Source organism: Photobacterium sp. 270122K, from assembly GCF_059941365.1.
Map to the genome: position 1 here is coordinate 57,672 of NZ_JBPOEN010000001.1, position 115,343 is coordinate 173,014.

Below are 115,343 nucleotides of genomic sequence, written 5' to 3' on the forward strand. Positions count from 1 at the left end.
TGTTTTTGACAACTTAGATCGCTTCAAACGCCTTCACCCTGCTTTTGCCTCACTGGATGAAAAAGCCATGATTGCGGATGGCCTCACCGCGCCACTGCACGACGGCGCGATGCGTTATTACAAGGAGCGAGGCTGGCTGTAATACCGAGCGAGATCATATCGAACGGTATACAGCGACGGCAACACCTCGCGTTACAAGCAAGTGCTGTGTCTGCACAGTACTTGCCTTAGATTGAGATAAAAACAATGAATAACACCCAAACACTGTCACCAGACACCCTGTCGAGTGAAGAATTGATCGCGCAAGATGTCGGGGCACGACTGCCTGTTGGCATCATGGCGACGGTCATCACCGCACTCGCACTCTGCTGGTCCCTATTTCAGCTCTGGATCGCCTCTCCTCTTCCTTTCATTATCGGCTTCGGGGTCATGAACGACACCGAAACCCGTGCGATCCACCTCGCTTTTGCTTTGCTATTGGCCTTCTTTGTTTTCCCTGCACGTAAACGCTCACCGCGTGACCGCGTGCCTCACCTTGACCTCTTATTGGGCTTGGTTTCTGCGGCGGCGGCACTGTATTTATTTGTGTTCTACAACGAACTCGCACAACGTCCGGGTAACCTCACTACGGCAGATTTCATCACCGCCTGCATCGGTATTCCGCTATTGCTTGAAGCGGCCCGACGCGTATTAGGGCCAGCGTTACCTATTATCGCCACCCTTTTCTTGATCTACAGCCTCGCTGGGCCTTGGATGCCGGGGTTACTGTCACACCGTGGCGTGCCATTCCCAGCCCTTGCAAACCACCAATGGATCACCACTGAAGGGGTCTTTGGTATCGCACTGGGGGTATCCACCAGCTTCGTGTTCTTGTTTGTCCTTTTCGGTGCCTTGCTAGAGCGTGCCGGTGCTGGCCACTATTTCATTCAATTGGCTTTCAGCATGTTGGGCCACCTACGCGGCGGTCCGGCAAAAGCGGCCGTGGTTGCTTCTGGCTTGACTGGTCTCATTTCAGGTTCCTCCATTGCGAACGTGGTAACTACCGGTACTTTTACCATTCCAATGATGCGTAAAGTGGGCTTCAGTGCAGAGAAAGCCGGCGCCGTAGAAGTGGCCTCCTCTGTGAATGGGCAAATTATGCCGCCGGTGATGGGAGCCGCTGCCTTTTTGATGGTTGAATACATCGGTATCCCGTACGTCGATATCATTAAGCACGCGTTTTTACCCGCTGCAATTTCCTATATTTCCTTACTGTACATCGTGCACCTTGAAGCACTTAAACTGGGTATGCAGCCCTTGGCGGTTGCGGGATCACGCCCTTGGTTGGCACGCTTGACCGGTTTTGCTTTCGGCACCGCGCTGATCAGCGGTCTTTCTCTGGCGGTGTACTACGGACTTGGATGGCTCAAGCCTCTGCTGGGTGATCACACCTTACCGGGCGTCGCCGTAATGCTGGCCATTACGTACTTGGGTTTACTCAAAATTGCGGCGATGAATGATCCGCTACCGAGTGAAGAAGACACTGACCTCGACACACTGCCGTCAACGCGTGCAGTCTTGCTATCTGGCCTGCATTACTTGTTGCCCGTGATTGTGCTGGTGTGGTGCTTGATGGTGGAACGCCTATCGCCAGGTTTGTCCGCCTTCTGGGGCAGTATGATTCTGGTGGTTATCGTGCTGACACAGCGCCCGTTATTGAACTGGCTACGCACGGATGGCAAACACCACTATGGATCCGTGCAAGAGGGTGCCATTGATCTGCGTGAAGGCTTAATTGCTGGTGCGCGCAATATGATCGGAATTGGCATCGCGACAGCCACCGCAGGGGTCATTGTCGGTGCCGTCTCGCAAACAGGTGTCGGCCTCGTCTTGGCAGATCTCGTTGAAATGCTGTCGATGGGCAATCTTATGCTCATGCTATTGCTAACAGCCCTGTTGAGTTTGATTTTGGGGATGGGCTTACCAACAACCGCGAACTACATCGTGGTGTCCAGTTTGCTTGCCCCAGTGATTGTGGTTCTGGGTCAGCAGCAAGGTTTAATCGTACCTTTAATCGCGGTGCACTTGTTCGTGTTCTATTTCGGCATCATGGCGGATGTGACGCCCCCCGTGGGACTCGCTTCATTTGCGGCAGCGGCTGTGTCAAAAGGCGATCCGATAAAAACCGGGATCACCGCGTTCTACTACAGTTTGCGTACCGCTGCCCTCCCGTTCTTGTTCATCTTCAACACCGATCTGCTGTTGATCGATGTGGATTGGGCACACGGTGTGCTGATTTTCGTGGTCGCGACCATTGCCATGCTGATCTTCGCCGCCGCGACACAGGGTTACTTCCTGACGCGTAACCGTTGGTATGAAACCCTTCTACTATTATTGGTGGCATTTACCTTGTTCCGTCCGGGATTCTGGCAAGACCAAGTGAGCGATCCTTATCGCTATGTGTCTCCGACATCGCTCAGTGAAGAGCTGAACAGTTTGAATGAAGGCGATATATTACGCATGCGTATGAACGGTGAAGATGCCGTTGGTGTGATGCGTGAGTTTTCAGTGTTGTTTGAAGTACCAGCGGGCAGCAATGGCGATGACAAGCAACGCGCACTGGGGATTGAAACCTATCAGCAAGGCGATAAAACCTTGATTGATATCGTGCATTTTTCCAGCCCAGCAGAAAAAGCCGGCTTAATGTTTGATCAGGAAATCATGGAATTGCGCATCCCTGCACAGCGCAGTGCGAAAGAATGGTTCTGGATCCCCGCACTCTTACTGTTTGGTGCCGTCGTCACCTTGCAGCGTCGTCGGATACAACGTACAGCGGAACCCGAGGTGGCATGCTCATAAGCCTATTGCATAAGCACGTACCGATAAACACATGCCGCTAGACACATAAATAGCTGCACTATCTACAGAAAGGAGCCTTCGCGCTCCTTTCTTTTTTTCGTATTCAATTCACAACCCTGACGTGATTTTCACACTCCCCGATACAGGCTTGCGCATTTCTAGTGCATAATAAAGACAAGCAATAGCAACACCTATCACACCCAAGGAGAATACATGGGTCCTTTGATGCTTGATGTATCCGGTTATGAACTGGATGCAGAAGATCGTGAGATTATTCAACACCCTACCGTTGGCGGTATTATCTTTTTTGCGCGCAATTACCATGACCGCAAACAACTGCGCGCATTAACAAAAGCCATTCGTGACACGGCGAAGCGCCCTTTATTAATCGCTGTCGATCAAGAAGGCGGACGTGTACAACGTTTTCGCGATGAATTCACCTTACTTCCTCCTGCCAAAGCGTTCGCAGGCAGTCAAAATGGGCTAGAGCTCGCCCATGATGGCGGTTGGCTGATGGCAGCGGAATTGCTGGCGATGGACATTGATCTGAGCTTGGCACCGGTATTGGATTTAGGCTTTGACTGTAAAGCCATTGGTGACCGTGCGTTTTCTGATGATCCGCAGCAAGTGATCCGTTACGCCAGCCAATTCATCAAAGGGATGAAGCAGGCCGGTATGGCAGCGACAGGAAAGCACTTCCCGGGGCATGGCGGTGTCATTGCTGATTCTCATTTGGAAACGCCGGTTGATCCGCGAGACAACATCAAACAGCATGACATGACGGTATTTAAAGCCTTGGTCGAACAAGGTCTGCTTGATGCCATGATGCCCGCCCATGTCGTGTTTGAGCATTACGACGATACGCCTGCGAGCGGCTCAGAATACTGGCTAAAGCAAGTGTTACGTAAAGATATGCAGTTCAATGGCGTTATTTTTTCTGACGACTTGAACATGAAAGGGGCTGACGTGCTCGGCAGTTACAGCGAGCGCGCACTGGCAGCACAACAAGCCGGTTGTGACATGGTCATGCTATGCAATAACCGTGAAGGTGCGGTGCAAGCCCTTGACGGTTTACCACAAACGCAAGTGCCACAGTTAACCGCCCTGTGCAAACAAGCTACTGGCGAATATCGCGACCTGATCAACACCCGTCTTTGGCAGGAAACTGAACAACGCATTACCCGCCTGACACAAGAATGGCGCGAAAAAAACGCATAACATCGCCTTGATACCGCACTGACGTTTTTTGCTCACAAACTACAAAGCCCTGCATTATGCAGGGCTTTGTTTTTATTTATCGTTGATTAACGTGAAACCATCGACTTACAGTAATAGGCAAACGCTCTAAAGGCCATCGGTTTACCGAAGTAATACCCTTGCTGTAACGTCACACCCCGCGCCGCCAAGTAGTTGGATTGCTCCAACGTTTCAACCCCTTCTGCAATCATCTCCATCCCTGCTTCTTTACCAAATGCAATGATCGAGTCCAACAAGGATAATTTGATGTCTGATGTACCAATGGTTTCAACGAACATTTTATCAATTTTCAAACTGCGTATATTAAGTTGCTGAATGTAACTGAATCCCCCGTAGCCTGTACCGGCATCATCCAGTTTGACATCTATACCACACGCTCGAAGCTGCTCGATGACATCTGACGCCATCGTGAGGTTAGTAAACCGTTTACGTTCAGTGACTTCAAACGCAATCTGGCTCGGTAAAATCTTTGTCGTATGCAGTAACGCCAGTGATTTTTGCATGATGTCCAACGACTCCAACTGATCCGGCACGACGTTAATGCTCATGACCTGCTGGGTCGAATGCCAATTGAGTTTACCTATATCACGTACCGCTTGACTGATCAGTTGATCGGTAATCGGAAAAATCTGGCCACTCTTCTCGACATAAGGAATAAACTCCATGGGCGAAATAATATCGTGACCCGCACGTAACCAACGAGCCAACATTTCACACCCATAAAGTGAATTGTTCGATACATCAACAATGGGTTGGTAATACGGCACAAACTCATGCCGTTCAATCCCTTGCTCCACCAATGAGTGCAGAGACATGCGGCGGCCGATCATCAAACGGTACGTTACTAAGCACAAGCCACCTAAAAAGGTGCCGAATAAGAATAAGGGAAGCCAAAAATCGTGTTTATATTGCTCAAGCAACTTGGGATTAACGTACGCATCCAAGCGTAATCCATGAATGATTTCAGTGCTAAACAAGGGTGTTTCGGCCAACAAGGATGCATCACCACGCCAAAAAGTAACCGCATCGTCTGCTTCAGAAGAGAGCGCCGTGAGTACACAGTCTTCACAATATTTGTTTCGCAATTCATCAGTGACTAAGGGTTCCATATACACCCGTAATGTTCCCTTGGAAGACACCTGCTCTAAGACGATGATTTGCTGGGCATAACGCGCTTCTGTGGCAACCCACAGCGTAATACCGGCGGTAAGTTGTGGAATCAGCGGTGCCTTATTTATCGCGCTTTGTGCCCCCTCAAAACTGGTGCAATGCGTGCCGTCATTCAGCATCAACGTCATACGTCGAATCTGGTAATCGTTGTAGGTAATCTGTTGGAGTTTATCACTATCGTAATCACTACAGTCATAGCGAAACTGTTGACGGAGGGTCTCTAACATCGTCGGGTAATCTTCAAGCTTACTCGAATAATGGTTTAATAATCGACGAGAGTCATCTTCAATCAATGATGACAAGTAACGCTCAGAAACAATCTCATTGGTGAACGATAATGAAAATGAAAAGAGGAGAACCAATAAAAAAGAAGGAAGGTGAAAGTTACGGGTACATTTGCGAAAAAATGCACGGTTATATTCTTCAAACACGTTTTGTTTCAACTGCATTGCGATTAATCTTGCCTATCCATAGAGTTTGTTTTCCGTTTATGCCTGATGGTACGCAAGAAAGATGACATTTTTGCAGTATTCAGTATAAATCAGCACACTAACAATAGGCATAAAGCTGTGTAATAACAAGATTTTATAGAATGTAAGGCGGGATGTAGATCACGGCGTAGAACAAAAAATACAACTGCAGTTTAAAGCGTCAAAAAAATGAACAAAACAGTTACTAATCCCTCATTACCTCGCTGATTTTAATGACGTTTTGGGATAAAAAAAGGCGCCTCTCGGCGCCTTCTTTTACAGGGAATCACGAGAGTAATCGATATCTTTGGTGCATTTTTTCTCTTTGCAAATCACGTAAACTGCGCCAATGATAAATGCAATAACAAGAATTGTTTCCATCAAAATTTTAACCCTTCTTTCAGTCTGTCAATGTCGGCCCAACGACATGTTGCCGCTCAACGCTCGTGGGTCTAAAAAATGCCACTCTATGCCACGGTATAGCGGCGACTTGAACTAGAAGCAATTTTTAGACGCTGTCAAAGATACCGCACTATCTTATCAATTGCACAAACGAGTTATCAAACTGTGACAAACCGCGAAACTTACTTATCGTCGATTACTCACTCTTACATCGGAAAAACCGAAATAAAAAAGGGCGAAATCGCCCTTTTTTCAATACCACAACGTCAGGGGGTTACAACCACCGTGCCTGACCGGTAAAACTGACTGATAACCATGTATCGCCGAGTTCTTCCGAAAGCGATTCCCATAACACTTGGCGAATATGATCCTGACGTTTGGTTGTCCAGAAATCATCATCTTTCACCAAAATATTGACCTCGAGATCGTACTGACGACCTGTTTTGGCAAAATGGTGCGTGTAATCTTCAAAATGGTATTGCTTAGACAGTTTGGCGATCACGCGATCAACGTTGTCCTGCGCATCATCCTGAGGGGCGACCAGCAACACTTCTTTTAGGTTACGGCGTAACACCGTGATCGGTAACACCAACGCCGCGAGCGACAGTGTGGAGACGAGAATAGGATCCACATAGCGGTTCCATTGTGAGTAGCCCATGTCATCAAGAATCATGACCGCGACAAACCCCACTAAAATGGCCGCACTTAAAATACCGTCAATTAACCATTCTTGTGAATCAACCCGGACTAATTCTGACTGTTCACTTTTTGCAATATGGGTTTCAGTAAAATAAATCGTGAAACAGCAGAAGGTCGATAACACCGCGTAAACCAGAGCGTGCTCTAACACAATCTCATGGCCACCACTAGCAATGGTTTGCACACCATTGATAAAAGCGAAAATACAAGTCATCAAGATGAGCAAGCCATTGACCACGTTGATGAGTGGCTCAATGTGCGCATATCCGAATTGAAAGTACTGATCATCGGGTTTTGAGACTAAGTAAGCGGTATACAGGCTAAGCCCTGTCATTCCCATACTCAGTAGAGAGAACATGCCGTCGAGAAGAATAGCGTTGGATCCGACATACAATCCATAGCCGATACCGAGGCTAGACAGCAACACAGTGCCTGCTAGCGACATTTTGAGCGCCAAACGCTCCTTACTAATTTTACGGCTGATAGCCATAAATACCTCCATCGTTATGAAATAAAAAGAAATACAGACTGGATCCCATCCTGTTTATCACTTGTCATCTTGTACACACAAGCACATTTTATCGGTGCTTGTTCTAATACAAGATAACTATACTATTAACACATCTAAAGAATTGTGATCAAGCTGTGACGTTTTTTTATCACGCATTAACAGGCAATTCGGGATGCCTTGCCTGAGCAAAACACCCGCCACATTAAGCGTAAGACAAAAAACGCAATAAGGGGAATTAGACGTGATACAGATCACATCCTAGCTGTATTCGGCGCGCATACTACCAAAGAAACGGTCAGAAAACACGCTTTGTGTGTGGATTTTAAATGGCCGGGTACTTACCGTGAACGATGAAGTTCTATCCTTTCTATATCATTGAAAAAGTTAATTATTTTCGCACGGCTCACACTATACTCGAAATCTGCACCATCACAAAAATCCACATTTGATTGCAGTTCAGGGCTTTTTAACCAAATAAACTGGCACGTGGCATTCACTTCGCATGCTAAATCACGTTCGGTATGCAGTTGATCCCAATACGTCGCAAAGTGCTGCAGGGCATCATCTAGCTGAGCATAATTTTCCTGACTTAACTCATCACGCAGCGTTTTCAGCTCCTTTTGTCGCTCCGTCATAAAGGAATTAAACGAATCCGATAAGGGAGACTCGGTCACTGTGTTGCACTCTTCATCCACAAATTGCGCTTTTTGATGCGCAATATCGTCCATATTGGGCTGTGAGGTACACGCAGAAGCAAAGGCCATCATGATAATGTAACCGTACCTTTTCATTTTTTCTCCCGCCATACATACGCATTTGATGAATGCACTAAGTATGCGTGAATCCCCACCACACTCGGCGTTATTCATCGCCATTCTTAACAGTGATGCATCTGTCGCACTCTGCGTTTCCCCGTCGTATGCCAACAATGCGCAACCGTGATAATTGATACAACTATCAAAGTGTACCGAATTCTTTACTGTTCGCGTTTATTCGAGCCTCAGCGAATGTTAACAAACTGATTACACTTAATACTATTGATCTGTGCCACTGCCTTCTACTCTTATTCTCTTCACGTTTCGTTGGCATACCGTTGGCATAGTCATCACTTTGCTGTCCGCCTCATTTGAGGCAGCAACAGAAGGAGCTAATGATGAATGTACAAGCCATGCCGATGCATCGCTTTATCGATCATCTCGGACACATCGTACGCCCACTCCCCGACTGGGCCAGCCTCTCCATGTTGACCGCCTGCTATCAAGACATGGTGTTAACACGCACCTACGACAATAAAGCCGTTGCGCTTCAGCGTACCGGGAAACTCGGTACCTACCCGTCCCACTTAGGGTCGGAAGCCATGGGCATCGCGATGGGTCGAGCTTTACAACCCACCGATGTGTTCATTCCTTATTACCGCGATTTACCGGCCATGTGGGCACGCGGGATCCCATTAGAGAAAAACTTACAGTATTGGGGCGGTGATGAACGCGGCAGTGATTTTACCGCACATGACTCACCGTCCCGTGATCTCCCATTTTGTGTGCCTATCGCGACCCAATGCACCCATGCCGTCGGCGTCGCTGCCGCATTGAAAATTCAAGGGCAACACCAAGCCGCCCTTGTCACCTGCGGGGATGGGGCGACATCCAAAGGGGACTTTCTTGAATCTCTGAACTGCGCAGGCGCGTGGAATATTCCGTTAGTGTTTGTCATCAATAACAATCAATGGGCGATCTCGGTGCCGCGCCGTATTCAATCCGGGGCTGAATGGCTGGCAGACAAAGCGAAAGGCGCAGGCATCGTGGGGATCACCGTTGATGGTAACGACGTCGTCGCGGTGTACGATGCCGTGCTTCGCGCGTTGGATCACGCCCGAAAAGGCAAAGGCGCCACGCTCATCGAAGCCATTAGCTATCGACTGAGCGATCACACAACGGCCGATGATGCTTCACGCTATCGGACAGAAGAAGAATTACAAGAAGCTTGGCAATATGACCCGATCAGCCGACTAAAAAGCTATCTTATCGCCCAAGAAGCGTGGTCAGAAGCCGATGAGGCCCGCTTGCTGACCCGCTGTAAAGAAGAGGTGGTGCAGGCCGTTGAGCGTTATCAAGCGCAGATTCCGCAACCGCCTGAGTCTGGTTTTGATTACCTCTATGCCACGCCTGATGCCGATTTATGTCGTCAGCGCGATACCATCATCAACAAAGCACTGCGCATGCGAAACATAACATCAGACACGACGTCAGACCCAACGCCAGATACGATACAGGGAGGTCAGCATGAGTGAACTGACATTATTAGAAGCCGTCAACCTTGCTCTGCACCATGAAATGGCGAACGATGAGCATGTGATCGTCATGGGCGAAGATGTGGGCGACAACGGCGGAGTCTTCCGTGCCACGGTGGGGTTAAAAGATAAGTTTGGTTGTAAACGAGTGATTGATTCCCCCCTTGCCGAAGCCTTAATTGCCGGCGTTGCCGTAGGGATGGCCAGCCAAGGCTTGCGCCCGGTTGCCGAGTTCCAGTTTCAAGGCTTTGTGTTTCCCGCCATGGAACACATTATGTGTCATGCCGCGCGAATGCGAAACCGAACCCGAGGGCGTCTCACCTGCCCTGCGGTTTTTCGCGCTCCCTTTGGCGGTGGCATCCACGCCCCGGAACATCATTCAGAAAGCATCGAAGCCTTGTTTGCCCATATTCCGGGGTTAAAAGTGGTTATCCCTTCCTCCCCGCAACGGGCATACGGCTTATTGTTGGCGGCCATTCGCAGTAATGATCCTGTAATGTTTTTTGAACCCAAGCGGATTTATCGCACGGTGAAATCGACCGTTGTCGATAACGGTCAGGCACTCCCGCTTGATACTTGCTTTACCTTACGCAAAGGGCGCGATGTGACACTAGTGACATGGGGCGCCTGTGTGGTGGAATCACTACACGCTGCATCAACGTTATCAGAACACGGCATTGAAGCCGAAGTGATCGATCTTGCCACCATCAAGCCCCTCGATATGGCAACCATTCTGGCTTCACTGGAAAAAACCGGTCGGTTGCTGGTGGTGCATGAAGCGTCCCAAACCTGCGGTGTGGGGGCCGAAATTCTTGCTCGCGTCGCCGAACAGGCCCTGTGTTTACTCAAAGCTCCCCCTAAACGAGTCACGGGCATGGACACCGTTATGCCTTATTACCGCAATGAAGATGTTTACATGATTCAGGCAGACGATATCACACATGCAGCACGCGATTTGGTGGAGGGCTGGCAATGAAAACATTTCACTTACCCGATCTTGGCGAAGGGCTGGCAGAATCGGAAATCGTACAATGGCACGTGAATGTGGGTGATACCGTCGACATTGATCAAGTGATCCTGACAGTAGAAACCGCCAAAGCCACGGTTGAGATCCCTGCCCCATACAGCGGTACCATTGTCGGCCGACATGGCAATGAAGGCGATGTGATCGGCATAGGCTGCGCACTGATCGACATTGAACCGAGTACGGCCTCGGCGCCATCCTCACAAACCGCATCATCAACCGACACAACTAAATCAAACAATACAACTACATCAACCAATACAACTAAATCAACCAGCACAACTAAATCAACGGATGCAGCGACCGTTGTGGGGAACGTGTCTCATGAGCCGCAGCAGGTGAATGTCGATGAGTTTTGGATCGGCAACTACGATCAACCGAATGATAAACAAAGCCCGCTGTTATCTGCCTTACCGGCAGCACGACGTCTCGCGCAAAAACTCGGCGTCAATTTGTCGTTAGTCTCAGGCTCGGGGCCGGATGGCATCATTCTTGAGAAAGATGTCTATCGCGCGTGCGATCAGCAACTGCCAGGCACGGAAGTCTTAAAAGGTGCACGTCGTACCATGGTCGACACCATGCACACCGCGCATCAACACGTTGCCGCCGTCACATTGACCGAAGAAGCGAGCTTACATGCGTGGTCAGACAACGAAGACATTACCTGCCGCTTGGTCAAAGCCCTTGTTTTTGCCTGCCAAGCGGAGCCCGCGCTGAATGCATGGTTTGATGCCGATACCATGACGCGCTGTGTACACACAGACGTCAATATTGGTATCGCCGTCGACAGTGCCCACGGGTTATACGTGCCGGTATTGCGCCATGCGGATTCATATAATAACCAGGGGATCCGTAAATGGGTGGACCGTACTGTCGAAGAAGTCAGAAACAAACAACTTGGCAGAGAGCAATTTCAACATGCCACCATCACCCTGTCTAACTTTGGGGCGATTGCCGGTTTATACGCCACGCCGATGGTGAGCCCGCCGCAAGTGGCTATTCTGGGGGTTGGACGCATCATGGAGAAGTTCATACTGAAAGAGAAAACACCCACAATGATCAATACCTTGCCCTTGTCGATAACCTTTGATCACCGCGCATGTACCGGCGGAGAAGCAGCACGCTTCATGAAAGCCTTGGTAACGCACCTTGAGCGTGGCAGTGATAACCCGCAATAAGCAATGCTTGAAGCAGAAGCAGAAGCAGAAGCAGAAGCAGAAGCAGAAAATCCCAGATACAAAAATGCCAGTCAAACGACTGGCATTTTTTATGCTGCGATCTGTTATCAGAATGCGATCAGGGTTTGCACCGTGTCGCTGACTGATTAATCTTCTGCAGAAGGATCAACCGGCTGCTTTTTCTTTGGCATGAAGACATTATCACCCACAGCCATGTTGTCGTAGAAACGCTTATCCATACGCTTCTTCGGCTGCTGTGTAGTAGTCGCTTTCTTCTCTGCCACTTTCTTCGTCGTCGGCTTCTTCTTCACGAATTTCTTCTTCGGTGCAGGTTTCAGGCCTTTAAACTTGCCTTCTAGCCCTTCCATCGTCGTGAAGCTGATTTCTTGCTGTAAGAACGCTTCTACGTTCTTAAAGCTCTTCCAGTCTTTTGGACCAACCAAAGAAATCGCATCACCTTTGTTACCTGCACGGCCCGTACGGCCCACACGGTGTACGTATTCTTCCGCGTGCTTAGGCATATCAAAGTTGATCACGTGTGATACTTTTTCAATGTCCAGACCACGCGATGCAACATCCGTCGTGACCAAGATCTTGTGACAATCACGCTCAAACTGGCTCATGATGTTGTTACGCTGAACCTGATTAAGATCGCCACTTAGTGCAACCGCTTTCAGTTTACGCTCGTTCAACTCTTTGGTTAGACGTTCGGTATCTGAACGGGTCGCCGTAAAGATGATCAACTGATTGTAGTTTTCTGTTTCCAGAATTTTATCCAGCAACGCTTGCTTGTGATCAAGGTGGTCACACAAGTAGAAACGCTGGGTAATGTCTGTGTGCTGCTCGGCAGAGTGACCAATCGAGATACGCTTTGGCACATTCAGCATGTCTGATGCAATGCTGACTACGTCAGTGTGATCCAACGTTGCAGAGAACATCAAGGTTTGACGACGACGGTGATTAGCCGCTTCGTGAATACGACGAAGTTGAGCTTCAAAACCCAGATCAAGCATACGGTCAGCTTCATCCAAAATCAGCATTTCAAGGCCATCAAGACGCGTACTGCGGTGCTCAAGGTGATCCGCCAAACGACCCGGCGTGGCAATCACAAACATTGGGTCATTGCGCAATGCTTTTACCTGATCGTTGAAGTTTTCACCACCGACAACCAATGTTGCATCGTAAGGTGTACCTGCGTTTAGCGTACGCAAGTGTGCAAACACCTGCTTCGCTAATTCACGGGTCGGCGTTAGGATCAACACGCGTGGGTCACGGCGTGTGAAAGGTTTACTGCGGTACATGCGTTGCATGGCCGGCAGTAGGAATGCCAGAGTTTTACCAGAGCCCGTTTTCGACGATGCCAACACATCTTTCCCCATAATCGCAACAGGGACAGCGGTTTGTTGAATTTCCGTTGGTTTATTGAACGCCAAGTGATTCAGTTTCTGAAGCAAGCGCTGGTCTAATCCAAGATCTTTAAAATGCAAAATGGTGCTCCGGTCATAATGCTCTGTGATGAGCATGAATAATTCTGTAATAACCCTGCGTGACGTTCGTCACACAGTTCTAAATTTGGTTAGCAGAAAATTATACCACATTTCTTTTGACGCACACCCCATACCTGCTGTTTTCCCAAAATTTCATATCGATAGCACTTAGCAAGCGCTTAGCAAACACTGAGTATCGCGCTTGCACAGCACTGCCTGAGTTCGCATAGATTCAGTCAGCCATTATCTATAATTAACGCGGTTGCATAATCGGTAAACCGCAATGGAACACGTAGACACATTGCAATCTCGGCTCGCCGCCTTAACAGCACGTAAATAATGAAAGGTTTACGATGCAATAAAACAGTGTATTATTGTATTTAAACCATCAAGTACACGTCATTACAGATAGGACCGTCACATGGAAACTTACAAACCATTAGCCCCTCTCCCCCTCTTTCTTGCCGCCTTGGTCGGCAGTGTGATTATCTGGTCTGGCATTCATCCGGCCTTTTACGAAGTGTGGGTGGCTGAGATTATTCCCATCGTGTTGGTTTTCTTTGGCTTGATCGCGACCCACCGTGCGTTTACGTTTTCCAATACTGCGTATGTCATGATGTCGATGTGGTTACTCATGCACAGTATCGGCGCCCATTACACCTTTGCGAATGTCCCGTTTGACTGGTTCAATGATCTTGTTGGTTCTGATCGCAACCATTTCGACCGGATTGCACATTATGCGATTGGCTTCTATGCCTTCCCTATCGCTGAATATTTAGTGCGTAAGAACCATTGCAAGCCCGTTGTCGCGTCACTGTTTGGGCTCTTTTCCATCATGGCCGTTGCAGCAGCCTATGAAATCATCGAATGGTGGTATGCGGTATTGGCAGGCGGCGATGCCGGTATTGAGTTTTTAGGCAGCCAAGGGGATATTTGGGATGCGCAGAAAGACATGCTGGCAGATACCCTTGGTGCGATCACGAGTTTGGTAATTTTCGGCCTGATAAAGCCGTACAACACACCCTCACGGCAATAATAACGACGCGATAAAAAAGCCCAAGCACGTATGCTTGGGCTTTTTCTTTAACTTATCGAGAGCCGCTCACAACAAGCAACTCACACGCACAAAAGTGGCTTACAGATCAGGGTAACCGGTTGGGTTCGCTGACTGCCAACGCCATGTATCCGCTGTCATGTCATCGATAGTGCGCGTTGCAGACCAATGCAGTTCTGCTTTCGCTTTTGCTGGATCAGCCCAACACTCTGCAATATCACCCGGACGGCGTGGTGCGATTTGATATGCTACCTCTACGCCCGCAGCCTGTGAAAACGCGTCGACCATTTGCAGTACGCTAAAGCCGTTACCCGTACCCAAGTTATAAATGTGCAAGCCCGCTTCATTGCCTTTGTGCGTCAATGCCGCCAAGTGACCATCAGCCAGATCGAGCACGTGAATGTAATCACGTACACCGGTACCGTCAACGGTTGGGTAATCATCACCAAACACAGACAAGAACTCACGGCGCCCCACGGCCACTTGCGAGATAAATGGCATCAGGTTATTCGGGATACCTTGCGGATCTTCACCCATTTCACCCGACTGGTGTGAACCCACTGGGTTGAAGTAACGCAGCAATGTAATGCTCATTTCTGGGTGCGCATGCTGAATGTCAGTCAGGCATTCTTCCACCATCAACTTACTGCGGCCATACGGGTTGGTCGCGCTGGTTGGGAAATCTTCCGTAATTGGCACAGAAGCAGGATCACCATATACCGTGGCTGATGAGCTGAAAATCAGGCTGTTCACGCCAGCTGCACGCATCGCTTCCACCAATACCAAGGTACCGTGTACGTTGTTATCGTAATATTCCAGCGGCTTCGCAACAGACTCACCGACCGCTTTCAAGCCAGCGAAATGGATCACGGCGTCAACGTTCGCTTCTGCCAACACCTTGTCTAAGAATGCACGGTCACGAATGTCGCCTTCAAAAAAGGCTGGGCTCACACCCGTTAACTTTTCAATGCGAGCCAGTACTGATTTCTTACTGTTGTATAGGTTATCAACAATAATCGGCGTCATACCTGCTTCAATCATTTGTACGCAAGTGTGGCTACCGATGTAACCCATACCACCCGTCACTAAAACACGCATGTGTGTCTCCCTGTTATATCAATATGTGAACTACTCACATCATTGTATATGACGGAGTATGAAACGCATAAAACTACCATCAACTTCCTGCTAAATCATGCCTTGTTCTATAACAACATAGCCATCATGCCGACTTTTTCGCCTGCACTGTTCGTTTCACAAACACTGCGAGCCGTTTCAAAACATCCATTCCGCGCCTTCACCCTTCAATAAAACACTGTATAATATAAGTTCATTCACAGGGAGCTGCACCATGTCCGTATTCCACCCTCTTCGGTTCTTTCGTTATTACCTGCTTATTCTTTCGCTGGTGGCATTATCTGGCTGTGAATTAGTAACATGGAAAGCGGGTCACGATCGCACGCAACTGATCAATGCCGGCTACGAAGAGCATTATTTGCCGTTAAGCGATGGCGGTACCATGAAGTATTGGGTGGGTGGCACCGGCAAGCCCTTGTTACTGCTGCACGGTTTTGGCGGCTCCGCGATCTCCACGTGGAAGAATGAAATGCTCACGCTCAACGGCGACTACCGCGTGATCGTGCCGGATTTAGCCTGGTTTGGTGATTCCTACAGTCACGGTAAGCCGAACCTCAGCACCCAGACAGACGCGGTGTGGCAGGTTATGGATACCTTAGGTATCGACAAATTCAATGTCGCGGGTATTTCTTACGGCGGTTTTGTCACTTACAACATGATGACGCAGCCTGAGCGTATCGAGAAAAGCGTCATTATTGCTAGCCCCGGCCCCCTGTTTACAGATAATGACTTAACCGCCCTCTGTCAGCGCGCAGGTGTCGATCAACCCGAGCAATTATTTGTGCCGCAAAACAGTGATGAAGTCAGACGCTTGTTTAGCCATGTGTTTGTGGAACCCAAACGGATGCCAGACTTTGTCGCCGATCAGATCTACCATAATTATTTTGCGTCATTCAGAGATGAGAAATCCGCCTTAATACAATCGCTGGTGGAAGACCGAACCCGTATTTCCGCGTTTCCGGTAGAGCAACTGCCGCCGACGCTGCTGATTTGGGGCGACAGTGATGCGATTTTTCCACTGGAAAATGGCATTAGCCTCAGCCAGCACCTTAATGCTCCCCTCATTGTTTTGCCCGAAACGGGCCATGGCGTGACCAATGAGCAACCCGACTTAGTAACAAAACTATTGAAAACCTACTTGCAGTAACACTCACTAATGAGATGTAACGCTCACTATCGTTAATTACATATTTTTCATCGAAAAATTAGACATAATTATCAACCTGAATTAAGCTTGCCCAGCCAATGCACCGTGTTTCGCATTGGTTGGATTTGCTTTACTTAGGGATGACCCACCACCATGAATATGGTATTCAAGAGCCACCAGCTACAATCAGACAATAGCGCGTACATTGAACTTAGCCGCACCACTCTTCAGCGCCAACTGACCGTCCTTTTTCCGTTAACAGGCATGATCAGCGTGATCATTGCGTTCTCTCATTTTGTGTCAGGGTCAAATTGGGTTTTCACGTCATTAGCCATCAGTGGCGGCGTATTGTCTTACTTGCTTGCGCTCTGCAATAAACATCAATTGAATCCTTATGTGCTGATCTGGTGCTTTATCCTGTTCACGTCCGGCAACTGTATGTTTGGTTTTTACAGTGACGCCACCAGTTTTGTCAGCAACACCTTGGCATTGACCATCCCACTGCTGTGCTTCTTCGCGTTAAAACATCAATATGCATGGTGGTACAGCCTGATATTCGGCTTAGTCTATATTGTGATGAGCGCCGATGAGATCAGTCAGCGACAACTGCAAATAAATGACGCCCTACAAAATTTCAGTGCCTACACCATGGTATTGGTGATGGCCTATTTACTGGCGCAACATCGGAATGAAGCTATTCGTCGAGTACAAAAAATTGCTTCCTCCGATTTTTTAACCGATTTACATAACCGCAAAGGCCTTGAAGCGGCTTATTATCAAGAAGCCTACCGTGCCAATCGGTATCTCAAAGATCTCACCTTGGTACTGATTGATATTGACGGCCTGAAAGACATCAATGATCGCTACGGATTGGCCGTCGGTGACCAAATGTTGATGATGCTTTCTGCGTGCCTGAAAGAGAAAACCCGCCATGGCGATCATATTGCGCGTATTGGTGGTGAAGAGTTTTGCCTTTTGCTGCCAGAAACCTCATTGAAACAAGCCGAAACCTTAGCGATAACGCTGAAACAGCAGATCGCCCAATGCCAACTTGAGTTGGAATCTGGCGCGCACATTAGCATGACCGTGAGCATGGGATTAACGGCGGTGGAATTTCAGGATTTCAGTCTCGATTACATCAAAGCAGACAGCGCCCTTGATCGCGCGAAAAACTGGGGACGAGATCAGATTGCTATTGGCTAATCAACGCGATACGGTAAACCGACTCACCAAAAATGGATGAAGATGGATGACAACCCGAACCCTTTGCCAATGGAAGTGTTTTTCCGTTGAAGAATCAGAGCATACGCTCCCCGATGGCCGTCAGGTGACCTTTACCACGGTGAAGCACCCTGGCGCGGTCATTATTGTGCCAATCACTGCCGCCGGTGAATTTGTGATGGTGCATCAGTACCGCCCCGCGATTGACGATTGGATCTTAGAATTTCCCGCGGGTACGCTAGAAGGTAAAGAAAACATTCGCGCCTGTGCACAACGTGAACTGGCAGAAGAAGTGCAAATGCAGGCCACACAGTGGCAACACCTAGGGGAATTGTTTCCGGTTCCCGGGTTCTGCGATGAAGTCCAACATGTTTATCTCGCACACGACTTGTCACCGTGCACCGGCGAATTGGATGAGGATGAAATCATTGATGTGGTCACGTTACCCATCAGTGATTTTCTCGCAAAAGTTGCCAACAATGAGATCAAAGATGCGAAGACCTTAGCGACCTTTTTGAAGGTACAGGCAATGGGGTTACTGCCTTAATCGTCGATTCGAAAACATGTTAACATTCGTTTCCGAACCGTGATTTATCATCGCTATTTTGACTCAACTGTGGCATCTTTCGCGCCATCGTCAGGTATCACATTCAACCGAGGTCACCATGGATAAGCTTTTTCCTTACTTGAACAAATTCGCGTCTATCATGGCCATGCTGATGTTCATCATCGGCGGCGGCTTAGCCCTTTTTGTGTTGTTCTTCGGCTAATCATCACGGGGATCACATTCGCATCCCCCCATCAACCTCAAGCACCCTGCCGGTAAAGTAATCATTTTCGATAATGTATTTTACCGCATGGGCGATCTCACTGGCGTCACCGATCCGTCCGAGTGGGATCATGCTTTTCAAACGCGCAATGGCTTCCGGTTTGAGTTGATTGGCCATTTCAGTGTGTACAACACCTGGGGCAATAGCCGCTGCACGGATCCCATAGCGCGCGAGTTCTTTTGCCCAACCTACCGCCATGGTCGCAACCGCCGCTTTCGACGCAGCATAGTTGGTTTGACCGATATTCCCCGCACGTGCCACGCTCGAAATATTAATGATCACGCCTTGGCAACCTAATGTCATCATGGCAGCCGCCGCTTCTCGTCCGCACAAGAACGTTCCCGTAACATTCACCGCCATCACGGTATTGAATTGTTCCAGCGACATTTTCTGCAAGCGGTTCGGATCATGCTTGTCCTTTGTGGCGGCTTTCACCAATAATCCATCACGCAACACTCCTGCATTATTGATTAATCCATTCAACTGACCGAAATCGGCCTGAATGGCAGCAAACGCATGCTCCACCTCTTGCTCGTTGGTCACATCGACACAATACGTTAATGTTTTTGCACTGAGCATCTGACACTGTTTTTGGGTATCGAGTAAACCTTGTTCATTAACATCTATCAACGCGAGATCAGCACCGGCTTGCGCTAATGTGATGGCCATCATCTGGCCGAGTCCTTGTCCTGCGCCAGTTATCGCGATGGTACACTGTTTAATCTTCATACTTCGCTCCTTGCTAAAACGTCGAGTTACTGTGTAGATTAAGCATTGCTGCGCATTACGGGTCTGTACGTTTGCGGTAAAACGCAAACAAACTCGAAAAGTCTTTCTCGGCATAGCCATTTGCGTGATGAAAAGCATACAAATTACGGGCGAGAGCTCCCATCGGAATGGACGATTGGCTGTCTGTTGCTGCTTCAAGGCCCAACCCGAGATCTTTCAGCATGAGCTTCGCCATAAACCCCGGTTGATACTGATTGGAGGCTGGCACATTCGCCATCACACCAGGGCACGGGTTATACAGCTCTAGCGCCCAGTTTCTGCCTGAGCTTTGCAGCATAATGTCAGATAGCACCTTCGGGTCTAAGCCATTATCGATCCCCAAACTCAACGCCTCACACGTCCCCGACATGATGATCCCCAATAGCAAGTTATTGCAGATTTTCGCCATTTGCCCGTCACCGGCTTGCCCAGCATGGAAAATGTTTTTCCCCATGGCCTGCAACACTCTTTGGGCTTGTTGAAAGGCTTCATCGCTGCCGCCTACAATGAAGGTCAATGTCCCAGCTTGTGCACCGGCGACACCGCCAGAAACCGGCGCATCGACAAAGGCAAAACCCTGTTTTTCCGCTTCATTTGCGACCAAACGGGCAGACGCCGGATCAATGGTGGAGGAATCAATAAAACGCGTTTGTGCGTCGACCATTTTCAGCAATCCTACGCCGCCGTCGTTATCCCCTAAATACACGGTACGCACATGCTCTCCCGCCGGTAACATGGTGATCACCCATTCAACGCCTTGTACGGAAGATACCATGCTTGACGCCACCGTGGCGCCCGCTGAAGCCAAGGCACTTGCTGCCGCCGTATCACGATCAAACACCGTCACCTGATGACCCGCAGCCAGCAGATTTTTTGCCATCGGGTTACCCATGTTACCGAGTCCAATAAACGCTATTTTCATCGTTATTCTCCTGTTTTCGCCTGTCACGCCCTCTCACTACAGCGCTTGCAACGGGTGTTCATTGTCCGCCCACAGCGGGGTAAACAGTTGATCAATCACCGTATCATCGACCTGACTGACTGTGGCATAACGCCATTGCGGTTGCCCTGTTTTTTCAATCAACCGCGCCTTTACGCCTTCATAAAATTCCCCCAGCTCACCGCATCGCACTGACAGGGTTAACTCCATACGAAAGCAATCAGCGAGGGATTCATGAGCGTATTGGGTGACTTGGCGATAACAAATATGCGCGGTAATCGGGCTGCCTTCTCGCAAGGTGTGCTGTGCCTTCGCTAACCATGCTTGTGACGCTGCCGGCACATCACCAGAGAGGAGCTCGATCTTCTGGCAGATTGTCGCGAGATCGCCATACTGACAAGCGGCTTGAATGGCTGGTAAATACGGCAATAATTGCGGATCGGGGTGGTGAGAGAGTGCTTGTTGACCCAGTGAATCCAATATCCGGTTGACCACAATGCTCGGTGGCGCATCGTGCCATGCCGCCTGTTGAAGGGCTTGCAGAACGGCATCACGTTGCGAAGATAACAACACATGATCGGTTAAAGATAATGCCAGTGCATCGGTCGCATTGACCGGCGCACCGGTTAAGCCAAGGAACAAACCGACCCCCGCCGGTAATTGATTCAAAAACCAGGTGCCGCCCACATCGGGATACAAACCAATACTGATCTCTGGCATGGCTAAGCGACTGTCTGATGTGATCACGCGATGACTGGCACCAATGTATAGGCCGATCCCTCCGCCCATCACAATGCCACCGCCCCACACGATCACAGGCTTGGGATAGGTGTGGATCAAATAATCGGTTTTATACTCCACCGTAAAATAGTCCGTTAAAAACTGCATCGCTTTTAGCGCGGCTTCATGGTGGGATGTGGCTTCATTGACAACGGGCGCCTTATTGGTCACCGTGCCCGTTGTTGAGGCATCACTCGCGACATTCAATCGCGCCTGATGCATTTCGTGATACATGGCGCGCACATCCCCGCCAGCACAAAACGCCTTGTCTCCCGCCCCATGAATGAAGACACACGCGATGTCGTCATCATGCTGCCAATGCAACAAGGCCTCGTGGAGTTGAGCCAACATGTCTCCGGTCAGCGCATTGAGTGACGCTGGGTTATCCAATTCTGCGACAGCCACCTTGCCCCCCTCTGCGCCCGGTAATACATGTACGTTAACCTTTCCTGCCATGTCATTCCCCCTTACCCTTCACGCTCGTGCCTTACATACTCATGTTCTGAGTGTTTGTATTGGGCGATCACTATTCACGTGCTCGATGCTTATTGATTTTTCCAATTCGGCGGCCGCTTTTCGAGAAAGGCATTCACCCCTTCGGTTTGATCGTCAGTATCAAACAACTTCACAAAATATTCCCGCTCACGCCGTAAACCGAAGTCAATCGGCGCAGCACGACCATGTTGAATCAACTGCTTACAAGCCGCGACTGATGACGGAGATTGCTGCGCAACCGCGCTGGCCATGGCCATGGCCGCGGCACGGCTTTCGGTTGATGCGACTACTTCTTCCACCAACTTAATCGACAATGCTTGTGACGCTGTCACTTGCTCGCCGCATAGAATCATCCGTTTGGCCCAGCCCTCACCCACCAGCCAGGTCAAGTTTTGGGTACCACCCGCGCAAGGTAATAACCCCACTTTCGGCTCCGGCAGCGCCAGCACCGCATGGGCTTCAGCTATTCGGATATCACAGGCTAACGCCACTTCTAGCCCGCCGCCCATAGCATAACCATTGATGGCGGCAATCGAGACACCACGAAAGTGTGTTAACGCTTCAAACGCCTCACCAAAGGCATTGGCCATGTCCACTGCCATCGCCTTGTCACCACTGGCAAACAGTTTTAGGTCTGCCCCCGCAGAGAAAAATTTATCACCGCCTCCGGTTAGGATTAGGGCATACACCTGCTTGTTTTGATTCAAGGATTCAACGGTATCGCGCAATTGACGTAAACTCGCTAACGTCCACGTATTGGCTGGCGGGTTATTCATGGTCAGTATGGCAATGTGCCCTTCAATGCGTAGCTGCACTGGCGTGTTATCTTCCATATGCATTCCTCATTCGCTTGTCTGATCGTGTGGATGGTGTCGATTGGTTTGCAGCCTAAAGTAAAGCACAGCCTTCCGCTAACACGCGCCGCGCAATAATCAGTCGCATGATCTCATTGGTCCCTTCCAGAATTTGGTGTACCCGTACGTCTCTGAAATACCGCTCTAACGGGTATTCTTTGATGTAGCCATAACCGCCATGCAGTTGCAGGGCGTTATCACACACCTTAAAACCCACATCTGTGGCAAAGCGCTTGGCCATCGCACAATGCGCGGTGGCATCGGGATGTCCTTGATCAAGTTGGTACGCGGCGTACCGAACCAGCTGACGGGCCGCAACCAACTCGGTCGTCATGTCTGCCAAGGCAAATTGCACCGACTGAAACTGTGCGAGGGGCTGACCAAATTGCTGACGCTCGGTCACATACTGCGTCGCTTGGTTCAACGCCTGCTGCGCCGTCCCGATCGAACACGTGGCAATATTGATCCGGCCGCCATCTAACCCTTTCATGGCGAAATGAAACCCTTCGCCTTCATTACCTAAGCGGTGATCAGCGGGTATCACCACATCATCAAACGTAATCGTTCGGGTCGGCTGACTGTTCCAACCCATCTTCGGCTCTTTGCGGCCATAACTGACCCCTTCCGCATCAGCAGGTACAATGAAAGCGGTGATCCCCTGCTCACAACGGGCCATCACCACCAGCACATCGGTTGCCCCCGCCCCCGAAATAAACGCTTTCGCACCGTTGATACGATAACTCTCACCATCGCGCTGCGCAGACGTGGTTAACGCCGCCGCATCGGATCCGGCATTGGGTTCCGTTAAACAATAGGAAGCCAGCCATTCTCCGGTGAGTAAACGGGGACAATAAGCCGCTTTGGCACTGTTAGTCGCAAAGCTGGCGATCATCCAACTCACCATGTTGTGAATGGTCATGAATGCCGTGGTAGAGGTGCAGCCCATCGCCAATTGTTCAAACACCAATGACGCATCTAACCGTGACAGCCCCAATCCCCCCACCGATTGCGGCACGTACAAGCTCAAAAAACCCATCTCCCCCGCATCGCGTAATACCGCTTTAGGAAAGGTTTGTGTGGCATCCCATTCGGCGGCTTGCGGGGCCAGTTTATCTTGCGAAAATTGTTGGGCGACTTGGATAAACGCACGCTGATCGTCCGTTAAGCTAAACTCCATCGTGGATCCTCCTCATTGCGGTGAATAAAGTAGGCGCTATCGCAAATGGATCGTGGTGTTGGGGCCCTCAGGAATCGACTCATCAAACCAACGGGCAGTGACCGTTTTCGTTTCGGTATAAAAACGTACCGCTTGTTTGCCGTAGGCGTGCAAGTCACCATAAAAACTGCCCCGCCAACCAGTAAACGAGAAAAACGGCAACGGAACAGGGATCGGCACATTGATACCAACTTGGCCCACTTGTACCTGATGTTGGTATTTTCGGGCGGCAGCACCGCTGGCCGTGAATATGGACGTGCCGTTACCAAAGGGATTGGCGTTAACCAAAGCGATGGCTTCTTCTAAATTGGCAACCGCAACACACACCAGCACGGGGCCGAATATTTCTTGTTGGTAAATCGCCATATCCGTCGTGACCTGACTGAACAAGGTCGGCCCAAACCAATGCCCATCGGGCGCGCCGCTGACTTGGCACTGGCGTCCATCCAATTCGCATATCGCCTCGGCTTGAATGCCGCTTTCCACCAAGGCCGTTACTCGCTGTTTCGCTTGCGCGCTGATCAACGGGCCGAATGCCGCCGCGTCATCGTCCCAAACACCGGGTTTCAGTTTGGCCATGGCCCTTTTCAAATCAGGTAAAAGGGTTACCGCATCCCCCACCAGCACCGCGACCGAAATGGCCATGCATCGCTGCCCTGCGGCCCCCACGGCCGATCCTGCCAAGTGATTCACCACCTGCGCATAATCCGCATCAGGCATCACCACCATGTGGTTTTTGGCCCCCGCAAAAGCTTGCACGCGTTTACCATGTTGCGTCCCCGTTTGATAAATCGCTTTTGCTACGGAAGCTGAACCCACAAACGACACGGTGCGAATATCTGGGTGCGCCAATAACTGCTCCGCTTGCGCTTGCCCACCATGTACCACCTGCAACACTCCGTTCGGTGCGCCCGCTTGGGTAAACAAATCGGCAAGCAGCATTGCCGTTAAAGGCACTTGCTCTGACGGCTTCAAAACAAAGGTATTGCCCGCTGCAACCGCCATGGGAAACATCCATAACGGGATCATCGCTGGGAAATTAAAGGGCGTGATCCCACAACACACTCCAAGCGGCTGGATCAGAGAATAGGTGTCGATATCATTGGCAACGTTTTCCACCGTTTCGCCCATCATTAAGCTGGCAATATTGGCGGCTTGTTCAACCACTTCAATCCCGCGCCACACATCGCCTTTGGCATCGGCAAAGGTTTTACCGGTTTCACTGGACAGTAATGTCGCTATGTCATCATGGTGGGTTTTGAGCAGCTGCTGATACGCCAGCATCAATCGGGCACGTTCGGGAACAGGCACATCCCGCCATGCCTCAAAGGCGGCTTTGGCCTCGGCAATCGCGTGATTGATTTCCGCCTCCGTTGCCAATGGCACGTGAGCGATGGGGGTGTTTGTTGCAGGATTTGTCACGGCCAGTGTCTGCAAACTGACAGAGGCGCAGCATTCGCCATTGATATAAAGCGGAACAGTCGGAATAGAAAGCGCACCGGACTGTGTAGAATCGGATACCGTGGACTTGGACATCGAGGCCCCCTTAGTGGCGTTCAACATGACGGCAAGTGTGTAAGTGCTCGGCGATTAGTGATTAAATATTTGATGATTGATAGCAAGTCATTGCTAAGTGTGATTCGCAATGCGTGATTGTCGCGTAATGATGAAACCGACTAACCAGCGGGTACTTCAACCGCGATCGCTGTTGCCTCTCCGCCACCAATGCAGCAGGCGGCAATCCCTTTCATCGATGATGGTGTGCAGCCGTTTTCAGCCTGTAGCCGACGTAACTGATGGATCAGCGTCACGATGATCCGCGCGCCACTTGCACCGATAGGATGGCCCAACGCACACGCCCCACCACTAACATTGACTTTCTCTGGATCAAGGCACAGCGCGTCCATGGCGATTTGTGTCACGACAGCAAACGCTTCATTGATTTCCCACGCATCTACCTCGTCTTTCTGCCAGTCCAGCTGTGCCAGAAGCGCATCAATGGCAAAGACAGGCGCCACGGTAAATTCAACCGGGGCTCTGGCATGAGACGCATGACCACGAATAATCGCGAGCGGTGTTAGCCCTTGGGCTTTGGCGGCTTCCGCCTCCATCAACAGTAACGCGGCAGCACCATCAGAAATGGCACTTGAATTGGCGGCCGTTACTGAACCGTCAGCGGCAAATGCGGGCTTCAGACGGGGAATTTTATTAATATCGATTTCTTGTGGATGCTCATCGCCCGTCAAGATACACGTGTCATGACGATGGGTCACACTGAGTGGGACAATTTCATCATTACACCACCCCATCGCTTGCGCGTGTTGTGCCCGTTTTACTGACGTTGTCGCCCATGCATCCATGCTTTCTCGATCGTAACCTTTTTCATCCGCGATTTGCTGAGCATACACGCCCATTAAGTTGCCTTCGTAGGCGTCCAATAGGCCATCAATGAACATGTGATCGTGCAATACCGCATTGCCCAAACGCTGTCCTGAGCGTGCTTGCGTTTGTAGATACGGGGCATTTGTCATGCTTTCCATTCCCCCCGCAATCACGGCAGAACCTTGCCCAGCCTGTATACTGTCAACACCCAACATGACCGCTTTCATGCCAGAGCCACACACTTTATTTATCGTGGTGCACGGCACCGATTGCGGTAGGTTGGCACCTAAAGCAGCTTGGCGAGCAGGCGCTTGTCCACACCCTGCGGATAACACGTTTCCCATGAAGACTTCATCCACTTTTTGAGCGATATTTTCAGTGGATACATCAACATGCCCCAAACACCCCGCAATGGCCGCACTGCCGAGTTGTGGGGCTGTCAGTGTCGCGAGTTCCCCCATGAAACTGCCAATGGGTGTACGGTTTGCGGCAATCACCCAGACCTCTTTACCTATCATGTCTTCCCCCCATTCTTCACTTGTCTCATGCCTTCATTGGCAGCGTAACCGATGTAACGGGTTCACCGAGACGTGTCTTCATGCGGCTTCATCCTGTTCAAGCCACCAGCTTGACGTTTACGTAAGCATAGCACTAACATTTACGTAAACGTTAAGAAACAAAATCCATGAAATTACGAGAAACACCATAGCAAGGCCATACGACGCCGTGACGTTTTGCCGCACGCCATCATCGAGTACAGGGGGATTGCCCGGTGGATAGTTACAAAATCAGTGAACTCGCTAAAGAATTTGATATCACCACCCGCAGCATTCGGTTTTACGAAGATGTCGGTTTACTGCAACCAGATCGCAATGGCAGTACCCGAGTATATTACCGGCGCGATAAAGTTCGATTGAAACTCATCTTACGCGGGAAACGCTTAGGTTTTTCACTTGCCGAAATCCGGGAACTGTTTGAGCTTTATGACACCCAACAAAGTAATACCCAACTCAATCAAATGTTGGCCATCATTGATGACAAGCAGGCGGTATTACAGCGTCAACTCGAAGACATTACTGTCGTCATGAACGAATTACAGCTTGCCCGTCAACGCTGTCGGCAAGCGTTAGGCCAGTGCTCTTAGCTTAGGGGCTTAGAGCGAGCTATTAGGCATGACGCGCTTAGATAACGCCCACAAATAACGTCCATCACCTCATTTTGATTCCAGCAGGGAGAATGCGCATGACCGATCCCTTCACGCCACTCAACTTTGGTTTAGGTGAAACCATTAACCTACTGCGCGAGCATGTCAGTGGCTTTGCTACTGATGCCATCGCACCATTGGCCGCCGACATGGATGCTAACAACCAGTTTCCAGCCCACCTTTGGCCGATGCTAGGTGAAATGGGTTTGCTCGGTGTCACTGTTTCAGAAGCATACGGCGGCGCAGGGATGGGCTATTTGGCTCACGTGGTTGCTATGGAAGAAATCAGTCGCGCCTCCGCCTCGGTTGGACTCAGTTATGGGGCGCACTCGAATTTGTGTGTGAACCAAATATTTCGCCACGGTACCGACGCCCAAAAACAAGCGTATTTACCGGCCCTGATCCGCGGCGAACACATTGGCGCCCTCGCCATGAGTGAACCACAAGCCGGTTCTGACGTGGTGAACATGCAGCTGCGCGCCACCCGAGAAGGCGACATCTTCCGCCTTAATGGCACAAAAATGTGGATCACCAACGGACCGGAAGCCAATACCTTGGTGGTGTACGCCAAAACCGCGCCCGATGACGGCGCGCACGGCATCTCTGCTTTTATTATTGAACGCGGATTTCCGGGGTTCAGTACCGCGCAAAAACTCGACAAACTGGGCATGCGCGGTTCCAGTACCTGTGAATTGGTTTTTGACCAATGTGAAGTACCCGCCGCCAATTTACTCGGCCCGCTAAATCACGGCGTCGAAGTGCTCATGAGCGGGCTGGATTACGAACGCGTGGTTTTGGCTGCGGGCCCATTGGGGATCATGCGGGCCTGTTTGGATCTTGTCGTGCCCTATATCCATGACAGAAAACAATTTGGGCGTGCCATCGGGGAATTTCAATTGGTGCAAGCCAAAGTGGCCGACATGTACACCCGCACCAACGCTGCCCGCGCCTATGTGTACACCGTCGCCGCCGCCTGTGATCGCGGCGAGGCCACCCGCAAAGATGCGGCTGGCGTGATCCTCTTTGCCGCTGAACTCGCCACCCAACTGGCATTAGATGCCATCCAACTTCTTGGGGGCAATGGGTATATCAATGAATTTGCCGCTGGCCGGCTTTTACGGGATGCGAAGTTATATGAAATTGGCGCGGGGACGTCAGAGATCCGCAGAATGTTGATTGGACGCGAATTGTTTAAAGAATCCCAATAATTCACCGCAACAGATAAGGGACACGATATGGCCGTAATACACACCACGATCGACCCAAGCGATACGTTTTATCAAACCAATCATCACAATATGTCCGCGCTGGTCGATCAACTCCAAACCCATCTCTCCACCTTGCAGGCGGGAGGTGGTGCTGCCGCCGTAGAAAAGCAACGGCTAAAAGGAAAATATCCCGTTCGGCAGCGCATTACGCTGCTATTAGATCCGAACTCACCGTTTCTGGAAATCGGCCAGTTTGCCGCGTGGCAGGTGTATGATGAGCCCGTACCGTGTGCTGGCGTCATAGCAGGCATTGGGCTGATTAAGGGCATGCATTGCATGGTAATCGCTAACGATCCATCGGTGAAAGGCGGGACGTATTTCCCGCTGACGGTCAAAAAACACTTACGGGCACAAGAAATCGCCTCGCGTTGTCACCTGCCCTGCGTATACCTGGTTGATTCTGGGGGGGCGAATCTCCCTCACCAGGCCGAGGTTTTTCCCGATAGGGATCATTTTGGGCGCATTTTTTACAATCAGGCCCGTATGTCAGCCAAAGGGATCCCGCAAATTGCGGTAGTCATGGGATCATGCACCGCAGGGGGCGCGTATGTACCCGCAATGGCTGATGTCTCGATCATCATCAAAGAGCAAGGCACAATTTTCCTCGCAGGTCCTCCGTTAGTGAAAGCGGCCACAGGTGAAATCGTTACCGCCGAAGCCCTAGGGGGTGCGTATGTGCATTGTAAAACCTCGGGGGTGGCGGACTACTTTGCCCAGAATGAAGATCACGCGTTGGAACTTGCCCGTCAGGCGGTGGCCAGTTGCGGAACTGTACATCTTTCTGGCGCACATCATTTACAAACCTCATACACACACATGAACGCCCATCACGCGGCATCCAATGAAGAGCCGCCCGCCGAACCGCGCTATCCGGCAGATGAACTGCTCGGTATTGTTGGTACTGATTTACGCATGCCGGTCAATGTGCGCGAAGTCATCGCCCGTATTGTTGACAACTCCGCGCTGGATGAATTTAAAGCCATGTATGGCAACACTCTGGTTTGCGGGTTTGCCACTATCGGCGGTCACCCTATCGGTATTGTCGGTAACAATGGCATTCTTTTTTCAGAGTCTGCCCAAAAAGGGGCGCACTTTATTGAGTTGTGTTGCAAGCGCAAAATCCCCCTTCTATTTTTACAGAACATCACCGGCTTTATGGTCGGCAGTAAATACGAAGCCGAAGGCATTGCCAAGCACGGGGCAAAAATGGTGATGGCCGTGGCTTGCGCAGAAGTGCCAAAATTCACGGTGATCATTGGTGGGTCTTACGGCGCAGGTAACTATGGTATGTGTGGGCGAGCATACAGCCCCACCCTGATGTGGATGTGGCCCAATGCACGTATTTCCGTCATGGGAGGCGAGCAAGCGGCAGGCGTGCTCGCCCAAGTGACTCGAGAAAACAAAATCAAAAATGGCGAGACATGGAGCGACGCCGACGAGGAAGCCTTTAAACAGCCAATCCGTGATACGTATGACACGCAGGGCTCGCCCTATTATGCCAGCGCACGGCTGTGGGATGACGGCATCATTGATCCTCGCGATACGCGACGTGTACTGATTCAAGCACTCGATGCAACGCGATACGCCCCGATTGCAGACAGTACTTTTGGCATATTCCGTATGTAGGAGCGACAGAATGGTTAAATGTGATGTCGACCCGCAAGGTGTCGCCACGGTCACCCTGAATAGACCGGAGAAGCACAATGCCTTCAATCAGCACACCCTTACGCAATTGATGACCATGCTGCACCAGTTAAAAGAGAACCCGCACGTGCGCGTATTGATTCTACGGGCGCAAGGCGCTCACTTCAGTGCCGGGGCCGATCTCGCGTGGATGCAAACCATGATCACCGCCAGCGAAACGGAGAACATTCAGGATGCACAACAATTAGCCGATGTATTGCATGCGTTAGATACGTTCCCGCAGCCCACCATTGCTTTGGTACAAGGCAATGCCTATGGCGGTGCCATCGGCTTAATCTGTTGCTGTGACATTGCGATCGCCACCGCTTCTGCCCAGTGCTGTTTGAGTGAAGTGAAAATAGGCCTCGTCCCTGCCACCATTTCACCGTACGTGTGTCGCGCCATGGGGCAACGCCACGCTCGCCGCTACATGCTCACGGCTGAAATCATCAGCAGTGAACAAGCCCTATTACTCAATCTCTTTCACCGTGTCGTTCCTGAATTAGCCGATCTGGATACGGCGTTACACCACACGGTGATCCAGTTGCTCAATAACAGTCCTGACGCTTTACGGATCACAAAATCACTCTGCCATTTGTGCGATGGCACACCGCTTTCCGCCGCGTTACGGCAAGAGACGGCTCACATCATTGCCGCCGTACGGGCCTCCCCGCAGGGTCAGGACGGCTTGAACGCTTTTTTAAACAAGCGCGCCCCACCGTGGCAGCACGCAGAACAAGGGTACCCGAGCACCACCACTCACCATCACGTGACCAATAAGGAATCGCAGGATGACTAATCGTTTACACGGATGTGCATCACTACACCGGCACAATACGATTGACACCCAATCGTCCATCGCGGCATTGCGTAAAAGCTTACCCGCGTCGGTCACCTTGTTTGAAGTCGGCGCCAGAGATGGTCTGCAAAATGAATCCGCTATCAGCACTCAAGAAAAAGTCGCCTTCATTAATGCGTTATCTCAAACCGGCTTAACACACATTGAAGCGGGGTCGTTTGTTTCACCCCGCCGCGTCCCGCAAATGGCCGACTCATTAGCCGTTATGCAGACGATCACCCGCCATCCGTCTGTGACCTACTCTGCCCTCACGCCGAATGTGCGCGGTTTTGAATTAGCACTTGCGATCCATGCCGATGAAATTGCGGTATTTGCGTCCGCCTCTGAAGGCTTTAGCCAGCACAATATTCATTGCTCTATCGAAGAAAGCATGCAGCGTTTTGCACCCGTATTCGCATTGGCACAAGTACATCAAATCCCCGTACGCGGGTATTTATCTTGTGTGATTGATTGCCCGTATGATGGCCCGACACCAGCGCAACGGGTGGCCGAGATTGCCCATCAATTATGGCAAATGGGGTGTTATCAGATTTCGCTAGGGGACACCATTGGCACGGGCACGCCGATCAACGTTGCGATGCTGTTGGATGCCGTGTTACGTCACGTACCTAAAGACGCACTCGCAGTGCATTTTCACAATACCTGGGGCCAAGCATTGCCGAACATCTATCAAGCATTAATGATGGGCATCACTACGATAGACAGCAGTGTGGCAGGGTTAGGCGGTTGCCCCTACGCGCCTGGCGCCAGCGGCAATGTAGCGACAGAAGATGTGGTGTACCTGTGCCACCAGCTGGGTATCCGCACCGGGGTGGATCTAGACCGCCTCACTCGCGCGGGCTGGCAAATTTGCCAAACGCTGAATATCGCGCCGCGATCCAATGTGTCATTGGCGATGCAAGCGCGAAGACAAGGTATCTAATGGGTTAGGCAATCAATAAGCCGCCATCAGTCATCTTTATTAGCACTCTTTATCAATAATCTCCGTCAGTGCGGAGAAAACGTTGCTCGGCTTCAAGTTCATTGACAGCCCGCCACAGTTTTCGCTCTCTTTCCTGCAACCGATCGCGACCTTGGCTCCCCAAGTCCATCCCCAAGCGATCATCCGGGCCAATATAGTGATCCGCATGGTGGTGAAACAAGGTACGAAATTCCTCAATCGTAGGTAAGCGATTATTATCGTCTTCAAAGTTCTCAAAAATCATTTTTACTTTGTCTGATACATCACGCTTGATGCCGTCAAAATCAACATTGTCCATGATTACACTCCAGTTAACTTAGCGAGGCTGTCTGACTTTCAGTACATCTAGAGTGTAGCTGAGCGTATCAATACTTTCCTGCTCATGGGAAAAGGACGTGTTTCATTGCGAACCCTCGCCTATCCTTCTATTTTGAAAGAACTTTTAATTACACCTATCCGACTTCTCATTTTCGTTACATTTATTGAGACTTATTTTTTGGAATGAGATCTCATTTTTCTCAAAGTAATACGAAAGACAATCCACATGTCGACAGCCCCTATACTGAATAGTACTACCCTTGGCTGTAATCCATTCGCAATGAAGGAGTTTTGATGCCCATGCTTTCTCATCCTTCCCTTCCATTACTCTTGGGCGTTTTCCTCTTTGCTTTTCTTTTTCCTGCCCACGCTGACACGCAAGCGGCAACCTTTCAACACACACCTGCAGTGCATCCAGCAGAACACGATGACAACGACAACATCGCTAATGACGACAAGACGCCCGAGGAAGAGGGCGACTTTCAAGACTGGATAGATGAAACCCAAGATTCCATTTCAGACACCATTCATTACTACGGCACCTCTTTTGATCACTACATCGCCAAAAAAGAGGATGAAAAGCCAATGAAGAATCGCAGTTATTTGAAAATCAAATTCAAACCCCATTACAGCCATCGAGAATATTTCAGTGCTGACGCCAGTGTGAAGCTCAAGTTGGATTTACCTCACACCAAAAAGAACTGGAAATTAATTTTAGAAACCGACCCGGATGATTTTGACCGATTGGAAGATAAACAGCGTGGGATCAGTGATAACAGCGACAGCAGTTTATCCGGCGCTGTCGGGGGCTTTCGCGTGCAAGGCCGGCAATGGGGACGTTGGAAAACCAACTTTGATGTCGGATTGAAAATCAAGCTGCCTCTTGACCCCTTTACCCGTGCAGATCTACGTCGTGTAGACAGACTGAGCGAGTCATGGACCAGTCGGATCAAACAAGAAGTGTTTTATTACCACTCCAAAGGGCCAGGGGCAATCACCTCATTCAACTTCTATTTTGCGAACCCCAGTGACCCGCTCACCATTTTGAAACTCAGTTCAAGTGGACAATATTTAGATACCGACAACAATTGGGAATTCGTACAGCAAGCCGAAATTTTTGACCGCCTTGATGCTAACAATTTAATGCAGTATTCCATTGGGGTCAGTGCCGATTCTCGCCCCAATTATTCCATCACCAATGCATGGATTTCCGCGTCATGGAAACACCGACTATATAAAGATTGGCTGTATATGACCGTAACACCGGAGTTGGATTTTCAGGATGAATTTGACTACAAAATCAACCCCGGCATTATGTTTGAATTTGAGCTGTTCTTCACCACGGAAGGCGGTATAGATCGCTTGGCGCGGAAAATACCAACGCCTAATTGACCACTTTCCTACTCTACCTTCAATAACGCTGCAATCGCTGCTGGTAGCGCATCGGGTTGTTGCACTATACGTGCAGGCTGTTCTTGGCTTAACTCCGCCTCATCACCATATCCCCACAGTACACCAATAGAACGCAAGCCATTGTGGTGTGCCGCAATCAGGTCCACGTTACGATCACCGATCATAATGGCATCTTGGCCTATGGCTCCCTCGTGAAGCAGTTGCGCGAGTTGCTGGGTTTTGTTGATTCCGATATCACCGCCATTAACGAATTGAAAATACGGCAACAAGCCAAAGTGGGCTAAAACCCTCTCAGCAAAATCTTTGCGCTTTGCCGTGCACACAGCTAGCTGATAACGTTCAGATAGGGGTTGAATGATGTCTGCCATACCGTCATATAAGATGTTTTCCGCGTACCCTTTTGTGGCATAACGCTCACGGTATGTCGCCACTAATGAGGCGATCAACATCGGGTCATCATTTTCAACAAGCGCGGCAAACGTTAAATCCAACGGCGGACCAATATACGTGCTAATCTCTGCGTCACCGCGCGGCGGATAACCATGTTCGTTGAGTGCGACATTAATGCAGCGAACAATGCCAAATTTCGGATCACTGATGGTGCCATCGAGATCAAAAATCACGATAGGCGTTGGTGTGTTACTTTCTGACATACTCGCTCCTGATGCCTTGTCATGCATACCTTGATGTAAAAATCGTCATCGTTCGCGCACAAAAAAGCCGAGCGAACTCGGCTTATTTCGTTGCAATCACATTGCCTATCTTCGATTAAGCCACTTTGCTATCGCGTTGGTTGTCGGCATCAAAAAATTTATCGTGCAGAGCACAGATGGCCCCTTTGTACTCATTGTCACTGACAACAAACTGCACGTTAACATTACGCATTGACGAGTGAAGCGCTAATGGCGTGATATCCGCCTTCATCAATGACAACACCCCTTGCGCCAAGGCTTTGTTGGTATCGATTTGTGAACCAATCACTGAGATCAAGGCCACCATCCGGCCTTTAATTTCCGCTTTCGGGTATTTTTTCTCCGCCTTGTACTGCACTTTTTTCACACTTTCTGGGTTGCCGCCCAAATAATAGGTGATGGAGTTAGCGTTCATTTCTTTACCTATCAAGCTAACACGCTCATCGGCAATAATTTCCATCAGTTCATAACTCACGTTATCGACTTTACCCACAATACCCTGATCAAACAGGTGCAGTGCAAAGACTTTTTCTTTACCGGCGATGATCTCGACTTTGTTAGCACTTGGCTGGTAAGTGCTCGAAATCACGGTGCCTTTGTGCTCAGGCTCAAACGTGTTTTTGATTTGTAACTCTATGCCACTTTCACGCAGACCTGCGGCAGCATTTGGGTGAATGGCTTCCATCCCGAGGCTGGCGAGCTGATCCGCCACATCGTAGTTGGTCTGACCAATCGGCAATACCTTATCGACCCCAACCATGCGAGGATCGGCAGAACTCAGGTGATATTCTTTATGAATGATCGCCACATCCGCCTGAGTAATAGAAGCAATACGGCTGAATGTGATCTCACTGTAACCACGATCGTAGGTCGACATCAGTCCTTTTTTACATGATGCGTAACCCGTCACAATCGGCAACTCTTTACTGACATCAATATCGGCAAAGGCATCGCGAATGTTGTCATCCAACAGTTGGGTTTTCTCATCGTTCCAGCCCGACAAATCAACAAAACGGGCGTTCAGCCCTACGTTTTTCAATTTTAACGCGGTGTTGTACGCACTGTGCGCTTCACCGATCGATGACAAAAACTCGCGGACTTGTGGCAAATAATGGCGCAGTGAAAACTGGCCATATTGGCACGTTTCAAGAATGTTTGAGATACAATTTTTTGCTTCTGCAATGCGTGACTGAATAAACTTATCCGCACGCAAACGATTCATTGAATCGGCAAAAATAGTTTCGTTAACGAGTAGCATGCGCTGTTGTACAAAATCGAGGGCATCCGGCCACGTTTCATCACGTTTGGCAATCAGTTGATAGACACCCGGCTTACCGGTTTTTTTGCATTCAAGCAGTGCATCGGTCATCCCGCCGTACGCCGATACCACAAATACGCGGTTGTATCGTTCTTCAGGTGCTGGGCGTAACATAATATTGTCTAACACTGCATCAAATGCAGTCATCGAGGTACCGCCGATTTTCTCTACGGTATAAGTCATAAATAGGCCTTCGCTGTGTAAGATAAAGTGTAATAAAGAAAATGCATAAAGAGGACATGAGCAAGAGGCTCTCCCGCTCATGTCTATCACGCGATGGGCTTAATCCACGAGCGGATACACGCCGTTTTCATCATGCACTTCTGCGCCAGTAATCGGCGGATTAAAGACACATGCCATCACCATTTCTTTATTTTTGTACGCGCGAAGGTAATGCTCATCGTGCTTATCAAGGATATACAGGGTGCCAGGCTTAATCGGGTAGGTTTCCCCGCCGACCACTTCAATCTCCCCTTCACCGCTCATGCAATACACTGACTCAAGATGGTTCTTATAGTGAATATGCGTCTCTGTATTTTCATAGATGGTGGTGATATGGAATGAGAAACCCATCTTGTCATCTTTCAACAACATTCTGACGCTTTCCCATGTATCACTCACTACACGTCGCTCACCTTGGCGGCACTCATCCAATGTTCTTACAATCATTATAATTTCCTTATTAAGACGCTTTCTTGAAGTGTTTATCGACAATGGCTTCCACTGCCCCTTCAAAAATATTCAATCCTTGTTCCAGTTCTGCATCCGTAATCGTCAATGGGCAGAAAAACTTCACGACTTCATCATTTGGACCCGCTGTCTCAATGATCATGCCGTTAGCAAAACAGGCTTTCGCAATGGCTGATGCGATCTCATCGCTCTGACACTCGATACCGATCATCATGCCGCGCCCTTTTTCTTTCACAAACAGGTCAGGGAAACGACTCAATGAGCGTTGCAGCGTCGTGCTGATCTTTTTTGAACAACGCTGAATATGCGCTTCGAAGTTGGCATCGGCCCAATAGGTTTCCAATGCCTTCGCCGCAGTGACAAACGCGTGGTTATTCCCCCGGAATGTGCCGTTGTGCTCACCCGGCTTCCAAATATCGAGCTCGGGTTTTAGTAGTACGACGGCCATCGGCAGGCCATAGCCCCCAATCGACTTCGACAATGTCACCATATCCGGCGTGATGCCTGAAGGCTCAAAGCTGAAGAAGGTACCTGTTCGGCCACAACCCGCCTGAATATCATCAACAATCAGTAGGATATCGTGAGCCTGACAAATCGCACTCAGACGTTGTAACCAGGTATTCGAGGCGACGTTCAATCCGCCTTCACCTTGCACCGTTTCCAGTAGCACAGCAGCAGGCTTATCCATACCGGCCGAATTGTCCGTCAGCATGGTTTCAAACAACGCTAGACCATCAACCCCCGCATACCCTTCAAACGGGATGCGTGTGACGTTGGTTAACGTTGTGCCCGCGCCTTGACGGTGATGCTGATTACCCGTTGCCGCCAGCGCGCCACTGGTACAACCGTGGAAACCATTCGTGAAGGCAACAATCGTGCTTCTGTTCTTTACTTTTCTTGCCAGCTTTAAAGCCGCTTCAACAGCATTGGTGCCGGTAGGCCCGGTGAACTGTACTTTGTAGTCTAATTCTCTTGGTGCGAGAATGTGGTCATTCAATGCATGAAGAAAATCAGCTTTCGCATTGGAATGCATATCCAAACCATGCGTAATACCATCGGCAGCAATGTAGTCGAGCAGTGCTTGTTTCAAAACGGGATTGTTGTGACCGTAATTTAACGAACCGGCGCCAGCCAGAAAATCCAAATATTTGTCGCCGCTTTCTGTTTCCAGCCAGCAGCCTTTCGCTTTTTGAAACACAACGGGGAAGTTATTTGAATATGAACGTACTTTAGATTCTTTCTTGTTAAATATATCCATGTCGGGACCGTTATAATTCCTATTTATTGAGAGTTTTTTAGCGTAATACGATACAAATATTCCGTATCATGCTTACCCTTAAAGTGCGTATTTTCATCTAAGAATGTGCTGATAACACCCTGCTGAAGATGTTGTGCATCTAATTTTTTAAACAGAGCCCACGATGCATCATTATCTTCCGTGATCGTTGTTTCAATGGCATCAACCGTATTTTTCATTCTATCGAGTAATGTCGTCAGCATGGTAAATGCCAACCCTTCACCACGAGCTTGTGGTGAAACTGCCACTTGCCAGATGAATAATACATTTGGCTCATTGGGCTTTTGGTAGGCAGAAATAAATCCGGCGATCGCACTATCACGTTCAGCAATCAAGCATGTTTTACTGAAATGAGAAGACTGTAGAAAATTACAATATGAGGAGTTGGTATCGAGAGGCGGGCAATTGGCAATCAAGGTAAAAATAGCATCACCGTCAGTAATTGAGGGTTCTCGAAAATTCCACATTGAAGTCTCTTTCTCTTCAATGTTTGATGTCATCTGCTTAGCGATAGAAGTGCTCATATATGACACATATCCTTTGAGTTATAATGAAATCGCACCTTTATTATCCCCACAACCACCACCCACAAATCAAATATTTGACGCTAAAACCCTTGAATATGTGACACCCGTCACACTTTTAAGGCATTTCGACCTAGCAAAAAACCTTTGAGTACTAATTTATTTCCCTTCCATTTGCGTGATGTTGATCAACATCCTTTGCCAATGTGTGGAAATACCGATGTAGAAAACAACGTTATAAATATTAAAATACCTCACCAATGTCACGTCATACGCCATAAAAAATTTACGACATGGTTTAACTGACTACAAACAGCTTTTTCCCCGCATAGTCACGCTGTAGCTTGGTTATTTTAACAAGCTATTCCAAGGGGGCATCAAATAGCCATGTGATGGTGCAAGCGGTATTACCAGACACACGAAATTCGTACCATACAGTACGCGGTAAATCGCCATCATTCGGTTTATAGTTTTGCTATATTCTCTTTTTCATTATTGTGCATAACGCAACATATTCTCCTGAACTACGGTTTAAAACGGGTTTAATGCAGGTTTTAACGAGGATGCGCAAAATGGAATACAAACACTTCACGACATTTCGTGTCGAGGTAAAAGACGGTATCGCTTGGGTGACGATTGATTTTCCGCCCGTTAATGTTCAGGGGCAAGAAATGTTGGCCGATCTTAATAGCTTGGCATTAAGGCTGGAGCGAGACAGAGAAACCAAAGTGGTCGTTTTCCAATCTGCGCATCCCGACATCTGGGTTTGTCACTACGACACCAATTTACTGAGAGACATGTCGATGGAGGCTGTCTCTCGTCAAGACGCAACATTACTCGATCTACAAGCGGTGCTAGAACGGATCAGTAAACTGCCACAAGCCACCATCGCTAAACTCGAAGGCTACGCCCGTGGGGGTGGCCACGAATTTGCCCTTGCCTGTGACATGCGATTCGCCGCTCGAGGAAAATATACGTTCATGCAAATGGAAGTCGGTATGGGGATTCTACCCTGCGGGGGCGGTGCATCGCGTATGGCACGTCAGGCCGGTTTAGGCCGTGCACTGGAAATCATTCTGAGTGCGAGAGATTTTACTGCCGATGAAGCCGAAGCCTATGGCACCATCAATAAAGCACTCGCCCCCGATGAGATTGGCCCCTATGTAGAGACATTAGCCAAGCGCATTGCACAATTTCCCGCTGAATCCATTCGCGCCTGTAAACAAGCCGTTTATGAGTCCATCGACAAACCCATTGATGAAGCACTCAAAGCTGAAGCTTACTGGCTCTATCAGGCCACTAGTCGAACAGCGGCAATCAAGCGCTTCACTTGGGCGGATGAGCAAGGCGCGCAGTTTGATATGAATAATCAACACAATTGGGAAAACATGGTCATGCAAATACAGCAGATCAATCAAGACGACTAACGCTTCTCCTTTTCTTTCACATGCTTCCACTCGCGTCCTGCGGGTGGAAGCATTGTCCACCATGCCATATCCCGCCCGTTTATCTCACTCAGTATTTCACGGACTTACTCGCTATGTTTTTCTTCAACAAACACTCTTATTTATTCAGTTCGTGATAGAATTCACGTTAACACTATCTTGTGGCGGGAAAATTACCCGTAGCAAGACGATTTCATTCAATTGAGACTACCCATGCCATTTTCTACTCTTGGATTGAGCGATCCAATCCTAAAAGCCATCGCGGAATTAGGTTACAACGCTCCTACTCCTATTCAAGAAAAAGCCATTCCTGTTGCGCTAACTGGAAAAAACCTGATTGCCGCCGCGCAAACGGGTACCGGTAAGACTGCAAGCTTTACGCTACCAATCCTTGAAATGTTGAGTAAAGGTGAAACTCAGCGTAAAAAACGCGTCCGTGCGTTGATCCTTGTCCCTACCCGTGAATTGGCGGTTCAGGTAGAAGCGAACATTGAAAGCTACAGCAAGTACATTGGCTTAACGTCACTGGCTGTATACGGTGGCGTGGATGAAAAACCACAGAAACAACGCTTAATCGACGGTGTGGATATTCTGGTGGCGACGCCTGGTCGTTTGCTGGATTTACACAGCCAAAAAGCCGTGTACTTTGAAGAAATCGAAGTGCTGGTACTTGATGAAGCTGACCGCATGCTGGACATGGGCTTTATTGAAAAAATCAATGACATCGTTGATCGCCTTCCGCACGATCGCCAGAACATGTTGTTCTCAGCGACACTGTCTCGACAAGTCCGTGAGCTAGCGAAAACCGCGATCGACCACCCTGTCGAGATTGCGGTAAAAGCCGATGACAGCACGGCACCTAAGATCGATCAGTGGTTGGTCAGTGTCGATAAGGATCAGAAATCAGCCTTATTAAGCCACCTGATTAACGAAAATCAGTGGGATCAGGCGCTGATCTTCATTGAAACGAAACACGGTGCGGCTAAGCTGGTTTCTCAACTTGAAAAACGTAACATCAAAGCGGAAGCCATTCACAGTGGCCGTAGCCAAGATGCACGTGCAAAAGTGCTGAACGACTTTAAAACCGGTGAGCTAAAGTACTTAGTGGCGACCGGTGTTGCTGCGCGTGGTATTGATATCGACGAACTCAGCCGCGTTGTTAACTACGATCTACCGTTCCCTGCCGATGAATACGTACACCGTATTGGCCGTACGGGTCGTGCGGGTGCATCGGGTGAAGCAATCTCACTGGTTTCACGTGACGATTTCAAAAACCTTTGCATGATTGAATCACGTCTTGGTCACCTGATTGTGCGTAAAGAGATTGACGGTTTCGTGCCGAAAAAGCCTATTCCTATCTCTATTCTGAATTACGTGCCGCTACACCGTCGTGATCCTGACGGTAAACCACGTCGTAGCAAGCCGCCGCACGCGAAGAAAAAGTAATCAATCATTACCCTCAGAGCGCGACAACGTTCGCGCTCTTTTTCTTAGAACGCAATTTGCACGCCAAAAGGCGACACAGCTCAAATTTTTAACTGAAACACGTTCCAATCATTTTTTGTTATACCGCAGTACTTATTTATCCCAACTAATGACTTAGTCGTCAGTTACTTACCTTGTTTATCCCTAAAAGAAATACCCCCATTACTTTCAACGCTTACCGTACATCAATTACACGTATTACCGTGCAACGCTTACCTCCTGCATTCTCATGATAAATTTGCCAATGACCGCAAAATCAATATCTTATCCAGAGAATCATTACTTCATTGTTACCTCACCACCCACAAAGTGATATTTTGACCTTATAGAGTCAGTTATTTGACGCCGCCAAACTATTCACTGACATTGATGGTTTAAATGCGACATTCATGCATATTTAGATACACTTATCATGATATGTTTTAGAGATTTTGTGATGTGCATCATACCCGATATGATGAATTTCAATTATGCTCACACGGCATAGGATGAGCAGCCGTGTTCATATTGATATAAACATGCGCAATTAAGACAGGAAGAGAGACGATGGATCAGGCAGAAAGTCTACGCGAAATTTTTGAAAAAAAAGCCTCTATAAAGCGACTGGAACATTGCCAAGCACAAGTCCGTGAAGCCATAAAAACCGGCGAAAACGGTGAACTTGCTCACTTGATGCAGCAACTTGAACAAGCGCAATTGGCGTTCGAAGAAATCGTTAATTCGTATTCATGAGTACGGCAACAACATGCCCGATAAACCAATAGTACCGCTGATACATGCTTCTCATGCCAAAGCGTTTATTACGTTAATCAAACATTTTGAACATGATGTTTATCCGCTATTAAAAACGGCGGGATTGCCTGATGCATTACTTAGGCAGCCCTATCAATTTGTTTCGAGTACACCTATCGAGCACCTTTTAGCCTTAATGGCTGAGCGCGCTGAACCACAGCACTACGGCCATGTATTACGTAACGAAATAAAATCATTTTTCATCCCCAAAGTGCTCCAACGCTTGCGCCAGGTTAGAACGGTAGAAGAAGCATTACAGCAACTCACCGTTACCATTCAGCACGAATCCCCTTCCAGCCAACTGAGCATTCATCGCTTTAATGACATGCCTTGGTTTTGTCGTTGTAAACCCAACACCGACAGCGCCCATTTTCTGTGGGCTGAAGTGTTTTCTGTTTTGTTTATCATTGAGCTTATTCGTACGTTGACACGCACCGATTGGCTACCTAGCCAGATCGCCTTACAATCAACCGGCGCAAAAGAACTCGCTATTATTCTTGATGATAAAAACATCACGTTTTACACCGGACGTAGCCTTGCTGCCGTGGCTTTGAACGATACCATCATGGCCATGCCATTTCATACACCGGCACAGTTTGAACAAACTAGCCTCTGTCATGATGTACCCGCAGACATGAGCTACATTGACTCGGTGCAGCATGCACTGGGCCCTTATTTGGCTAAACAGTCGTTAACCATTGAAGAAGCCGCTCAGCGACTGGGTACGACACCCCGGACATTGCAACGCCGTCTCGCCAGTGCCAATACGAGTTTTCGCCAAATTAAAGAACATTATCTACTGGAAACAGCCTGCCGCTTGATGGAACAACATCATTATTCGCTCACTGCCATTGCACAAGAGATTGGCTATGCCAATCTTGCTCATTTTTCCCGCGCGTTTAAGAAAATGACCGGGTTCTCACCGAAGTGTTACCGCAAACGCTACCTCTGCTAACGCCGCTTGAATGTATTTAACCATTCGCCATTCTGTTTAATATCAATAACCTAAATCAGCCTGCCCAGATATCGACTCAGCTCAAACTTTTTCTATAAAAGATGTATTTTGCATGTCATTAACTTGAATTTCTGAACTAACATCACATATTATCCCTAATGACATAACTGTAAGTAATATATAGCTAAATAGTCTTTAGCTATCTTTCATTGGTATAACAAGGAAGATGCAGACTCAATGACTACATATCCTCGCATAGAACGCGATCATGTGACGGACTTCAAGTGTGACTTTGGCACATTGATTCATGACCATTATCGAGCTGTGTATGCAGATGATAATATCTGCCAAATATTAGGCGTCGACTCCGCCGATGACCTGCTCACACTTCCCAGCCTGCTGCCTTTATTTCTCGATCTTGACCCTTCGATGGCTCAACAACGTTATGACGCCATTCTTACCGGCCAACTCACACCGACCATTCACACCTACCGCATGACCAAGCCTTCTGGTGACACAGCTTACATCCTTGCTGCTGAATCCTTATTGCACTGCCCAGAAAAGCCCTTGGTTCAACTCTCGGTCATCGATATTACCGATAAATATAACGAATATAATCAATTAGAAAAAAGTGCTTATATTGATACCTTGTCTGGTCTCACGAACCGCAATGGTTTTGACATTATTCTCCACCAGCAAAGCGCCAAAGCAAACCACGAACAAACACCCCTTTCCTGTTTATTTATTGATCTTGATGATTTTAAGTTGATTAATGACACCTACGGCCACCATCTCGGAGACAACGTGATCCGGCTGTTTGCCGATTGTTGTAAACACAGTATTCGGAAAACAGACTTTATGGGCCGCTGGGGTGGCGAAGAATTTTTGATTTTATTACCTGATACATCAGAACACTTTGCCCGTATTTTGGCGGAACGACTACGCTGGCGGATCAGTAAACTGCGGTTAACGGCCCCTAACGCATCCATTTCCTTTACGGTCAGTATTGGCATTTGTACGCAAACGCAATATCAAGATGAGACATCCCCCAGCCAATTAGTCGAAAAAGCCGACTTAGCGCTGAGTTATGCTAAACGTACCGGAAAAAATCTGGTCATGACGCATTCAGATATTGTGCCTATTCAAGAGGATGCCTTTTCTCTCTCTTTTATGAGCTAATTCCTGTGGCGCGAATAGGTAAAAACAAAAATGTCAGGATCATATGATCTCTCTCGTCAACAGCAACCTGTTATTCACTGAGAGGTCATATGAAGTCGTTTTGGTCTAAAGTTAAAGCTTTCCTTACTACCCCATGGGGTAAAGCGTATTTGGTTTTTATTACGCTGACTAAACTCTATATTGTCTACCAATGGGCATTAACGCATGTGAAAGCGTTTGGCGGTCAAGCTTTAGCATGGATAGGTGTCTCCCAACATTATGGCGAAGCCACCTGCGCCATCTTGTTTACTGTGGTATGTGGCTACTACACGGCCAAAGCTGTGGTGAATATTTTCAAATCCAAGCAGATAGTCTCAACGTAAGCAGTACAAACAAAAAAGCACGGCTGACAATCATACTACACGTATACATGTCAGCCGCGCCACTTGTGTCGATTCATCGTTAATGCGATGAATTACGGTTCATGCCGACTCATTGCATCTTTGGTCGAACTGACCACATCCTGCCAAAACTCACCAACTTGCTCACGGTTAAGCCAATCGGGTTTGAATTGAAATTCGCTCCAATTACTGAGCTGCTGCCAGGTGCTTTCCCAAGGTGGACTGTGAAAATACAGCACCACGATCAGCGCACACTGCAACGCACTGATAAACGGATTACGCGGCGAAAAGACTTTCATTGCCGTGCCAAACGACAATTTTAGCCGTCGGTTGGCCAAATCCACGCTGTAGAGTTCATCCAACAGCAAATGCACAATGCCACCGTACAAAACAAATAACCCTGACAACCAAGCGGTTTCATCGCTGTAACCCAGCAAAAATAATAACCACACGGTAAACAGGCCAAACAACACCACAAAGGCCAACGAATGGCAGCACCCTCGGTGTACCGTGAATTTTTCTAACGTCGATTTAAAGTTATACCGAATCGTTAAATAACAAAATGTGCCATACACCATTAATTCCAGCATCGATACCATACGATAAATATGGCCAACAAAACTGAATGTAATCAACCCACCAAATATTCTAAACAGGGTCTGCATCGATGTTGAATTATCGGAATCGATATCTGGCAACAACCCGCCAATCGTTCCCAGCAGCATGAGCCACAGCGCCGTAATAGGCACAATGTGGCCGGCAGAAAGTAATGCGGTTGCCGCTAAACTGCTGGTCAATGCGGCTGTTCCAAGATGCGTATTGAAATTAGCCACTGAAATCACACAATGCGCGCACGCAATTCCTCGATACTCACTTATTCACATGGCCAAATTGACCGTTATCTTATGCAGTGTAGTATCGCGTTTGCCTGCTTGCGCCTCTTAACTGGATAAATAAACAGTATTATGTATTAATCGGTTTCAACTTCAATAAAAATTGCAGATTTAATGCCTATTTCAAATTAAATGCGTGTTTTTTATCCTCATTTGACGAAATCATGACAAACACCCGTTAAACACACTCGGAATGGCGCATTTATGGGTTAAGTTGTAATTGATAAAACGCCAAATCTAACCAGCGATCAAACTTAAAACCAGCTTGTTTAATAATACCCGCTTCTTCAAAACCAAATTTTTGATGCAAGCGTAAACTGGCGATATTCTCTAAATCAATAGCACCGACCATGGTTTGATACCCTTGGTGCTGCGCCAAGATAATCAGGGTTTTCATCAGCTCTGTTGCGACCCCTTTCCCTCGGTATTGCGCATCAAGATAAATGCTGTTTTCAACCGTAAATTGAAATGCAGGCTGTTCACGAAAACGGCCATAGCTCGCAAAGCCCATCAACTTACCCTGCTGATCAAACGCGCCGACAACGGGGAAATCCCCCTTGGTTTTGCCATTAAACCAATTTTCCATCACAGCGAGCGTGCGCGGCTCATATTCATACAGCGCCGTAGAATGGGCGATGGCCTCATTGAAAATGGCCAGCATCGCTTCCGCGTGATCGGCATAGGTACAATATTGAATATGCATGGTGGACGTCCCTTTAAGATAATCACCTACATTACCCTATTTTCCATTCACCACAAACGAACAGTTCCCGGTCACTATTCAGACAGCCGTCATTCACGTCGATTACATATACTTGTTGGTATGCCAGAACAACACGGATACCCCGATGGAAGCCGAACAACTCGAAATTCTCAGTTTTATCAGCCAGCATCCGCCTTTTACCGTGCTCCCTGAAGCGACGTTGCAGCACATCGCGCTCAATATCGAAGTCGCCTATTACCGCGCTGACCACATGATCCTCACCACCGGTGCCAGCATTCATGACCTGTATATGATCCGCAGTGGCGCGGTGGAGGTTTATCGCCGTAAAGGGGAGTTGTATAACCGCATGGATGAAGGCGCACTCTTTGGGCAGATGGGGTTGCTAATGAGCAACAAAGTCCGCATGTCGGTGTGCGCCATTGAAGACACGCTGGTCTACTGCATTCCTGAGGCTATTTTTGTCCAGCTCTGTGATGAATTTGATACCTTCGCTGATTTTGTCGAAGTGGAAGACAGCGCCCGTTTGCGTAACGTGGTCTCCACTCATGCGGCAGAAAACGATCTGACGACCTCAAAAGTGCGCACACTGCTCTCTCGCGATCCCATCACCATTGCTTGCGATGCGTCGATACAAAGCGCCGCTCAACTGATGGCCGAAGAGAACGTGTCTGCCCTGCTGATCGTTAACCCTGACCATGATGGCGACAACGATGACAGCGACCCACTGGTCGGTATCATCACCGATCGCGATTTGTGCTCGCGGGTATTGGCGCAAGGGTTAGACACGGCGCACCCGGTCTCTGAGGTCATGAGCACAGAGCTGATTTCCCTCGATCACAACGCGTATGTGTTCGAAGCCATGCTCACCATGTTGCGCTACAACGTACATCACTTACCTGTGCTGCGAAACAAACAGCCGCTTGGCATTATTGGGTTAACCGACATTGTTCGTTATGAATCTCAAAACAGCCTGCTCATCGTCAGCACCATCTTTCAGCAACACAACGTGGAAGAATTGCAACTGGTCAGCGAACAAGTAAAACATTGCTTTGTGCGGATGGTGAATGAAGATGCCAACGCTCATATGGTCGGCAGCGCCATGTCCGTGATTGGGCGTAGCTTTAAACAGCGACTGGCAGAACTGGCAGAAGAACAATTCGGCCCCCCACCTATCCCCTATTGTTTGCTGGCGATGGGCTCTATGGCACGGGATGAACAACTCATCGTGACCGACCAAGACAATGCATTGATCCTGGATGACAGTTACGACGAAGCCATTCACGGTGACTATTTCTTCAAGCTGGCCACGTTCATATGTGATGGACTAGCCGCATGTGGTTACAGCTTTTGTTCCGGCGATGTCATGGCGACAAATCCAGAATGGCGCAAAACCCGCAGCCAATGGGAAGATTGCTTTGCCGACTGGATTGACGATCCGAAACCGCAAGCCTTACTCAATAGTTCTATTTTCTTCGACCTCGACGGCGTCTATGGCAGGGATAAATGGGCCGAACAACTGAACAGCTTTATTATCCGCCGCGCACGGAAGAACAATCGCTTCTTGGCCTGTTTAGCGCGCAACGCAATCAGCCGTACCCCTCCGCTGGGCTTTTTTAAAGATTTCGTGATGGAACAAGACGGTCGCCATAAAAATTCGATCAATTTAAAACGCCGAGGTACCGCACCTTTGGCCGATTTGATCCGCGTACATGCGCTCGCCGTCGGTTCACGGTCACAGAATTCCTTCGAACGCTTAGATGATGTAATTGAAGCCGGCATTTTGCCCAAAGGCCGAGGGCAAGATTTGCGTGATGCGATGGAGCTGATTTACATGGTGCGTATTCGTCATCAAGCATTGGATATTGAAGCCGACATCGAGGCGGATAACAGTATTGAGCCGGAAAACATGTCTGATTTTGAACGGCGTAACCTCAAAGCTGCTTTTCAGATTCTCAGCAATGCGCAAAATTTCATTAAGTTTCGCTACCAAGGAGGCCGCTTGTAAATGTCTATTTTTCATCCACCGGCTTCAACCTCACACAGTAAGAAACCCAGCCTACACTTAAACACCCGTGCCACACCGAATTGGCCGACATTCTTTCACACGTTATTAGAAACAACGAAAGACGAGCGATTACGGCATTACTACAAAAACCCGATGGCAGCAGCCGATACCCCATTGGATCAGGTGGAGTTTGTGGCGCTCGATTTTGAAACCACGGGATTGAATCCCCAAAAAGACGAGATCATCAGTATCGGCTTGGTGCCCTTTACGCTGTCACGCATTCGCTGTCGGGAATCCGCCCATTGGATCATCAATCCTAATCGTCCGCTGAATGAAGCGTCTGTCGTCATCCACGGCATTACGGATTCCGAAGTAGAGAACGCCCCCGACTTGTTGATCATCTTAGAGCAAGTACTTGATGCGCTGGCCGGAAAAATCGTCGTCGTGCACTATCAGCACATCGAACGCAGCTTCATGAATCAAGCTTTGTTGAGCCGTTTAGGTGAAGGGATCCGTTTTCCTGTGATTGATACATTGGCCATTGAATCTGCCGTGCAGCAACGTGATTGCGGCGGATGGATTAATCGACTTCGCGGGATCCGCCCAGGATCCGTGCGACTGGCCAAAGCCCGCCGTCGCTACGGGCTACCGGCATACCAACCGCATCACGCCCTGACTGATGCCTTAGCCACCGCCGAGTTACTACAAGCACAGATCGCGTACCACTTTACTCCCGATACCCCATTATCACATGTTTGGTTGTGATACGCCGTTAGCCGACCTGTTTTTGAACTGCATGACCGGTTTACTCATCTACGGATCGACATAGCAAAAAGCCCTTTCCTGTTGGAAAGGGCTTTCAATATTTTTCTACCTGAATTATCCGCGGTATGTGTTAATGATTCAGAGTTAACAGTTAAGCATGTCGCTCTCGGATACGCTCTGTCCGCAGCCCCATGATCAAACTGACACACATCAACAAGAGGATAAATACAAACGGTAAGGCGGTTGAAATAACCCCTGCTTGCAAGGCTTCGATCGCTTGCGTCCCGCCCACGTAGAGCAACACAGCGGCAACCGCCCCTTCCATGCTCGCCCAGAAAACACGCTGAAGGATCGGCGATTCAATTTTACCGCCAGCCGTAATGTTATCGATAACCAACGAGCCAGAATCTGATGAGGTAATGAAGAAGATCATGACCAGCAAAATCGCCACAACAGACAAGTAGGAGCTTAATGGCAGAGATTCAAACATCTCAAACATCGCAAGTGGTACTGACGTTAAGCCATTTTTACCTAACTCACCGACACCATTGATCACCTGATCAATCGCTTGCCCGCCAAACACGGACATCCATAGTGTTGTGACCACGGTCGGCACAATCAATACTGCAATCAAAAACTCTCGGATAGTACGGCCTTTCGAGACGCGTGCAATAAACATCCCGACAAATGGTGACCAAGAAATCCACCACGCCCAGTAGAACACCGTCCAACCGTGCAACCATGCCTGATCTTCTCGGCCGTAAGGGTTACTTAGCGCAAAGAAGTTTTTCGCATACCCGGCAATCGTCGTTGGAATGGTCCCCATTGACACGGCAAACCCCACAACGGTGACGAAGATAAGCAACGCCAGCGCCACCAGCATATTGAGGTTACTTAACAGCTTCACCCCACCATCAATACCACGGGCAACGGAAATCACGGCAAGCAGTGTCACCACAATGATCACGATAACTTGCAGTCCGATTCCGCCGGATAAACCAAACACATGATTAATCCCGCTTGCGGCCTGCTGGGCGCCTAAGCCTAATGAGGTCGCTAAACCAAACATAGTCGCCAATACCGCGAAGATATCGATAACATGCCCCGGCCAACCCCAAACACGATCGCCCAGTAGCGGATAGAAAATCGAACGAATAGACAGTGGCAATCCCTTGTTATAAGCAAAGAACGCCAATGACAGTGCTACAACGCCATAAATCGCCCATGGGTGTAAGCCCCAGTGATACATGGTTGCGCCCATCGCCAGTTCACGCGCTTCCGGCGTAAAAGGCGTGACATTGAGTGGGGTTTCATACCAGCCCGTGTAATACGCAACCGGCTCGGCCACACTCCAGAACATTAACCCGATACCCATACCCGCAGCGAACAACATCGCGAGCCAAGACAGGCGAGAATAGTCCGGTTGAGCATCAGCACCACCGATGCGGATTTTGCCGTAAGGCGATGCGATCAGCACTAAGCAGAACAGTACAAAAATGTTACCTGCCCACAAGAACAGCGTGTCAAAATTATTAATAATGCTATTTTTGATGCCGTCTAACGCCGTTTTCGCGGTGGTTGGATCGCTGACTAAGGCAAGCACCAAAAATAGCACAATCAAACCTGCACTTGTGCCAAAAACGGGATTATGGACATCAAACCCCCATTTCTGGACATTATCTTGCCCCACCGTATAGTCGGTATTATCAATACTGTATTTATCTATTTTACTCATTATGTCATCCCACTTGATCACGAGTTAATGAGGCTACACCACCTGAAAACCACCGAAATTCGATGTCGCATCTGTTGTACATTCCTTGCAAGACAGATGATGCGTTTACTCTTCACTCGAACAAGTATATTTAGCCCTGTAATCAATTAAAGAACGCGCAGATCAAACCACCTCACGCCCCACGATGTCAAGTTTCGCCACAAATCAACATCAAACGCGCAATAATTGGACGAATTTCTCATTAATCTGCTTAAATTACGACCAAGCACATCCGCTAAAATACTTCGTGATCAAAGTATTTTTACCTTGAGTTTCTACCGCGTTCTATCGGAACAGTGTTAATTGTAGCCTATCCATCCGCCCGCCTTTTCTCATCTCTTTGCCACAATATGCCCCCGCTGAATGTAGGGTGTTACTCGCAACGGAAAGTGAGGGATTGTCATTACCGGATCACAACCGCGACACATGGTTGCCACACTCCACCAATAGAATAAAGCGACATCAAAGAAGCCATTTCGCCGTAAACAGCAGAAGGGTGAAAATCGGTATAGGCAGGCTGTCAGCGTGAACAAGCAGTGTGAACGAGCAATGTCAGCCACAAAGAGAAAGGACGAACGGAAGAGAATGAGGAATTGAGGAATTGAGGAAAGAATAAACAGGCAAAACAACAACGATGACACACTTACCTTCCTGTTGACGGGCTGATGCCCGTCTTTTTTAGGAAGATGGTTAACATGTAGGAATGGGGTTAAAACGTGATACCCAATTGGGCAAAGCGATAATCCGCGTTCTGATAGTGCGGACTGGTCAACTGATAATACGCCGCCGGCATTTGGTCTACCCACCCTTTTTGCTTGAGCATCTGCCATTGCGTACGCGACACAATCACATAGCGCAACTGTTCATCCAGCAACGTTTGAATCGCTTCAATACTGAGTACATCGTCACGCACCATGACTTTCAGTTTTCCCTCTAACACACTCACCGGTAACCACATTTCGCGTACTAACTGTTTACGATCCGCACAGGTTAACGCCTGTAGAGAATGCGGGGCAACGGTAAAAATCTGTTCCCAATCGGGCTTGCCTTGACGGGTCACTAAGCCTTCTCGGTAACAATAGTACGCTTCAAAATACTGCCGTAACGAATGATACCGTTCTGCATAGACCTCTAAATAGATGTGTTGTAATTCTAGGTTGGCATTAAAGTCATTCATTGTCGCTTTTCACTTTTGCATCATTCACTGTTGGGCAGCGCAGACACTACCATAACTTTTCGTCAATTCAGAGATTAACGACAGCCCAGAGAACACATACAACAAACTTGGCACGTGCGATGACTCTCAAAACAGCGCCTTAGCTGAAATTATTTCTGTGATGTGCAGGTCTACATCAGCAACGGTTCATTAACGCACGATCTAATACAGAGAAGGGATGACAATGCCAATACTTCGATCTAATCGCTGGTCACTCAAAGAGCATGAGGCAACGCCAGAATCCGTGTATCGGGCGCGTCGAGACATATTAAAGAAACTCGGTATTACCTTAGTCGGCATGCCACTCGCCTCTCCCGCCAGCGCAGGGCTGTTTGATGTGTTTACGGGTGACGATAAGCCCGTCGTGGATAACCGCCGCGTGTTAACGAGTCGCACATCGACTTACTCTAATGCCGCGTTGTCGTTAACACCTGAAGACAAGATCTTAAAATATAATAACTTTTATGAGTTCGGCACCGATAAATCAGACCCTGCTGAACGGGCACAAAATTTCAAAACCGATCCGTGGACCGTCAAGGTAGGCGGCCTTGTCAGACAACCGCTGACGCTCGATTATGATCAGCTTTTCAAGCGCTTTCCGCTTGAAGAACGCATCTACCGGTTACGCTGTGTCGAAGCGTGGTCTATGAATGTGCCGTGGATTGGCTTCCCTCTCGCCGCACTGTTAAAGCAAGCCTCTCCCACCAGCGATGCCAAGTATGTGGCTTTTGAAACCCTGTACGATCCGAAACAAATGCCCGGTCAGGCGAACCGTCGTCTTGGCGGGGGGATTGATTATCCCTATGTAGAAGGCCTGCGCCTAGACGAAGCCATGCACCCGCTAACATTGATTGCCGTTGGCCTGTACGGGAAAAACCTTGCGCCACAAAACGGGGCGCCTCTTCGTCTTGTTGTGCCGTGGAAATACGGGTTTAAGAGCATCAAATCCATCGTCAATATCACTTTGACCCGCACGCAACCGCCAACCACATGGAATATTCTCGCCCCGAACGAATACGGCTTTTTCGCTAACGTGAACCCCACGGTTGACCACCCCCGTTGGAGTCAGGGCAGTGAACGTTTCATCGGTGAAGGCAGTTTATTCAGTAGCCGCCGCCAACCGACAAAAATGTTCAACGGGTACGCGCGGGATGTGGCGTCGTTATACAAAGGCATGGATCTCACCAAAAACTACTAGGAGTATCAGATGGCGCAATCGAATCCCTCTGAACCGCGTGTGTTATCGCGTCGTAGCCTGCCCCGCTTACAAGCTAGACATATATTTTGGCTAAAAGTGATGATCCATGTCCTCTCGCTGGGCTTTTTCGCACAATTGGTGTGGCTGGCTTTTTCTGGCGAACTGGGGGCAGATCCTGTGCAAGGGTTACACCACTTTACGGGCAAAGCCGCCCTGAACACGTTGTTGCTAACATTGGTGATTTCCCCCTTGGCGAAAGTGCTTAAACAAGGCCAACTCATGAAAGTCCGCCGATTGGTGGGGTTATACAGCTTCTTCTGGGCGGTATTGCATGTGGTCAGTTATATCGTGCTTGACCTCAATCTTGACTGGGGATTATTGGCCTCTGAAATTATTTCGCGCCCTTATCTGTCATTAGGTGCTATCAGTTGGTTGATCCTCATGCTATTGGCGTTGACCTCGTTCTCTGCCATTCAACAAAAAATGGGGAAACACTGGCAGAAACTGCATAATTGGGTCTATCTGGCCGTGCTTTTGGCCCCGATCCATTACTATTGGTCGGTAAAATCAGGCTTGCTGGAGCCCGCACTGTATATCGCCTGCAGCCTCTGCTTGCTTGCATTGCGTTATCGCACATTTCTGCGAGGGTTGTCGGTATTGACACCAAGACGATGCACAACGCAGCGCCAAGATCACTAATTGATGGAAATAGGATAGAAGAAAACCGTTTTTCTGATACGATAGCCACGCAAATTTGCTGCTGATGTTATTGAATTATCACCTCTGAAAAATCGCAGCAAAATACTGATATCCTTGACATAAAGGCATACTGTTTTTAGCAGGCTGAAAGGTGCTTACCGTTCAGCCCTTTCGTGGTTTGGCGGGGCAACTTTGGTTTCTGACTATCTATCAACCAGCATTGAGCAATTTCAGATTGATTGTATGCAGTTGTGTGAACAACATTACCCTACAGTGCATAATCGCGGCATGCGTGAAAACCACTTAGGCAAAGCCCTCTGCCGACGGATCACCCGCACATTAGAACAAGCCGGCATCGTGGCTATCGTCACCCAATGCCAAAGCGAAGACCAACTCGCGCAACCGGTCTTTCATATTCACACCGCTGCGTTTTCTGTTTGGGTCATTGCGCACCGTCTATTAAGTGCCAACCTGGCACGCCGCCAAGCCTTGATCAATACCATTAAAGAGACGCAAACCCGCTTAACAGCACCACATCCTCACCATATTGTGTTGGTGGCGGATCATTGGTTTGATCGCAGTAAAGCCAGTAAAGAGATCCCCGCCTGGTGGCTGGGGCATTTGCCGCATAACGCGGTTGACTACCTGAGTGACGGGATCCGCCTGCAAGCCACAGAGACCCATTTACCCCAACAGTTGGCCGCACTATCTCTGTCTGAAGGTTATCATGCGATCCATCATCCGCTGCGACGCGATCACGGTGATAAGATCGTATATAAATACATTCTATTGACGTCCCACTACGCCCTATAGCCATTCCATGGCGCGTTAATATTCACTTACTTTCAGTAAACTGACATTCCTCACAATTTATTGCCGTTTCCTCTCTTTATTCTTAGATAACAGCCTAAAGCAAACGTTTACATGTTGAATTATTGCGCTGTTTCTTTGATAAAAAAAAGCAATAGAGTGACGCTAATCACAGTTCGTTCATCTGAATTGCAATACTAATTTTCAATGCATCGCCTTTAGGTATTATCTGCGCCATTCTATCGATGTCGAGTAGTTACTCATGTTCAAGAAAACCCTTCTTGCTGTTTCTTTAGCGGCAGCCACACTGTCTAGTGCATCCGCTTTTGCCATTGAAAATGTTGATCTGTTGATCAAAAACGCCACGGTACTGACCATGAACGCCGATAAAACGGTGTACGAGAATGGTTTGGTTGCAGTGAAAGAAAACAAAATCTTTGCTGTTACCGATGGGACGGATATCAAAGAGTACCAAGCAGATACTGTCATCGATGCAGATGGTGATATTGTTATGCCGGGTCTGATCAATACACACACACACGTATCGATGACCGTATTCCGCTCAATGGCGGACGATGTGCCAGATCGTCTTCACCGCTACATCTTCCCACTGGAAAGCAAATTAGTATCCCGTGACATGGTACGCATTGGCGCGCAACTGGGTAACGTGGAAATGGTAAAAGGTGGCGTGACCACATATGCCGACATGTACTACTTTGAAGATGAAGTGGCGAAAACCGTCGATAAGATTGGTATGCGTGCCGTACTGGGCGAAACCGTGATCAAATTCCCGGTTGCTGATGCCGCGAATGCCGATGAAGGCATTCAGTATGCCGTGAACTTTATTGAAGAATATAAAGATCACCCGCGTATTACGCCTGCGTTTGCCCCACACGCACCTTATACGAACACCACAGAAACACTGCAAAAAATCACTAAACTGTCACTGAAATACGATGTACCAGTGATGATCCACTTGGCAGAATCTGAGCGCGAAAACCAAGTGATTGCCGAGCGTAGTGGCGGTAAATCACCGGTTGAGTACATGGCAGAGATTGGTGCTCTGACACCGAACCTGGTTGGTGCGCACGTAATCAACGTCGATGATGAAGACATCGCGCTACTGAAAAAACACGATGTTGGCGTAGCACACAACATGAGTGCAAACATCAAATCAGCGAAAGGCGTATCGCCTGCTCTGAAGATGTTTGATGATGGCCTGCGTATCGGTCTAGGTACCGATGGTCCAATGTCGGGTAACACCATCAGTACGTTCGATGAATTCAACCAAGTGGCAAAAGTCCACAAACTGGTTAACAAAGACCGCGCAGCAATGCCTCCGGTAAAAGTGATCGAAATGGCAACCATTGGTGCGGCACGTGCCCTGCACATGGAAGACACGATCGGTTCTTTGGAAGCTGGCAAACTGGCTGACATTATCGTGGTCGATACCAAAGCACCTAACATGGTACCGGTCTACAACCCGTACTCTGCACTGGTTTACTCGGCTTACGCGACCAACGTGAAGCACACCATCGTTGACGGTAAAGTACTGATGCAAGACCGCAACATGCTAACCGTTGATGAAACTGCGATCCGCGATGAAGCCTTGGCATTTGCAGACAAAGTGCGTAAAACCGTCGTAGAAAGCGGTGAAGTGGTGCAATAAGCCACGCACTTAAACGCTATGCGTTGAACAAGAAGCACAAAAAAGCCGCCTGTATGGCGGCTTTTTGCTGCATTTTTTATCCCCGAGCTTTCACATCTGAACATTTTCCAACAAGAGTTGATGCTCGATAAAAGCCCTATGCAATGTCGACTATGCCGCCATTGAATAGGACTCTCGTCCTGCATATTTATCTTTACGCTGAAAACTGCCCTTCCCTTTCTTCGCTTTAACGACGCGGGTACGAAACACCGCACTGGTCACGACCGCTTTCAATGCATTATCGCGGATCACACCACGGCCATGCTCGGTATCATTCATTGTTGTCACACCTTTGTTTACGCTCTGCTGCACTTCTTGTTGCTGTGAGTGCGCCGTTTGCCGTTTTTTACTCATAAGTTCTCTCTTACTGGGTTTTGATTGGTTGTATTCGATTATAAAGCTTAGATTACTTAGTTCCACTTTCAAGCACAGTCCCTTTGACTGTAATGTGATGTTAACAGATACAAGGGAAGTTTTTAAGTAAACATAAAAATCACGATCAAAAATGTGTCACTACCAATGCGTTTATGGAATAAGGATCAAAGATTTAGTTACTCGCATCAACTTAATGACACTCCTATCAAAAAAGCATCTTTACTGCACATACTGAATGATAATATCCGCTAATACTATTTATATTAATAGCCAAATCATCATGCTGTTAATCGATAACTTACTCCGACTTACCTGTAGCATTCTTTTATGACAGAGTTCCAAACTGCATCACGTTTAACCATTGGCCGTTCACTTGTTCAGTTCCACATTGTAGACTTCAATCAACCCCTTGTGATCACCTTCGCCCCTGCAGGCAAGAAGCTCTCTTCGGCACAAGTGCATGCGGGTGAGTCGGCTTGGAGCATTGAGTTTTTCAAAAAACACAATATCAATATTCTATCCATCAACACCATTGATGAAAATCACTCCTACCTGTGTGACGAGCTAACGCACTACTTATTATCAATGAAGCCATTGATCGAACGCTTCCCAGAGCGACTAGGCTATGGCTCCAGTATGGGTGGTTTTGGTGTGACCTATTTCAGTCAATTGCTACAGATTGATCGCGCCCTACTGTTCGCTCCCCTATTGCATGACAGCGCCCCAACCGTGCCGCCTAATCATCCATGTCAATTCACCGTGATTTATGACCCATTTTGCCTGCAAGACACAGAACATGCCAAGCGCTATCCAGCCCACACACAGTGGCTGAAATTATACGGTGTCGGTCATCAGGTTATTGAGAGCATCAGCAACTTCCGTGCGCTTAAGCCACTGGTCATGGCGTTCATCAACAATACGATTAATGAACCAACGTTTTATCAGGCTATGCGTCAACGCCGTACCATTGAGCGTTACTACAGCTACTTAGCCCGCAACCCCACAAAAAAACAAACACTGAAACGCCGCTTGCTGGTGAAATACCACTTACTGAAATGGATTATCGCAGAGCCGTCTTCACTGGTGAATAAACTGACCAGCAAATGGATGAAGAGCATCAATAAGCGACAGCAAAAACGTCAAGCGCGTAAACAACCTGTCGTGGCGTTCTCTCACGAAAGTAAGACGCTATCCCACGAAAGTAAATTGACACGCAGGTAGTCATATAACTTCGACGACAATCAATCGTCGCAAGTGCACTAGTGTGTGCCCCTCAATTTTGTTGCGTCCATCATTGTGCTGACGGCATTGGCTTAAAACCACTGGCATACAAATCCAAGAAGCGCAGTACGATCTCGCGGGCTATCACGGTTTCGCTGTTAGTTAAAAACACCATGCCCGTTTGAGTGTGACGGTTAAACAGCATTTCAGTGCGGATCCCTCTCACCCAACCGCCGTGATGCACAAACCCGCTTGTCTCTTTGTAATCAAACGTGCGCCAGCCTAAACCGTAATACACATTGCTAAGTTTGGCACGGTAGCGGTATTGATTCGCCCGAATATGAGGCTTATGCATGATGGCGAGTAAATCTGGGTTCAACACCGTGGGATAATGCCCAAACTGTGCCAGCATCCATTTAGCGAGATCTTGTGCGCTGGCATTCACTCCCGCCGCTGCGGGCACGCGATAATAATACGGTGCTGGTTTTACCGCAGCCCAGCCCGCTTTCACCCTAACATGGGGCGTCACTTTATTCTGTGTTTCTTTCAACCCGTCTAAACCATAGGACGCATGCTGCATGCCGAGAGGGATAAACATTTGCTCACGGACAAACGTGGCATAATCCATCCCCGCGGCGAGTGTCAGCATATCGGCCGCCAAGTTATACACGATGTTTTGGTAGCCATAGCACTTACCGGGATCACAGACAAACTTCACGCGAGGCATCATTTGTAAAATACGGCCATATCGCACATTGTCTTCTAACAGATCAGAATACGCTTGGGGCACTAGTCCACTGGTGTGAGACAACACATGCCTTAGCGTGACGGCTTTGCCGAGGGTTTTGTCGCTGAACGTTACGTCGTCAAGGTAAGGGACAACATGCGTATCCCACTCTATCACCCCTTGATCGACCAATATCGACACGGCGGCGGAGGCAAAAGTTTTAGAAATTGACGCCAGCGGGTACACCGTCGCGGAGTTCACTTTCTCATCACTGCCCACTTTAGTGACACCGTAACCTCTGAGTAAGCGAATATCACCATTAATGATGACGGCCAACGATGCGCCGGGTAAGCCTTTTTCTACCGCTTGTTTCACGTAGCGATCAAGATTGATGGCGATGTCATCATGTTCTGCCGCTTCCACGGACAACATTGCGAGTCCCAGCTTCAACGCCACCCATCGCATTCGACACACTTTCATCGCATTAACCTTGCCAACCACACCCCCACTAAGCGTAGTTGTTGGCGTACTTGCGCCCTCTCTCTCATATGAGAATGCATGCTGCTATTTATATTCTCAATATAAAAGTTCGGCGCATCGTCTATTATTAATAGACGCTATTTCTTTATGAATAGTGTATTATTTTGTTTATACTTTATTGATAATATCGAAAACCGTAATTTAAGCTTACATTTGTTCGCTAAATTTTTGAGCCCTGATGTACTGTCATAAGTGAATCCTTAATGACTCTTTAAATCAGTACAAGTGTAAGCTTAAATAGCAATTTTGCGGCTTTATAATACAGCACTCTGGTGTTAATATTGATTTTTAGACTTTTTACACCAATCAAACACAACCGTGTAAGCCTCTGTATTTAAACACAATAACCATCATTACCGCTGTGTGAGTTGTGTGTTGAGGCACATTTTTTCTTTTCATCTTCGTATTTGCCGTTACAATACATCGCCTTGTTCCAACGTCAGGCAGTCTTTAATAAGGGGTTTAGTCATGAAAGTTGTCGAATTTCTTAAACAAAAACGTACAGGTCTTTCCTTACATGCGTTTGAGTTTAAAGACATACTCTCACCCTCTCTGCGCCAACACTGGATGGGATTTGTCGATAAAGCAAATCACTCTCAGCTTCGCGCACTTATTTCTCATAAGCAGACTGCCTCGAATGATGATGTCGTACAACCATTAGAAAAAGTAGAAATCAAAGTGTCTGCACCTATCACGATGAAACCTGAAGCTGAAAAGCTTTATAACGAACTGACTGCAACGCTGGGTGAAGTGATTCATACCGGTGAATGGTTAGTGGTTGATCAACCGCGTATCAATAAGTTCGCGGACGTTACCGAAGATCATCAATGGATCCACACCGATCCAGAACGTGCGACGGAAGAATCCCCTTTTAAAACCACTATTGCGCACGGTTTCCTAACATTATCTTTGCTTTCAGTATTGACTGACAGCGTGGATCCGGAGAAGCAGAAGTTCCCTACCGCTAAAATGACGGTAAACATGGGCTTTAACCAAATTCGCTTCCCCTACCCAGTGAAATCGGACAACCGCATTCGTGCAACCACAACCATCAAGTCTGTCACCCCCGTAAAACGTGGCCTTGAGATTGTGCAAGAACTGACTGTACAGATCGAAGGCATTCGTCGCCCAGGCTGTGTGGCAGAGTCAGTGATCCAACTGCATTTCTGATCCCAGAAGCAAGAAACCAGAAACGGTATGACGTTTCTGGTTTACTCCCCACGCATGTTTCACCCTCACCCCAAATAACGCCTACAACGTCATATACAACATCACGCGTCGCTCATCAGCATACATCACCTGCATGTTTCACCAGCAAAAGTGCGTCAAACTTCGCTCAGAATGTAACGATGTAATAAATCGCTGAAAAAATAATATATATGTCGCATTTTCTGCCAGTTAGTTTATGATGCGCCACCCTCATTTTTCAGCTAAAACGACTAAGCAAATATGTCCGGTAACGCCCTATATACTGACCTTTCTGGTTATTACGATCTCATGTGTGCTGATATCGATTACCAAGCCCAAAGCCACTGTGTTCGTCGACTTCACCAGATTTTCGGTAACGACGGAAAGACACATCTTGATTTAGCCTGCGGCACTGGCCCACACGTGCGTCATTTCATTGATTTCGGTTATCAGAGTAACGGGCTTGATCTCAATCAGCCGATGCTTGATAAAGCAGCCCTTCGCTGCCCTGAAGCGGAATTCACACTGCAAAACATGAGTGAATTTGATGTCTCTGAGCCATTGGATCTCATTACGTGCTTCTTGTATTCCATCCACTACAACGATGGCATCGAGAACCTGAAAAAGTGCATTGAAAGCGTACACCGCTCACTCAAAGACGATGGCATTTTCTGCTTTAACGTCGTGGATAAAGACAAAATCAGCAACGAGCTATTCGTAAAGCACAACGCACAGTTCGATGAGAACACCTTCTCGTTCCGTTCTGGCTGGGACTATTGCGGTTTCGGTGAGAAACAAACGCTCAAGCTGAGTATTGAAAAAACAACGGATGGCGAAACGCAAGTGTGGCATGATGAGCACCCTATGGTTGCTTTCAATTTTGAAACATTACTTGCGCTGTTAAAACCGTATTTCGATGTGCATGTGTTCGAGCATGATTATGAAAAAATCATCCCTTGGAACAACGCATCAGGCAATGCCATTTTCACTTGTGTGAAAATTTAAGCATAGTTGCCAACACGCAATCCCCTGACATAAAAACGCCCTATGACATCACAGGGCGTTTTTTTATCGATACCTTTTTTCATGCAGCATCACGCATGCACACCAAGCTTAATCCATGGTAGGCATCACAAAACTACTGGTATGTTGCTCTAGGCGAATGCTCGCAGGCCAGCGACTCGTCACGGTTTTCATGCGTGTGTAAAAACGCACGCCGTCGTTCCCATGCACATTCAACGGCCCAAACACAGAACGCTTCCAACCCCCGAAACTGTGGAAAGCCATCGGTACCGGGATCGGCACATTGATCCCGACCATGCCGGCCTGTACATCTTCACTGAACTGTCGCGCCGTTTCACCATCGCGGGTAAAGATAGCCGTTCCGTTACCGTACTCATGGCGATTGATCAGCGCCAACCCCGTTTGGTAATCCGGCACACGGACAATCGACAACACAGGGCCAAAAATCTCTTCCTGATAAATCGTCATCTCCGGCGACACATTGTCAAACAACGTCGGCCCCACGAAGTAACCCTTTTCATGGCCCGGAATACAAATATCCCGCCCGTCGATCAATAACGTCGCCCCCTGATCTTGCCCTTGCTGGATATAGTCACAGATTTTCGCTTTATGCGGCGCAGAAATAACCGGCCCCATGTCATTTTCACGCCCATCAACGATACCTGGGCCAATATTCATCACGCCGATCTGTTCAGACAGTTTGGCGATCATTGCGTCTGCGGTTTCATCCCCAACAGCCACAACCACAGACAGGGCCATACAACGCTCACCCGCCGCGCCGTAAGCCGCGCCCATAATGGCATTTGCAGCCATGTCTAAATCCGCATCAGGCATTAAGATACAGTGGTTCTTGGCACCACCCAGCGCCTGACACCGTTTACCGTGCGCAGATGCCGTGGCATAAATGTATTCCGCTATCGGGGTTGAACCCACAAAGCTGACCGCCTGTACGCGACTGTCTGTCAGCAGTACATCCACCGCTTCTTTATCGCCATTCACCACATTGAATACGCCATCAGGCAATCCCGCTTCTTTCAGTAAGGCCGCTAACACTAACCCCAGCGACGGATCTTTTTCTGATGGTTTAAGAATAAAGGTATTACCCGTAGCCAAGGCGATAGGGAACATCCACATCGGCACCATGGCCGGAAAGTTGAACGGCGTGATCCCGGCGCACACCCCCAAAGGTTGCATCAACGAATGGCTATCAACACCGCCACCCACATTGGCCGAGTGCTCCCCTTTTTGCAGATGCGGGATCCCGCAAGCGAACTCCACCACTTCCAACCCTCGCGTGACTTCGCTCACCGCATCGGAATACACTTTGCCGTGCTCGTGAGAAATAATACGCGCCAGTTTATCCATATTAGCTTCGAGTAACGCTTTAAATGCAAACATGACGCGCGCACGTTTCAATGGCGAGGTTTTTGCCCACGCCGGAAACGCCTTCTCTGCCGCCGTGATCGCCTCTGCCGTTTCAGCCGCCGAACTCAACACAACTTGTCGGGTTTGTTCGCCCGTAGCAGGATTAAACACAGGGGCAAAACGCTGGCTATGACTCTCGCAGATCTGACCATTGATAAAATTTTGGATCGTTTCCATGGTACATCCCTCAATATGATGGGCTTGCAGTGCGGTCTTGATACGTCACGCATGTATGAACACGCACTGCAAACGTAAAACGGTTATATCGTCAAATGTGTACGGTGCGTTTATACCTGCGCATCGAGCTCTGGCTGTCGAACGGCTTCTTCACGCTTGCCACGGGCACGCCACAGTCCAATCAAGTTGTGATAATTCGCTTTGATTTGGGCGATTAACTCAGCGTCATCAATGACGTTCGCTAACCACTGGCGTGACGGCTGACCAAAAATGGTACGCCCCACCGCAAACCCTTTCACAATGCGCTGACCGGCGGCGGCGTTAAAGCCCGCTTTCAATTCAGCTTCTGGCGCATCTAACCCCAGCAACACCACGCCACGACAATGGCGATCTTGCGCGTCAATCAATTCCGCCACCGCTTCCCAACCCGATGCCGCCATTGGAGGCAACTTCCACCAGTCCGGTTTCACCCCTAAATGATAGAAACGTTGCATCACCTGCAAATACAATGCATCGGTACGTGCCATGTCAGCCGGTAAAATCAGTTCAAGTAGCAACTCATGCCCGGTTTTACAGCAGGCGGCATACACCTCAAGCAGTGTTTTTTCCTGCTCAACACGCAGTGCTTGTGCATCGTCTGGATGATAGAAAACAAGGCACTTCACTACGTGTTCTAATGGCCAATCAATCAGTTGCGAGCCGATATTGCCATGCTCCAGTGCTAACGGACGGGAACCCGGTAATTCTACAGGGCGGCCAATCCACCAGCCTGTACCTGTGGCGGTGTTCAATACGTCCTGACCAAAACGGCTGTCGCATAACAACCCCGCACGCCCCTGAAGGTTCGCTTCTTCTGCCACTTCACGGCTGGCCTGAAAAATCAGTTGCTTCAGGTGTGGAATGCGATCATGCTCTGCGCCTGTATCTCGGGCCATATCCACAAACTGATTACGGTGGTCGAACGCCAGTACGCATAACTCATCCCACGTTGTGTCTCGCGTCGTGACACGATGAAGGTGATTCAAACGCGCATCCTGATCCGGACGGGGAACATCATTCGCCCGTTGCAAGTAATCATCCAACTCCGCTTTACTCGGCATCGCAGGGGCGCAGCCGTGGCGAGACACCACCAACGCACCACACGCATTGGCATACGTACAGGCCAGCTCCCAGCCTTCGTCACTCAGGTAACCACGTAACAGACCAGACATAAACGCATCGCCAGCACCCAAAACATTCAGCACATCGACACGCACCCCACTGACGGTGATACCCTCATCCAAATCATCAGGGATTGCACCGGTAAACACGGAACACCCTAGTGGCCCACGTTTACACACTAACTCTGCCTGACTCACTGCCCGCACTCCTTTTAATGCGTCAAGCGTGTTGGTTGAGCCACCCGCAATGTGGAACTCTTCTTCGGTGCCGACAATTAAATCAAATAACCCCAATACCTCTTGCAACTGCTCCGTTACAGACTGAGATTCAATGAAACGCGTTTCGCCGTCACCCAATGTGGTTAATCCCCACAGCACAGGGCGGTAATCAATATCGATGGCCGTTTTCACCCCGTGCTTACGCGCATAACGCAACGCAGTCAGTACCGCTTCACGAGTATGAGGGTGTGAAAGGTGTGTACCCGTAATGGCAAGACAACGGGCAGAAGCAATGTAATCCTCGTCAATGTCATCCGCCGTAATTGCCATGTCGGCACAGTTGTCACGGTAAAAAATCAGCGGAAAGGTTTCCTGATCTTTGATCCCTAAAATCACCAGTGCCGTTAACCGTTCTTCATCTGTGATTAAGTGGCTGGTATCCACCCCTACACGTTGCAGTTCTTCACGAATAAACCGCCCCATGTGTTCATCACCCACGCGTGCCAACATCGACGATTTGAGCCCTTGTCTGGCGGTACCGTAAGCCACATTGCCCGATGATCCTCCAAGGTATTTCGCAAACGTCCCCATGTCTTCCAAGCGTGAACCAATTTGTTGACCATAAAGATCAACCGCGACACGCCCCATACAAATAAGATCGAACTGCTTACTGCTCGTACACATCGCTCTCACTCCTTGCCGTCGGTTCTGTACGACCACACGGCGCCAGTAAAATAGTCCCTGTTATGAGCTAACGGATTCTAACTGCCAGCCCTTCGTTATTGCTTGAATAACACAATACGAAACATATATTTCATTTTCAACTAATAACGAAACAAGTGGTTTGATTTGTGATCTGCCTACACTTTTTGCTTACACGTTAAAAATCGCCATTACCACCCCATTTGTGATAAATTTTTTTCACATCAACAGAAAGGCTTTTCAATTTGGAATATTGGTTTCATATTTACTTATAATTCAAACACTTAATATCAACCAAAAAACGAATATCAATTAATTGCTTTATTTTCAACACCTTGGGAGATTGATCGAGATGAAATATTGATTCCAACGAGATCAAGATAACACTTCCAATAATTCCACCACGCAATATATGGTTATTATTCATACATGCACTTATAGTTCTATCCATTCCAATGATAAATATATTTCAACCACCGTGAAACTGACGCCGCTACCTGTGATGGTTATTCCATTTAGTGGCAAATTGCATACTAACGCCAGACATAATGAAACATACATTTTAAAATGCGTTCGGCGAAACGTATGCGTTTATAAATGAAGGAGGCTACCATGCCATCAGCAATTCATGGATTTACTGCACGACTTCCTCGCACGTTACACCACGCACTCTCTTCCTTTGCCCGTCATGCCCAGCGTCGCCTAAAAAAGATCATGCTGGTATCCGGGTTGCTCGTACTCACCGCCTGTGGGGGTGAAAAAGCGGACAGTGATGTCACGCGTATTGGCGTGGCCATCCCTAACTTTGATGACACCTTTATGGTGTATATGAAAGATGCGATGGATAGATATGCACAGCAATTTGATGGCAAAGTGGAACTCACGTTTGTTGACGCAAAAGAAGATACCGCCAAGCAACTCGGCCAAATTCAAAACTTCATTGTTCAACAAATGGACGCCATCATTCTGGTGCCTGTGAATACCGACGCCACGCTGCCAATGACCGACCAAATATCCAAAGCGGGTATAGAATTGGTATTCCTCAATCGCCGCCCATCCTATATGCCGGATGGCGTGTTCTACGTAGGCTCTGACGAATTGAAATTTGGCGAAACCCAAGCGAAATTCGCGGCAGACTCCATTGCCAGTGGCAATATCGGCATCCTGATGGGGATGTTGACGCAAGAAGCCGCCATTATGCGTACCAAAGGGGTGGAAGATTTTTTTGCTAACAGCGAAGACTTCAAAGTTGTCCGTAAACAAACCGGCTTATGGCAACGCGCCCAGGGCATGATGGTGATGGAAAACTGGCTGAATTCCGGCGATAAAATTGATGTCATTATTGCGAATAACGATGATATGGCACTCGGGGCCATTCAAGCACTGCAAGCGGCAGGGAAACTCAAAGACACCATTGTGGTGGGTGTCGATGCAACCCCTGATGGCCTGATGGCGATTGAAAAAGGCAGCCTGAGTGCGACCGTATTCCAAGATGGCGGCGGCCAAGCACGTGGTGCCATTGATGCGGCATTAAGTGCCGTACAAGACAAACCCTTCGACAAAATCACCTGGATCCCCGCTGAACTGGTGACCAAAGCGAACCTCGCAGCCTTCAATGCCAAACAAGGTTAATGCGTTCTACCGCAATACTCACGTTCCTTGATTCTTAACAGTAGCAACTTGTCCTAAACCGGCTCTGTTCACTGTCTCGACCACCGCTAGCTTACACCTGTAAACAAGAACAGATAGCGAAAAACAGGTCATCAATAACAGATAACTGAAAACAGGTTACTGGAAACAGAGAGCAGAGCCCATTTTTGGAGCAACAGGAATGAACGACGTCTTACTTGAAATGCGCGGTATTACCAAAACCTTTCCCGGTGTAAAAGCCCTCGACAATGTTCAGCTCACCCTGCGAAAAGGCCGTGTAATGGCACTGATGGGGGAAAATGGCGCCGGCAAATCCACCTTAATGAAAGTGCTGTTTGGCATTTATCAGCGAGACTGTGGCACCATTGTGTACCAAGGTGAACACGTCAGTTTCACCGGTGCGAAAGAAGGCCTTGAAGCCGGTATTTCGATGATCCATCAAGAGCTCTCCCCTATTCTCCATCGCAATATCGCGGAGAATATTTGGTTAGGCCGTGAACCGGTTTCAGGCCCCTTTCAGCTGATTGATCACGCGAAAATGTATCGCGATACTGACGAATTACTTCAGCGGCTTAATTTAAAACTTGATCCTCGCACTCAGATGCATGAATTAACCGTTGCCACCATGCAGATGGTTGAAATAGCCAAGGCGATTTCATATCACTCAAAAATCATCATTATGGACGAGCCGACGTCAGCCCTCACCGATAAAGAAGTCACACACTTATTTGAAATTATCGAGATGCTCAAATCCAAAGGCGTTGCGATTGTTTATATCAGCCACAAAATGGGCGAAATATTCCAGATTTGTGATGATATTACGGTATTTCGTGATGGCTGTTATATCGGAGAGCGCGAAGCACAAAGCACCAATAACGATGAACTGGTACAAATGATGGTGGGGCGTGATCTCGGTGATGTCTTCCCACCTCCGACCGCAAAACCCGGAAAAATCAGGTTGGAAGTGAAAAACCTGACCGTAGAGGGGGCATTCAGTGACATTAATTTCAAACTCCATGAAGGGGAAATTCTCGGTATTGCGGGATTAGTCGGCGCGGGACGTACCGAACTCATTGAAACCTTGTTTGGTGTGCGCCATAAAGACCACGGCGAAATTTGGATCAACGGCCACGAGGTTGAGATCCGTACACCACAAGACGCTATTCGTCATAAAATGGCCTTTTTAACCGAAGATCGCCGCCAATCTGGCCTCTATCTCATGCTGGATATTTTCGCGAACACGTCTATCGCACACTTAGATGCTTACCGGAACAAAGTGGTGAACGTGCTGGATGTCCGAAAAATGCGTAAAGACAGCGAACAACACTGCCAAAAATTGCGGGTAAAAACGCCGGATATGCATGAAGCCATTGATAACTTGAGCGGTGGGAATCAACAAAAAGTCTTGCTAGCACGCTGGATGCTCACCAAACCTGACATTTTATTTCTCGATGAGCCGACCCGCGGTATTGATGTCGGCGCAAAGTCTGAAATCTATAAACTGATGCGGCTACTGACCGGTATGGGAAAAAGCCTGGTGATGATCTCTTCTGAATTACCTGAAGTGATCGGCATGAGCGATCGCATTTTAATTATGCATGAAGGCAAACTGAAAGGAATGATAGGCGGCAAAGCCGCCAGCCAAGAGAAAATCATGTCGATGGCATTAAATTAATCGCCAACGGCTGTGAATACCGATAATAAGGACAACGTAAAATCCAATAATAAATGTAACACCCCGTATTGACGATTTTCCTGATATTCAGGGATTAATTGAATAATTCTTTCAAGGATAGTTGTTATGATTGCAAAAATAATAGATGCCACTTCTGATTCAAAATCGCCCAGAAATTATTCACGCTTTATATCCAAATACGCCATTTACTTCGTCTTTGTTGCCATGTGTATTGTCATGTCCATTCTGTCTCCGGTTTTTCTTACCGTGGCAAACTTATTGAACGTTGTGACACAAATGGCCAGTATTGGTTTGTTGGCATTGGGTGTCACCATCATCATTATTACGCGAGGCATTGACCTGTCATCGGGCTCAGTACTGGCAGTGGCCGCCGTTGTTTCCGCCAGTATGGCGCAAAGCCTGGATTGGGGCATGCGCATGTACCCCAATTTAGGCGAGCTCCCTGTCATCATTCCGATTCTTGCTGCTCTTGCTGTTGGGGCTCTTTGTGGCTTCATTAACGGGGCGCTCATCGCGTATACCGGGATCCCGCCTTTTATCGCCACACTCGGTATGATGATCATCGCACGGGGTGCCGCCTTGCTTTACTCTGATGGCCGCCCTGTCAGCAGCTTGATCGATTCGTACCAATGGATTGGTCAAGGCACCGTTGTGGGCATTCCTGTGCCTGTTATCATCTTCATTGTTATGGCCATTATCTCTTACATTCTGTTGAACTATACCCGCTTTGGTAAATACGCTTACGCCATTGGGGGCAACGAAACCGCTGCTTATGTTTCAGGGATAAACGTTAATAAATACAAAGTGTTGATCTACAGCTACGGTGGATTGCTTGCCGGTATTGCCGCCCTGATCCTTGCGGCGCGTATCAACTCAGGCCAGCCGGGCTTAGGGGTATCGTATGAGCTAGATGCCATTGCCGCCGCAACCGTGGGCGGTGTCTCTCACGCAGGGGGGATAGGTACCATCCAAGGCACCATCATTGGTACCATGATCATGGGTGTGCTGCAAAACGGGTTGGATCTGCTTAACGTTTCGGCGTATTGGCAACAGGTGGTGAAAGGCTTGGTGATTGTCGTTGCCGTTATTTTCGATATGAAGCGGCAGAAAAAGAGCCAATGATCTAAACACACAGGCGCATTAGCGCTTCATAACAAAAGCCACAGATTCTACCCAATACTGTGGCTTTTTAATCTTCGTCTCTCTTCTTCGTCTTTCGTCACGCGTTTAAAATGAAACATACACACCAAAAATGCGCATAAACACACTAATGGGTGAAAAATCCATTTCATCCCTATGCATTACTCTCTACAATAAACGCAAGCCGCACTCAGTGACACATTAGGGAGTTTCATATGACCGTCGCCACCAGCCTCACCGAATTACACGAGCAAATCCGTACGCGTTATGGCGACTTGAGCAAGCGTCTGCAACAAGTGGCTCACTATGTGTTGGATAACACCCACAGCGTGGCCTTTGATACCGTGGCCGTCATTGCCAGTCAGGCAGATGTTCCCCCTTCGACACTGATCCGTTTTGCCAGCGCATTTGGGTTCAGCGGCTTTAATGACATGAAACAACTGTTTCGCCAAAACCTCGTGGAAGAAACGAGCAGCTATACAGATCGGGCACGTTTATTCAAATCACTTGATTGTGAATCACCGCCCCCTGAAAATCCTGCGCAAATCTTGCAGGCCTTTGCCCATGCCAATGCACAGGCCATGGCGCACCTTGCGGCACAAACCCCCGAATGCAAACTCGAAGCGGCAGTTGACCTGCTAAGTCAAGCGGACAATATCTACCTGATCGGCTTGCGCCGATCATTCAGTGTCGCGTCTTACCTCACTTATGCCCTACGCCATTTGGAACGCCGAGCTTTTCTGATTGATGGCCTTGGTGGCATGTTCAAAGAACAACTCAGCATGATTGGCCCAAATGATGTGGTAGTGTCTATCAGCTTCAGCCCGTATGCCGAAGAAACCGTGGTGCTCAGCGATATCGCCGCGCAGGCTAGCGCCAAACAAATCGTGATTACTGACAGCGCCATCAGCCCATTAGCGACGTTCAGCGATGTGTGCTTTGTGGTAAAAGAAGCCCAGGTCGATGCATTTCGATCACAGTCCGCGTCACTGTGTTTAGTGCAAACTTTAGCCGTATCACTGGCGTATAAAAATGGCGCCAAGTAAGCCGCAGTAAGCTATGTTCTTGATACGTCTAGCTACGTTGATATGTCTAGCCGCGTAGATACGTCGCCCATAAAAAACGCCTCGTCATAGTAATGACGAGGCGTTGTTGTTTATTACTTGTTGTTTGCTGTGCGAGCAGTTACAGCGTCACAGTCTTGCCGGTTTTCATGGATTCAATCGCGGCATCGGCCAGCATCAAGGCGTATTCACCGTCTGCCCCCGTACATTCTGGCTGTTGACCATTGAGGACATCAACAAAGGCTTGCCATTCTGCCACGTAAGCCGCTTGGTAACGCTCAAGGAAGAAATGCTGCGGTTTTGCCGCCACGCAACCTGTTTCGCCCCAATGTTCAACTAAGTTTTCTCTCATGTTTCCGGCTTGCAATACCCCTTGCGACCCATGCAATTCCATGCGCTGATCGTAACCGTAACCCGAACGGCGGCTATTATGTACTGTCGCCATTGCGCCCGATGGGAATGCCATCACCAACACGGCGGTATCAATATCCCCTGCTTCACCAATCGCCGGATCGACCATGCAACTGCCGTGGGCAGTAATCGACACCGGATCTTCCCCGATAATAAAACGGGCCATGTCCAAATCATGGATCGTCATGTCGCGGAACATACCACCAGACACTTTGCTGTATTCTGCTGGCGGCGGTGACGGATCACGTGAAGTGATCACCAAGGATTCTGGCGTCCCGACCACGCCGGCATTCAGTTGATTTTTCAATGTACGGAATTGCGGATCGTAACGGCGGTTAAACCCAACCATCATCGGCACTTGATGCTGTTTTACCGCTGCCAGGCAATCCCTGACTCGGCTGAGTTCCAAATCAATCGGTTTCTCACAGAAAATCACTTTACCGTGCTGTGCAGCCAGCTCAATCAAATTGGCATGCGTATCCGTTGCGGAGCAGATGCAGACTGCGTGCACGTTTGGATCAGCCATTGCCTGTTCAACACTCTGCAAAATAGCATCATATTTTGTAGCCAGCTTTTGCGCCCCTTCCTGATACGGGTCAATAATAGAATACACATTCGTTTCAGGGTGACTTGCAATATTAACAGCATGCACTTGCCCAATTCGACCCGCGCCAAATAACGCAATATTAAACATGATTGACTCCTTAACAAAAAAAGAAGACACACAGAATAGTGTGATAGATGCCAATTATTCACAAAAGACTGAACGTAAGCAGTAATAATAATGCTGCATGACTGTCTTTATGATGATGACTGATTTCAACACAGCAATAATATAAGAATAAATTTATCACTTCAAACCAATAATGAATCAAACATTTTATTCTGTGTGATAGCTAACAAGTTAACCATTGCCGTTGCTCACGGAAATAAATTGGCATGAATTATCACTTTATAAAATATAAACGTTATCAATATTAAACAAACACACAAACTAACAATGACGAGAGGTCATTGACTGTTAATCCAGCGAATGAGATTGAGTCATTTTCCATTAATGATAACTGTGAAATGTGAAATGTGAAATGTGAAATGTGAAATGTGAAATGTGAAAAAGTTAACCGTATTTATCGCGGAATAAAAACGATAAATACGGTTAACTTTAATACGCGAGAAAATACGCGTGTATTACCGCACAGCCGATCGGCGGTATAGACGCTTCAGCAACAACGGGCCAGCCCGGTAAATAAACAGCGCCGACAAGATCATCATACAGCCCATCACTTTATGCGCGGGCATTTGCTCGGCATACCACAGTACGCTCAACACCACCGTCCAGACTGGTTCGAGTATCATGATCACCGCTGCATTGGCTGGCGTACTGTGCTTCTGACCGGCAGTCTGCATCACATAGCGGATGCTGGTTGCCACCAACATGCTCAACGCGAACCAACCCCAAATTTCCATGCTGATGGTTTCAGGCCATGTTTCAAATAGCAATGATGCCAGCAAGCCGACACACCCTGTCACAAAAAGCTGCAATGCCGTCAGCAATAACGTTGGCATGCGGCGGGCAAACTGGCTGTTCACATTAAAGTGTATGGCAAGCATGGCAGCGGCGGCCAAAAACCACCCCTGACTCGGTGAAAACTGCCACTGTACCGCCCCACCGAGGGACAACATCGCCAACCCGGAAAAAGCAATCGGCAAGGCCAGCCAAAAAATACGGGGCGGCTTGATTTTATATAAAGGCCACGCCACTAACGGCACAAACAGCATGGACAAACTCATAATGAATGCCCCTTCGCCGAGGGTGCTTGTGGTTGACATGGCGTAGATCCACATCAGCAATGCGGTGCCTAACAACAAGCCAACACTCATGGCTTTGCCGATGTCCACCTTTGCGACGTCACGAAAGTTGCCAATACAAAACGGTAAGAGGAAAAGGGATGCCATGACAAATCGTAAGCCGATGAAACCAAAAGGCGGTAAGCCCTGAATGGCCTCTTTGGAGAAAACCCAACCTGCTGCGGCTAACAGCGTTGTCCCGATAAGAATTAAGTCAGCACGGCGTTCTAGTTGCATGGTAAAACGCTCCTTGTGCAAGCAGGAGGCACAAGGCCTCCAAATGATGTATCCACTTCATGTATCCAATAACTATACCCAGAACCTAGAGATCTAGTGCCCTAAAATATCCTGGGTATAAGGCTGATTCGTCCTTACTTAATCAATGCCCTCATTCCTTGAAGCATTTGTTCAGCCAGCGCATAATGATCCTGTTCCCACAGCTGATCATTCAAAAACTCACCCGAACAAAAACCATCATATCCTGTTTCCACAATTGCGCTAGCCCACTCATGCAACGGAATATCCCCTTCGCCTAATAAATAACCACGTAAGGCACGTTCGTTTGGCCAGGCTTCCCCAACGGCTGGGCGTTTACCGTCAGAAAAGTGTACATTGTAAATGCGTTCTTTCTCAATCTTCGCCACTTGCTCAGGCGTTGCTCCGCGGCACGCCCACAGGTGCCAGGTATCCAGCACAAAACCGAAGTTATCGCGACCAACGGCATCATGCAGGCGCAAATAGTCGTCAAGGCTCGCAATCGGCGTCCACGCCGCCCCTTCATATTGAAAGCGAATGCCATACTCACGGCCAATGTCAGCAATGTTACGAATATTGGCGGCTGTAAGACGAATATTGTCTTCAACGGAAAAACCATTCAGTGCTTCAAACGCATTAAGCTGAATTGTCGGTGCACCAATTTCTTTAGCAACACGGCATAAGGTTTCTGTTTGAGCGAAAACACGTTGTTGATCATCTTTTGTCGCCGCCTCTACACCACCAATAATATCTATTGCTGATGGTTTAACGCCGGCTTCTTGTAAACGGTCTTTCAACATTTTCGCGGTTAAACCCGCGTCTAAATAACGCCACAATTTATCAGTATGTATTTCCAGCCCCTCATAACCCGTCTCTTTTGCGAGCCGGACATCAGAAAGAATATTACTGTACAGCGAACACATTCCATGCAAAGCAAAACGCATAATACATCCTTATTGACATTGTATGTCATCAAATAGAGGGGGAGCAAATGCCTCGTTATGGCACCTGCTTATACAAACCGATATAAAGCGAGAAAAACAACTTAATAAAATAATACTGACTCACTAAGCGTAAATAACTTATGGCTAATCAGTGAGGCGAAGTAACTGAGGGCAAATAACATTGCGTTATTTCATGCCCTCTGTTTATTTAACACTTTACCATTACTTAATGTCTTGACACATTAAACTGACCGCTAATGTTTGTGCCAAATACATGGAACTGCTCAATGAACGGAAGCCCATGACTTCCCCTTCCTTCACTTCAAAGCAGACTTCCATTTTATTGCCTTGATCCATCATTTGATTGTCCGTGATGGCCACCACCGGCACTCCTTTCGCATGAGCGGCATCAATCAATTCACTGGTTTCCGGTGCATACGGACTGTACGTGATGGTCAGCAATACATCTTTATTGCTCATGCGGCGTGTCATGGGTCTTAACATGCCACCATGATCATCCAGCAATACCACATTGTTGTCTGACTTCATGAGCGCATAACACAAATAAAACGCGACCGGATATGCACGGCGCATGCCTTGAATATAAATGGTGTCGGCATCATTAAGCAGCGCAACAGCACGTTCAAGCTTTTGCGGCGATACGGACATCTGCAGTTCTTCTATCGCCTCAATATTTGCTTGGCCAAAATCATGAAAAATGGCAGTGGGTGAATCTTGGCTCACTTGATCGCTGGCGCGCGCTTTTTTCACACGCTCTTTATAATCGCGGGGACGATTAAGGTATTGATCTCGGAAAAGTGCCTGCATCGAACTGTAACCAGCATACCCCATGGTATTGGCAAAACGACTTAATGTAGACAGCGGTACATTGGCTTGTTCCGCAATGGTCGCCATTGTTTCTACCGCCACCAGCATCGGCTGTGCCATCACAAAATCGGCAACTTGTTGAAGTCGGTGGCTCAAGCTATCGTAACGTTTCACGATCAGTTCTCGTAACGTATCCAGATCCACAGGGACTTGCTCTTCAACTTCCATAAATGGCCGCTCTCCCGTTTAAAAGTAATAATAACAATACAATGCCCCTCACTAGTAACACGTAAGGGGCGTGTATTCTATGACAATAACAGTAAGTTGCGAATCGCTTCTTGCTTCACATATGGCATTGCCTTTTGCATGAAGTAAATGCGGTCAAATTTATGAGGTTCCTGGTTCATATAATCGCGCAAGTTGTGACCAAGCGCCTGACGCAAACAGGTACCAATATTAAATTTAGACACGCGACTCTGCTTTAGCTTGATCATGTCTTCGTCGCGGATCCCGCTGCTACCGTGGATCACAAGAGGAATCGACACTTCGTTGGCAATGCGATCCAGCAGGCCAAAATCAATGGTGCATGTCGGTTCGGTGAGGCGGTGTACGTTACCCACTGAAATCGCAACACAATCTGCACCGCTTTCATTGGCAAAGCGTGCCGCATCTTCCGGTGACGTGTAGATAGTTTTGATGTGGTCGCGGCCTTCATCATAAGGTACCGAACCAATCTCCCCTTCTACCGATGCACCCAGTGCGTGCGCCACATCGGCCACTTTACGTGTGCGAGCAATGTTTTCTTCTAATGGCAACTGAGAGCCATCAAACATCACTGAGCTAAAACCGGCTTTCAATGCACGGAAAACGATCTCTTCTTCGTACGTATGATCCAAGTGTAAACACACAGGCATCGTACTGTTATGCGCCAAATTCAGGAACATCGCCGCCGCGGTTTCAACACCGTAGAAGTCCACGACGTCTTTGTTGCAAGCCAGAATTACCGGCTTTCCCACTTCCTCGGTTGCTTCAACGACGGCTTTGGCATCTTCAAAGCCGAATACATTAAAGCAAGGTACCGAATAATTTGACGCTGCAGCCTGAGGCAATAAATCATTTAAGTTTACAAGCATGACGGCTTCCTTATTTGAATTTGGCGATCATATCCTTGATGCCTGGAATGGTATTCACCTGGTATTCATGGTGTGGGTCAAAATGTTGAATCAATGACTTCGACGTTTTCCCCACAATGATGGTGAAGTAGTACATTTCATAACCCGGTGCTGCCACGCTTGGGTGGTAGCCTTTATCAATCGCAATCACTGAGCCTGTGCGTACGTGATAAACCGGACCAAAATCGTCTTCATGCTCATACAGGAACTGGGCACCAAAGCCAAAATCTGGGTTAAAGCGGAACTGGTACACTTCTTCGTACAGGGTTTCTTTGCTGCCGTCTTCTTTCAGGCGATCTTCATCGTGTTTGTGCGGTGGGAAACCAGACCAACCCCCTGCGCCCACAGTGAACAACTCACTCACTAGCAAGCGACCACGTTTGTCAGCATTCGCCTGACCCAATACGTGCTTAATTTTACGGTGGGTTTTAGTCTCGTCAGAGCCGTACTGGACGATATCCACTTCGTCTTGACGTGAGCAGAACGGCTCAAGCGCCGTTTCAAACTTACCGCCAGCGATCATGATGTCAGCCTTATCGCTCACACATTCGATTTCAGCGGTATAGCCCAGTGGGACATACACGGATTCAGGATTCCCTTCCCATACCGATTTACGCTGACCGATGTTGTCGAACACCGCCACGGTATCGCCATTGCTGACTTTGATTGAACATGTCCCGCCAGCCAGTACGATCACTGACTCATAGCCTTCTACGTGGTGCTGGTGGGTGTCACCTTGAGCAAGGCAAACTTGATTGAAATAACACAACGGTGTGACGTCATCATTCACATCGATAATCGGTTGGTTTTTATTATCAAAAGGTGGGATATGCTTACCCATGTTACTTTCTCCTCACTGCCCGGCCTGTCTTTACATGAATCGTCTGTCATCAGTCGCCAGGTTAGCGTGTAAATAATTGAATGAATGTCTGTTGTTTTGGTGACTGCTCTTCGTGAGCGTGCTTCGCAAGCCTCTCAGGATGCGACTTGGTGTTGAGCTTTTGGTGCAAGTGCTGAGAATAAAAAAGCCGGGCCTCGATGGTTTGTATGTCACGACTACATGTATTTATCGTTTCATACTGGCCCGGCTGGACCTAACCGCCTGTTGTCCTTATCTGCCGTTATCTAGCAGCAGGCATTACAGGCTTTGCTCTCTGGTCTCAATAAAGTCAAATAACTGTTCTTTGGTTGGCATCGCTTCAGTACAGCTGTTGCCACTCACATTGATAGCTGCAGCGGCTGAACCGTGTTTCACACCGTCCTCTAGCTCGCCACCGTTCACCAATGTCCAAATTAATCCGCCGGCAAATGAGTCACCCGAACCAAACGGTTTTTGTACGTCGACACGGAAGATCCCTTGCTGGAACTTATGGCCGTCGCGGCAATACACTTTAGAGCCCAGCTCACCCGCTTTCACCACCACCACTTGTGTGTTTGCACGCAAGAAACGTTCGGCCGTGGCATCATCATCCGTGTTGCCCGGTGCCAGTACCGTTTCCATCATGTCGAATTCTTCACGGTTACCAATCACGATGTCTGACAAACCCGCGGCGATGCCGTAGTAAATAGAGGCATCCACATCCGTGCGCCATGAATACGGACGGTAATCCACATCCAGTGCCACCAGCGTATTGCTGCGACGAGCGTGTTCCATCGCAATCAGTGTGGCTTCACGGCTTGGGCTTTCTGACAAGGCGGTTCCTGTCACAACCAGCACTTTTGCGCTGGCAATGTATTCTGGGCTGATCTGCTCAGGCTTGATGGTCAGGTCAGACGCCTTATTGCGGTAAATCAATACGGTACAATCGCTTGGCTTCATTTCAGTGAAAGCCACAGAGGTGCGAGAGCCGCTGTTGTCTGTCATCATGCCGTCCAGGTTAATGCCCTGACCTGACATGTATTGTTTAACGTAACCACCGAATGCATCATCAGCAACACAACCAATAAACCCGACTTTACCGCCTAGTCTGTTGATAGCGACGGCAATATTGGCTGCCGAACCGCCGACGAATTTGTTAAACCCAGTGATATCTGCCATGTTCGTGTTGGATTCACGGGCGTAGAGATCTACGCCCGCACGACCTAACACGATGGCATCCAGCTTACGATCTTGCTGAAGTGCAATCTTTGTCATAGTAAGGCCCTATTACTTGTACTCTACCCACGCTGCATTTTGGTCAGCGGATTCCACACACTTCTCACACAAGCGAACCCCTTCGATACCGGCATCAATGCCAGGGAACCAAATGCCTGCAAGCGCTTCTTGGTCATCACGGTTTGCGGCATCAAATGCCAGTGCGAAACGGTGGTAAAGGTTTGCCCAAGACTCGAAGTAACCTTCTGCGTGGCCACCGCCAACACGGTTTGCCGCAACACCTGCTGCATCTTGATGCAAGTAGCCCATGCCGCGCTCTAGAATACGAGCGGCTTCGCCCTGCACTTCGTAACGCAATTGGTTAGGCTGCTCATCCCACCATTCGATAGAGGCTTTTGAACCTACGATACGGATTTTCTGCTGGTGCATAGAGCCCGCATTCACAGCCGATGCCCACAACGTACCCACTGCACCGCCTTTGAATTCCATCATGACATGTGCGTTATCTTCGAGTGGCGTACGGGATTTGATGAAGCTTTGACGCATGCAAGATAGACGGTCAACTTCTAGACCAGTCATCACTTCACATAGGTAGAAGGCGTGTGTACCGATGTCACCCAATACGTAAGTCGGGCCAGACACTTGTGGGCTAACACGCCACTTCAGGCCTGGGTCATTCTTTTCGTATTCTTCGTTATGGAAGCCGTGAGCAAACTGCATGTTGATAACGCGAATGTCACCCAAGTCGCCACGCTGAACCATTTCACGTGCCTGCTGTACCATTGGGAAACCGGAGTAGCCGTACATCACACCGATAACACGGTTGTTTTGCGCCGCAATCACTTTCAGCTCTTCCGCTTCTTCAGTGGTAAACGTGATTGGCTTCTCACACACGACATGCAGTTTCGCTTCTAGTGCCGCTTTACAGATTTCGTAGTGCGTAGAGTTTGGTGTGGCGATTGAAACCGCTTGGATACCGTCTTCACGTTTCGCTTCGGCTTCAAACATGTCTTTGTAGCTGGCGTAGCAACGGTCGCTAGCCAGGCCAAGGTTGGTACCGAAGTCACGGCAACGGTCTGCATCAAGGTCAAAAGCACCCGCAACAAGTTTGAATAGCCCATCACGTTGTGCAGCATTACGGTGTGAGTAACCAATCTGGCTGCCACGGCCACCACCGACCATTGCCCAGCGGATTGGTTGTTCAAAATGGCGTTCTTCATTAAACATAGCTTTGCTCCTTGGCAGGTATCCCGGTGGATGACGTAAGTAGGATGTACCGACATACCTGCATTGATTATTGGAAAATGAAATCGTTATATTTTTAAACCGGTTATCGTGCGTCGATGGCGTAAGGCTTAAACCCCACGGCGCTGGTGCACACGGCCTTCTTCCCAGTCAGCCACTTTGGCAGCGGTCTCTTCGTTGCGCGTCACTTCTGGTAGACCGACTTCCCACCAGCAGTCGCACTTCGACCATGCCATTGGCGATACAGGGTCAATGTCCACCACAATCACGTACGTGCGGTCTGCTTCTTTTGCACGGGCAAAGGCAGCATCAAACTCATTAATAGACGTCAGCTTTTCACTGATCGCGCCTTGGGCTTCTGCGTGCTTGGCGAAGTCAACACGGGCAACCTCACCCGCTGGGCGGCGGCAGTCTGCTAATAGGTTGTTGAATGACTCGTTACCGGTATTGTTTTGCAGCTTGTTAATCACCGCGAAACCACCGTTATCACACACCACCACAATCATTTTGTGGCCTGTTAACACAGACGAATAAATGTCTGAGTTTTGAATCATGTAAGAACCGTCACCCACAAGCACAACCACATCGTTGTCTGGGTTAGCAATTTTCGCCCCCCAACCACCGGCGATTTCATAGCCCATGCAAGAGAAACCGAACTCGATATCGAACTTACCGATTTGGTAGTTCTGCCAGTTCATAGCAAGCTCTGCCGGTAAGCCGCCCGCTGCGGTCAGCACGGTGTCACCCGGTTGCATAGAGACGTTCAACTTACCAATCACTTCCGCGTAAGAAGACGTACCCGGTAGCAAGTCCCCTTCTTGTGGGTGAGTACGACGCTGAACCAGTGCTTTCCACTCGTCCGCTTGAACTTTCGCGGTGTCTGCCCATTCTTGCGCTGCACACCAGTCACCGAGCAAGCCAGAAAGCTTGGTCATACAGGTACGAGCATCACCCAGTACGGGGTAAGACATGTGCTTAACGGCATCGAATTTCGCGACGTTAATGCTGATCAATTTCATGTCTGGGTTCTTAAAGACGGTCCAAGAACCGGTAGTGAAATCTTGCAAACGTGTACCGATAGCCACCACGACATCCGCATGGGCTGCCATGTAATTGGCAGAATCAGACCCCGTCACCCCGATAGGGCCAGCATTCAATGGGTTGTCTTGCAGCATGGTGGCGCGACCAGCAATGGTCTCAACCACAGGAATATTGTGTTTTGCAGCAAACGCGGCCAATTCATCGGTTGCCAGTGAGTAATGCACACCACCACCGGAAATAATCAGAGGACGCTTCGCTTTTTCTAAAATCGCTTTCGCTTCTTCCAACACCACCATTTCAGGCTCAGGGCGGCGAATGCGATGCAATTTTTCAGCAAAGAACACTTCTGGGTAGTCGTAAGCTACACCTTGAATATCTTGTGGTAAGCCGATGAAAACGGGGCCACAAGTCGCCGGATCAAGCATGGTATCCAATGCTTGCGGTAAGGTGTGCATCAACTGCGTAGGAGAAACAATGCGATCCCAGTAGCGTGTTAATGGCTTAAAGGTGTCGTTACAGGTCACAGACGGATCTTCAAAGTTTTCCGGCTGCTGTAAGACAGGGTCTGGTAGACGGCTAACGTACGCGTCACCCGAGATAAGAAGCAGTGGCAAGCGGTTGGTATGGGCAATACCCGCGGCGGTCACCATGTTTGTTGCGCCTGGGCCAATCGAGCTGGTCGCAATACCGATACGCTGGCGTTTATTTGCCTTGGCGTAGGCAATGGCAGCGGTTGCCATCGACTGTTCATTCTGACCACGCCACGTCGGGATTTTGTCTTCAATATTTTTTAGCTGCTGACCAAAACAGGTCACATTACCATGGCCAAAAATACCGAAGGCGGCACCAAAGAGTTGTTCTTTCTTTCCATCAATTTCAATCATTTGTGCTGCAAGGTACTTTGCAAACGCTTCAGCAACAGTCAGGCGTACAGTATTCATTGTCTTCCTCGATTTCGATACCCGAAAAATGTGGCATCTCCGCCCTGGCAATCAATTAATCCATGCTGAGATTTAGCCAGTTAATGGGGAGTGGTTGCACTCCCCACAGACAGTACTTCAGTGCTTACAGGCCGTATTTTTCTGCGTAACCTGTGATGTTTGCATACGCAGTTTTTGCATAAGCCAGTGGGTTTGCTTTCGCTGGATCTTGCTCAGCTTCTACCAACAACCACCCTTTGTAACCGCGCTCTTTCAGTGCTGCGAATACGTCGTCGTAGTCCACATCCCCGGTACCTGGTACGGTGAATACGCCATCAAGTACCGCATTTAGGAACGATTTATCAGCATCACGTGCCGCTTTCATCACATCAAGACGCAGGTCTTTAAAATGCATGTGACCGATGCGGTGACCCCAACGCTTGATCATAGTGACAGGGTTACCGCCGCCGTAAGTGATGTGACCGGTATCCAGTGTTAGGTGAACAGCATCACCTGTTAGTTCCATCAGCAAGTTGATGTCGTCTTCTGTTTCTACGATGGTGCCAACGTGGTGGTGGAAAGACAGCTTAATGCCGTGCTCATTCAGTAGGTAATCGGCTACTGTGGTTAGCTTGCCACAGTACATTTTCCACTCATCCATTGTCAGGATTACACGAGAAGACAATGGCTTAGTGATGTCACCGTGAACCGTGTTGCTCACTTCACCAAATACCATTGCAGAACAACCCGCTGCTTTTAGTAGTTTGATGTGGTCTTGCATTGCTGCAATTTCTTCTTCAGCCGTTAGCGTCATTAGGTTGCCGCTGTACCAGCCAGATGCCAGAACAAGACCGTGCTTTTCAAGTAGTGGGATCAATACTTCAGGTTGACGTGGGTATTTAGTCCCTAGCTCAGTCCCTGTAAAACCGGCTTCAGCCATTTCGCTTAAACATGTTTCCAATGGAATATCACCGCCAAGTTCTGGCATGTCATCGTTAGTCCAAGTTAGTGGGCTGATACCATATTTCACATTGCTCATTTTCTTATTCTCCATCGAATTGAAATAATTTTTCCGTATTAGGGTGATGAGATTTAATCAACCACCTTGCTATGCTTCTGTGACATCAACACGGTGTATTTTTTAATCATCATCATTTGCTTCACTGGAAATCACTATACCCGAAAAAATCACTTTGAAAAATATTTTTCACCCAGTAAAAAGCATTGCAACAAACTGCATTGGAATGGAAAAAACCCAGTAAATACGCGGCTCTCAAGGGTTTCTTGAGCAAGATCACACTTATCATTAATTCAATAAAAACAGTAACTTATGACAATCTGTAGCAATGATAAATATTTATCAAAAGTTGATTGAGCTAACATTTTTGAACAAATGGGCATTTAAACCGTAGCCGAAACGCCATCTACGACATATGATGCATACATCGCCAAATGAAAAAATATTTTCAAAGAAAAATATGACAGATATAAATATTGGCGAATAACTAATAACCGACACCTATACCCTACAGTAATAGGCGTATCGGACAGCTACCCAACTCAAACTTATTCGATGGTTGAGCAAGAGACGGGGATCTCATCAAGGAGTAGAACATGTCATCCACCACAGCGGCTGCGTCCCGTAAATATAATTTCGCATACATTATTAGGATTTGTTGTATTGCGGCATTAGGCGGTATTTTATTAGGTTATGATACGGCCGTAATATCAGGCGCCATTGGCCCAATTCGTGATCACTTTAACCTCACCCCGGCACAGACCGGTTGGGCAGTATCCAGTGTGGTACTTGGCAGTATTCTCGGTGCCGTCAGCGCTGGGTGGGCTGCGCTGAAATATGGTCGACGCAATACCCTTTTTATTGCTGCCATCCTCTTTATTATCTCCGCCATCGGCTCAGCCCTGGCTGACACGTTTACCTTCTATACCATTTTACGTATTGTCGGTGGTGTGGCCGTTGGTTTGGCGTGTGTTGTTTCCCCAATGTATATGTCTGAAGTCGCTCCGAAAGACTTCCGTGGCCGTGCTGTAAGTATGTTCCAGCAATCAGCCGTTATCGGACAAACCGGGGTATTCTATGTTAACTACCTGATTGCTAAAGGCATGTCAGAAGAATGGTTAGTCGACATGGGGTGGCGTTGGATGCTGGGTTCTGAAGTGATCCCTGCAGCCCTCTTCGCTGGCTTACTTTTCCTTATCCCTGAATCTCCACGTTGGTTGGTACTGAAAGGTCAGCTAGGCAAAGCCAAAGACACCTTGTCGCAAATCTCTAACCCTGAGCACGCAGACCGCGTAATCAAAGATATTCAAGATTCACTCGTTGATGCTCACGCCTCTAACGGTAAGAGCAAGATCAGCCTACGCTCCCCTCTGCTATTCGCTATCCTTGTTATCGGTACCTTTGTCGCTGCCGCTCAGCAGTTAACCGGTATCAACGTTATCATGTACTACACCCCTGAAATTCTTAAACCGATTACAGGCAGCACTGAAAACGCCCTGTTCCAAACCACTTTCGTGGGTATCGTCTTCATCGCCGGTAACGGTTTGGGTATGTACCTGATTGATAAAGTCGGCCGCTTACCACTGATGAAGTGGGGTACATTGGGCTGTGCACTGGGTATGACCATCGTCGGCTATGTGCTTTACACCCAAACCCAAGGTTACGCGGCGCTATTTGCTCTCTGCTTGTATGTGGTTTCTTACGCAACATCATGGGGTTGTGCATGCTGGACAATGATTTCTGAAATCTTCCCGAACAGCATCCGCTCTCGTGCAATGGCTATCGCGGTCGGCGCACAGTGGTTCACTGGCTTCCTCGTGACACAGCTCTTCCCAATGCTGAATGAAAATGCCTACTTGAAAGAGAATTTCAACGGTGCCTTTAGCTTCTGGGTGTTCGCGGTACTGTCGCTACTTTGTATGTTTGTTGTGGTTAAGTATGTGCCTGAAACGAAAGGTGTCAGCCTTGAGAAGATGGAAGAAACCATGGCGAAGAAATTGGGTAAACATCTCCCAGAAAAACAACCAGAACCCGCTAAGGCGAATGCATAAGTTGTCTTAAACGGTAAAAAAGCAGGTTTATCTTTCGATAAGCCTGCTTTTTCATTTTCTACCTGTCTTTATTTTTTTGATTCACTATTTTCCCGAGGACGTTGTTATGCTCGATAAAATGGCTTTTTTCGTTTATGTCATCCGCACGGGGTCTATTTCTGCGGCGGCGCGCCGATTCAATATTTCCGTGTCGGCAGGCAGCCGTTGGTTACAAGATCTAGAGCAGTCATTCGGGCTTACCTTATGTCGTCGCACCAACCGCCGTTTAACGGCGACCCCTGCTGGCCAGAAACTGATGGATGACTTCTCCCCTATGGTTGATAGCGCAGAGCAACTGTGTCGAAACCTGCAAGACTTTCAAGATCACAACAAAGGCCACCTTAACATTGCCTGCACGCCAGTATTTGCCAATCACTATTTGATGGCGAAGATCAGCACCTATTTGATAGAGCACCCTCACGTTACCTTTAACGTGAATGTCACCCCCTGGGCGCTCGACCACAGTGGTGAGGCGGATTTAATCATCAGTGCCAATGCGTGCTATCAAGGCTATCAGGAGAAAGATCTCCATCTTGTACGCAGAGAGCTAATGCAGAGCCCATTTATTCCCGTCGCCTCCCCTGCGTATTTATACCGCCGTTCAGCCCCGGTGGTTCCAACGGATCTCGCTCAACATCAATGTTTATTTGCCACCACATTAACGGGCAGTAACGATTGGATTTTTGAAAAAAACGGCGAAACGCAGATGATAAAAGTGCCGAAATCACTGGAAATCAATGACAGTGATCTATTGCTGCAAAGCGCGATTCAAGGGGCGGGCATTGCGTATTTACCGGCCTTCATTGTGGAACCGGCATTGGCCGAACACCGCTTAGAGCGCGTATTGGAAGACTATGAAACCAGTATTTGGAGCTTGAACGTGTATTACCACCCGCCAACAAAAGCCTCTGCCGTGGCGAGCCACTTTAAGAGTTTTTTGTTGGAGAATAATGGATAGAAAATAGCGAATAAATAACGAAAATTATTTTCATTAGTCAAAACTGACTGGCAAATAAAAATCTAAATAAAACACTTCTTCCTGATTCAGGAAGTCATTCTGGTGATAGTGCACATAAGCGGGAATGGCCCGTTGTTTAAAGCCAGATGTAGACAACCATTGCTACGAGCGTGACTGTGCTCTTCTCATCAGGTTGAGAGGACGCTACGCAAGACATGGCTGACGTGGAGTCGTTTGAGATGCTGGAGTCATTGCATGAAGCCTTCAGAAACTGGCTGGAACAGAACTACGTGGTGACACCAGCAGAGATGACCGTATTGGTGGGTGCCAATGAATATGAAATCCGCAGCAGTAAAGCCGATGAAGCGAAGTGGACAACACGGGCTGACTTAGTGTTTGGCTCTAACTCTATCCTACGCGCTTACGCAGAGGTGTATACACAGGATGATAACCCCGAGAAGTTCGTGAATGATCTAGTCGTTGCTTGGACGAGAGTGATGAATGTCGATCGTTTCTGAGACTGCCATGATCACATGGATAAACGGGATCATCCTTCCCATCACCGCTATCATACCTTCCCCTAATTCCAATCCTTGATCAAAACCGTTACCACATAAGTGATGGTCGTGTAAGGCCGTTTATCCAATCCAAATCATACTACTGCATATATACCCAATACACTGAATTCAAATATAAAAACGAGCTATTGATCATTCATCAATAGCTCGCTGCTGAAGAGTTGTATTTTACTTTGTCAACTGAATCATGTGAACGTTCTGCTTTTGACTATGCGAAACCCATTTCTGTAAAGTAGTATAGCCAGGGGCAGAAACCTCAATATGGTAATTGCCTAAGGCTAACATCATCCCCTCCTGATACCTAGGTTTGATATTCAACACACGAATTTTTGCGGTATTTACATTAGTGCGAACCGTAAATGGAATTTCTGTTAGGTGACCATACTTTTTCACCGCTTCACGCTGCTCATTGAGCGCCGTTTTATCCAGGTTATCCTTCACGCCAGATACGCGCGGTGCAATCATCGCGTACACCTGTTTATCCACTGCATTGATCGGCGTCATCAACGTTTTTTCAAACAAAGTGAAGAGGCCAAAATTCTTTTCAAACGCATTTCCGACTGGTTGGATCACTGGTTGAGTGTGCAAAACCCAAGTTAATAGAGTTGAACCCACCGGAGAGACAAGTTGATCAATTTCCGCTAAGAAATACCCCATCGTGGTATTTTCATCCGTGAATTTTGATTTACCCAAAGTAATCGGCACAATGAAAATTACCGCAATGATCAGCCATCCAATCCCCTGTTCTATCCATTTTTCTTTGCGTTTTTCCTCAGCCGTCGCTTGACCTAATTGTTCATCGTTATAGCTCAATAATTTCCAGAACTTGAATGGCAACTTCAGGAAAGTGACCAAAACAAGTAACAAAGAGATTGTCATCGAAATTGGTGGTACGATGATGGATCGCAACGCATTCTTTCCATCTTCAGCCATTGGAGCGCCATCTTTAAACTGGCTAACTGCCGATTCCATATAGTTCAGCCAGTAATCACGCTCACGATTTACGTTAACCATAATAACGTTATTATAGAACGATTTATTGTTCCATGTAGTCAACATAGGCTCAACATAGAAACGGTCTCCCATTTGTGCTTTGATATTATCTTGAATGTTACTATGGTGTTGGAAGCTTGAGAAATTAAGTCCTGGCTTCATGGTCAAATCACGTTTGTCCATCTCAGATTTCCAGCGACGATTTGCTTCATCCAAAATCTGGGCTTTCACTGCGTTTTTAAACACCGTAATCTGTTTTAGCGTCCATGTTTTAGGTAATGTGAGGCCTTCTTTCTCTACTCGCGCTTTAACTTTCTGCGCCGTAACCTTGTGATTGCGGAACTCAGTCAATGTTGAGATACCCATTGGGTAGCTCGTTTCTCGTTCAAACTGGCCCTGCATTAAGCCCAAGATTTTTGGTGTATAATCGCTAACATGTCGAGAAAAAACCATTCTTTCTTCCACTTCACCACCATCACCAGCCGCAATTTCGATACCAGCTAGCAATGCAGAAATGCCCAGAGTCATGATGCTTTCTTTGACCGTTGTTGTTCCCTTTTCACGGCTTTCTTTTACCAACCAGAAATCCATCTCGCGGTAAGGTAAACCATACTTTTTAAGGCTTTTCTTGTAGTTCGCTTCATTGTTGTTAATACAGCGAGTAAAACGGCTTTCTGACTGGTTATAGCGATCAATGCATCGATTTCGCTCTTCGAAATTCGCGTAAATTTTTGGAGCAAGTTCCTGTGCTCTCGCCTCTGCGCGAGCCAAGTAAGCTTTCTCGGCTTTCTGATAGTCATTCCAACCTTTCAAGACTTGGGTTTCAACTTCACCCCACGCCTTGTTGGCCTCTTTAGTTCGGCCATTTATAGCACTGTAGTATTTATTGTTCGCTTTTTCGTATTCCTTCCATGCACCATTAACTTGATTGCGCATTTCTTGGTATTGCGCATAGTGGCCATCGAACTCACTACCAGCACGGTTGATCAGATAACGTTCAACAATCGTCCCTTTTTGCTTATCAACACTGTCAAGAAACGCATCATTGCTGTAAATAAGGCCGCCCATCAACGCCAAAAATGTCATTTCAGAAGGTGTTGTTGCATGGTCTGCTTCGTAAGGAATGCCTTCAATTTGAAGCGCGTTGTGCGCCAAACTTGAACGAAGCACAGTCGAAAAGAACGCATCTTTACGCTGTTCAGCCGAAGAGGGCTCAACAATAAAGCGATCGACTAACCATTTTTGGCCAAAGAAAACGGTAGGCCAAGCAATAACGGCGATCAGGATAATTGAAGGAATCGCGGTGGCAGTGCGTTTCGCAACACCCTTCACAACCAGTAAATCGATGAGAAGCAAAGTCACACCAATACCAGAAATGGTTCTACCAAAGAGCTCCGCAAGGTGAAGTGTTTCAGGAGAAAGACCCGCACCACCAGCGACTTCTACGAGTCTAGCGTTGAATATAACTTCAGGAATTAAGTAGATTAGCGAGCAGACAAAAAGCAATATCGCTAACCAGCGCGGTTTAGGTTGGTTCATACTGGCTTATTTCCTAATCAGGCAAATTGATAATAATGGGTTCAACGAGCACATCCATTTCTACATCTTTGATGATCACTTCTGTGAATCGCTGACGTTTGGAGTTGGCACGGGGTGCGACTGTTTTCTTCGCATAAATCGAACGAACCTGCTGCTTGTGTGACAAATAATGGTTATCTGCCATGTAGATTTTTTGCAGCTCAAGCTGAGAGAAGTCAGCATCGTTTGGCAGTTTGGCAATCATTTTCCCCAGAGCGGTGCTTGCACGGTACTCACCTTTGTTCGCCACTAACTCTGGTTCCAAGCCAATGCAGGTAGCAAACTTAGTACTATCGACAATCACTGTATCGGGCAACGGGCGTCCTCTTTTGGCAAGGTATGCCAAACGTTCACGGTGGTACTCATCACTGTTGATGGTGTACGTCGCAAGTTTTAGCCCCTGTTCACGTGCGCGTTTTTCGATGGTGGGATGACGCTCAAAGCTACGAATGTCGACATATAGCCCACTGTTTGGGCCTAGTCTCTGTCGCACTTCAGCAGCGGAAAGCTTTGCGTCATTTTTGCGGCGACGGGAGTAATCGTCCGCTAAATCGATATAACGGCGATTTCGCTGATACAAAACATCACTTTTCACCGCGCGTCGTAAATCACGTTTTGCAATTTCAATTGATTGAGGATCGGGGTCCCAAAGATACGCCATCATGGCATTCGGGTTGATTTTGCGCAGGTACTCAAGATGCTCTATCTCCATGGAGCTGAAATAGTAGCTACCTTCTTCCAACTGCCACCTTACGATGTTGTTCAGGTATCTCAGGTCATCATGGCTTGGGTCACCCTTGATCTCGATGTTTAACGTCTGACCAGGTATCGCATTACTCCATGTGTTAATCATGCCTGATGCAAAAATCGGAGATTCCTCGGTAAGGTTTCCTTCAGTATCTCGCACACGGTTTTTAATCCAATCGGAATTGGACATCGTTGAAATGCGATAGCGCTTGCCATCCCACCGACCGACTGCTTTGCCCGTATACGCATCATGATACGCAACCCAACTGCCATCGCGGTTTGCTTGCACATCCAGCTCCGCTTCTTCATACCCATTCAAAATGGCTCCTTCCAACGAAGAAACCGAGTTTTCTGTATGCCGGAAATCCCCACGGTGTGCCGAGACATTCACAGGACAATTTTGGTCAAAGAAGCCGATGTCGCCGCCCAATGTCAGATACAAGTTCCTATCTGCCAATGCCTGCTGAATATCAATCAACTCTTCTACACTATGCTCTAGGTTACGTCCTAACTTGCCTTCGGCATCATTTGGGAAATGACTCAAGGCTCTAACAGGATCGTGTGCTAACGTAACGCTACTGCCTCCGGCACAGCCCGCTAGCGTCGCCCCAATCAGGGCGACGTAAATTAATTGTCGTATTAACATCGTGTCTTAAATAGGTCTAATGTGGGTATCAATAGTGCTAAGACAATGCTCAGTATCCGGCTGGTGAGTGTTATACTCCGTTTCCATCACCAAGCCTTTTCTTTCCGCCTTGTCTCTTTCCGTATCTGTCTGTTGAAGCGTTTCGTGCAATTCATCGTACCTGTCTTGACACTCATAGCTTTGCAATAGCTCTGACATCAGGCTATTGAACAAACTTTGCTTCTCTTCGGTACTCTCAAGGTGTTTCGCTAAATCGGTGTGCAGACTTTCTTGGCTATTTTGCAATTCACGGATATACCGTTGACTTACGCGTTGTGCCGCCTGATCACGCCAAACACTATGGATATTCGCAAGCGAGTCCCCATAGTTGGCGAGGTGACGACCTAAGCCATCCAGATCATCTTGTTGGTCATCTCTAAGTTTCTGGTAGTACGGTGGGTCAAAACTTGGCATGCTCTTCCTTACTTCTGTGCCAATGGCATATCAAAGGCCTGCAGCAATTCTGTTTTACGCTCTAGGCTTCCACGAAGCAGATAACCGTGGGATTCAACATCATCACGTTGGAAATCAATTCTACGGATATGCTCTCTCTCTGCGTCGTTGCAGTGATTAAGCATAGAGAGTGATTGCGACAACGAATCCACAAGTTGTGTCCATGCTTCTAGCGTTGAATCCATTTCATCGAGGATTTCAGACATAGTATTAAGTGCATCACGCTCTTCGTTGAAACGATTAAGCGCACCTTGCGCTCGGTCACTTTGCTGATACGTTAACTCGACGGCTTCCTTTGCATTACTTACTGCATTGTTACACCCTGCAACTTGCGCAATCGCATTTTGTAAATTCTGACGAGCAGCAGCAACAACCTGCCGCGCCTGAGCCACAATCGCGATACAATGTCGAACTTCGTTCTCCGCACGTGCAACACGCGCTTCTTCCAGCGTTGTATCCGGAATTTCCTCATAGCTTCGCAAGTTACCATTACTGTCGGTATACGTGACAGTTCTTCTCTGTGCACGTTTAGCCGCAAGAGCTGCATTTGCTGATGAAAGCTCAGCTTCAGCCGACCTCAATGCGCTTTCTGCTCGCTCCAACGCAATCAACGCTGCATCAAACTGTCTTTGCGCAGAGTCCTGCCAAGCAAGCGCCTTTTGCTTCTGATCTTCCCATATTTCGAGTTTTTCAGCGGCAGTACCTTCCAGATCTTGCGAAAAGTTCAGACGGTTTTCACCGTTTTCACACTTCACCTGGTTGGCGCGTTGTGTTTTCAGTAACGTTTCACGCAACTGGCGGCTTAGCTTTTCGCGTTCACGAAGGCGCTCTTCGTTGGCACTCAAGTCAACGGCCGCGCGTTCCGTGTGCTCTGCCGCAACATAATGCAGGTGATGGATACCATCGATGTACTGCTGGAAAAAGTAAAGGCATTGCTCGGTGTGATAATTAAGCTCTTGGAACTGACTAATCAGCAAAACGGGGATCATGCATTTACCTCTTCTGCTGCTTGCTTATCGGCTGAAGAGGATACTTGTTCATCGTCACGCAGGTGCGAGTTTCGTAACAAATCAATGCTATCTTCAAGTGCACTCTTCCACCCAGCAAGTTGCAAGTATTGCGCTTCCACTTCATCTGCGCCATAGCCTAAATAACACTCTCTTAGTGCATTCCACCGGCTCTGAACATCAACAAAGCTATCCTGAAGTGTTTTTTCCAACACATTTAACTCAGCTAACATTTCATCCATTCGCTGCTTATCGCCAACATGTTTAGTCGTCATTGAGGTATCTCCTTAATAACACCAAACGATGATTAAGCGGTTCAGAGATATTTGGAATCAATGTATTAAGTTGCGCTAAATCTTCGTTGAACTCGCTAATATACGGCGCAATTTCGCGCCGTTTATCAGGAGTCATTAGATCGAGCTGTTGTTCGACTAGTTCAAACCATTGAAGCTGTCGCTTAAACAGTGCTTCTCTGAATTCTTCCAAACTGTCGATGTAGTGCTTCATATGCACTTCAACGTCATCTAGAGACATTGTAAATTATCCCCACATTGCATAACGTTCGTTCAAGACGACAATATCTGACTGATACTTGTCCATATCGCGATAGCAGTATGGTTTGAAGTGCAGCGGACGGCTTTGCATCTGGTCGATATACAGAGCATTGATTGGCTCTTTACCTTCCAGTTGCAACTGTGCGGCATGGCGCATTTTCAGCAAGGCAAAGCTGTCATCTTCCGACATTTGCAACGCGACTTTGTGGCGGAAGCTTTCAATGTCGTTACGACCCAAGACTTTCTGCAATGCACGCATGCTATCTACTGCCAGAATCACATGAATGCCCAGTTCAGACCCACTTTCTAAGAGCGTGACGAGTTTTGCTGTCGCGGCGGCTGGCTCACTGACACCAAATCGGCCAGCTTGCATTTGAAGCTCAGTTGCACGTTGAACTTCGTTTAGCACAACAAATAAAGACGGCTGGTCAGCCACATCGTCTTCGTCCAATTGTCGACGTCGCTCAAATTCAACAATAAGCTGATCAAGAGCTTCATCAAACTCACTACCTTTTTCGATGATTTCCACATTAGAGTTCGGCATTGCACTCGCCGCCATCACGCCATACCAAGGTGAACCTTTGACGCTGCGGTCGTACACAACTGCGTGCATGTTTTCATTGCGGAAGTTGAGGGGAAGTTGCGCGACGAAATAGCCCAACATACCCAAACGGGCTTCGTTGCTATCACCTACAATCAATAAATGTTCGTGCGGTCGACGACGCAAAATAGTGCGCGCATGGCCGTGAATATTGAGTTCCTGCCCCATCCAAAATACCGATGGTGATTCAATTGGGTACCACTCTTTCTCACCCAAGCCTTGCTGATAAGCTTCTCTAGATGCAAAATCCAGCCATTCAGATTGGCTTGGACGCATTGTTTTTCCGATAAGCGCGTTAAGCTGCGAGTTAGCCAGAATTTCAGGCTGACCCGAACCATCAAGCAAAATAGCTCGTTTTGGTGCTGACAGCAATGCAGCTTCTTGCCATTGCTCTGACAGGTAATCAATTAACCCAACGCGCGTGTCGTTATCTAGGAAGGCTACGCGACCCGCTACGTTGCGTTCATCATCACCTGCGCCATCATTTACAACTGCCTGACCTGGTTCTTTACACGCACGAAGAAGACGCTTGCCGTTGTGACCAAACTCTTGAAGTGCAGTAACATCTGCCGCCGTCATTTTCATACCCACACGTAGGTGGATGTTACCGAAGATATGCTGTTGCTTTTGCATACCAGGCACACCAAAGCGCTGAGAACCCACAAACATATGAATACCAGCACTTCGCGCTTGAGCGGCCAATTTGTACATCAGTTCAGAGCCGACGCCATCGCGATCGTCTTCAAAGAGAACCTGATACTCATCCACGATAAGCATGACACGAGGTAGCTTACCGTTTGGTGAGCCCGCATCACGATAGCCAGTAAAGTTGGTAACACCCAAGGATTGGAACATTTCATTGCGACGTTCCATTTCTTCAACCAGCTCAGCAACTACACTCCGTGCAAGCTGTGGAGAGGTTTTTAATGACACCACTTTGGCGTGAGGCAGTTTTGGGTACGACTGGAATTCAACACCCTGCTTGCCATCAATCAAATAGAACTGAAGTTCTTCCGGCGAGTATCGGCATGCCAAGCCCATAATAAAGGCATGGTATAGGTAAGACTTACCCGCACCTGTTGTCGCACCCAACATACCATGCGCCGAGTTACGACCATCCTTGCTCTCACCAAACCAGATTTCCAGATCATTACGTTTTGAGCCTGAGCCACCAATAGATGATCGAAGTTCGCGAGTCGCATCACCTAACCATAAGCTTTGCGTATCCACCACATCACTAAATGCTAATTTTCGTTCTTGCGGTTTAGCTTTAGAAAGGCTGTCAAAAAAAGCTTCGATGGTTTCATCTTCTATACCGTACCCCGACCACGTTTCAATAAAACGATTCTCATCATGCTCAACTATAAAATCAGCGCACGATTTAAACATATTCAATGATGTGCCATTGGGAAAGTTCTGCTCACAATCTAAATGCAAGAAAACGTATTTACCGGTATCGGTTGCATTATTAGCAATCGATGCCAACAATTCTATTGCACGACGGTCGTAACCACTTGGGAAGTTTGCCGCAACGATGAACTCAAACCGCTCATTACTGCGAATGTTTTCATCCACATCTTGTAGGCGCTTGGTGGATTGATCTAAATACGTTTGTCTAATACGTAAAGAATCGTCTTCGATCTCTTCAAGTACACGAGATATATCCTTTTCAATCATGCGCTTATGTGGAATATTCTTTTGATACAAAAAGGTGCGGCCACTATTTGCAGGATCAAGTAAACAATACTGACTCGTGTATGGCAGATGCGCATTCAACCTCAGCACTATATTATGAAGAGCGTCAATCTTGTCATTGCTTTCACTCGATGCCAATACAAAGCAATTCGCTGTATCCATAAAAGGCAGGAATGCTGGTAATTCAATATCGTTACCATTGGGTAGTTTGAAGTCGTGGAAACCAACTAGGATTTGATCAGGAATTAATTGCTCTTCAAATGTGTAATTTTTCCAGTCAACATTATTCAAATTTTGATGCAGTGCTGGATGAAGCTGTGCAAGAAGTTCGGAGATCTCATTACTTAATTTGGTCTGCTTTAGCTTCGCTTGCTCAAAATGCGGTTCAAAACGCGCTGGCAATGTCTGCGCACAGACCTCTGCACAAGTCAGCAGATTCTCATATACTTGTTCGCAATATTCTTTCTCTTGCTTGTATGCATTTTGTGCATTTTGTGCAGCCTCTTTGACGCCTTCAAGTGTTATTGAACCGCTCACAACTTCCTCAAACGCCTCTTTCTCAAGTTGCTTACGTTCTTTATCCATATCATTAAGTGAAGTCATACTCATGTCTATCATCTCATTTGCAAACTAATAAACGCAGCCACTGCAACAATAAACAGCGATGTATAAAGCAATTTGTTTTTCAATGCTTTCTTACGCTTAAATGCCAGTTCCTTAGCTTCTTTTTCACGCTCTTCCGCCTCTCGTTTGAGCTTTTGTTGCGTTGAATAAATTTCTTTCACTTTATTCTTAACGGCAACATCTGCATCAACCATCGCGATATGTTTAGCTTTCAGTGCCACTGCGGCTTGTAAGAAATGATCTTTCGCGGTTTCATATTGCGTTTGTTGCGGGTCAAGCTCAATCAAACTTTGGTGGTTAACAAGAGTTTGAACATCAAATAAGCTGTTTTTAGCTACAACAGGAATCTCATTCTCAATAATTCGGTCGCTAATATTTACAGCTTCATTTTTACAGCGTTGAAGTCGTGCCTGATGTTGTTCTAGTCCGGCTTTGATCGCTTCGATTTCAGCCGTTTCCTGCTTTGATGACTGAACAGACTCCACTAATGTGTCAATGAGCTCATTAAACTCTTTGACCGTGCGGGTTTGATTCAAAATTATCTTCCTTGCAATGCAAACTGGACGAGGGTTTATTCAATTTTTTAGAGCCAACGCAAATTAATGCATAAACCAATTTATCGCAATTTTTTTTGCACATAAACATATGAAAATTTTGATTTAAATCGATTTTCAGCCAATTCTCTAGCATCCATGGGATTATCACAAATACAAACAACAAGCTCACTTACTATCCATTACACATGTGCGACCAATTAGAATACCCCTGAGACATTAAGCCGCCTGATGTGTAAGTCACAATCGCATAATCCCCAGTATTTTTTAGCCATCAAATTATTCGATTTATCCAGCTGTAGCTTTTCTTGACTAGCACCTGTGAGTTAGCATTTTTGTGCTTGCTTTATCCCCGTTTTTCACTTTGTAAGCAGATATGAAGAACGAAGTTATTAGTGCCGTCAACGGTAAAAGTGCGTTCATCGCTCCACTGTTCAAAGTCAAACAAGGGGCGGATTTGCATTCCAGTGTCCCAAATGCTGGGACTATTGGAACATGCTTATTGACCTTTGCACATGGAGAAAATTCGATCGCTGTATCAGTCCCGTTATCACGTGTTATTTTTTGAACTTGAAAAGCAATTACCGGCGAGGTGTATTGCGCACCCTGTGGATGGTGGGGTATCTGTGTGGATCGAGTTACCGCCTTACGATACCTTTGCGCTGGCAAAACATTGTTAGCCAACAGCGTCGCTCTCGTGCCTAGCCCTGTTTTCTACCCACAGCCCGATCAAGCTCGTGCGACACTGCGCCTGAGCTTCACCAATGCCACTGAGGATGAATTGATTGAGGCGGTTACCCACCTAGCACAAGGGCTTAATCGTGTTATTTGATCAGGCATATCAACATAACGAAAACGTATTGACCGACTGAAACCATGAATCTCTATGAGAAAATGTACCCAGAATGCACATCGCATGGGTACATTCCTTTCACTCGCTACGTGTCATATTTGCCGTAAATGTATTTTAACGTAAGCACTGGCGGTACGAATACTTCCTGACGCTAAGTCTCCATAACCCACCAGACACCATCACATGGATCAACGGGATCAATCGGCCCAATACGCTTGTCGCCATCCCCTCTCCTCCGATAAACAGACTATTGTACTCAGCCCCACAGAGGTGATGCCCTTGCAGCGTCGATTGCCAGAAGAGTGGCCCCCAGAACCACATCACACCCGAGAACACCAAACCCGCCGTCACAACGTGCATGATCCGAATTGTGTGAGACTGAACAGACAAAAGCCCCACCAGCGCGATGGTCACCAAGGGGATGCTATACAGCACTGACGCATAAAATCGCCCGTCATCTCCTTGCGTGCAGGTGCCAGCAACCGCCCCCAGACAAATAACGAAGCCGTAAAGCACCATTACAATGATTGATAGAGCCCCCAATGTGTGTATCCTTCTTTAACTATTCGTATGACAACGCGGTATTCAAGGCGCTTACCGCCAGGATCCTACCTGACAAGCAAAGATCGTTAACATTTTGTCTTGATCCTTGCGATTCGCCTCTCGTTCGCCGTCTCTCATTCGCAATGGGGGGAATATAAAAAAAGGGCCTGAAAACCACACCACACCGATTGTGTGACGCGACGTTCAAGCCCAAAAACGATGTAACTCGTTAGTATTGTGACAACATTCGCTTTCTTTCGTCGTTACAACGACACATTTCAAGCATTCAGAAGACGGAGCTGGCGGCCAAACCATCGAAGAACAGCTTAATACCCGAGATAAACAAAAACAGGTAACACAAGCGGTACACCCCTGTCTGACTCACACGGTGTAACAACCAGACGCCCATGTATACGCCAACCGGCGCTAAAGGCATCAAGACCAACGCGGTCAATACGTTCGTTCGATCAAACTCACCCAGTAAGGTATACGGGATCAATTTGAACAGGTTGATAATGGCAAATAACACTGCCATGGTGGCAATCAACGTGACCTTTTCTAATTTCAATGGCAGAAGATAAATGCTGGCCGGCCCTCCGCCCGCATGAATCGCGGTACTGGAAAAGCCCCCTAATCCACTCCACCACCAGGCACTGATGCCACCCGGCTTTTTCGGTGCAGGATCACCTTGTTGAAACAGGTATTGCACACAAAACAGCAGTGACAATCCGCCGATCAGCAACTTCAATCCCGCCTCTGGCGTGACACTTAAAAATACCCCCGCAAGAAAGACACCCAGCAATGAGCCCGGTAACATCTGTTTCAAAATCGTATAATCAGCATGTCGATAATGCTGCTTTACGGCAAATGCATCCATCACGCATAAAATCGGTAGTAAAATCGCCGCAGCTTGCGTTGGCGACACGACCAATGCCATTAATGGCACGGCAATGATCCCCAACGCACCGCCTAAACCGCCTTTACCGATCCCATATATCAATACCGCAGGTACTGCCGTGATATAAAACCAAGGGTCAGTGACGAGCATTTACATTACACACCACACTCAGACAAATAAGCGCGGCTCTGCACCAAATCTCGCTTCACGTTTTCAGTGTTATACACCGGACGCTCTTGCTCAACCACCAGCCAGCCTTGGTAGTTAATCTGTTGCAGCAACGTCCAGATATCAGCCAACTTAATATTTCCTTGCCCTAATGGTCGCGTGAGCGCCTGACAATACGCCTGACTGATACCACAACGATCACGCAACGCGTTATGTAACTGCTGGGCATCAATGTCTTTCAGGTGAACATGCTCCAATCGCGCAGCATAGCGGCGGATCATGACATCGGGTTTCATGCCATCAATATATAAATGGCCGACATCCAGACACAGTCCTAACTTTTCAGCAGAGATTGCGCTCATCACGGCCGCAATCTCATCTTCAAAGGCCACATACCCGCCCGAACTTGGGTGCAATAACACACGAATGGCCTGTTTTTCTGCAACGGCAACCACCGCCAATATTGTCGCGATCATCGCCGCTTGTTTATCTTTACTTAAACGCGGTGCAATCACACCGTGTCCGATGTAAGCATCGCGAATCGCATTCGCGGTGTCCATGATCAGTAGCTTGTCGACGCCAATCGCAGCAAGGCGGCACACTTCTTTTTCTGCTTTCGCCACAATGCGGTCGTGCGCATCGGGATCGCTGAAATGTTCATGCAAATTACCCGCACAGGCTTTCAAGCCTCGGATTCTTAACGCACTTTTTAACACCTCGGGATCATCAGGGAAATAACCAATGGGGCCCAGTTCTATCCCTTCATATCCCGCTTCACGCGCTTCCACTAAAATGCGTCCCCAGCTTGGATTATTACTGAGTTCTGATGTTTCGACGCCCCAGCAACAAGGGGCACAAGCTACCTTTACATTCATGATTACTTCCTTAAATCAATCTACATCGAATTCGGTATGATCGGTTTGCGCTATAACGCCAACCCACTTTCAATCAAAAACTGGCGACTTTGTTTAATGTCTTGCAGTGTGGTGTCGGCATTACGCGGATCACGCTCTTGCTCTATGGTGATCCAACCATGATAGCCAATGCTAGACAGCGCTGCGGCAACCTGTTGATAGTCAATCGCCCCTTGCCCTAATGGGCACATCACGCCATCTGCGCAGGCTTGCCAGAAGCCAACTTGCTGTTCAATCGCCGCGTCTAATCGGGCTTTATTCACGTCTTTAAAATGGACATATTCAAGACGATCGGCATAGTCGATAAGGCTCTGTGCGGGATCCATACCGGCGTAATACAGGTGGCCGGTATCTAGGCATAACCCTACGTCACTGTGGGGCAGATCGTGTAATGCACGGTCGATTTCATCTTGATATTCGATATATCCGCCGGCATGCGGATGCACCACCGCACGTATTTTGTGCTGCTTGGCTATCGCGCTGATTTCGCGAATCGTATCCATCATGTGTATCCAATGTGGGGCATCAAGCCGTGGCGCACGATCAGACATGCCTGCAAATTGGCTACGGATGTCATTCACGCAATCAATCACGACTAATTTCTCACACCCGATATTTTCTAACAAACCACACAGACGTTTGGTTTTATTGATGATTTCTTCGTAGTGGCGCGGATCCGACAAGGGCTCAAAAATCGTTCCTGCGCACACATCGAGCTCTTTGTGGAACAACGCGGTGTTGATCACATCGGCATCTAACGGCAGAAAACCGTATGGGCCAAGCTCTGTGCCGAAATAACCCGCCAAGCGCGTTTCGGTCAGTACTTTCATCCAATCTGGGTTGTGTGGATTATCTGATGATTCAACGCCCCAACAGCATGGCGCGCATGCAAGTATATAGCTCATGGTATTTATCCTTTCGTAGTAGAAACCCTGATCTGCTCATACTGCGGCAAACACGTAATACACCCAGAGTAGGTGGAAATGGACAGCGGTGACGTGACCTACCCCTCATCCTATTTTTGCATTTACGCAAATATGATTTGAAACATTGGCTATAACACTCTGACGATGGGGATCCGTAGACTGATTGCAACCTCGTTAATCAATTACAGGATGTAGTATGGAACCTGTTTATATCGTCGCCGCTAAACGTACGCCCATTGGTGCTTTCAATGGCGCACTGGCCCCTCTTTCTGCGCCGCAGCTCGGTGCAACCGCGATCAAAGCCGCATTGACCCAGTGCGAACTGTCGCCCGATTTCATCGATGAAGTCATTGCGGGTAACGTACTCAGCGCGGGCATCGGGATGGGGCCGGGCCGCCAAGCCGCTATCCTTGCAGGGATCCCAGAGACTGTTCCGGCATATACCCTGAATATGATCTGTGGCAGTGGCATGAAAACCGTGATGGATGGCGTAAGCCACATTCGTGCTGGCGAGGCTGATATTGTGGTGGCATGTGGGATGGAAAGCATGTCACAAGCTCCGTTCATTTCATCTAGCCAGCTTCGTCAAGGCGTGAAAATGGGCAATCAGATGCTGGAAGACAGCATCATTAAAGATGGCCTGACAGATGTGTTTAACCAATACCACATGGGAAACACAGCAGAAAACATCGCGGCGTTATACGACATTTCACGTGACGCGCAGGATGCGTATGCCGTTGCCAGCCAGCAAAAAGCCGCAGCAGCCATGCAATCTCACGGTTTTCAGACCGAGATTGAATCTGTCACCGTGGACTTTCGCCGTCAACAATACACCGTTGAACAAGATGAGTACCCGAAAGCAGATACCACCTTTGAAAAGCTGCAAGCCTTGCGCCCGGCATTCAATAAAGAAGGCAGCGTAACGGCCGGTAATGCGTCAGGCATTAACGATGGCGCCTCGGCCATTATCTTGGCGTCGGCAGCTGCCGTTGCGCGTCATAATTTGCATCCACTGGCTGAAATTGTCGCCTGTGGGCAAGCCGGAGTCTCCCCCAAAGTGATGGGATTGGGTCCGGTGCCCGCCATTGCTAATGCATTAGAGAAAACAAATCTCGCCCTCATAGACATTACGTGTCTTGAATTGAATGAAGCCTTTGCAGCGCAAGCCTTAGGCGTGATGAAAGGTTTGTGCGAACAACATGATGTTGATCCTGATTGGCTTGCCGCGCACACCAATGTCAATGGGGGGGCCATCGCTCTGGGTCATCCATTGGGTGCATCGGGCAACCGTATTCTCACCAGTTTGATTTATGAAATGCACCGTGCTGGCCACGACTATGGCCTCGCTTCCCTGTGTATCGGGGGCGGCATGGGCACCGCAGTTATCCTTCGCCGTTGCGATTTTGCATAAAAGGAGCCATCTTCCATGAAAAAACACATTTCTGCTCAAGATATTGCTGCGCTACTGCGTGATGATATGACCATTATGATTGGCGGCTTTATGGCCAATGGTGCCCCTGAAGGCTTGATTGATATCATCCTTGAATCTGGGGTGAAAAACCTGACCCTGATCAGCACCGATACCGGCACGCCTGAAACCGGATCCGGCCGCTTAATTCGTGCCAAACGTATTCGCAAGCTGTATGCGTCGCACATTGGTACCAACCCAGAGACAGGCGCACTCATGAATAGCGGCGAGCTCGAGGTGGAGTTAGTCCCCCAAGGCACGCTGGCTGAGCGCATCCGTGCCGCGGGCGCGGGCTTAGGCGGCGTGCTGACTCCGACGGGACTCGGTACACTGGTTGCAGAAGGCAAAGACGTGATCACCATTGATGGCAAAGACTTCTTATTGGAAAAACCACTGCGTGCTGACTTAGCCTTCATTCGTGGTTCGATTGTCGACCACAAAGGCAATGTGTTTTACAAGCGTACCACCCAGAACTTCAACCCAATGATGGCAACGGCCGCTGACATTGTGGTGGTTGAAGCGGAAAAACTCGTGAATACCGGTGACATTGAACCGGAATGCGTACATACCCCTAGCCTTTTCGTGAATCATATTTATCAAGGAGCCTAATCATGACTATCGTACGAGATAAACAACAAGTTCGCCGCATGATTGCTTGGCGTGTGGCGCAAGAACTCAACGACGGCGACGTGGTGAACTTGGGGATTGGCCTGCCTTCGCTTGTGGCGAACGAAACAAGTCGCGACATCGAAATTTTACTGCAATCTGAAAATGGTCTGATTGGGATTGGGGAGATGGCGACTGACGCCACCCGTGATCCTGATTTGGTGAATGCGGGCGGTCAGCCTATCACGGCAACCACCGGCGCATGTTATTTCAACAGTGCCGATTCGTTCACTATCATCCGTGGTGGTCACGTCGATGTGACCGTACTTGGCGCGTTGCAAGTGGATCAGCACGGCAATCTAGCCAACTGGATCATTCCGGGCAAAATGGTACCCGGTATGGGCGGCGCGATGGATCTCGTGGTTGGCGCGAAGAAAGTCATTGTTGCTATGGAGCACACCGTTAAAGGGCAGCCAAAGCTGTTAAAACAGTGTTCGCTACCACTGACGGCGGCCAATCAGGTCGATTTAATCATCACCGAATTTGGTGTAATTGAGATTACCCCGAAAGGCATGATGCTGATTGAACTCGCCCCCGGTGTCACGTTGGATGAGATTCAAGCGGTTACCGAGGCGGATCTGATCATATCTCCGCAATTAACGGCGATGCCAATCCCTGCGGATCTGTTTGCCACCAGCTCGGCGGCTTAGCACCGACCAAGTCAAAATAACGACGCTATATTGATCCCCATTTATTCTAGACAGACAGCCAGTTGACCTCCATCAACTGGCTGTTTTCATCTTTTTCATTATTACCCCGCCCCGTTGTTAGATTGCTATCTTGCCGTTCCCTTTTGCTTAAAACACAGGCATAAAAAAACCAGTGCTCAGCACTGGTTTTTGAGTCGCTATATCAACATGACAGCGAGTGGAGAAAACGGTTAGTTAACCGCTTTTTCCTTTTTGTCGCTCATCGCGTTAGACACTTCAATAGGCAATTTCTGCAGAACATAATCACCCGGTGCATTGGCTCTCACAGGGAATTGTTCGCTCCCCGCTTGACGTGGTTCAACTTGTTCCTCGGTTTCAAACCCAGCTAACCAGTTGTCCCAATGCCCCCACCATGAACCTTCTTGACGCTTCGCGCCATCCAGCCATGCATCAGGGTCCGCAACGGCTTTGTCGTTCGTCCAGAAGCCATATTTATTCTTCGTTGGATGGTTAACAATCCCTGCAATATGTCCAGATTCACCCAATACAAACGTCGATTTACCCCCCAGGGTCTTCGCGCCGCGGTATGTACCTTGCCATAGAGCAATATGATCTTCTTGGGTAGAAATAAAGTAAGTCGGGATTTTGATCTTCTTCAGATCAATATACACGCCATTTATTTTGTAGCCTTTCGGATCAATCAGACGGTTTTCCAAATAGAATTGACGCAATAAGGTGCTATGACATGCCACGGCCACATTGGTACTATCACCATTCCAGTACAACAGATCGAAATCAATTGGGCTGTTACCTTTCAGATAATTATTGATGTAGTAGTTCCAATACAGGCTGTTTTCACGCAGAAGGCTAAACGTCACACTGAGTGAACGCCCATCCATGTACCCTTTTGCTTCATTTTGTGCTTCAATCGCCGAAATGATCGGGTCATTGATGTAAGCACCGATTTCCCCTGGTTGAGAGAAATCCAACAACGTCGTGAAGAACGTGGCTGACTTAATACGGCTGCGCATGCGCTTCGCCGACTTATAAGCCAACGTAATGGCAAGCAGCGTACCACCAATGCAATAACCCGCTGCATTGATTTGCTTCTCGCCAGTCACTTCTTCAATCACGTCAACGGCTTTTACCACACCGTCTACCACGTAGTCATCAAAGTCGATGTCAAACATGCTGGCATCTGGATTTCGCCACGACATCATAAATACCGTATGCCCTTGCTCTACCAGCCAGCGCACCATGGAGTTCTTCTCACGAAGATCCAAGATATAATATTTATTAATGAAGGGCGGCACGATCAACAATGGCGTCGCATTGACTTTTTCAGTCGTCGGTTTGTATTGAATCAGCTCAAACAGGTGGTTTTTGTAAACCACATCGCCCGGCGTATTCGCCACGTTTTCACCCAGATGGAAAGCACCGTCATTGGTCATGCGAATTTTAAGTACGTCGGCACTGGATTGAATATCCTGCTGAAGTAACTCCATTCCCTTAACCAAGTTCTGGCCGTTACTTTCCACAGTCAACTTCGCTAACTCTGGGTTAGTGGTGACAAAGTTCGTTGGAGACAGTGCGTTAATCGCTTGACGTGAAAAGAAGCTCAAACGTTCTTTCGCATTATCATCGATTCCATCAATAGAATCGATCGTGTCTTTCATTGTATTACTGAATAGCAAATATGATTGCTTGATATAATTGTAAAACGCCTCATTTTCCCAAGCAGGGTCCATGAAGCGCTTATCATCTTTCTCAGGCTTAATTAATGCATCACCGTCACCATTATTCATGGTGACGTTCTGCCAAATCTTTAATTGGTTATCCCACCAGTCCATTTGCACTTTCGCAAGCACAGCAGGCTGTGTTGCGGCTTTTTCTAATAGCTTCGTTGTATCTTCAAAGCTAAGTTCGTTCAGTGCTTTATTTAGGGGACTGTTGATGGCTGCCTTGCCGGAATCCAGCTCCTTCCACCACATTTGGTTCATTTCATGGAGCTTGGCAAAGTAGTCCGAAAAGAAGTTATGGTTCATTACAATGACCTCTATATTAGGACTAATAAAGCCGCCCCAATACTGGGACGGCTCTGTGGTCATGTCATTAAGCTGGAGTTACTTGGTTTACATTTTCTGCAACAAGCTCTTCAACTTCAGTTTTAAACGTCTGTGCAACTGCTGAGAATTTATTGCTGTCATCGATAAGCTGCTGAGAAAGCTTAGTCAATGTTTCAAGCTGCTGGCTGTTGAACTCAGCAAAAGACTGTACATCTTTTACTTCGCTCACGGCTTTCAGCTGAGATAGACCTAGGTCAGTGTAAGCACGAACTGCAGCAAGTTGTAGCTCAGTTAGCTCTTCTACATTCTTAGTGAATAGCTTGTTGAATTTCACATAAGGTGCTAGAGATTTTTCTGTTTGCTCAGAGAAAGACTTGAACATATCCGTATACATAGCTTTTTCCTTCATAGTAAGTAATTTTTTCTGTGTGCCTGCATTATTCAATATCAGGCACAATACTGGTTTAATTAAACGCGTTTCAAAACAACTGCTGTACCCATGCCGCCACCTACACATAAGGTAGCTAGGCCGTGCTCTGTACCACGACGGCGCATTTCATGAAGCAGGCTCACCAAAATACGGTTGCCTGATGCACCCAATGGGTGACCAAGGGCGATCGCGCCACCGTTTACGTTTGAGCGTTCCGCAAGGTCTTCAACCTTCACGTTTAGCTCATCCGCTAATTCATGCAATACACCCAATGCTTGTCCTGCAAAGGCTTCATTAAATTCAAACAAGCCGACAGAATCGAGTGACAAGTTCGCTTTATCAAGAGCTTTAACAACCGCAGGAACCGGACCTAAGCCCATAATTTCAGGGGCAACACCTGCTTGTGCATAGCTTTCAACTTCTGCAAGTGGTGTCAGACCATATTTAGCAACGGCTGCTTCAGAGGCAACAATGATGGCACTCGCACCGTCGTTAATGCCTGATGCATTACCGGCAGTTACTGAACCACCTTCACGCTTAAAGGCTGGACGCAATTTCGCTAACCCTTCAATGCTCGCATCGGCTTTTGGATATTCATCAGTATCCACAACGCTTGTTTGACGACGTACTGTCACTTCTACAGGTGCGATTTCCTCAGCAAATTTACCCTGCTCAATCGCAGCAACGGCTTTTTGCTGGCTCGCCAGTGCAAAGTTATCTTGCTGTTCACGGGTCAGGCCTACTTTTTCGACCACGTTTTCCGCCGTCACACCCATGTGGTAGTTGTTGAAGACATCCGTCAAACCATCAGCAACCAACAAGTCAGTCAGTTCTAGGTTACCCATTTTTTGCCCGTCACGAATGGCAGACGACGCGCAGAATGGAATTTGAGACATGTTTTCCGCACCCGCAGCCACAACAAGGTCTGCATCGCCTGCTTTAATGTGTGCTGCCGCATCCATAACGGCTTTCATGCCTGAACCACACACCATATTTAGGCTGTAAGCGGGTACTTCTTGTGGGATACCTGCATAAATCGCGGCTTGACGACCTGGGCCCATTCCTTGACCGGCACCAACAACGTTCCCCAGAATTACTTCATCAAGATTGGTCGGATCAATTTTGGCTTCTTCCAGTGCCGCTTTGATTGCGACAGCAGCAAGTTGTGCAGCCGGCACGGATTTCAATGCACCGTTAAAGCTACCCAGAGGCGTACGTTTTGCAGCAACAATATATACTTTGGTCATGATTACTTGCGTCCTTTCACTATCACTTAATTAATTCAATGTGCAGAATTAGTGCATGTACAAACCGCCATTCACTGACAATGTTTCGCCAGTGATGTAGGCTGCTGCGTCGCTTGCTAAGAATGTAACGGCTGCTGCCACTTCCGCTGGTGCAGCAAGGCGTTTCATTGGAATTTCGGCTTTAATGCTATCAAGGACTTCTGGCTTGATGGCTTCAACCATTGGCGTGCCAGTGTAACCAGGGGCAATCGCGTTCACAGTAACACCAGAACGTGCACCTTCTGCTGCTAAGGCTTTGGTGAAACCAATCATGCCCGCTTTCGCTGCAGAATAGTTGGCTTGACCAAACTGGCCTTTCAGACCGTTTACTGACGTGATATTGATGATTCGCGCATTACCACGCTCACACATTGCGGCGAAAAGTGGCTGTGTCACATTAAATAGACTATTGAGGTTGGTGGAAATAACGTCATCCCACTGCTCTTTCGTCATACGTTTAAAGGTTGTGTCACGTGTGATCCCTGCATTGTTGACCAACACGTCAATGTTACCTTCTTCCTGCAATAATGTTGCCAGCGCTTCTTGGCAGTAAGCGGTATCTGTAACATCTAACGGGAAAAGACGAACCTGATCTTCTGAATAGTTATTCTCTTTAAACCATTCCTTTGCTTTGGCTTCACCATTTGGATAATACGTTGCAATAACGCGAAACCCTGCGTCAACCAATCCTTTGGTAATCGACGAACCAATACCACCCTTCGCACCAGTTACTAATGCATTTTTACTCATTTCAGAAGACTCCATTTCATCGCGATAACGACCTTGATTCTCATTAACAATAACTTAGAAAGACATTGCTGTGAAAATCACTAACCAACATGAACGTTTATTCAGTTCACATGTTTCTTTAATTTGCATCCTAGCTAGCTATAAAGACACTTTAGTGACTGTTGCATTGCATAAATATTATAAGAACACATGCACATATTAATATCAACACAAAGCATTCATGGTCATACCAATATTCCTGAATAGAATCACACTTACAGTTCGAAACAGGTTTAATCTTTAATTGTGTCAATATTGTTGTTTTTCACTGTGCGCTAAGCGAATACCTTGTTAATACCTAAAAATCATATAGATAGCTTAAAATGCGTACAATCAATGACAGAAATGATCTCCCTTGGTTACTGCAATCTGGGTCGTTATGCAGCAGTAAAAGTCAGGATAAATTGAGGCGTATAGGAGGTGATTGAGGCGTATTATTGGGGGATATCAGACTAACGAATGTTCTAAAATGTGACACGGTAAACACAAATATGCGCTATTGAAACATACAAAACATGCACTATCGTCTAAAAAACAACCAGACAGGCTACCATTGATCGCAGAAGAGGAACTTAACCCTTTAGATTCAGTCTCACAGACCATATAGCTAACGTATCTCAATCACTTACACTTAAGAGATAATCGCTATATACCCAAGCAACTTCAGACGCCCGATGAATAGGCGTTATATGCTCAACATAAATGCGATCACTCATTATTGATGCACATAGCTTGAGGTAGCTTGGGTATATTGTTTCTGACTGTTTTATTAAAGGACACATTCCATCCATGTTGACATCTACATTCCAACGCCTTCAGACATACCTGAATTCTCAGGTTATTGGTCAGCCTGATCTTGTTAAACAGTTAATGATTGCCTTACTGGCAGATGGGCATATTCTGGTTGAAGGCCCTCCCGGTCTGGCAAAAACCCGTGCCGTCAAAGTGCTTTCAGATTGTATTGAAGGACAATTTCACCGCATTCAATTTACCCCCGACCTGCTACCCGCCGATTTAACCGGTACTGATATTTATCGCCCTGAAACCGGCGAGTTTATCTTTCAACAAGGCCCTATTTTTAATGCCCTGCTACTGGCCGATGAAATTAACCGCGCCCCAGCCAAAGTACAGGCTGCAATGTTAGAAGCCATGGCTGAAAAGCAAATCACGGCCGGTAAAAAAACCTACCCGCTGCCTGATTTGTTCTTGGTGATGGCGACACAGAACCCGATAGAGCAAGAAGGGACTTACCCACTGCCAGAAGCCCAACTTGACCGTTTCTTATTGCAGTTGAATGTGAACTACCCGAATGCGGCCAGTGAACTGGACATTTTGCGTCTAAACCGCGGTGAAGCCCTGGGTGTCGCACCGACCGAGTCCGTCCGCATAAGCCAGCAAGATATTTTCACCGCCCGCAAAGAAGTGCTGACGATTCATATGGCGGACGATGTCGAGCAATACATTATTCGTTTAATCATGGCGACACGTGAACCAAACCGTTACAGCGAACAATTAGCTGGTTGGTTACAAATGGGCGTCAGCCCGCGTGCTACCTTGGCCCTAGACCGCTGTGCCCGTGCTCATGCGTGGATCTCTGGGCGTGATTATGTGACCCCGGAAGACGTACAAGCCATGGCATACCCTGTATTGCGCCATCGCCTGCTTCGTAGCTATGAAGCACAGGCTGAAGGTATCGCGGCCGATACGATTGTTGAACATTTGATTGCACAGGTGGCTTGCGCATGACAACACACACACCGATCCCAGCACTGCCTTTACACAGTGATGGTGTCAATTTGTGTCTGGCTGAGCTGTTACAATACAAAAATCAATCCGTGCGCTGGCTTCCGCCAGCGCAAAGCGTTTGGTCGCAGCTGAATGGTCAGCATCAAAGTCGCCGTAAAGGTCGGGGCATGAACTTCTCCGAAGTGCGTCCCTACCAACCGGGGGATGACATTCGCGCCATCGATTGGCGTGTCACGGCCCGTACAGGAAAAACCCACACCAAGTTGTTCACTGAAGAACGCGAACAGCCCGTTATGTTGTTGATCGACCTTAATGCAAGCATGTGTTTTGGCTCTCAGTTGCTGTTGAAATCTGTTCAAGCGGCACATTTTGCCAGCTTACTCAGTTGGCTTGCGGTCAGTGAGAAGGATCGCATTGGGGCCATTATCTACGATGGGCATCAGCTGGTGGATTGCAAGCCAACAGGACGCCAACAAGGTCCGCTCAGTGTCATTAATGCAATGATTGCCGCTCACCAGCGTGTCAGTGAAAATGCCTTACAAGCACCAACATCACTGCTGCCGTTTTCAGATGCCTTGAAACACCTTCACCACCTTTGTCCCAAAGGCAGTGAAATTGTCATTCTGAGTGATTTTTACCAGTTAACGGATTCAGACCAACGTCGGCTAAGCCAACTCCGGCAGCATAATCGCATCCAGTTTGTGCATGTTTATGACCCTCTGGAGCGTGGTCAAACGACCTTCAACGGTATCGAATACGTAACCGATAACCAGCAAGCAACCTGGCTCGACTTTTCCGCGGCACGTACCCGTGAAGGTTTAAACCAGCAATACCACGCGCATCAGCAGTTCTTGCAAGCACTCTGCAAGCGGTTAGCCATTCCATTACATCTGCTTTCCGCCGCGCAACCGCTCATGCAGCAACTGGGCTTTAGTGCATCGCAACATCGTTCATCGCAAGAGGGAGGGTTCAATGGCTAATCCATCAACCACACCGTTATTGCCGCTGGCTGACATTCACCTCCCTGAAGCCCCTGGTTTTTGGCCTCTGGCTTGGGGATGGTGGGGCATGAGCGTTATCGTGCTGTTAGCCGTTGCCTTTTTGGCGTTCACGTACTGGCAATATCGCCAAAGAAATCGCGCTCGCCATGAAGCCCTCACGAAATTACAGCGTTTCACCCAGCCCGCACAATTTGGTGAGCTGAACCAATTATTACGCCAAATGGCGATGACCTATCGCCCTCGACAGCATGTCGCCGGACTCGCCGGTGAAAAATGGCTGGCATTTCTGGATGCGCAACTTCCCCAGAAAGAGGCCGGATTTGTAGCGCTATCGAGTGATTGGCAACAAGGGCTTTTCTCACCTATGCCGTTAAGTGAGAAGCAATTCAATGCTTGTTTACGTCAAGCGAAGGTATGGATTAAAAAAGCGCGCTTTGTGCAGCAAGAGCAGTAGGACAATGTGCAATGTTTGAATTTATTTGGTTGTGGGCTTTCGCCTTATTACCGCTTCCCTTTCTTGTTTATTTTTTAACGAAACCGTCGGTGCAGCCGTCTGCGATTCGATTACCGAAATTGCCGGCAGGACTCGGACAACAACAGCAAACCAGTCGTTGGCTATTGGGGTTAATGGGCGCCGCTTGGGTCGCCTTGATCGTTGCTTGTGCACGACCGGTTTGGTATGGCGACCCGATTGAAATCAACCCTGAACACCGCGATATGATGCTTGCCGTCGACTTATCCGGCTCGATGTCGACGGAAGACATGATCACGGAAAATGGCAATGCTATCGACCGTCTGACCGCCGTTAAAAACGTGTTGCATGATTTTATTGGCCACCGTAAAGGCGACCGCTTAGGCCTTGTGTTGTTTGCCAATCATGGCTATTTGCAGACCCCACTCACATTCGACCGAAATACCGTACAGCAACAACTTGATCGCACGGTGATGGGGCTGATTGGGCAAAGTACGGCGATCGGTGAAGGGCTTGGGGTGGCAACGCGCACCTTCATTGAGAGCAAAGCGCCCCAGCGCGTCATTGTATTACTCAGTGACGGGGCAAATACTGCCGGTGTCATTGACCCGATTGAAGCCGCCGAGTTGGCCAAGAAAAGCAATGTCACCATCTATACCGTGGGTGTCGGCGCAGAAGAAATGGAACAACGTACCTTTTTTTCAAGCCGTACAGTGAATCCCTCACAAGATTTGGATGAAACCACACTCCGCCGCATTGCAGAGTTGACAGGCGGCCAATATTTCCGCGCGCGCAACCCGCAGGAGCTGGAACAGATTTATACCACGATTGACAAGCTTGAGCCGGTCAATAATGCCCAGCAAACGTGGCGACCTCGCCAAGAGCTGTTCCGCTTTCCGTTGGCTGCCGTCCTGTTGCTGTCCATCGTCATTGTTATCATGAGAAAACGTCATGGCTAGTTTCACTTTCTTATACCCAGCTTGGTTTATTGCGCTGTTGCCGCTCGCAATCGTGCTGCCTTGGCTACGCCGTGGTCAGCAAAAACAGGGGCTCATTGCTCCTCACCTCGCGGCAAAACTGGGTGATCATACCCCAAAGAAAACCCACCATTTTCTGCCTGGGCTCGGCCTTTTTTGGCTGGGCATGGTTATCGCATTAGCCGGGCCAAGTTGGCAGAAAACAACCCTGCCCGCTTACAGCCTGTCTGATGCCCGTGTACTGGTGATGGATATGTCTCGGTCGATGTATGCCAATGACGTGACCCCGAATCGCCTCACTCAGGCGCGATTCAAAGCGTTAGATTTATTACCCGGCTGGAAGGAAGGCAGTACCGGTTTAGTCGCTTATGCAGCAGATGGCTACACGGTTAGTCCGCTGACTGAAGACGCGAAAACGTTGGCGAGCTTAATCCCATCACTGTCTCCGGAAATCCTGCCGATTCAAGGCAGTAATGCAGCAGCCGGTATCCAAGAAGCCATTAACCTGCTCAAGCAAGCTGGCCATCAAGAGGGGGATATTCTCCTGATCACCGATGGACTCAACGATGACGAACTGGCGAAAAGCCAAGCGTTACTCGCCAACACTCCCTATCGCGTGTCTATTCTGGCCGTCGGCACACCACAAGGTGCGCCCATTAGGTTACCAGAAGGCCATTTATTGACCGACCAACAAGGCAATACCGTGGTCGATAAATTGGACATCGACAACTTACTGCCTCTCACGCAACAAACCGGTGGCGTTTTACAATTAGCGCAACCGACTAACAGCGATGTGGATCAGTTGATTGCAGCCACCAGCCAAACGGCCTCTCAGGCGGAAAAGCACGAGAAAAAAACCCTAGAAGAGCGCGTAAACAATGGATTCTGGTTGTTATTACCCCTCGTAATACTGGCATTGTTCGGTTTTAAGCGTGGTATTGTCGTTGCCCTGCTCTTTACCGTGATGCCAATGGACATGGCCCACGCGGCAAGCTGGAAAGAGCCCTTCCGAAACAATGATACCGTCGCATTTGAATTGTATGAACAAGGACAATTTGCGGAAGCAGCCAAGCAGTTTAATGCCCCATCATGGAAAGGCGCAGCAGAATACAAAGCAGGTCAGTTTACGCAAGCCATTGACACGTTACGCCCCCTTACTGACGAAACATCACGCTATAACCTCGGGAATGCCTATGCCCAATCGGGTGATTTAGACAAAGCGGCCGCACAATACCGTGCCATTTTGGCCGAAAATCCGGATCACGCCGATGCCAAGAAAAACCTTGAACTGATTGAGGCAGCAAAACAGCAGCAAAAGCCAGAGGATCAACAAGAACAGCAGAATCAGCAGAATCAGCAGAATCAGCAGAATCAGCAGAATCAGCAGAATCAGCAGAATCAGCAGAATCAAAATGCTAACGGGCAGAATAAGCAAGATCAAAATCAACAGGGACAGAACCAACAAAGTCAACAAAACACCGAGGCGTCACAATCTGATCAGCAGCAGAACCAGCAAGGTCAATCCCAGTCAGGGTCTGACAGCTCGGGATCTGACAAGGCTGAATCGTCACCGTCTCCGTCTGAAGGCGCTTCGTCACAAGATCAGGGAGCTTCTCAAGATCACGCATCATCACAGAGTCAATCGTCCTCACAACAGAAAACACAACACGGTGAGAACGGGCAGCCTAAAAAGCAGGATGGGCAACAGGCAACACAAGGAGAGCAGCCTTCGCCATCTTCTGCTCAAGCGCAATCAGAAGGTAAACCGACATCTCCAGAGCAGAACCCGGAAGCACAACAAACTGCACTGAAAATGGCGGAATCCGACGATAGCGATCCGCAGGATAAAAACGGGTCGGCGGCCGTTGGTACCTCTAACGAGGGGGACAGTAATGCCTCTGCCAGCGATCCAATTTTGAAAAAACTGGAACAGGTGCCCGATGACACGGCTGAATTGATCCGCGCGCAGATCATCTTGCAAGCACGAGAAAAAGCAGCACCACAAGATACGGCAAACTCATGGTAATTAAACAATGACACGACTTAACGCACTCTCATCATCCACCGCGACACTGTCTCGTTGGCGCCATTCTATGGTGGCCCTCATTGCCTGTGCGCTCTTTTTTTTCTCAGCCGCCAGTCAGGCGGCACAAGCCGTTGCCACCGTATCGAAAAACATTGTTGGCGTAAATGAAGTCTTTCAATTGCAAGTCAGCATTGATGATAACGTCAGCACGAATGCGCTGGATCTATCGCCGCTGAGTAACGACTTCAATGTCGGCTCACCCCAAGTGAGCAGTGGTCAAAACATCATTAATGGTGTGATCTCCCGTAGCACATCATGGCGAGTTGCCATTGCGGCAAAAGCGGTGGGCGAACTTATTATTCCGAGCTTTCAGATCGGTGCGACATCGACCGATCCCATCACTATCACCGTGATGAAATCGGCCAATGCAGAGGCTGCCACTGACACGAAACCTAACATCGCCCTGTCTGCGACATTAGAAAAAGACAGTGCCTATGTAGGAGAAACGTTGCGTTACTCGGTCAGATTACGTATTGGTGAACAAATGAGCCAAGCGTCATTACAGCCACCGTCTGGTGATGGGTTGGATGTGAAACAGCAAGGCGATGACAGTCAGTTTGAGACTGTCATTAATGGCCGCCGCTATCTGGTGATTACACGTGATTACCAGATCACGCCGACCAAAAGCGGCGACATTTTGCTGCGAGGAGCCACTTTTACGGGAGCTATCGTGAAAGGTAACCGTGGATTTGGCTCTACACTGCGCCTGCCGTTTGAAGAGCAAGCTGACAATCTATCCCTCACCATTAAAGGCAAACCGGCTAGCTACAAAGGGCTTTGGTTGCCAACAGAAGATCTGCAACTGGCACAAACCTGGGATCCTGAATCAACCGAAATTAAAGTCGGTGAACCCATTACACGAACCCTGACACTGCGCATTAAAAATGCCGAACAAAGCACATTACCGAATATCACCCTCACCTACCCAAGTGCAGTGCGGGTCTATGATGAAAAACCAGTGTATGGCAGCGAAGGGGATTACACGACGATGACCCTTAAGCAAGTTATCATTCCGCGTGCGGAGGGTGAATTAACCCTACCGGCTTTGGCCATTAATTGGTGGGATACCACCACAGATAAGCCCCAAACCAGCAAGGTAGACGGCTTAACCCTTAATGTGCAACCGGGTGATACGCATTCATCACTCATGGTGGCACCGCCATCCAATGGGAACGCCCCCGTTGATCTTGCGGAAAAAAATACACCTCAGCCAACGGCAATCACGCCGCAGGAAGAGCAAACTTCCGGTGTTTGGCCTTGGGTTTGTGGCGTACTGGCCGTGTTATGGGCGATTTTTACCGCCTTGTGGTGGCATGAACGTACCAAGCGACTGGCCTTAACCCGTGCGCTTGCACATTATGCAACGCCAACACTGCGCACATTGCCAGACACCGATCCCCTTCAAGGGATGATAAACGCGGTTGCGGAGAATCAGACCATTTTACTGCAGACCTATTTTCAGCAGTGGATGAAACAAAACCCTTCGCACCCTGATAGCGAAAATCTCCATATCCTAATTGAAAAGCAGATGAAAGCTCGGTATGGGATGCAAGGTGATAACGCCAATGCAGAAGACATCACGGCGTTGCAGCAGCAACTTCAGTCACTAAAAAAGCGTGATCCTTCCACCAGCACCAAGCAAAAAAGCGCTCTCGAACCGCTTGTTCCATAAGCGTTTTAAATGGTTACGATAAATAAAAGGCCCACTTTTTGTGGGCTTTTTTAACAAAACTTTTCACCAAAAAAGTGCCTTATTAACAACTTTTTCTGCGCTTTCTCTTTAACAGCAATACTTTCA

100 protein-coding genes and 3 pseudogenes (1 of these 103 only partly in view) are annotated in these 115,343 nt (G+C 48.1%); 50 read left to right on the top strand and 53 right to left on the bottom strand.

Translation table 11 applies throughout. The features are described from left to right. From ACSF8W_RS00290 to nagZ, 3 genes are all read left to right on the top strand, one after another. Positions 1-142, top strand: the end of a protein-coding gene (locus ACSF8W_RS00290; RefSeq protein ID WP_500844103.1) for a TAXI family TRAP transporter solute-binding subunit. The gene continues 830 nt to the left of window position 1, outside the view; only the last 142 of its 972 coding nucleotides appear in the window; its start codon lies beyond the left edge, outside the window; its stop codon occupies positions 140-142. A gap of 104 nt (positions 143-246) precedes the next feature. Next, positions 247-2,838: a TRAP transporter permease gene (locus ACSF8W_RS00295; protein ID WP_500844104.1), complete on the top strand. Its 2,592-nt coding sequence runs from the start codon at positions 247-249 to the stop codon at positions 2,836-2,838. 213 nt (positions 2,839-3,051) lie between these two features. Next, entirely contained in the window at positions 3,052-4,056 is a 1,005-nt protein-coding gene (nagZ, locus tag ACSF8W_RS00300) for a beta-N-acetylhexosaminidase (protein WP_500844106.1), read from the top strand. 86 nt (positions 4,057-4,142) lie between these two features. On the opposite strand, the gene ACSF8W_RS00305 is transcribed toward nagZ, so the two are convergent. The 3 genes from ACSF8W_RS00305 to ACSF8W_RS00315 all read right to left on the bottom strand — a co-directional run bounded on the left by ACSF8W_RS00305 (position 4,143) and on the right by ACSF8W_RS00315 (position 8,216). After that, on the bottom strand, positions 4,143-5,714 hold the full coding sequence (locus ACSF8W_RS00305) for an EAL domain-containing protein (RefSeq protein WP_500844107.1): 1,572 nt from the start codon (positions 5,712-5,714) through the stop codon (positions 4,143-4,145). Between the two features lie 697 nt (positions 5,715-6,411). Beyond that, a complete protein-coding gene (locus tag ACSF8W_RS00310) occupies positions 6,412-7,326 on the bottom strand; it encodes a cation diffusion facilitator family transporter (protein ID WP_500844108.1) in 915 nt (304 codons plus the stop codon). Between the two features lie 359 nt (positions 7,327-7,685). Beyond that, positions 7,686-8,216 (bottom strand): hypothetical protein, encoded by a 531-nt coding sequence (locus ACSF8W_RS00315; RefSeq protein WP_500844110.1) that lies wholly within the window; start codon positions 8,214-8,216, stop codon positions 7,686-7,688. A gap of 284 nt (positions 8,217-8,500) precedes the next feature. On the opposite strand from ACSF8W_RS00315, the gene pdhA reads away from it, so the two are divergent. Genes pdhA through ACSF8W_RS00335 form a run of 4 tightly spaced genes read left to right on the top strand, consistent with a single transcriptional unit; the run spans position 8,501 to position 11,989 of the window. Beyond that, positions 8,501-9,637 carry a pyruvate dehydrogenase (acetyl-transferring) E1 component subunit alpha gene (pdhA, locus tag ACSF8W_RS00320; protein WP_500844959.1) on the top strand — a complete coding sequence of 379 codons (1,137 nt, stop codon included), beginning with the start codon at positions 8,501-8,503 and terminating at the stop codon, positions 9,635-9,637. Continuing rightward, positions 9,630-10,613, top strand: a complete 984-nt coding sequence (locus ACSF8W_RS00325) for an alpha-ketoacid dehydrogenase subunit beta (protein ID WP_500844112.1) — start codon at positions 9,630-9,632, stop codon at positions 10,611-10,613. Before pdhA ends, ACSF8W_RS00325 begins: the two co-directional genes overlap by 8 nt. Then, positions 10,610-11,839 (top strand): dihydrolipoamide acetyltransferase family protein, encoded by a 1,230-nt coding sequence (locus ACSF8W_RS00330; protein ID WP_500844113.1) that lies wholly within the window; start codon positions 10,610-10,612, stop codon positions 11,837-11,839. Before ACSF8W_RS00325 ends, ACSF8W_RS00330 begins: the two co-directional genes overlap by 4 nt. A gap of 3 nt (positions 11,840-11,842) precedes the next feature. Next, positions 11,843-11,989: a hypothetical protein gene (locus ACSF8W_RS00335; RefSeq protein WP_500844114.1), complete on the top strand. Its 147-nt coding sequence runs from the start codon at positions 11,843-11,845 to the stop codon at positions 11,987-11,989. Here ACSF8W_RS00335 and ACSF8W_RS00340 read toward each other — a convergent pair. After that, positions 11,986-13,326, bottom strand: a complete 1,341-nt coding sequence (locus ACSF8W_RS00340) for a DEAD/DEAH box helicase (RefSeq protein ID WP_500844961.1) — start codon at positions 13,324-13,326, stop codon at positions 11,986-11,988. The two genes, ACSF8W_RS00335 and ACSF8W_RS00340, sit on opposite strands and share 4 nt — an antisense overlap. Before the next feature lie 421 nt (positions 13,327-13,747). On the opposite strand from ACSF8W_RS00340, the gene ACSF8W_RS00345 reads away from it, so the two are divergent. Beyond that, complete coding sequence (locus ACSF8W_RS00345; protein WP_500844115.1) at positions 13,748-14,362, top strand: DUF2238 domain-containing protein; 615 nt, start codon at positions 13,748-13,750, stop codon at positions 14,360-14,362. Between the two features lie 99 nt (positions 14,363-14,461). Here the strand turns inward: ACSF8W_RS00345 and galE are convergent, their stop codons facing one another. Then, the gene (gene galE / locus ACSF8W_RS00350; RefSeq protein WP_428477975.1) at positions 14,462-15,478 is read right to left on the bottom strand and encodes a UDP-glucose 4-epimerase GalE; all 1,017 of its coding nucleotides are present in this window, start codon (positions 15,476-15,478) and stop codon (positions 14,462-14,464) included. 253 nt (positions 15,479-15,731) lie between these two features. On the opposite strand from galE, the gene ACSF8W_RS00355 reads away from it, so the two are divergent. The 4 genes from ACSF8W_RS00355 (at position 15,732) to ACSF8W_RS00370 (ending at position 18,655) form a co-directional block, all read left to right on the top strand. Further along, positions 15,732-16,664 carry an alpha/beta fold hydrolase gene (locus ACSF8W_RS00355; protein WP_500844116.1) on the top strand — a complete coding sequence of 311 codons (933 nt, stop codon included), beginning with the start codon at positions 15,732-15,734 and terminating at the stop codon, positions 16,662-16,664. A 153-nt stretch (positions 16,665-16,817) separates the two neighbouring features. Next, a complete protein-coding gene (locus tag ACSF8W_RS00360; RefSeq protein ID WP_500844117.1) occupies positions 16,818-17,867 on the top strand; it encodes a GGDEF domain-containing protein in 1,050 nt (349 codons plus the stop codon). A gap of 46 nt (positions 17,868-17,913) precedes the next feature. Beyond that, a complete protein-coding gene (locus ACSF8W_RS00365) occupies positions 17,914-18,432 on the top strand; it encodes an NUDIX hydrolase (RefSeq protein ID WP_500844119.1) in 519 nt (172 codons plus the stop codon). A 118-nt stretch (positions 18,433-18,550) separates the two neighbouring features. Next, the gene (locus tag ACSF8W_RS00370) at positions 18,551-18,655 is read left to right on the top strand and encodes a 3-ketoacyl-ACP reductase (RefSeq protein WP_500844120.1); all 105 of its coding nucleotides are present in this window, start codon (positions 18,551-18,553) and stop codon (positions 18,653-18,655) included. 12 nt (positions 18,656-18,667) lie between these two features. Here ACSF8W_RS00370 and ACSF8W_RS00375 read toward each other — a convergent pair whose 3' ends face one another. From ACSF8W_RS00375 to ACSF8W_RS00405, 7 genes are all read right to left on the bottom strand, one after another. Beyond that, the gene (locus ACSF8W_RS00375; protein WP_500844121.1) at positions 18,668-19,444 is read right to left on the bottom strand and encodes an SDR family oxidoreductase; all 777 of its coding nucleotides are present in this window, start codon (positions 19,442-19,444) and stop codon (positions 18,668-18,670) included. A gap of 55 nt (positions 19,445-19,499) precedes the next feature. Next, complete coding sequence (gene mmsB / locus ACSF8W_RS00380) at positions 19,500-20,405, bottom strand: 3-hydroxyisobutyrate dehydrogenase (protein ID WP_500844123.1); 906 nt, start codon at positions 20,403-20,405, stop codon at positions 19,500-19,502. Positions 20,406-20,441: 36 nt separating this feature from the next. After that, the gene (locus tag ACSF8W_RS00385) at positions 20,442-21,659 is read right to left on the bottom strand and encodes an enoyl-CoA hydratase/isomerase family protein (RefSeq protein ID WP_500844124.1); all 1,218 of its coding nucleotides are present in this window, start codon (positions 21,657-21,659) and stop codon (positions 20,442-20,444) included. 89 nt (positions 21,660-21,748) lie between these two features. Continuing rightward, a complete protein-coding gene (locus ACSF8W_RS00390) occupies positions 21,749-22,537 on the bottom strand; it encodes an enoyl-CoA hydratase (RefSeq protein ID WP_500844126.1) in 789 nt (262 codons plus the stop codon). A 49-nt stretch (positions 22,538-22,586) separates the two neighbouring features. After that, positions 22,587-23,729 carry an acyl-CoA dehydrogenase family protein gene (locus ACSF8W_RS00395; RefSeq protein ID WP_500844128.1) on the bottom strand — a complete coding sequence of 381 codons (1,143 nt, stop codon included), beginning with the start codon at positions 23,727-23,729 and terminating at the stop codon, positions 22,587-22,589. Positions 23,730-23,765: 36 nt separating this feature from the next. Then, positions 23,766-25,304, bottom strand: coding sequence for a CoA-acylating methylmalonate-semialdehyde dehydrogenase (locus ACSF8W_RS00400; protein WP_500844129.1), 1,539 nt, complete (start codon positions 25,302-25,304; stop codon positions 23,766-23,768). Positions 25,305-25,444: 140 nt separating this feature from the next. Next, a complete protein-coding gene (locus tag ACSF8W_RS00405; protein WP_500844963.1) occupies positions 25,445-26,665 on the bottom strand; it encodes a thiolase family protein in 1,221 nt (406 codons plus the stop codon). Between the two features lie 257 nt (positions 26,666-26,922). Between ACSF8W_RS00405 and ACSF8W_RS00410 the strand changes: the two genes are divergently transcribed. The 5 genes from ACSF8W_RS00410 to ACSF8W_RS00430 all read left to right on the top strand — a co-directional run bounded on the left by ACSF8W_RS00410 (position 26,923) and on the right by ACSF8W_RS00430 (position 32,086). Beyond that, positions 26,923-27,294 (top strand): MerR family transcriptional regulator, encoded by a 372-nt coding sequence (locus tag ACSF8W_RS00410; protein WP_500844131.1) that lies wholly within the window; start codon positions 26,923-26,925, stop codon positions 27,292-27,294. Positions 27,295-27,392: 98 nt separating this feature from the next. Continuing rightward, positions 27,393-28,562, top strand: coding sequence for an isovaleryl-CoA dehydrogenase (locus ACSF8W_RS00415; protein WP_500844132.1), 1,170 nt, complete (start codon positions 27,393-27,395; stop codon positions 28,560-28,562). A gap of 27 nt (positions 28,563-28,589) precedes the next feature. Further along, positions 28,590-30,248, top strand: coding sequence for a carboxyl transferase domain-containing protein (locus ACSF8W_RS00420; RefSeq protein ID WP_500844134.1), 1,659 nt, complete (start codon positions 28,590-28,592; stop codon positions 30,246-30,248). A gap of 10 nt (positions 30,249-30,258) precedes the next feature. Continuing rightward, complete coding sequence (locus tag ACSF8W_RS00425; RefSeq protein ID WP_500844136.1) at positions 30,259-31,104, top strand: enoyl-CoA hydratase-related protein; 846 nt, start codon at positions 30,259-30,261, stop codon at positions 31,102-31,104. Then, positions 31,097-32,086 carry a hydroxymethylglutaryl-CoA lyase gene (locus tag ACSF8W_RS00430; RefSeq protein WP_500844138.1) on the top strand — a complete coding sequence of 330 codons (990 nt, stop codon included), beginning with the start codon at positions 31,097-31,099 and terminating at the stop codon, positions 32,084-32,086. Before ACSF8W_RS00425 ends, ACSF8W_RS00430 begins: the two co-directional genes overlap by 8 nt. Before the next feature lie 52 nt (positions 32,087-32,138). Here ACSF8W_RS00430 and ACSF8W_RS00435 read toward each other — a convergent pair whose 3' ends face one another. Beyond that, positions 32,139-32,423 (bottom strand): hypothetical protein, encoded by a 285-nt coding sequence (locus ACSF8W_RS00435; protein WP_500844139.1) that lies wholly within the window; start codon positions 32,421-32,423, stop codon positions 32,139-32,141. 314 nt (positions 32,424-32,737) lie between these two features. Between ACSF8W_RS00435 and ACSF8W_RS00440 the strand changes: the two genes are divergently transcribed. Then, the gene (locus tag ACSF8W_RS00440) at positions 32,738-33,835 is read left to right on the top strand and encodes a hypothetical protein (RefSeq protein ID WP_500844141.1); all 1,098 of its coding nucleotides are present in this window, start codon (positions 32,738-32,740) and stop codon (positions 33,833-33,835) included. An 8-nt stretch (positions 33,836-33,843) separates the two neighbouring features. Here ACSF8W_RS00440 and ACSF8W_RS00445 read toward each other — a convergent pair whose 3' ends face one another. From ACSF8W_RS00445 to ectA, 5 genes are all read right to left on the bottom strand, one after another. Beyond that, positions 33,844-34,509, bottom strand: a complete 666-nt coding sequence (locus ACSF8W_RS00445) for an HAD hydrolase-like protein (protein WP_500844143.1) — start codon at positions 34,507-34,509, stop codon at positions 33,844-33,846. Between the two features lie 115 nt (positions 34,510-34,624). Next, a complete protein-coding gene (locus ACSF8W_RS00450; protein ID WP_500844144.1) occupies positions 34,625-36,049 on the bottom strand; it encodes an aspartate kinase in 1,425 nt (474 codons plus the stop codon). Positions 36,050-36,148: 99 nt separating this feature from the next. Continuing rightward, complete coding sequence (locus tag ACSF8W_RS00455) at positions 36,149-36,535, bottom strand: ectoine synthase (RefSeq protein ID WP_500844146.1); 387 nt, start codon at positions 36,533-36,535, stop codon at positions 36,149-36,151. Positions 36,536-36,548: 13 nt separating this feature from the next. Then, positions 36,549-37,814, bottom strand: a complete 1,266-nt coding sequence (gene ectB / locus ACSF8W_RS00460; protein ID WP_500844147.1) for a diaminobutyrate--2-oxoglutarate transaminase — start codon at positions 37,812-37,814, stop codon at positions 36,549-36,551. 23 nt (positions 37,815-37,837) lie between these two features. Next, on the bottom strand, positions 37,838-38,377 hold the full coding sequence (gene ectA / locus ACSF8W_RS00465) for a diaminobutyrate acetyltransferase (protein ID WP_500844148.1): 540 nt from the start codon (positions 38,375-38,377) through the stop codon (positions 37,838-37,840). 572 nt (positions 38,378-38,949) lie between these two features. Here ectA and ACSF8W_RS00470 point away from each other — a divergent pair. The 6 genes from ACSF8W_RS00470 to ACSF8W_RS00495 all read left to right on the top strand — a co-directional run bounded on the left by ACSF8W_RS00470 (position 38,950) and on the right by ACSF8W_RS00495 (position 44,595). Further along, complete coding sequence (locus ACSF8W_RS00470) at positions 38,950-39,804, top strand: enoyl-CoA hydratase/isomerase family protein (protein ID WP_500844150.1); 855 nt, start codon at positions 38,950-38,952, stop codon at positions 39,802-39,804. Positions 39,805-40,035: 231 nt separating this feature from the next. Then, entirely contained in the window at positions 40,036-41,268 is a 1,233-nt protein-coding gene (locus ACSF8W_RS00475; RefSeq protein WP_500844152.1) for a DEAD/DEAH box helicase, read from the top strand. 585 nt (positions 41,269-41,853) lie between these two features. Continuing rightward, positions 41,854-42,039, top strand: coding sequence for a hypothetical protein (locus ACSF8W_RS00480; protein WP_500844153.1), 186 nt, complete (start codon positions 41,854-41,856; stop codon positions 42,037-42,039). 13 nt (positions 42,040-42,052) lie between these two features. Further along, positions 42,053-43,054, top strand: a complete 1,002-nt coding sequence (locus tag ACSF8W_RS00485; RefSeq protein WP_500844155.1) for a helix-turn-helix transcriptional regulator — start codon at positions 42,053-42,055, stop codon at positions 43,052-43,054. Between the two features lie 237 nt (positions 43,055-43,291). Beyond that, positions 43,292-44,233, top strand: a complete 942-nt coding sequence (locus ACSF8W_RS00490) for a GGDEF domain-containing protein (protein WP_500844156.1) — start codon at positions 43,292-43,294, stop codon at positions 44,231-44,233. An 89-nt stretch (positions 44,234-44,322) separates the two neighbouring features. Further along, the gene (locus tag ACSF8W_RS00495; RefSeq protein WP_500844158.1) at positions 44,323-44,595 is read left to right on the top strand and encodes a hypothetical protein; all 273 of its coding nucleotides are present in this window, start codon (positions 44,323-44,325) and stop codon (positions 44,593-44,595) included. 92 nt (positions 44,596-44,687) lie between these two features. Here ACSF8W_RS00495 and ACSF8W_RS00500 read toward each other — a convergent pair whose 3' ends face one another. After that, entirely contained in the window at positions 44,688-45,446 is a 759-nt protein-coding gene (locus ACSF8W_RS00500) for a metal-dependent hydrolase (protein WP_500844160.1), read from the bottom strand. A 262-nt stretch (positions 45,447-45,708) separates the two neighbouring features. Further along, on the bottom strand, positions 45,709-46,209 hold the full coding sequence (locus ACSF8W_RS00505) for a GNAT family N-acetyltransferase (RefSeq protein WP_500844162.1): 501 nt from the start codon (positions 46,207-46,209) through the stop codon (positions 45,709-45,711). A 145-nt stretch (positions 46,210-46,354) separates the two neighbouring features. On the opposite strand from ACSF8W_RS00505, the gene ACSF8W_RS00510 reads away from it, so the two are divergent. Both ACSF8W_RS00510 and ACSF8W_RS00515 read left to right on the top strand, forming a co-directional pair. Next, positions 46,355-48,235 carry a DUF294 nucleotidyltransferase-like domain-containing protein gene (locus ACSF8W_RS00510; RefSeq protein WP_500844164.1) on the top strand — a complete coding sequence of 627 codons (1,881 nt, stop codon included), beginning with the start codon at positions 46,355-46,357 and terminating at the stop codon, positions 48,233-48,235. Further along, entirely contained in the window at positions 48,236-49,000 is a 765-nt protein-coding gene (locus tag ACSF8W_RS00515; protein ID WP_500844166.1) for a 3'-5' exonuclease, read from the top strand. Between the two features lie 151 nt (positions 49,001-49,151). Here the strand turns inward: ACSF8W_RS00515 and ACSF8W_RS00520 are convergent, their stop codons facing one another. Next, positions 49,152-50,735 (bottom strand): BCCT family transporter, encoded by a 1,584-nt coding sequence (locus ACSF8W_RS00520; protein ID WP_500844168.1) that lies wholly within the window; start codon positions 50,733-50,735, stop codon positions 49,152-49,154. Positions 50,736-51,483: 748 nt separating this feature from the next. Next, positions 51,484-51,951, bottom strand: a complete 468-nt coding sequence (locus tag ACSF8W_RS00525; RefSeq protein WP_500844170.1) for a hypothetical protein — start codon at positions 51,949-51,951, stop codon at positions 51,484-51,486. Between the two features lie 223 nt (positions 51,952-52,174). Between ACSF8W_RS00525 and msrP the strand changes: the two genes are divergently transcribed. The 4 genes from msrP to ACSF8W_RS00545 all read left to right on the top strand — a co-directional run bounded on the left by msrP (position 52,175) and on the right by ACSF8W_RS00545 (position 56,366). Further along, complete coding sequence (msrP, locus tag ACSF8W_RS00530; RefSeq protein WP_500844171.1) at positions 52,175-53,188, top strand: protein-methionine-sulfoxide reductase catalytic subunit MsrP; 1,014 nt, start codon at positions 52,175-52,177, stop codon at positions 53,186-53,188. Positions 53,189-53,197: 9 nt separating this feature from the next. Further along, on the top strand, positions 53,198-53,887 hold the full coding sequence (gene msrQ / locus ACSF8W_RS00535) for a protein-methionine-sulfoxide reductase heme-binding subunit MsrQ (RefSeq protein ID WP_500844173.1): 690 nt from the start codon (positions 53,198-53,200) through the stop codon (positions 53,885-53,887). 192 nt (positions 53,888-54,079) lie between these two features. After that, positions 54,080-54,700 carry a hypothetical protein gene (locus ACSF8W_RS00540; protein WP_500844174.1) on the top strand — a complete coding sequence of 207 codons (621 nt, stop codon included), beginning with the start codon at positions 54,080-54,082 and terminating at the stop codon, positions 54,698-54,700. Between the two features lie 259 nt (positions 54,701-54,959). Then, a complete protein-coding gene (locus ACSF8W_RS00545) occupies positions 54,960-56,366 on the top strand; it encodes an amidohydrolase (protein ID WP_500844175.1) in 1,407 nt (468 codons plus the stop codon). Between the two features lie 150 nt (positions 56,367-56,516). Here ACSF8W_RS00545 and ACSF8W_RS00550 read toward each other — a convergent pair whose 3' ends face one another. Continuing rightward, positions 56,517-56,684 carry an alternative ribosome-rescue factor A gene (locus ACSF8W_RS00550; RefSeq protein ID WP_500844965.1) on the bottom strand — a complete coding sequence of 56 codons (168 nt, stop codon included), beginning with the start codon at positions 56,682-56,684 and terminating at the stop codon, positions 56,517-56,519. Between the two features lie 423 nt (positions 56,685-57,107). Between ACSF8W_RS00550 and ACSF8W_RS00555 the strand changes: the two genes are divergently transcribed. Then, complete coding sequence (locus ACSF8W_RS00555) at positions 57,108-58,001, top strand: hypothetical protein (RefSeq protein ID WP_500844176.1); 894 nt, start codon at positions 57,108-57,110, stop codon at positions 57,999-58,001. A 70-nt stretch (positions 58,002-58,071) separates the two neighbouring features. Here ACSF8W_RS00555 and ACSF8W_RS00560 read toward each other — a convergent pair whose 3' ends face one another. Further along, positions 58,072-59,208, bottom strand: coding sequence for a serine hydrolase domain-containing protein (locus tag ACSF8W_RS00560; RefSeq protein WP_500844178.1), 1,137 nt, complete (start codon positions 59,206-59,208; stop codon positions 58,072-58,074). Between the two features lie 528 nt (positions 59,209-59,736). On the opposite strand from ACSF8W_RS00560, the gene ACSF8W_RS00565 reads away from it, so the two are divergent. Further along, on the top strand, positions 59,737-60,438 hold the full coding sequence (locus ACSF8W_RS00565; RefSeq protein WP_428480023.1) for a MaoC family dehydratase: 702 nt from the start codon (positions 59,737-59,739) through the stop codon (positions 60,436-60,438). A gap of 279 nt (positions 60,439-60,717) precedes the next feature. Continuing rightward, on the top strand, positions 60,718-61,461 hold the full coding sequence (locus ACSF8W_RS00570; protein WP_500844180.1) for a class I SAM-dependent DNA methyltransferase: 744 nt from the start codon (positions 60,718-60,720) through the stop codon (positions 61,459-61,461). A gap of 108 nt (positions 61,462-61,569) precedes the next feature. On the opposite strand, the gene ACSF8W_RS00575 is transcribed toward ACSF8W_RS00570, so the two are convergent. Both ACSF8W_RS00575 and ACSF8W_RS00580 read right to left on the bottom strand, forming a co-directional pair. Next, entirely contained in the window at positions 61,570-63,081 is a 1,512-nt protein-coding gene (locus ACSF8W_RS00575; RefSeq protein WP_500844182.1) for a CoA-acylating methylmalonate-semialdehyde dehydrogenase, read from the bottom strand. Between the two features lie 110 nt (positions 63,082-63,191). Continuing rightward, the gene (locus tag ACSF8W_RS00580; protein ID WP_500844183.1) at positions 63,192-65,144 is read right to left on the bottom strand and encodes a bifunctional 5-dehydro-2-deoxygluconokinase/5-dehydro-2-deoxyphosphogluconate aldolase; all 1,953 of its coding nucleotides are present in this window, start codon (positions 65,142-65,144) and stop codon (positions 63,192-63,194) included. A 630-nt stretch (positions 65,145-65,774) separates the two neighbouring features. Here ACSF8W_RS00580 and ACSF8W_RS00585 point away from each other — a divergent pair. The 4 genes from ACSF8W_RS00585 (at position 65,775) to ACSF8W_RS00600 (ending at position 70,694) form a co-directional block, all read left to right on the top strand. Beyond that, positions 65,775-66,794: a sugar ABC transporter substrate-binding protein gene (locus tag ACSF8W_RS00585; protein WP_500844184.1), complete on the top strand. Its 1,020-nt coding sequence runs from the start codon at positions 65,775-65,777 to the stop codon at positions 66,792-66,794. 199 nt (positions 66,795-66,993) lie between these two features. Further along, the gene (locus tag ACSF8W_RS00590) at positions 66,994-68,487 is read left to right on the top strand and encodes a sugar ABC transporter ATP-binding protein (protein WP_500844186.1); all 1,494 of its coding nucleotides are present in this window, start codon (positions 66,994-66,996) and stop codon (positions 68,485-68,487) included. Positions 68,488-68,613: 126 nt separating this feature from the next. After that, a complete protein-coding gene (locus tag ACSF8W_RS00595; RefSeq protein WP_500844188.1) occupies positions 68,614-69,630 on the top strand; it encodes an ABC transporter permease in 1,017 nt (338 codons plus the stop codon). A gap of 233 nt (positions 69,631-69,863) precedes the next feature. After that, positions 69,864-70,694, top strand: a complete 831-nt coding sequence (locus tag ACSF8W_RS00600; RefSeq protein ID WP_500844190.1) for a MurR/RpiR family transcriptional regulator — start codon at positions 69,864-69,866, stop codon at positions 70,692-70,694. A gap of 139 nt (positions 70,695-70,833) precedes the next feature. Here ACSF8W_RS00600 and iolG read toward each other — a convergent pair whose 3' ends face one another. The 10 genes from iolG to iolE form a co-directional block, all read right to left on the bottom strand. After that, a complete protein-coding gene (gene iolG / locus ACSF8W_RS00605) occupies positions 70,834-71,817 on the bottom strand; it encodes an inositol 2-dehydrogenase (RefSeq protein WP_500844191.1) in 984 nt (327 codons plus the stop codon). A gap of 494 nt (positions 71,818-72,311) precedes the next feature. Next, positions 72,312-73,208, bottom strand: a complete 897-nt coding sequence (locus ACSF8W_RS00610) for a DMT family transporter (RefSeq protein ID WP_500844192.1) — start codon at positions 73,206-73,208, stop codon at positions 72,312-72,314. A gap of 134 nt (positions 73,209-73,342) precedes the next feature. Beyond that, entirely contained in the window at positions 73,343-74,170 is an 828-nt protein-coding gene (locus ACSF8W_RS00615; RefSeq protein ID WP_500844193.1) for a sugar phosphate isomerase/epimerase family protein, read from the bottom strand. Between the two features lie 222 nt (positions 74,171-74,392). Beyond that, complete coding sequence (locus ACSF8W_RS00620; protein ID WP_500844194.1) at positions 74,393-75,226, bottom strand: MurR/RpiR family transcriptional regulator; 834 nt, start codon at positions 75,224-75,226, stop codon at positions 74,393-74,395. 77 nt (positions 75,227-75,303) lie between these two features. Next, on the bottom strand, positions 75,304-76,131 hold the full coding sequence (locus ACSF8W_RS00625) for a class II fructose-bisphosphate aldolase (RefSeq protein ID WP_500844196.1): 828 nt from the start codon (positions 76,129-76,131) through the stop codon (positions 75,304-75,306). A gap of 10 nt (positions 76,132-76,141) precedes the next feature. Continuing rightward, positions 76,142-77,011, bottom strand: coding sequence for a 5-deoxy-glucuronate isomerase (locus tag ACSF8W_RS00630; RefSeq protein WP_500844197.1), 870 nt, complete (start codon positions 77,009-77,011; stop codon positions 76,142-76,144). A 297-nt stretch (positions 77,012-77,308) separates the two neighbouring features. Continuing rightward, positions 77,309-78,304: a 5-dehydro-2-deoxygluconokinase gene (gene iolC, locus ACSF8W_RS00635; protein WP_500844199.1), complete on the bottom strand. Its 996-nt coding sequence runs from the start codon at positions 78,302-78,304 to the stop codon at positions 77,309-77,311. 12 nt (positions 78,305-78,316) lie between these two features. Continuing rightward, the gene (locus ACSF8W_RS00640) at positions 78,317-79,492 is read right to left on the bottom strand and encodes a Gfo/Idh/MocA family protein (RefSeq protein WP_500844200.1); all 1,176 of its coding nucleotides are present in this window, start codon (positions 79,490-79,492) and stop codon (positions 78,317-78,319) included. Between the two features lie 128 nt (positions 79,493-79,620). Then, complete coding sequence (iolD, locus tag ACSF8W_RS00645) at positions 79,621-81,492, bottom strand: 3D-(3,5/4)-trihydroxycyclohexane-1,2-dione acylhydrolase (decyclizing) (protein WP_500844201.1); 1,872 nt, start codon at positions 81,490-81,492, stop codon at positions 79,621-79,623. A 124-nt stretch (positions 81,493-81,616) separates the two neighbouring features. Beyond that, a complete protein-coding gene (iolE, locus tag ACSF8W_RS00650) occupies positions 81,617-82,510 on the bottom strand; it encodes a myo-inosose-2 dehydratase (RefSeq protein WP_428479648.1) in 894 nt (297 codons plus the stop codon). Between the two features lie 575 nt (positions 82,511-83,085). Here iolE and ACSF8W_RS00655 point away from each other — a divergent pair. Together ACSF8W_RS00655 and ACSF8W_RS00660 are read left to right on the top strand one after the other, a co-directional pair. Further along, on the top strand, positions 83,086-84,540 hold the full coding sequence (locus ACSF8W_RS00655) for a sugar porter family MFS transporter (protein ID WP_500844202.1): 1,455 nt from the start codon (positions 83,086-83,088) through the stop codon (positions 84,538-84,540). Positions 84,541-84,646: 106 nt separating this feature from the next. Continuing rightward, positions 84,647-85,537 carry a LysR family transcriptional regulator gene (locus ACSF8W_RS00660; RefSeq protein ID WP_500844204.1) on the top strand — a complete coding sequence of 297 codons (891 nt, stop codon included), beginning with the start codon at positions 84,647-84,649 and terminating at the stop codon, positions 85,535-85,537. A 33-nt stretch (positions 85,538-85,570) separates the two neighbouring features. Here ACSF8W_RS00660 and ACSF8W_RS00665 read toward each other — a convergent pair. Then, positions 85,571-85,699, bottom strand: a pseudogene (locus tag ACSF8W_RS00665) (AraC family transcriptional regulator); the annotation flags it as partial. Between the two features lie 38 nt (positions 85,700-85,737). Here ACSF8W_RS00665 and ACSF8W_RS00670 point away from each other — a divergent pair. Next, positions 85,738-86,055 (top strand): annotated as a pseudogene (locus ACSF8W_RS00670) (catalase-peroxidase); the annotation flags it as partial. A 228-nt stretch (positions 86,056-86,283) separates the two neighbouring features. On the opposite strand, the gene ACSF8W_RS00675 reads toward ACSF8W_RS00670, so the two are convergent. The 8 genes from ACSF8W_RS00675 to ACSF8W_RS00710 are packed head-to-tail and all read right to left on the bottom strand — an operon-like array spanning position 86,284 to position 95,588. After that, positions 86,284-88,647, bottom strand: coding sequence for a hypothetical protein (locus tag ACSF8W_RS00675; protein ID WP_500844206.1), 2,364 nt, complete (start codon positions 88,645-88,647; stop codon positions 86,284-86,286). Between the two features lie 13 nt (positions 88,648-88,660). After that, positions 88,661-90,079, bottom strand: coding sequence for a glycerophosphodiester phosphodiesterase (locus ACSF8W_RS00680; protein ID WP_500844207.1), 1,419 nt, complete (start codon positions 90,077-90,079; stop codon positions 88,661-88,663). A 6-nt stretch (positions 90,080-90,085) separates the two neighbouring features. Beyond that, the gene (locus ACSF8W_RS00685; protein ID WP_500844209.1) at positions 90,086-90,532 is read right to left on the bottom strand and encodes a hypothetical protein; all 447 of its coding nucleotides are present in this window, start codon (positions 90,530-90,532) and stop codon (positions 90,086-90,088) included. A gap of 8 nt (positions 90,533-90,540) precedes the next feature. Further along, the gene (locus tag ACSF8W_RS00690; protein WP_500844211.1) at positions 90,541-91,560 is read right to left on the bottom strand and encodes a hypothetical protein; all 1,020 of its coding nucleotides are present in this window, start codon (positions 91,558-91,560) and stop codon (positions 90,541-90,543) included. Further along, complete coding sequence (locus tag ACSF8W_RS00695; RefSeq protein ID WP_500844212.1) at positions 91,557-91,853, bottom strand: hypothetical protein; 297 nt, start codon at positions 91,851-91,853, stop codon at positions 91,557-91,559. Before ACSF8W_RS00695 ends, ACSF8W_RS00690 begins: the two co-directional genes overlap by 4 nt. Beyond that, a complete protein-coding gene (locus tag ACSF8W_RS00700; RefSeq protein WP_500844213.1) occupies positions 91,843-92,112 on the bottom strand; it encodes a hypothetical protein in 270 nt (89 codons plus the stop codon). The genes ACSF8W_RS00695 and ACSF8W_RS00700 overlap by 11 nt, the downstream gene beginning before the upstream one ends. Positions 92,113-92,118: 6 nt before the next feature. After that, positions 92,119-95,037 carry an FtsK/SpoIIIE domain-containing protein gene (locus ACSF8W_RS00705; protein ID WP_500844214.1) on the bottom strand — a complete coding sequence of 973 codons (2,919 nt, stop codon included), beginning with the start codon at positions 95,035-95,037 and terminating at the stop codon, positions 92,119-92,121. Positions 95,038-95,042: 5 nt separating this feature from the next. Next, entirely contained in the window at positions 95,043-95,588 is a 546-nt protein-coding gene (locus ACSF8W_RS00710) for a hypothetical protein (RefSeq protein WP_500844216.1), read from the bottom strand. 409 nt (positions 95,589-95,997) lie between these two features. Here ACSF8W_RS00710 and ACSF8W_RS00715 point away from each other — a divergent pair. After that, positions 95,998-96,438, top strand: a pseudogene (locus ACSF8W_RS00715) (PLP-dependent aminotransferase family protein); the annotation flags it as partial. A gap of 135 nt (positions 96,439-96,573) precedes the next feature. Here ACSF8W_RS00715 and ACSF8W_RS00720 read toward each other — a convergent pair. The 4 genes from ACSF8W_RS00720 to ACSF8W_RS00735 form a co-directional block, all read right to left on the bottom strand. Further along, positions 96,574-97,002, bottom strand: coding sequence for a hypothetical protein (locus ACSF8W_RS00720; protein ID WP_500844218.1), 429 nt, complete (start codon positions 97,000-97,002; stop codon positions 96,574-96,576). Positions 97,003-97,288: 286 nt separating this feature from the next. Beyond that, a complete protein-coding gene (locus ACSF8W_RS00725) occupies positions 97,289-98,050 on the bottom strand; it encodes a sulfite exporter TauE/SafE family protein (protein WP_500844219.1) in 762 nt (253 codons plus the stop codon). A gap of 5 nt (positions 98,051-98,055) precedes the next feature. Next, entirely contained in the window at positions 98,056-98,943 is an 888-nt protein-coding gene (locus ACSF8W_RS00730) for a sugar phosphate isomerase/epimerase family protein (RefSeq protein ID WP_428479643.1), read from the bottom strand. Between the two features lie 50 nt (positions 98,944-98,993). Further along, the gene (locus tag ACSF8W_RS00735) at positions 98,994-99,887 is read right to left on the bottom strand and encodes a TIM barrel protein (protein ID WP_428479642.1); all 894 of its coding nucleotides are present in this window, start codon (positions 99,885-99,887) and stop codon (positions 98,994-98,996) included. Between the two features lie 217 nt (positions 99,888-100,104). Between ACSF8W_RS00735 and ACSF8W_RS00740 the strand changes: the two genes are divergently transcribed. The 3 genes from ACSF8W_RS00740 to ACSF8W_RS00750 are packed head-to-tail and all read left to right on the top strand — an operon-like array spanning position 100,105 to position 102,692. Next, the gene (locus ACSF8W_RS00740; protein ID WP_500844221.1) at positions 100,105-101,319 is read left to right on the top strand and encodes an acetyl-CoA C-acetyltransferase; all 1,215 of its coding nucleotides are present in this window, start codon (positions 100,105-100,107) and stop codon (positions 101,317-101,319) included. Positions 101,320-101,334: 15 nt separating this feature from the next. Continuing rightward, the gene (locus ACSF8W_RS00745; protein ID WP_500844223.1) at positions 101,335-101,985 is read left to right on the top strand and encodes a CoA transferase subunit A; all 651 of its coding nucleotides are present in this window, start codon (positions 101,335-101,337) and stop codon (positions 101,983-101,985) included. 2 nt (positions 101,986-101,987) lie between these two features. Next, positions 101,988-102,692 carry a 3-oxoacid CoA-transferase subunit B gene (locus ACSF8W_RS00750; protein ID WP_428479639.1) on the top strand — a complete coding sequence of 235 codons (705 nt, stop codon included), beginning with the start codon at positions 101,988-101,990 and terminating at the stop codon, positions 102,690-102,692. A gap of 230 nt (positions 102,693-102,922) precedes the next feature. Here the strand turns inward: ACSF8W_RS00750 and phaC are convergent, their stop codons facing one another. The 4 genes from phaC to ACSF8W_RS00770 all read right to left on the bottom strand — a co-directional run bounded on the left by phaC (position 102,923) and on the right by ACSF8W_RS00770 (position 107,224). Then, the gene (gene phaC / locus ACSF8W_RS00755) at positions 102,923-104,737 is read right to left on the bottom strand and encodes a class I poly(R)-hydroxyalkanoic acid synthase (protein WP_500844225.1); all 1,815 of its coding nucleotides are present in this window, start codon (positions 104,735-104,737) and stop codon (positions 102,923-102,925) included. A gap of 67 nt (positions 104,738-104,804) precedes the next feature. Continuing rightward, positions 104,805-105,152, bottom strand: a complete 348-nt coding sequence (locus tag ACSF8W_RS00760) for a phasin family protein (RefSeq protein WP_428479637.1) — start codon at positions 105,150-105,152, stop codon at positions 104,805-104,807. 74 nt (positions 105,153-105,226) lie between these two features. Further along, positions 105,227-106,435 carry an acetyl-CoA C-acetyltransferase gene (locus tag ACSF8W_RS00765; protein WP_428479636.1) on the bottom strand — a complete coding sequence of 403 codons (1,209 nt, stop codon included), beginning with the start codon at positions 106,433-106,435 and terminating at the stop codon, positions 105,227-105,229. 48 nt (positions 106,436-106,483) lie between these two features. Next, the gene (locus ACSF8W_RS00770; protein ID WP_428479635.1) at positions 106,484-107,224 is read right to left on the bottom strand and encodes an SDR family oxidoreductase; all 741 of its coding nucleotides are present in this window, start codon (positions 107,222-107,224) and stop codon (positions 106,484-106,486) included. Positions 107,225-108,052: 828 nt separating this feature from the next. Between ACSF8W_RS00770 and ACSF8W_RS00775 the strand changes: the two genes are divergently transcribed. The 6 genes from ACSF8W_RS00775 to ACSF8W_RS00800 are packed head-to-tail and all read left to right on the top strand — an operon-like array spanning position 108,053 to position 115,217. Beyond that, positions 108,053-109,009, top strand: coding sequence for an AAA family ATPase (locus ACSF8W_RS00775; protein WP_500844228.1), 957 nt, complete (start codon positions 108,053-108,055; stop codon positions 109,007-109,009). Continuing rightward, a complete protein-coding gene (locus ACSF8W_RS00780) occupies positions 109,006-109,989 on the top strand; it encodes a DUF58 domain-containing protein (protein ID WP_500844230.1) in 984 nt (327 codons plus the stop codon). Before ACSF8W_RS00775 ends, ACSF8W_RS00780 begins: the two co-directional genes overlap by 4 nt. Further along, a complete protein-coding gene (locus ACSF8W_RS00785; protein WP_500844231.1) occupies positions 109,982-110,464 on the top strand; it encodes a DUF4381 domain-containing protein in 483 nt (160 codons plus the stop codon). The genes ACSF8W_RS00780 and ACSF8W_RS00785 overlap by 8 nt, the downstream gene beginning before the upstream one ends. A gap of 11 nt (positions 110,465-110,475) precedes the next feature. Then, on the top strand, positions 110,476-111,441 hold the full coding sequence (locus ACSF8W_RS00790) for a vWA domain-containing protein (RefSeq protein WP_428478786.1): 966 nt from the start codon (positions 110,476-110,478) through the stop codon (positions 111,439-111,441). After that, positions 111,434-113,485, top strand: a complete 2,052-nt coding sequence (locus ACSF8W_RS00795) for a vWA domain-containing protein (RefSeq protein ID WP_500844233.1) — start codon at positions 111,434-111,436, stop codon at positions 113,483-113,485. The genes ACSF8W_RS00790 and ACSF8W_RS00795 overlap by 8 nt, the downstream gene beginning before the upstream one ends. 7 nt (positions 113,486-113,492) lie before the next feature. After that, positions 113,493-115,217: a BatD family protein gene (locus ACSF8W_RS00800; RefSeq protein WP_500844235.1), complete on the top strand. Its 1,725-nt coding sequence runs from the start codon at positions 113,493-113,495 to the stop codon at positions 115,215-115,217. Positions 115,218-115,343: the final 126 nt, after the last annotated feature.

What these genes read in the sequence shown, in the direction of transcription:
- ACSF8W_RS00295 (WP_500844104.1), top strand. Translation starts at nt 247, where the DNA reads ATGAATAACACCCAAACACTGTCACCAGACACCCTGTCGAGTGAAGAA.
- nagZ (WP_500844106.1), top strand. Translation starts at nt 3,052, where the DNA reads ATGGGTCCTTTGATGCTTGATGTATCCGGTTATGAACTGGATGCAGAA.
- ACSF8W_RS00305 (WP_500844107.1), bottom strand. Translation starts at nt 5,714, where the DNA reads ATGCAGTTGAAACAAAACGTGTTTGAAGAATATAACCGTGCATTTTTT.
- ACSF8W_RS00310 (WP_500844108.1), bottom strand. Translation starts at nt 7,326, where the DNA reads ATGGCTATCAGCCGTAAAATTAGTAAGGAGCGTTTGGCGCTCAAAATG.
- ACSF8W_RS00315 (WP_500844110.1), bottom strand. Translation starts at nt 8,216, where the DNA reads ATGAATAACGCCGAGTGTGGTGGGGATTCACGCATACTTAGTGCATTC.
- pdhA (WP_500844959.1), top strand. Translation starts at nt 8,501, where the DNA reads ATGAATGTACAAGCCATGCCGATGCATCGCTTTATCGATCATCTCGGA.
- ACSF8W_RS00325 (WP_500844112.1), top strand. Translation starts at nt 9,630, where the DNA reads ATGAGTGAACTGACATTATTAGAAGCCGTCAACCTTGCTCTGCACCAT.
- ACSF8W_RS00330 (WP_500844113.1), top strand. Translation starts at nt 10,610, where the DNA reads ATGAAAACATTTCACTTACCCGATCTTGGCGAAGGGCTGGCAGAATCG.
- ACSF8W_RS00335 (WP_500844114.1), top strand. Translation starts at nt 11,843, where the DNA reads ATGCTTGAAGCAGAAGCAGAAGCAGAAGCAGAAGCAGAAGCAGAAAAT.
- ACSF8W_RS00345 (WP_500844115.1), top strand. Translation starts at nt 13,748, where the DNA reads ATGGAAACTTACAAACCATTAGCCCCTCTCCCCCTCTTTCTTGCCGCC.
- galE (WP_428477975.1), bottom strand. Translation starts at nt 15,478, where the DNA reads ATGCGTGTTTTAGTGACGGGTGGTATGGGTTACATCGGTAGCCACACT.
- ACSF8W_RS00355 (WP_500844116.1), top strand. Translation starts at nt 15,732, where the DNA reads ATGTCCGTATTCCACCCTCTTCGGTTCTTTCGTTATTACCTGCTTATT.
- ACSF8W_RS00360 (WP_500844117.1), top strand. Translation starts at nt 16,818, where the DNA reads ATGAATATGGTATTCAAGAGCCACCAGCTACAATCAGACAATAGCGCG.
- ACSF8W_RS00365 (WP_500844119.1), top strand. Translation starts at nt 17,914, where the DNA reads ATGACAACCCGAACCCTTTGCCAATGGAAGTGTTTTTCCGTTGAAGAA.
- ACSF8W_RS00370 (WP_500844120.1), top strand. Translation starts at nt 18,551, where the DNA reads ATGGATAAGCTTTTTCCTTACTTGAACAAATTCGCGTCTATCATGGCC.
- ACSF8W_RS00375 (WP_500844121.1), bottom strand. Translation starts at nt 19,444, where the DNA reads ATGAAGATTAAACAGTGTACCATCGCGATAACTGGCGCAGGACAAGGA.
- mmsB (WP_500844123.1), bottom strand. Translation starts at nt 20,405, where the DNA reads ATGAAAATAGCGTTTATTGGACTCGGTAACATGGGTAACCCGATGGCA.
- ACSF8W_RS00385 (WP_500844124.1), bottom strand. Translation starts at nt 21,659, where the DNA reads ATGGCAGGAAAGGTTAACGTACATGTATTACCGGGCGCAGAGGGGGGC.
- ACSF8W_RS00390 (WP_500844126.1), bottom strand. Translation starts at nt 22,537, where the DNA reads ATGCATATGGAAGATAACACGCCAGTGCAGCTACGCATTGAAGGGCAC.
- ACSF8W_RS00395 (WP_500844128.1), bottom strand. Translation starts at nt 23,729, where the DNA reads ATGGAGTTTAGCTTAACGGACGATCAGCGTGCGTTTATCCAAGTCGCC.
- ACSF8W_RS00400 (WP_500844129.1), bottom strand. Translation starts at nt 25,304, where the DNA reads ATGTCCAAGTCCACGGTATCCGATTCTACACAGTCCGGTGCGCTTTCT.
- ACSF8W_RS00415 (WP_500844132.1), top strand. Translation starts at nt 27,393, where the DNA reads ATGACCGATCCCTTCACGCCACTCAACTTTGGTTTAGGTGAAACCATT.
- ACSF8W_RS00420 (WP_500844134.1), top strand. Translation starts at nt 28,590, where the DNA reads ATGGCCGTAATACACACCACGATCGACCCAAGCGATACGTTTTATCAA.
- ACSF8W_RS00425 (WP_500844136.1), top strand. Translation starts at nt 30,259, where the DNA reads ATGGTTAAATGTGATGTCGACCCGCAAGGTGTCGCCACGGTCACCCTG.
- ACSF8W_RS00430 (WP_500844138.1), top strand. Translation starts at nt 31,097, where the DNA reads ATGACTAATCGTTTACACGGATGTGCATCACTACACCGGCACAATACG.
- ACSF8W_RS00435 (WP_500844139.1), bottom strand. Translation starts at nt 32,423, where the DNA reads ATGGACAATGTTGATTTTGACGGCATCAAGCGTGATGTATCAGACAAA.
- ACSF8W_RS00440 (WP_500844141.1), top strand. Translation starts at nt 32,738, where the DNA reads ATGCCCATGCTTTCTCATCCTTCCCTTCCATTACTCTTGGGCGTTTTC.
- ACSF8W_RS00445 (WP_500844143.1), bottom strand. Translation starts at nt 34,509, where the DNA reads ATGTCAGAAAGTAACACACCAACGCCTATCGTGATTTTTGATCTCGAT.
- ACSF8W_RS00450 (WP_500844144.1), bottom strand. Translation starts at nt 36,049, where the DNA reads ATGACTTATACCGTAGAGAAAATCGGCGGTACCTCGATGACTGCATTT.
- ACSF8W_RS00455 (WP_500844146.1), bottom strand. Translation starts at nt 36,535, where the DNA reads ATGATTGTAAGAACATTGGATGAGTGCCGCCAAGGTGAGCGACGTGTA.
- ectB (WP_500844147.1), bottom strand. Translation starts at nt 37,814, where the DNA reads ATGGATATATTTAACAAGAAAGAATCTAAAGTACGTTCATATTCAAAT.
- ectA (WP_500844148.1), bottom strand. Translation starts at nt 38,377, where the DNA reads ATGAGCACTTCTATCGCTAAGCAGATGACATCAAACATTGAAGAGAAA.
- ACSF8W_RS00470 (WP_500844150.1), top strand. Translation starts at nt 38,950, where the DNA reads ATGGAATACAAACACTTCACGACATTTCGTGTCGAGGTAAAAGACGGT.
- ACSF8W_RS00475 (WP_500844152.1), top strand. Translation starts at nt 40,036, where the DNA reads ATGCCATTTTCTACTCTTGGATTGAGCGATCCAATCCTAAAAGCCATC.
- ACSF8W_RS00480 (WP_500844153.1), top strand. Translation starts at nt 41,854, where the DNA reads ATGGATCAGGCAGAAAGTCTACGCGAAATTTTTGAAAAAAAAGCCTCT.
- ACSF8W_RS00485 (WP_500844155.1), top strand. Translation starts at nt 42,053, where the DNA reads ATGCCCGATAAACCAATAGTACCGCTGATACATGCTTCTCATGCCAAA.
- ACSF8W_RS00490 (WP_500844156.1), top strand. Translation starts at nt 43,292, where the DNA reads ATGACTACATATCCTCGCATAGAACGCGATCATGTGACGGACTTCAAG.
- ACSF8W_RS00495 (WP_500844158.1), top strand. Translation starts at nt 44,323, where the DNA reads ATGAAGTCGTTTTGGTCTAAAGTTAAAGCTTTCCTTACTACCCCATGG.
- ACSF8W_RS00505 (WP_500844162.1), bottom strand. Translation starts at nt 46,209, where the DNA reads ATGCATATTCAATATTGTACCTATGCCGATCACGCGGAAGCGATGCTG.
- ACSF8W_RS00510 (WP_500844164.1), top strand. Translation starts at nt 46,355, where the DNA reads ATGGAAGCCGAACAACTCGAAATTCTCAGTTTTATCAGCCAGCATCCG.
- ACSF8W_RS00515 (WP_500844166.1), top strand. Translation starts at nt 48,236, where the DNA reads ATGTCTATTTTTCATCCACCGGCTTCAACCTCACACAGTAAGAAACCC.
- ACSF8W_RS00520 (WP_500844168.1), bottom strand. Translation starts at nt 50,735, where the DNA reads ATGAGTAAAATAGATAAATACAGTATTGATAATACCGACTATACGGTG.
- ACSF8W_RS00525 (WP_500844170.1), bottom strand. Translation starts at nt 51,951, where the DNA reads ATGAATGACTTTAATGCCAACCTAGAATTACAACACATCTATTTAGAG.
- msrP (WP_500844171.1), top strand. Translation starts at nt 52,175, where the DNA reads ATGCCAATACTTCGATCTAATCGCTGGTCACTCAAAGAGCATGAGGCA.
- msrQ (WP_500844173.1), top strand. Translation starts at nt 53,198, where the DNA reads ATGGCGCAATCGAATCCCTCTGAACCGCGTGTGTTATCGCGTCGTAGC.
- ACSF8W_RS00545 (WP_500844175.1), top strand. Translation starts at nt 54,960, where the DNA reads ATGTTCAAGAAAACCCTTCTTGCTGTTTCTTTAGCGGCAGCCACACTG.
- ACSF8W_RS00550 (WP_500844965.1), bottom strand. Translation starts at nt 56,684, where the DNA reads ATGAATGATACCGAGCATGGCCGTGGTGTGATCCGCGATAATGCATTG.
- ACSF8W_RS00555 (WP_500844176.1), top strand. Translation starts at nt 57,108, where the DNA reads ATGACAGAGTTCCAAACTGCATCACGTTTAACCATTGGCCGTTCACTT.
- ACSF8W_RS00560 (WP_500844178.1), bottom strand. Translation starts at nt 59,208, where the DNA reads ATGAAAGTGTGTCGAATGCGATGGGTGGCGTTGAAGCTGGGACTCGCA.
- ACSF8W_RS00565 (WP_428480023.1), top strand. Translation starts at nt 59,737, where the DNA reads ATGAAAGTTGTCGAATTTCTTAAACAAAAACGTACAGGTCTTTCCTTA.
- ACSF8W_RS00570 (WP_500844180.1), top strand. Translation starts at nt 60,718, where the DNA reads ATGTCCGGTAACGCCCTATATACTGACCTTTCTGGTTATTACGATCTC.
- ACSF8W_RS00575 (WP_500844182.1), bottom strand. Translation starts at nt 63,081, where the DNA reads ATGGAAACGATCCAAAATTTTATCAATGGTCAGATCTGCGAGAGTCAT.
- ACSF8W_RS00580 (WP_500844183.1), bottom strand. Translation starts at nt 65,144, where the DNA reads ATGTGTACGAGCAGTAAGCAGTTCGATCTTATTTGTATGGGGCGTGTC.
- ACSF8W_RS00585 (WP_500844184.1), top strand. Translation starts at nt 65,775, where the DNA reads ATGCCATCAGCAATTCATGGATTTACTGCACGACTTCCTCGCACGTTA.
- ACSF8W_RS00590 (WP_500844186.1), top strand. Translation starts at nt 66,994, where the DNA reads ATGAACGACGTCTTACTTGAAATGCGCGGTATTACCAAAACCTTTCCC.
- ACSF8W_RS00595 (WP_500844188.1), top strand. Translation starts at nt 68,614, where the DNA reads ATGATTGCAAAAATAATAGATGCCACTTCTGATTCAAAATCGCCCAGA.
- ACSF8W_RS00600 (WP_500844190.1), top strand. Translation starts at nt 69,864, where the DNA reads ATGACCGTCGCCACCAGCCTCACCGAATTACACGAGCAAATCCGTACG.
- iolG (WP_500844191.1), bottom strand. Translation starts at nt 71,817, where the DNA reads ATGTTTAATATTGCGTTATTTGGCGCGGGTCGAATTGGGCAAGTGCAT.
- ACSF8W_RS00610 (WP_500844192.1), bottom strand. Translation starts at nt 73,208, where the DNA reads ATGCAACTAGAACGCCGTGCTGACTTAATTCTTATCGGGACAACGCTG.
- ACSF8W_RS00615 (WP_500844193.1), bottom strand. Translation starts at nt 74,170, where the DNA reads ATGCGTTTTGCTTTGCATGGAATGTGTTCGCTGTACAGTAATATTCTT.
- ACSF8W_RS00620 (WP_500844194.1), bottom strand. Translation starts at nt 75,226, where the DNA reads ATGGAAGTTGAAGAGCAAGTCCCTGTGGATCTGGATACGTTACGAGAA.
- ACSF8W_RS00625 (WP_500844196.1), bottom strand. Translation starts at nt 76,131, where the DNA reads ATGCTTGTAAACTTAAATGATTTATTGCCTCAGGCTGCAGCGTCAAAT.
- ACSF8W_RS00630 (WP_500844197.1), bottom strand. Translation starts at nt 77,011, where the DNA reads ATGGGTAAGCATATCCCACCTTTTGATAATAAAAACCAACCGATTATC.
- iolC (WP_500844199.1), bottom strand. Translation starts at nt 78,304, where the DNA reads ATGACAAAGATTGCACTTCAGCAAGATCGTAAGCTGGATGCCATCGTG.
- ACSF8W_RS00640 (WP_500844200.1), bottom strand. Translation starts at nt 79,492, where the DNA reads ATGTTTAATGAAGAACGCCATTTTGAACAACCAATCCGCTGGGCAATG.
- iolD (WP_500844201.1), bottom strand. Translation starts at nt 81,492, where the DNA reads ATGAATACTGTACGCCTGACTGTTGCTGAAGCGTTTGCAAAGTACCTT.
- iolE (WP_428479648.1), bottom strand. Translation starts at nt 82,510, where the DNA reads ATGAGCAATGTGAAATATGGTATCAGCCCACTAACTTGGACTAACGAT.
- ACSF8W_RS00655 (WP_500844202.1), top strand. Translation starts at nt 83,086, where the DNA reads ATGTCATCCACCACAGCGGCTGCGTCCCGTAAATATAATTTCGCATAC.
- ACSF8W_RS00660 (WP_500844204.1), top strand. Translation starts at nt 84,647, where the DNA reads ATGCTCGATAAAATGGCTTTTTTCGTTTATGTCATCCGCACGGGGTCT.
- ACSF8W_RS00675 (WP_500844206.1), bottom strand. Translation starts at nt 88,647, where the DNA reads ATGAACCAACCTAAACCGCGCTGGTTAGCGATATTGCTTTTTGTCTGC.
- ACSF8W_RS00680 (WP_500844207.1), bottom strand. Translation starts at nt 90,079, where the DNA reads ATGTTAATACGACAATTAATTTACGTCGCCCTGATTGGGGCGACGCTA.
- ACSF8W_RS00685 (WP_500844209.1), bottom strand. Translation starts at nt 90,532, where the DNA reads ATGCCAAGTTTTGACCCACCGTACTACCAGAAACTTAGAGATGACCAA.
- ACSF8W_RS00690 (WP_500844211.1), bottom strand. Translation starts at nt 91,560, where the DNA reads ATGATCCCCGTTTTGCTGATTAGTCAGTTCCAAGAGCTTAATTATCAC.
- ACSF8W_RS00695 (WP_500844212.1), bottom strand. Translation starts at nt 91,853, where the DNA reads ATGACGACTAAACATGTTGGCGATAAGCAGCGAATGGATGAAATGTTA.
- ACSF8W_RS00700 (WP_500844213.1), bottom strand. Translation starts at nt 92,112, where the DNA reads ATGTCTCTAGATGACGTTGAAGTGCATATGAAGCACTACATCGACAGT.
- ACSF8W_RS00705 (WP_500844214.1), bottom strand. Translation starts at nt 95,037, where the DNA reads ATGAGTATGACTTCACTTAATGATATGGATAAAGAACGTAAGCAACTT.
- ACSF8W_RS00725 (WP_500844219.1), bottom strand. Translation starts at nt 98,050, where the DNA reads ATGCTCGTCACTGACCCTTGGTTTTATATCACGGCAGTACCTGCGGTA.
- ACSF8W_RS00730 (WP_428479643.1), bottom strand. Translation starts at nt 98,943, where the DNA reads ATGAATGTAAAGGTAGCTTGTGCCCCTTGTTGCTGGGGCGTCGAAACA.
- ACSF8W_RS00735 (WP_428479642.1), bottom strand. Translation starts at nt 99,887, where the DNA reads ATGAGCTATATACTTGCATGCGCGCCATGCTGTTGGGGCGTTGAATCA.
- ACSF8W_RS00740 (WP_500844221.1), top strand. Translation starts at nt 100,105, where the DNA reads ATGGAACCTGTTTATATCGTCGCCGCTAAACGTACGCCCATTGGTGCT.
- ACSF8W_RS00745 (WP_500844223.1), top strand. Translation starts at nt 101,335, where the DNA reads ATGAAAAAACACATTTCTGCTCAAGATATTGCTGCGCTACTGCGTGAT.
- ACSF8W_RS00750 (WP_428479639.1), top strand. Translation starts at nt 101,988, where the DNA reads ATGACTATCGTACGAGATAAACAACAAGTTCGCCGCATGATTGCTTGG.
- phaC (WP_500844225.1), bottom strand. Translation starts at nt 104,737, where the DNA reads ATGAACCATAACTTCTTTTCGGACTACTTTGCCAAGCTCCATGAAATG.
- ACSF8W_RS00760 (WP_428479637.1), bottom strand. Translation starts at nt 105,152, where the DNA reads ATGTATACGGATATGTTCAAGTCTTTCTCTGAGCAAACAGAAAAATCT.
- ACSF8W_RS00765 (WP_428479636.1), bottom strand. Translation starts at nt 106,435, where the DNA reads ATGACCAAAGTATATATTGTTGCTGCAAAACGTACGCCTCTGGGTAGC.
- ACSF8W_RS00770 (WP_428479635.1), bottom strand. Translation starts at nt 107,224, where the DNA reads ATGAGTAAAAATGCATTAGTAACTGGTGCGAAGGGTGGTATTGGTTCG.
- ACSF8W_RS00775 (WP_500844228.1), top strand. Translation starts at nt 108,053, where the DNA reads ATGTTGACATCTACATTCCAACGCCTTCAGACATACCTGAATTCTCAG.
- ACSF8W_RS00780 (WP_500844230.1), top strand. Translation starts at nt 109,006, where the DNA reads ATGACAACACACACACCGATCCCAGCACTGCCTTTACACAGTGATGGT.
- ACSF8W_RS00785 (WP_500844231.1), top strand. Translation starts at nt 109,982, where the DNA reads ATGGCTAATCCATCAACCACACCGTTATTGCCGCTGGCTGACATTCAC.
- ACSF8W_RS00790 (WP_428478786.1), top strand. Translation starts at nt 110,476, where the DNA reads ATGTTTGAATTTATTTGGTTGTGGGCTTTCGCCTTATTACCGCTTCCC.
- ACSF8W_RS00795 (WP_500844233.1), top strand. Translation starts at nt 111,434, where the DNA reads ATGGCTAGTTTCACTTTCTTATACCCAGCTTGGTTTATTGCGCTGTTG.
- ACSF8W_RS00800 (WP_500844235.1), top strand. Translation starts at nt 113,493, where the DNA reads ATGACACGACTTAACGCACTCTCATCATCCACCGCGACACTGTCTCGT.